Here is a 115,104-nt window from a genome sequence, read left to right on the forward strand (position 1 = left end):
GTCCGAAGGTTCATGAGGTTGCCGGCCAGCGGCCGGCACTACCTGCTTTGGTGCGGCCCCTGAATGGATCGCCGCCCACGCGACACTGCGTCGCATCTACCCCCTGCCACGCGGCGCGAAAACAGGGTAAAATGTCGCGCTTCCCCACATCTCGGGTATGCCGATGCTGCGCATCCAGGCTGAAGCACTCACTTACGACGACGTCTCGCTCGTCCCCGCCCATTCGACCATCCTGCCCAAGGACGTCAACCTCGAAACGCGGTTGACTCGCGACCTGAAGCTGAAGCTTCCGATCCTGTCTGCAGCCATGGATACCGTCACCGAAGCCCGCCTGGCCATCGCCATGGCCCAGCTCGGCGGCATGGGCATCATCCACAAGAATCTCAGCCTGGAACAGCAGGCCGCGGAAGTGGCCAAGGTCAAGAAGTTCGAGGCCGGCGTCATCCGCGACCCGATCACCGTCGGCCCGGAAACCACCATCCGCGACGTGCTGGCCCTGACCCAGGCGCACAACATCTCCGGCGTACCGGTGGTGGGCAGCGACGGCCTGCTGGCCGGCATCGTGACCCACCGCGACATGCGCTTCGAGACCGAGCTGGACGATCCGGTCCGCCACATCATGACCAAGAAGGATCGCCTGATCACGGTCAAGGAAGGCGCCGCGTCCGACGAAGTGCTGCAGCTGCTGCACCGCAACCGCATCGAAAAGGTGCTGGTGGTCAATGATTCGTTCGAACTGCGTGGCCTGATCACCGTCAAGGACATCCAGAAGAACACCGACTTCCCGAACGCTGCCAAGGATCTGTCGACCCGCCTGCTGGTCGGCGCTGCCGTCGGCGTGGGTGGCGATACCGATCGCCGCGTGGAAGCGCTGGTCGCCGCCGGCGTGGACGTGATCGTGGTCGATACCGCGCACGGCCACTCGCAGGGCGTGCTGGACCGCGTCAGCTGGGTCAAGAAGAACTTCCCGAACGTGCAGGTCATCGGTGGCAACATCTGCACCGGCGAAGCCGCACTGGCGCTGCTGGACAGTGGCGCGGACGCCGTGAAGGTCGGCATCGGCCCGGGCTCGATCTGCACCACCCGCGTCGTCGCCGGCGTCGGCGTGCCGCAGGTCACCGCGATTGATCTGGTGGCCGAAGCGCTGCAGGACCGCATCCCGCTGATCGCCGACGGTGGCATCCGCTACTCGGGTGACATCGGCAAGGCGCTGGCCGCCGGTGCCTCGACCATCATGGTCGGCGGCCTGCTGGCCGGTACCGAGGAATCGCCGGGCGAGACCGAGCTGTACCAGGGCCGTTCGTACAAGAGCTACCGCGGCATGGGCTCGCTGGCTGCCATGGAGAAGGGGTCGAAGGATCGCTACTTCCAGGACGCCGCCACCGCCGACAAGCTGGTACCGGAAGGCATCGAAGGCCGCGTGCCGTACCGCGGCCCGGTGGGCGGCATCATCCACCAGCTGATGGGCGGCCTGCGCGCCACCATGGGCTACGTGGGTTGCGCCACCATCGAAGACATGCGCAGCAAGCCCAAGTTCGTAAAGATCAGCGGCGCCGGCCAGCGTGAGAGCCACGTCCACGACGTGACGATCACCAAAGAGCCGCCGAACTACCGCGCCTGACGCGGGCCGGATAAAGAGGAACGAGGAAGCTGATTCCCGTTCCTCTTTTTCCATCTGCCGCAGCAAATTATTTGAAGTTTCGTTTTCCCTACTGCATTGCCAGGGCGCCATGACCAATATCCATAACGACAAGATCCTGATCCTCGATTTCGGCGCGCAGTACACGCAGCTGATCGCCCGCCGCATCCGCGAGCTGGGCGTCTACTGCGAAATCTGGGCCTGGGACCACAACCCGGCCGAGATCGCGGCGTTCGGCGCCAAGGGCATCATCCTGTCCGGTGGCCCGGAATCGACCACGCTGCCGGGTGCCCCGGCCGCGCCGCAGGAAGTGTTCGACAGCGGCCTGCCGATCTTCGGCATCTGCTACGGCATGCAGACCCTGGCCGCGCAGCTGGGCGGTGCCACCGAAGCCGCTGACCAGCGCGAATTCGGCCACGCCGAAGTGAACGTGATCAACCCGGATGCACTGTTCAAGGGCCTGAGCGACCACGGCGGCGAGCCGAAGCTGAATGTCTGGATGAGCCACGGCGACCACGTCTCCGTTGCACCGCCGGGCTTCACCATCACCGCCACCACCGACCGCATTCCGGTGGCCGCCATGGCCAACGAGGAAAAGCGCTGGTACGGCGTGCAGTTCCACCCGGAAGTGACCCACACCCTGCAGGGCCAGGCGCTGCTGCGCCGCTTCGTGGTGGATGTGTGCGGCTGCCAGACCCTGTGGACCGCCGCCAACATCATCGATGACCAGATCGCCCGCGTGCGCGAACAGGTGGGCGATGACGAAGTGATCCTGGGCCTGTCCGGCGGCGTTGACTCGTCGGTTGTGGCTGCGCTGCTGCACAAGGCCATCGGCGAGAAGCTGACCTGCGTGTTCGTGGATACCGGCCTGCTGCGCTGGCAGGAAGGCGACCAGGTGATGGCGATGTTCGCCGAGCACATGGGCGTGAAGGTGGTGCGCGTGAATGCCGCCGACCGTTACTTCGCCGCGCTGGAAGGCGTGAGCGACCCGGAAGCCAAGCGCAAGATCATCGGCAACCTGTTCGTTGAGATTTTCGATGAAGAGTCGAACAAGCTGAAGAACGCCAAGTGGCTGGCGCAGGGCACCATCTACCCGGACGTGATCGAGTCGGCGGGCAGCAAGACCGGTAAGGCGCACGTGATCAAGAGCCACCACAACGTGGGCGGCCTGCCGGAGCACATGAAGCTGGGCCTGGTGGAGCCGCTGCGCGAGCTGTTCAAGGATGAAGTGCGCCGCCTGGGCGTCGAACTCGGCCTGCCGCGCACCATGGTCTACCGCCATCCGTTCCCGGGCCCGGGCCTGGGCGTGCGTATCCTGGGCGAAGTGAAGCGCGAGTACGCCGAACTGCTGGCCAAGGCTGATGCCATCTTCATTGATGAGCTGCGCAAGGCCGACCTGTACGACAAGACCAGCCAGGCGTTTGCCGTGTTCCTGCCGGTGAAGTCGGTGGGCGTGGTGGGTGATGCGCGCGCTTACGAGTGGGTGATTGCGCTAAGGGCCGTGGAGACGATTGACTTCATGACCGCCCATTGGGCGCATCTGCCGTATGAGTTCCTGGGCACGGTGAGCAACCGGATCATCAATGAGTTGCGGGGGGTGTCGCGGGTGGTCTACGACATCTCGGGGAAGCCGCCGGCTACTATTGAGTGGGAGTGAAATCAGGTCCTTCGGGGACTATCGCAGGCTATCGAAAAACTGCCGTAACGTGTTGATTTAAAAAAATATACGTCACGGCAGCTATCGGTGGCTATCGCCGGCCAACAGAACAGGTTGACGGTGGAACTGGCGGTAAGAACTGAGGGCCGAATTAAGACCGTCCCGTTCACTATCCAGACCAAAACCGTCTTTGACGGTAAAGGTCTCCTCGGGAAAGCTTGTTTTATGCGGCTTTCCCGGCATCAGCAGGTCTCCTGGCCCCTGACGGTAAAAGCCGTCATGAAACAGGAGAAAAACCTCGATGCTTACCGACACAGCACTGCGCAATCTCAAGCCTAAGTCCAAGATTTATAAGGCTTCAGACCGCGATGGGATGTACGTAACGGTATCGCCTACCGGTACCGTCACCTTCCGCTACGACTACCGTCTCAACGGACGCCGCGAAACCCTCACCATCGGCCGCTATGGGCCTGCCGGTATTTCGCTGGCTCTTGCTCGTGAAAAGCTGATCGACGCCAAAAAGGCCGTCACTCAGGGTAGGTCCCCTGCGCTGGAGAAGCAGCGCGATAAGCGTCGCCTGACCGCCGCCAAGACTTTCGGCGAGATGACCGCGAAGTGGTTGGTGGGCGCCCGGATGGCCGACAGCACCAAGGCGATGCGCAAGAGCATCGTCGATCGGGACGTCTTGCCGGCCTTTGAGAACCGCCAGCTCAACGAAATTACCTCCGACGACCTGCGAGCGTTGTGCAACAAGGTGAAGGAGCGCGGGGCGCCTGCTACCGCGGTGCACGTCCGCGACATCGTGAAGCAAGTCTATGCCTTCGCCATCCTGCACGGCGAGAAAGTGGAGAACCCCGCCGCCGATGTCGGTGCCGTGTCGATCGCAACCTTCGTGCCAAAGGATCGCGCCTTGTCGCCGCTTGAGATCCGTCTGATGGCGCGACAAATGGAATCGGTGGCGACCTAGCCGCTGGCGCTGCCGGCACAGTTGAAGCCGCTGCCCGAACCGGACACGGCCCCGGCTACGCCGGAGCCTGCCGACGAGAAGGTGCGTGTCTCGCGCGCCAACGCCGAGGCGCGCATCGCGCCGACCCGCGAGGGCTACGTCAATGCGATTCAGGTGTGGCCTTTCACGGACGGCGCGCTTTATCAGGTCTATGCCGCGCCGGGACGCGTGACCGTGGTTTCCTTGCAGCCGAGCGAGGAACTGGTGACTGTTGCCGCCGGCGATACCGTGCGCTGGATCGTCGGCGACACGTCCAGCGGCAGCGGCGACGCGCTGCGCGTCAATGTGCTTGTGAAGCCCATCCGTTCGGGCCTCAAGACCAATTTGGTCATCACGACCAGCCGCAGGACGTACCTGCTGGAGCTGACCTCGACAGAAAAGGCATGGATGGCGTCGGTGTCCTGGGACTACCCGAAAGACCGGATGCTGGCCTTGCAACGCCAGGCGAAAGCGGCCAGCGCCGCCGCGCCGGTCGATACTGGCCTGTCGCTGGAGAAGATCCGCTTCCGCTATGTGGTGTCAGGCAGCAATCCGCCGTGGAAGCCGCTGCGCGCCTTCGATGACGGCGAGAAGGTCTATATCCAGTTCCCGCCGGGCATTGCGCAAGGTGAGCTGCCGCCGCTGTTCGTGATCGGCGCGCAGGGTGACGGGCAATTGGTGAACTACCGTTTCCGTCCGCCGTACTACATCGTGGATCGGCTGTTCGGCGCTGCCGAACTGCGCCTGGGCGGTGATGGCGGCGACGTGGTGCGTATCGAACGCACGGATGGCGTGGCACGGAGGAACTGACCATGAGCCAGGACGACATTCCCGACCTCACTACGCCCCAGGCGGGCAAGGTGGCACCTGAGGCGGTGGCGCTGCGTGCGCAACCGCGTCCGGTCACACGTCTGAACCGGCGCACGCTGGCCATCCTCGCCGGCGGCCTGTCGGTCGTCGTGCTTGGCGCGCTGATGTGGTCGCTGCAACCGCAGCGGCGCGGCACTGGCGAGCAGACCGAGCTTTACAACGTCGATCGCGTCTCCAAGTCGGAAGGGCTGGACGCGCTGCCGGCAGACTACTCGAAGATGCCGAACAAACCGACAACCCAAGTGCCGGAGTTGGGGCCGCCGTTGCCGGGCGATCTTGGCCCGGCCATCGTGAAGTCGCAGCAGCCCGTGACGGCCGCCTACGCAGCTCCCGGCCACGACCCAAACGACGCGCTGCGAAAGGAAGCCGAATCGGCGGCGGCATCGTCGGTGTTCTTCCGCTCGGGTTCGCAGAAGGCCGCGCCGGTGGCGCAGACGCAAGCGGCCGCTGCGCCAGGCTTCGCCGCCAATGCGGCGTTCGACCCGCAGGCGGCCGGGCCTGCCTCGACGGCGGCCCAGCCTGCCGACCCGACCGCTGTGCAGAACCGACAAGATCAGAAAGAGGTTTTCCAGAAAACCGGAACCACGGAAACCCGTAATTCTGGCAATCTGACCCTGCCGGCTTCGCCGTATCAGGTCATGGCCGGAACGGTGGTGGCCGGGGCACTGGTGACGGGTATCAAGTCGGACTTGCCGGGCGACGTGATCGCCACGGTGACGGAGCCGGTCTATGACACCGCCACCGGCAAGTTCCTGCTGATCCCGCAGGGTTCCCGCATCCTGGGCAAATACAACAGCCAGGTCAGCTACGGGCAGAGCCGCGTGCAGGTAGTGTGGAACCGGATCATCCTGCCCGACACGTCTTCGCTCACGCTCGACAACCTGGAGGGCACCGACCCGGCCGGTTATGCCGGGCTGGAAGATGATGTGGATTGGCATTGGGCCCGCATCTTCGCCGGCGCGGCGCTGACCACGCTGCTGGGTGTCGGTGCCGAACTGGCCGCGCCGGAGAACCGGCAGGACGGTGATCGCATCATCATCGCCGGTCGCGACAGCGCCCAGGACAGCATCAATCAGGTCGGCCAAGAGATGACCCGGCGCAACCTCAACATCCAGCCCACCTTGACGGAGCGCCCCGGCTTGCCGGTACGCATCATCGTCAACCGCGATCTGGTGTTGCGGCCGTACCAGCCGCTTTTCTTCAACAGGGGGACTTCACGATGACGACGCGCAAGCTGCGGCTCGGGCCGTTGCCGAAAACGGAATCCACGAAGCTGACCTTTGCCTGCCCGGCCAGCCTGAAGCCGACCTCGACCGCTACGCGGCGCTGCACGCGCAAACCTACGGCGAGGCGGTCGATGCTGAAAAACTGATCCCTTACATGCTGGACGCCTTTATGGCAGGGGATCGAGGATTTAGGCGCACGGCTATTGCTGGTAAGGAGCCATAGCAAAGTCACACAGGAAGGGGGGGCGTGTCGGTGCTCTGCTGTGCTCGTTGGTCTTTGATCAGCGCACGAGTCTGCGCCGCAGTCAACGGCGCCTTGGTTTTTGAGTCTTCGTAGAGTTCGCCAAAGGCTAAGACTTTGGCCTCGGTGTAGCGCGTGCCATTAGGGCTATTCTTAGTCATTTGCAACGCGATGACTTCGGCATCGACACCTTCTTCCAGAAGTCGGCCAGCACGTTCAACTGTGGAACCTGCGCGAGACGCAGGCGAGGCGACTTTTTCGATGAGGTCGGCGCCGCTATCAACAAGGGCGCCTGCTGCTTCAATAATTTTTGACATTTCAGTTTCCTAAGTAAGCCCGGTCAGCGGGCTCTGTGTTTTTACGAGTCAATCAACGACTTCTTGATCTGCGCAACGCGGGACTGAGAGATTCCAACGCGTTTTGCGACTTCTACCTGAGTGACCCCTTGACCCAGCAGAGACAGAACAGAACTGTTCCGCTCTTCGATCGAAAGTGAAGTGGGGTCCCACTGATGCCGCTGGCGCATATCCCTCGTGATCCATTCGTCGTGCTGAGTCCTTCCGCTCCAGTGCTGCACATTTGCTGAAACCATTCCAGTGCGGTTGTCGACCTCCAGAGAGAACCGAGCTACCTCGGGGTCTGAGGTTAGTCGTCGCGTGAGCTCCGTAAGCTGCTGACGTACCTCGTCGGCTTGCAACACTGGTTGCGGTACAGGCTTCATCGGTCGTGCCATGCTCGCTTCCAGTTTATGTTGTTTCTAATATAAACTATATTACATACGTCAGGGGACGTCAATGATCCCTTCACCTGACCACGTACCTGGCACAGACTTGGAGTGAGGAAAATTCATGGCGCTGGAAGATGTTGAGGGTGGTGCCAACCCATCGTATCAAGGCTACGACTATCAAAAGTTGGTAACTATTTGGGTGGCGTTGCGCCTCATGTTCTCGCAGCATGCCGAGGCGGATCAGATCATCGTTGAGCCAGCTTCGCACGATGACGTCAAGGCCCAACTGAAGGTGTCACCGGAGGATGCCGACGCTAGCCTTCAAGTGATGGCTGGTGGTGAACTGCATGTCCAGATCAAGTTCAAGGGGGCTGGTGCTTGGAGTAGCAAGGATTTTGCTGGCGTTGTGAATGACAGAAAGGCCAGGGGGGGTAAAGGCCCAGCGCCCAGGCCTCGCGCCAAGGCGATGCTACTGGCCGACGATAGGCGGAGGTACGTCTTCATCACCAACTCCAGTGTCGATGGTGCGCTAGCCAAAGGCCGCGTTAGGTATCCAGGTCAATTTTCAGATAGCAGCTTCACGCCGACCAACCTCAACCTGAAAACGCCAGAGAAGCAAAAGCTCGCTGGTCGTTTCGCTCTGATTGAGGGTATGACGCACCAGGAGACGCGCAGGCAGATCGATGAAGTTCTCACCGAAAGTTTGCACGTTCCTGCTCAGGCACTGGACGCTTGTGTCGAACGACTTCAACGTGCTGTCGAAGATCGATTTCTCGAAGTCCCTGACCCGCTACGCAAAGAAGACGTTGAGAAGATTGCCGAGCTTTTCGGTGGCATGCCTCATGCCAATCCGCAACTGGCCCGGTACGTCGCGCCAGCTAATTTGCTTGCCGCAGAGGAGCGTCTTGCTCAATTGGGTGCAGTGCTATTAGTTGGTCCGTCGGGCTATGGCAAGAGCTTGACGGCTGACAAATTGGCCTTTGATAGACGTTGTGCCGATCGACCCTACAAGGTAGTACGAGAGAGCGCAGGCCTGGCGGAGATTGAGGATGCATTCGCTGCTCCCGGCCGAGTGCTTTTCCATCTTGAAGATCCTTGGGGACAGTCTGCTCTGAAGAAGGGGGAAGCAGAGGCGTGGGTCACGCGAATCAGTGCTCTTATGCACCAGCAGGTCTCCGACAAGCAGTTTGTCATCACATCTCGAAGCGAGATCTATCGCGAAGCCCTCAGCGCTTCGCCGTCCCCGGTGTGGGCCGACCGCGCTGTCGTTATCGACGATGACGCCTACGATGATGACGCGCGCAGGACGATATTGCACAGTTCACTGACTACAGCTGGTGCTTGGCGCCAGGATCTCGCGCGCCAACACGAAGTGCGCCTGCTTCGCAGGTTGAAGTCCCCCTTCGAGCTCAATGCGTTTGCGCGTGAGCTGAATGCGGTCTCGAAGCCAGCCGACGTTGACATCGACAGTCTGGTGAATCGAGCACTTAGTGATAGCCGTCTGCAGGTGGTTCGCGACCAGATACGTGGCTTTGGCGACCAAGGTACACGCGGCGCTGCCGTACTTTGGTCCTTGCTGCGCAATTCTCGCGCGTTGCCTCCTAGCCGGCTCACTAGCCTTCGGCGAGAAGTGGAGAGCGAAAACAAGGTCGAAATTGGACTCGACGACTTGGCCCGGCAACTGGCTCAAACCCAGCTGACCAAAGACGGTGACGGGGCTTATGTCGCTCATGCCAAGGTCGTGGAAGCTATGGAGAAATTGGCCCGTGAGCAACCTCGGGCGGCCGAGGTTGCGCTGAACGCTGTCGCGCGAGCGGCCCTTATTTTGGCCAAGAAGGATTCAGATTGGCTGAATCTGGTCGATCGCATCGTGACTGGGGCGAAGGCTTTGGAAAACGATGGCGTCGAACTCGATGAAGCTGTTGAGATTGCGTTCGATGACTTTCTTGTAGATGGCTTAGTGATGGCTGTTGGCGGTGCCTCGGAGTTTCATAGAGCCTGGGTAGCGGCAGATCGCGGGCTCAGTTCAAATTCGCCGATCAGATTGCTCGTCGACTGGCTTGAGCGTGGGGGGGCAAAGGATAAAGACGTTTTCGCCAACATCGGCTGGCGTCCACCAAAGGTCTCTAAGGCCAACCGCGACGCCGTCATCGCTTCTGACCGTGATTTGCTCATCCTCAAGGGATTCATCGCTCACCAGTTGCCGTGGACACACACTGACTATGGCGCTAATGATTTAATCTCATGGCTGAAGCCGTTCGGTGTAGATTTCACTCAAGCCTTCGTAGCTGCCGGCAGGGTGGTATCCCAAGCTGCCAACTTTGTCATGAGCGCCGATGCGATCTCAGAATGCGCGCTAATGGGTCCTGAGCCACCTTATGCGACGGTGTGGGACCAGATCATAGAGATGCAGGCGAGTGTCGACGCCGCCCTTGCCAAGTCAAGAACAGCGCGCTTTCAGGCATGGCAGGGCGAGCTTGATTTTGCCGAGAGCCTTCATATCGAAGAACGTGCGCAGGATGAGGGACCTTCGGCTGAACACTTCGCCAAGGGCTATGTGATCGCGCGACGTCGCCGGGAGGGATACGCCTGGATCTCGGTGCATCCGAGGCTGGATGTCGTACTGCCACTCTGGCCCGATGTAATGCGCTTCAACTTGCCCAAAGTCACTGCAGATGAACTCGACGCTTTTTTTGAAGCTGCGGGGCAGGACGACAGTCTTCAAGCTGCAGGTTTGGGTGTCATTGCCGACAGACGTCTGGAGTTTGGGCGAGATCGCGTTATGAACGCACTGGTCAGTGGGGGACCTAACGCGGTTGATGCGGCTGTCCGTGCCTTGTCATTCCTTGAGGGGGATGATGAGGATGGGGCGAGGGGGCTCTCGGCCCAGACTATTTTGCTTGGTCTTTTACCGAGTCTGTCGCCTGTTCGGGCTGCCTTGCTCGTGCCAGCGATTGTAGATCTCGTACACGGTAAGGAAAAAGCTGCACTGGCTAAGCGAATTTTGGCCGCGAGTCCACTTGATGTAAGGGCCGCCGTGCACTTAGCGCTTGCACGACCCCTTGGGGCTGACAATTCTACTCTTCTGAAATGCTTCCGAGATCTCCCGCCAGGACAAGCGCTAACCCTGCTAGCAGAGGGCCCGCGCGGGCTTGCGCGTCTTCTGCTTTTGATCTCAGCAGCGGAAGGTCAAGATGTCTTGGTTCTTGCTAAACAGTGGGCTGCTTCTGAAGATGAAGGCGATGCCCAGGCCGGTATTTCGGCCTTATCCAATCTTGGCACTGCTGGGGCTCGTAGCGCGATCATCACCTCGCTTGGCCATAAGCACTACAAAGTTCGCCGCGCAGCTTTGAAAGCCTTGGCTCCGGCGGCTGACGATGTTGAAAGGACAGCGATGCTACGCCTTGCTGCGGACAAAAGTGCACCTGTCCGAGCAGAGTTGGCAGTCGTCATTGGAGAGAATGCTTGGATTGATGGCCATCACACACTGATAACTCTTCTCGGTGATCAGCGAAACTATGCTCGGCATCCCGAGCATCAGAGGCGAGAAGAGCCCGAGTATCACGTAGCTCGTGCTGCTGCTGAGGCTCTTGCAAAATTCGACACACTGCCGACAGCAGTCCTAGATCAAATCGTCGCCTTTCTTGCTGCAGAGGGCGACGCGCCGATCGATGTTGCGCTGCACGCATCTCTACTGGATCTCCTAACCCGTCCAAACTATCCGGCTGCCTGGACTGCAGTCGAACGAAGCCTTCGCAACGATTACGTCGTCGGTGATGTTCAAGAGAATCTCTATCCTGTCCGCTACGCTGCGGCATGGGCCGTAGTGTTTCGAGTTACTGGACACCCTGGGGAGCACGGTCTTGTACCTTGGGAACCCATCAAATCTTTGGCGGACCACATCGACCCACAGTTCGCAGCACCGCTTCTTCTTGCGCTAGGCGTGCAGTTGGCTGCCGAGTTCGATGCAGGAACCTTGGAGGCACTCCGGGGAAGCAATGCCTCTGACGCACGTGTCATGCTAGCTCTATCTATGATCGACGACTGTGGGATTGCACGGAAGCTAGCGATGAAGCACGGCCTCCTCTCCGCAGGGCACGCTTTCTTTGACGAAAGCGACGACGTATCAAAGGGTGACACTCAGTTTTCCCGATGGCCGCTATCTTCAGGTGCTCGCGCGTGGCTCCTGTCTTTGCGAGGTGGTGCCGACGTAGAGCCGACTTTGCTGTGGGTAATGGCCAAGCGGACGGGCCTGCCCCTAATCGACGACGAATTTGTCCCATGGAAGCTTCGGCGAAGAGATCGTATGCCGATCATGGCCATCGCTGAGATGTTCGGGCTGGAGTGACTACCCGATGAGTTTGAGGGGACAGGGCAAGCTGTCTGCTGTATCCTGATGACGTGATCGATGATGTGATCTGTAGTGCCGTCGCCCCTCGGGCCGCACGACTTTCGGCGCATGCGTAAGCACTTGGCGTATGACGGTAAGAGTGACGGTACAGGCCCATGTCGAACACTGCCAATCCCTTTAACTATGCGGGTTTAGGCGATCTGTTGATGATGGAGTGGGAATGAGTTGAAAGAACGAGGGCGCCGAGAGGCGCCCTTGTTCAACTCCCCAGTTTCTGCAGGTTGAGTAGTCCTAAATCAGCATATTTCAGCTTCCGCTAGCTTAGGGATTAGATACGCCAAGCAAGCGGCACTGGTGTATGCAGCGTACTGCTGCCAGCCGTCAGATTTTTCAGCGTCTGCAAAATCACAGACCGATTTGATCACCAGTGGGCTTGTGCCGCATAGCTCAGCTGCAGCCATCACCGCATAAGCCTCCATTTCGACGCCAATCACCTCCCGATGCTCCTCGATTATGGGGCCAATTGCGCCATCATGAGCCAGTACAGAGGCACCGGAGGCCATTGGGCCGAGATGCATGGACAAGCGTCCGCCAGGTACTTTGTCTTTCCAGCCCGCACTGACCGCAGAGCAAAGGGTTGAATCTCTGCACTCGGCTTGTATCAGCGAGGCAATGTCACTGCGCAGAGCGCTTTGATAAGGCGCGGCACGGAAAACTGGTGTGGAATCTAGATTTTGAGCATGCTTCCCGCTGCCCCAATCCCAAGTCGGATCCGCAACTACGATATCGCCAAGGGCAACCTTGCCTCTGACCCCCGCGCAGATGCCAACCATTGCCAGTACTTTTGGCTTAAATATATGTGCCATCTTTGCAGCGAGTGCGGCCGACATGGGCATGCCTTTTCTAGGTGCGCAGGCGGCGACAACTTCGATCGTTCTTGAGCCCGCCTGCATATTGCCAAGGTAATATCGCGTGGGATCACCCGGAACTATATATGGGCGCCAACTCAAGTCTAAGTTTAATACCGCGTCAAGCTCAGGTGAACTCAGTGCGGTCACAATCGCGACGGCAACAGTTGGTGATTTATGGCGCTTCTTTCTCTCTAGAATATATCCAACTCTGCCAACGAGTACCTCCGCCCAAACGTTGTCGCCATCCCTAAAGAAGTGCAGTGCAGCCCCGCGAGCCGCAGCTTTTGCTGTGGCCTCCTGCTTCAACTCCTCGCGAGCGGTAATAAAAATTAACTCGTCAGGAAGGTTCGCTTTTCCGTCAACCTTCAGCATGTCCAACATGGCGAAGCCAGACTCTGCCGTGGGTGAAGAGTCAATGCTCTCGGGAAGATTTACATCAATGAGTGCAATGTCAAAGCGACATTCACGCATTCTTCGCCTTGCGTCGATGGCGTTGCTTACATGCACTACTTCCACGGCATCTCCAAAGTGCTCTTTCAGTGGCGATACTATAGAAGATGCCTTATCGATCTGATCATCGATGAGTATAATCTTAACGTCGATCAATCTAAAATCCCCCTGAGAAGATTGCCAAGTTTCGCCTTCCAAGTATCTTCTGTTTGGCTGTAATAGACATGGCCTACATAGAATTCGGGGAAATTCTTAGACATTTGTTCCGCCAAATTCTCAATTGATACTCGGCTATTGCCTTCCCCGAAGCCGTCAAACATCGTCACCACTATCGTGGGGGCAGTCCTACGGCGCATCTTCATTTGCATCAAGAGATCTCGTCCTGCGAAACTCTCCTGCGCGCCGCCTGATGGCTCGTTTGCGCCGACATCAAAGTTGGGCATGCTCATATCTAGAAGTACAGCGTCATATGTGCGGTTTCGATCGCAGATTGCCTTCAGTGCGGAGTTGAACGATCTTGCCTCATCGACCTCTAGCGAGCCTCGGAACTCCTTTACAAAATCCACGATCTCTCGGGCCTTGTCTGCATCATCCTCGATGAGGAGAATTTTCATCTACAATCTCCACGTTATAAGAAATTTCAACATAGAAATTTCCAGACGGCGAGAAGCCGAAATCTAGACTTGGTGCGTCATAGAACGGTGAGTTGATCGATCTCCAGAGCTTTCGCAGTCCGCTCCCTCCTTCGACCTGGGCGAGCTTAAGTGAATCGCTCTTATTGAGGCTGCTCCGAATGCTTTCGACACTGCTTCGTTGTTCGATGGACGGAATGCTTGGAGCTAAAGAGCTATCAATTCTCGCGGCATAGCGCGTGGGGGTTAGGTCAAATGAAACCGAAATTTTTAGGGATTCGCCTTCCAGGCCCGAATGCTCAATTGCGTTGGATATTAGTACGTAGAATGCATCAACCATTCCGTCTAGGGTTCGCCCAGGAAGACGGGCGCTCCGGTCGTACGGGGAAATGTCGATGCGTGGGACGGTCGAGTTTTCGGGGGCCGTCTTTCTGATCATGTTTAGTGCAATGTCGACTGGCAATCCGGCTTGATAGTCTTGGCGGTCATAAACCTGACTTCTCTTGAACCAAGAGAATATCTCATCCAGTCGAAGCCGCAGTTGCGTCTTGGCGCGTACAATAGCATTGCGAAGGTCCGCCACAGGCGTGCTGTAGGGTAGTGTGGAAATTGCATCGGACAACTGTTCTACAGTGGACATTAGTGCGGGTTTAGTCTGTTTTTCGAGGAGATCTCTCACGGCCAAGAGATTCTCGTCAGTTTTTCCCCATAAGTTATCTATACATACATCGATAAATTCATCCATTGTTCTAGAGCGAACCGCATATCGCTGCATGAAGCGCCGTTCCAAGTTGGAGGATCTGTAGACGAATGCCGCTTTTGTATCCTGCTTCATATCCTTGACGCCATGCGACATCGTAATCTGGAGGCGTTCGTCGCGTAACTCATGGACTATTCGATCAAATTCAGAGGAGAATTTCTCCAGTGCCGCAGCAACTGCGTCTCTTGAGGTGGATTCATTTCCTTCGAGTCGCTCGTCCCAATGTAGATTGCGCCGGTATCCTTGACCGTTTGAATTTTTTATATTTATTAGCCTTTCATCGGCAAGTGGCTTTCTCAGTGTGTTCGCTAGTACGCCGTGTCTGACTCGAGTGCTTAGATATGCGTTAAGTCCATGGTCGCCGCGAAGGAATTCATGCGTTACTTCGGTGAAGATTGAGTCGAACTGACTGTCTGTTTCACTCTCGATCTCGTCCACCAAATGAACGTTGGATAGTGCAACTCCAAGAGAAATGTTCTCGGTTGAAGTTCTATCAAGTAATGCATCGGCAATGTGCTCGACAATTTCCTGGGAGGTGTCGTTTGAAGCAATTGTGTTGGCTCGATATCGTGAGTACTGGCCGCCAATTTTTGCTTTGAGACTTCGCTTAATCGCTGCAATGTCGACGTAGACCTTGCTTTGCTCGAGTAATGAGGTTCCTTTGGCGATCTCCTGCTGCTTAACGCGCTCTCGAATCTCGTCTAAGTATCGCGTGGAGTTCTCAGGATCCAGTGCTGCCAACTGCCTACATACTGCTACACGCGCTTCGCCTATTTCATTGGTTCCGTTGTAAAGCAACGTATGCCGCATTACCTCGGGAGTCCATACGCGATCCAGATAAAGTATCGACCGCTCCTTGTTCTTTGATCCGAGGTGCTCAACTAGCGTCGCTGGACTGTCGATGGATTTCGTTTCTTGGAATCTTTCAAATGCAAATCTAAGCTCGGCGAGTCTGCTATCTGAAGAGAATGCGTTATACAGCTCGAACGCGAGTGGAACATCGATGGTCTCGGGCCAGTCGTTAGAGTCTTCCAGGCTCTTGATCACCACATCGAGCGGAAGCGCTGTCGGGACCTCTGGGTTATGAATATGCGCGTCAATCAGAAGCGCTAGTGCTTCGCTTCTCCGGCCTGCTTTCGTCATGGCCATGGATAAAGCCGTTAGTGCGCGAAACTTCGCGCCGTCGGGGGCATCACGAAGCAGAGGCTCCAGCTGGAGCAGGGCCGCGCTAACGTTACTCGAGGTGACGGCGCTACGGCCCAAATATGCGCGGTAGCGGTTCTTGGAAATGCATGCGTCATCTGGACCGGGCTCTATTCCGTAATAGAGTAGGTTGATTGCGGTAAGCGTATTTGGATATAGCCCGCAGGCTGAGAGCATTTTGCGATACGTCTTCGCGTGTGGTTGACGGGCACAAGCGAGCGTTATGGGGGAAATGTATGGATCTAAGACAACTATGTTTCGCAACTGATCTATCTGGGAGGCATCAGATTCTTGATGTAAGCAGGAAAGGACGATGGAGCGCAGATAGCGGGCCCAGGTTTGTCCGTAGTGAGTATCGGCATTTGAAAAAATTGACGTAGCTTCGCCATACGCCGCATCAGTCAATCCGAGCGCATTTAAAAGACTAGAACACAATCCTGCATGTGTTGGAGAAAGCGGCGGTGGGTTGCTGCCTGATCTGATTAATGCTCTGGCCAGAAGCGTAAGCATGGCAGCATCGGTCGGGTCTGTCTCGCTGAGGAATTCGGCAGCTGCTTCCGCCGCCTCGCGGTACTCGCTTTGGTAATAAAGCTCGAATGGGCGTGATCTCCTCGCTACTAGGTCTGTACGATCTGGGTCCACAACGCACCCAAACGACATTGCAAGCGGCGCTAGTCGCCTGTCGTTCAATCTTCGCCGCAGTATCGATACTGGTCTCTCCAGTGTTTCAATCACTGTGCGGGGCAATGCCTTCGCGGTAGCCATGTCTTGAAGCGTGGCGATCAGTGCTTCATAGTGATCTATGATGCTGGCCTGAGCCTCGAAGAACATATTTGCGGAAAGTTCTTTTGGGCTTGCGACAAATACGTCGCTTACCCGGCTCGCTGCGTAAGTTCTGAAGGAATCATCAACACCCGCGAGCTTTGCCGAGATTTCATCCTTTAGAAATCTCTTGGCCCCTCTGCTTTCCGATCTTCGCGTTAGATAGTGAAGCATGAATGCCGCGACAGATTGAGGTGCGGCATTTTCAAATTCTCGACGCACGCGAGATCTCGCCCCGCTTGGTGCATTTTCACCAAGAGTCAGCCATGCCTGGGCTAGCCAGAGGGATACGCCACATCTATCCTGAAAATCGGTCAGTATCTTCGCGGCCGAATCATATTTGGATAAGAGTAGGTCCGACTCAAATTGGTGGCGTGTGTCAATGTATTCTGAAAGCGTATCTACGTGCAGGAGAGATCTGCAAATTGCCCATACTGCCTCGTTCACCGGTCCGGCAGGTGATCCTGCTGGTTGAATGCTGAACAGTTCGCTGTATTTTTGGGGGAACGGGTTTCCATGTATTGGCAGTAATCGTTCCGGTGTTTTTATTATTCTTGGAAATAGTTGGAAGAGCTCGCTTGGAGGGGTATTTGCTTTTGCTAAAAATAATGATTCTCGGGCGAAGTTCCCGCCCAAATATACTGAGCCAATCGTTCTATGCAGTGAGTGCCTTCTCTTCCCAGTGCGTCCCATGTCCGTCCTTGCCTTCCCAATGCCGATCGGCAGATAGTAGCGCACCGAAATGGGAGTGCGCTCTGCAGTCCGCGCATATTTTTGTGAACATTGGCGCGGAGGACATTCATTTGCACTGCGCGAAGTTTGTCCGCACGGCCTATGGCCTTACCTCCTGACAAGCCCACTCAACCAGCCCCCGGCAAGCCAGGAATAACCCATCCACAACCCCCTCATCCAAATGCCGCTCCGGCTCCGCTGCCACCCGGCAGCGGTCCGCCGAATGCAGCACCTCCAACACCGTCAGCAGTCCCACCAACGCGCGCTCGGTCCTCGCCAGGCTTACGCGGCGGCCGGGTGACACGTCGTTCTCCGGCCAAGGGTGCCCATCAGCCCCTTCGCAGCCGCGCATGCGCTTGAGAATGCCGAGCAGGGAGTTCAGGTCGGGCAGGGGAGTGTCGTCGTTGATGGGTTCAACAACGGTGTACGAGGAGAAGGTGTCGGATTCGTTCATGGCGTCGGCTTCCGTGGCTGTGCTTAACAGCGCCACCGTGAAGAGGTGGCGGACGATGCATGGCTGCAAACCGGGATGAAGTAGCGTCATAGAACCGGTGGATCCGAAGATCCCCACGCACCGCCCGCCAGAAAGGCCGACGGATTGCCCGCCGGCACCGGTTAAGGACGGTGCCGACGGGCAAGCGCAAACTACAGACGCGTACATCAATGCGGGTTTGCAGACCCGGCCACCCCTTGTCGGTGGCGCGCCATGGTGTTTACGCCGCCGCTTCGAATGCCAATAGAAATTCGCGAAGGAATCGCGGAATCCGAGAGCGAAGAACTATTGTTGCACGCACCATTCGTGCAGTACGCGACGCCAGCAGACGCATTCGCGCAGCTACTCTGCTGATGGCGAATCAAAGTGGCGCAATCGCCCACGCAACAAGCGAATAGCGCGACGGCTTCCTTTGCAACAGTTCTTAGTCCGTCTCGCTAGATGACGGTTCCAGATCAGCTGGACACCCCAAAAACCGGTTCAAAGCCGACATCGCCAGCGAACCTCGCAGCCTCAACCAACACCATCCTCAACACGCCCCGCATTCCCCACCAGCAACTCAATCATTGCCCGCGCCGCCGCTGACTGCCGCCGATGCGGCGCATAGATCACCGAGAACGGTCGCGATCTCCCCCGCAGCTGCGGCAGCACCTCGACCAGCTCCCCGCGCTGCAACCGCTCGCGCACGATGAACGCATAGCTCTGGCAGATGCCGATGCCCTGTTCGGCCAGCGACACCACGCCCAGCACATCGTCGGAAGTCTCGATGGACGAACGCGGCAGCCAGTCCACGTCGCGCCCGCCGTCGCGGAAGATCCACGGCGCAAGCCGCCCGGTGCGCGGCATCACGAACGGCAGGCACAGGTGCTGCTGCAGGTCGTCCAGCGTCTGCGGCGTTCCGCGGCGCTGCAGGTAGTCCGGCGCGGCCACCAGCACCAAAGGCGCATCCTCCAGCTTCCGCCCCACCAGCCCGCTGTCCGGCAGCTGGCCCAAGCGGATGGCCAGGTCGAAGCCTTCGGCCACCAGGTCCACGTTGCGGTTGGTGATGTTCAGTTCCACCTGCACCTGCGGGTACTGCTGCGCAAAGCGCGCCAGCACGGGTGGCAGCCGGTAGTGGCCATAGGTGGTGGGTACGCTCAGGCGCACGCGGCCGGCCAGCGCACCGTCCTGGGCCAGTACGTCGCGCTCGGCGTCGTCCAGCAGGCCGAAGGCGGTGCGCACCTGTTCCAGATAGAGCCGACCGGCGTCGGTCAGGCCCACGCGGCGGGTGGTCCGCTGCAGCAGCTGCCGGCCCAGCCGCGCTTCCAGCCGGGTAACCGCGCGGCTCAGCACCGAGGGCGTGGTGGACAGCGCCACCGCGCCGGCAGTGAACGAGCCGTGCTCCACCACCGCCAGGAACACCTCCACATCGCCCAGGTAGTCGAACTTGCGGCTCATTTGGCTCTCCGGGGAACAGATGTTTTGCGATGGGGCCAATTTATCGCCGCTTTGGCGATGAATAAAGTGGCGGCCATTCCCCGATAGGAGCTCCCCATGAACCTGATGACCCGGCTGGCCGCAGCGCTGGCCCTGACCCTGGCCGCCAGCGGCGCGCATGCCGCCAACGTGCTGGTGGTGCTGTCCGACGAAAACCACCTGGACCTGAAGGACGGCAAGGTGCTGTCCACCGGCTTCTATCTCAATGAGCTGATGCAGCCGGTCAAGCTGCTGCTGGACGCGGGCCACGAAGTGACCTTCGCCACGCCGCAGGGAAGGGCGCCGACGGTGGATGCGTCCTCGGTGACGCCGGCGTACTTCGGCAACGATGCGGCGCAGCTGACGCTGCACAAGGAACTGCTGGAGAAGCTGGCTCTGACCTCGCCGACGGCCTCGCCAGTGGTCAGCCTGGCGCGCATCGAGCAGCAGGGCTACGCGCGTTTCGATGCGGTCTACATTCCCGGTGGTCACGCGCCGATGCAGGACCTGCTGAAGAGCCCGGCGCTGGGCCGGTTGCTGGCCGACTTCCACCAGCGCAACAAGACCACCGCGCTGGTCTGCCACGGGCCGATCGCGCTGCTGTCCACGCTGCCGGATGCGGCGGGTTTCGTGGCGAAGCTGGACGCGGGTGCGATGCCGGCCACGCCGAAGTGGATCTACAGCGGCTACCAGATGACGGTGATCAGCAACCAGGAAGAAGAGCAGGCCAAGCCGCTGCTGGGTGGCGGTGAGATGAAGTTCTACCCGCAGACCGCGTTGCAGCGGGCGGGCGCGAAGTTCAGCAGCAACGCCACGCCGTGGACGGGGCATGTGGTGGTGGACCGCGAGCTGATTACCGGGCAGAACCCGGCTTCGGCGCTGGAGGTGGGGCAGCAGTTGGTGGAGCGGTTGAGGTAGGGCGGGTTCTGCATCGCATGCGGTGCCGTGGCACCATGGCGGGCTGGCCTCGTCCTTCCGGGCGGGGCCGTTTTCCCAGGGAAGCCCTCGAACACGACATGCGAACGTCTTTTTTCATTCTCTCCGCCCTGTGCCTTGGCTTGCTGTCCGGCTGTGCCAGTGGCCCGGAGGAGCACGCCTCAAGCCGCGAGATCACGGGTGCGTTCGTGGCCGATGACGGCCAACTGTATCTACTACCGCGCTTTGAAGAACCGATGCGTTTCAATGCCGCGTCGTTCCGCGAGTACCGCGCGCTGATGAACAGCCCGCTGCGCGAGGCGGTGGCCTGCGCGCAGATGTACTTCCATGAGGATTGGCGCGACCCGGCCAACAAGGCCAAGGTGCACGGCAGCTATGCGCTGCTGCTGCGGCCGGAGCAGGTGACGCCGGAACAGGCCGCGCAGTTCAAGCTGGAGCGGATTGAGGTGCTTCCGCGCGAGGCGAAGTATGTGGATGAGCGTGCGCGCTACTACCTGCCGCAGGATCGGAGCCGTTATGCGCTGGCGTTTGATCGGGCCTGCAATCTTTCAAAGAAGGGCGGCAGCTACTACAGCGCGCTGTTCGAGGGCGACGGCGAGCGGGTGAAGTTGCCGGACGCTGCTGCGCTGGCGGAGAAGGGCAAACTGGCGCAACCGATCAATGCGCGGGCGCAGCGGATCCTGCCGGAGAGGGAGGACAAGCCGGGTGTGGGGACGGCGGCCGGCAAGGTGCTGGGCGCGGCGTTGATTCCTGTGGCGGTTCCGGTGTTTGTGTTGAGCTTGCCGTTCCTGGGGCCGGATCATTGGAAGTGATGGGTTGAGGGGAAGCATCCACGCGTGGCGTGGATCTACCGGCACCTCGGTTTGCCATCTGCCACACAGCTTGCCCGCCAATGCTCCCAGGCTCTGGCATCGATGCCGGCCTTCATCGCGATGCCCTGCAACTCCGCCCAGTTCCTCGGCGAAGGCGCGGCCAGCAGCCCGCGCATGAAGGCCTGCATCTTCGCTTCGCCCACTTGCTTCTCCAGCGAGAGCAGCAGCAAGGGGGCATAGACGTAGCGATACATCTCGCCCAGATCCGAGCTGCCATCGATGGCATCGAATGCGGGCAGCGGCTTGTCCAGCGTTTCGATGGCCGACTGCAGGCGCGCGATGTAGCGATCAGCCGCAGCATCGCCACTGATCTCACGCAGCGCCTTGATCGACAGGAATTCGGCGCTGGATTCCAGCAGTACCCAGAAGTAGGGACCCTGCGGACGGTTCAGCGTGCCGAAGTAGTAGTGGCCCATTTCGTGCGCGATGTACTGCACGCGTCGCTCGGCGTTCTCGCCACCGGCCAGCAGTGAATCGGCCACGTTGCCGATGCTGCCACTCATGGCGATGGTCGGCCAGGTGGCAAAGCCCCACTCGCTGCCCTCGCGGTCGCGCTCGATCTGGTTGAGCGTGACCATGCGCAGGAAAGTGGGGCGGTCGGCCAGTGGCACGCCCATGTAGCGGCTGTGCACGTCGGCTACTTTCTGCACCGTGCTGGACAGCGCATCGACCTTGGTTGTGGGCAGGGTCTCATTGAGGATCGTGACCTGCGCGGTGCGGGTGACCGGGCCGCTGCCGCCGAACAGCAGGATCGGCCGCGCGTTGTCGCCGCGGAATCGCCCCTGCGCGCCTTCGATGGCCGGGCTGCCGTTGAGATACAGGAAGCGGCAGCCGGCGCAGTTCACCTGCAGGTCGTAGCGGCTTTCGCTGCTGCGCACGCGGGCCTTGGGGTCGAACGCCTGTGGCAGCCATGCGGACTGCTCGGTGAAGCGGGCGCTGTCGCCGTTGAAGGCCATCATGCCTTTGAAGTCGCCCAGGGCGTCGTGCTTCGGGTACAGCGGAAACGCGCCGACGTACTGAACGCAGAGCTTGGTGCTGGGTTCGGCCAGGGTGTAGACGCGCGCTTCGCCATCCACGCCGGGGTCGTACCAGCCGTCGAACCCGAGGGGCTTGCCCTCGCCATCGGTGACCCGTGCGACGTTCAGGCCGGCGTTGAGCACGAAGTGGCCCTGTGCGGTGGCGGGCGGATTGGACAGGCACACATCGCCATCTACGCGGCCGGTCGCGATATCCAGACGCACGCTGCCAGTGGTGAGCGGCGTGGCTGGCTGCGCGGGCAAGGCGGCCTGGCCGATGGCAGGGGCGAGCAGTGCGGCAACAACGGCGGGCAGCAGGGCGTTGCAGGGGTTCATCGGGCCATCCTTGGGTGGATTGGGGTGAATATAGGGGGAATGTGGATTTTTGCCGAGGGCAAGCATCCACGCGTGGCGCGGATCCACAGGGCTACACTGGTGGCCTACCCCCGATGGATGCTCGCCCATGTTCTCTGGAAAGGTTGCGGTGGTTACCGGCTCCACCAGCGGTATCGGTCTTGGCGTTGCCACGGCGCTGGCGCGGCAGGGGGCCGACATCGTGCTGAATGGCTTCGGCGATGCGGCGGAAATCGAGCGCATTCGTTCCCGTTTGGAAGCCGAGTTCGGCGTGCGGGTGGCGCATGACGGCGCCGACCTGTCCAAGGGCGAGGCGGTGCGCGAAATGATCGACCGCGCAGTCGCAACGATGGGCCGCATCGACATTCTGGTGAACAACGCAGGCATACAGCACACCGCGTCGATCGAGGAATTCCCCACAGAGAAATGGGATGCGACCATCGCGCTGAATCTCTCGGCGGTGTTCCATGCAACGGCGGCCGCCTTGCCCCACATGAAGCAGCAGGGCGCCGGTCGCATCATCAACATCGCATCCGTGCACGGGCTGGTGGGCTCGGTGAACAAGTCGGCCTATGTGGCGGCCAAGCATGGCGTGGTGGGGTTCACCAAGGTGACCGCGCTGGAGAACGCGGGCACCGGCATCACCGCCAATGCGGTCTGCCCGGGTTGGGTGCGGACCGCGCTGGTAGAGCAGCAGATTTCTGCGTTGGCGCAGAAGGAGGGCACGGATCAGGAGTCCGCCGCCCGCGCGCTGCTGGCCGAGAAACAGCCTTCGTTGCAGTTCGTGACGCCCGAGCAGTTGGGGGAAATGGTGGTGTTCCTGGCCTCGGACGCGGCGGCGCAGATCACCGGCACGGCGTTGCCGGTGGATGGGGGCTGGACGGCGCGCTAGTTGGCGGGCTGCGCGCGCCGCTGCAGCATCGGCAGCGCCACCAGGGTCGCGAGAATGGTGAACAGCACCAGCGACGACCCCACCGTGCCGAAGCCCAGGCCGCCCTTTTCCAGCGGCTTGGTGAGCAGGTCGCCGAAGGTGGCGCCGAACGGGCGGGTGAGCACGAAGGCGATCCAGAACAGGATGACCCGGTTGATGCCCTTGATGCGGCTGGCCAGCGCGGTGAGCGCGATGAGGCTGCCGATCAGCAGTGCGCCGCCGGTGAAGCCCAGCCCGGAATCGTCGGCGAGGAAGTCGCCCAGTGCAGTGCCCAGCGTGTTGGAGAACAACACGGCGGTCCAGTAGAAGCCTTCGGCGCGACGCGATGCGATGTTGCTGACCGAGATCGACTTTTCAGACAGGCGCCAGGCCAACAGCACCAGCGCCAGGCAACCGGCGAGCAGGCTGGCGCCGGTGGCGTACCCCAGCCCCAGCGTGCGGTCGAGCAGGTCCGACATGGTGGTGCCGGCGGTGCTGGTCGCCAGCACTACCGACCAGAACAGCACCGGATGGAAGCGCCGTGCCGACAGCTGCACGCCCAGCAGGCCAGCGAAGATCGCCAGCAGGATGGCCGAGCTGGCCACGTAGCCCAGGTTGAGCGTCATCGACAGCAGGTCGCCGGCGGTCTCGCCGAGGGTGGTGGCGGCGATCTTCATCACCCAGAAACCGAGGGTGACCGCCGCCACTTTGCTATGCAGGGAATCTGCGTCTGAAGCACGCATCGAACGTCGCCCGGGAAGCCTGCCGGTGATGCTGTGGCAGGCGGTGTCGGAGTGCAGTCGGAACCGGATTTGGCGAGGGTGAGCGTGGGGGCGGCGTTCAGCCGGCGCTGGTACATCGGCCAAGTCATGGTTGTTCGCCGCGGGAAGCGACAAGCCTCAGGATCGCAAGCGATCCTGAGGCCCGCTCTTAGTCCACGTTGAGTCGTGACAATGTGGTAGCAGCAGGGGTGATTTCAACTCTGCGCATGCAGCCAAACTTCGTGCCCTTGAACCAGAAAGCAATAACTGAATCTCCAACTTGGGTTCCGAGCGTATTCCATTCGAGATCACTCGCAGCGTGATTTATCACCAGAATACTGGGGTACCGCTTGCGGACCGAGGAGAAGGGTATGCAGCTGCCTGAGAGATCGAATGAAACAGAATCGGCACGATTGTCCTTGCCCATCACAACTGCGAGGTCATCGGCAAACAGTGACGGGCCAATTACGGCGCGCTGTTCTTGTCTGGTCTTTGATCCGGAGACATCCATGCGTGCAACGGAAGGGGGAATAAGCTTCTGCAGATCTCGTCCATCACCCGGAAGTGCAACGGCAATTCTTTCTGTTAATGCCCAGAACTTCTGCTGCGCGTCTGGGCTTGCCTTGGGTTCGGAGGCCGAGACGCCGGAGGAGAGCGTTACGAATGAAAGTACTAGAGCACTCGTGAGAAATTTCATCGATTACTGCTCCTCTTCATCTTCGGGTCCGTACAGCTCATCATACACATTTCCCCAGTGGACTTTGTAATTGACACCGGTTGTAGAGGTGACATTTGTGTCGCAAAACAAATCACCAACGCGCTTGTCTAGGTTCTGTCCGCCTGCGTTGATAAGTGTAAGTAGTGCGCCTGAATTCGCTGCTGCCAAGCCGATGTCTGAATATCCTTCGCTTGTGTTTAGTATCTCGCTTCGTGCGGTGGCGTTATTGAGGACGGCTCGGCCTTCGTTGGTGCATGCCTTTTCAATATAGTCTTCTCGCGTTCCTAGGGGGAAGCTGGCGTCGAAGTTTACATGCCCCATCTCATGGCTAACTTGAGAAACGCGCGAATAGATACCAGGGAGGTCCGGGCTTTGCGGGTTGCAGGTGAAGTTCTGTACGTACACCACTCCGTTTTCCTTGTCGAGGTAGGAGCTCGAGGAATATGCAAACGAATAGGTTGTTGAGTTGACCTGTCCCGTCAATGTGGGAGATGCGTAGATGATGAAATCTATGCAGTCGCCTAGGCCCGTATTGACTGGTGGCACCTGGGATCTAGCTTCTTGGGAACACATTCCTAGAATGACAACTACAAGAAAAGCTGCCGACTTCATGTCGCCTCCGCGCTCGATAATTGATTCGGATGTGCACTGCATGTGCGCAATCAGTATCGATAATTCGAGGGTGAGCGGCTGCGCATTGGTTCTCACTTACGCGTAGGGGTTTTCCTATGTGGCTGCAGCATGCGTCGAAGCGGTGGGTGATCGCAAAGGTCAATCTGATTGCTTGGCATACTGGCTCGTCTGCAGCATGCCACTTTGTATCGAGCTTTCCCAAGGTGGTGCTAGTGCACAGCTGGCACCACCACTACCCTTGCGGCTTCGCAAACACATCCAATCCCTTGCCGGTTTCCAGCAGCGACTTCAGGCTGGACAGCACGATAGGCCAGCCCTGGCGGATGCCGGTATCCATCCCGCTGCCCGGTTCCAGTTCGTCGTGGGTGACGGTCAGACGCACCATGTCCTCGTAGGGCACGATATCGAAGGTGACCCGGCTGTAGGCGTCCGGGTTGTCGGCCTGCGAAGCGGCGGCCCAGGTGATGACCAGGCGCGAGGGCGGGGTGCTTTCCACCACTTCGCCCACCAGTTCGACCGAGCGCGTTTCGTTGGCGCGCACATGCTGCCAGCGCGATCCGGGTTTCCAGTCCGAGACGTTCTCGTGGCCCCAGTAGCGGCTGGCGATCTCGGGGCGGGTGATGGCCTCGAACACCTTCTGCGGCGTGGAGGCGATGTAGATCACGTGGATGAAGCGGGTGGACGCTGCGGACATCGTCATTCTCCTTCCAGTTCTCGTTTCAGGTCATGCAGCAGGCTCAGGCGCTGCTGCTCGAACTTGCGTACCCAGCGCTCGTAGACTTCATGCAGTGGCACCGGGTTGATGAAGTGCAGCTTCTCGCGGCCGCGGCGCACGGTACTGATCAGGTTGGCGTCTTCCAGCAGGCCCAGGTGCTGGGTGACCGATTGCCGGGCCATGTCCAGGTGTTCGCAGAGCTGGCCCAGCGTTTGGCCGTTGTCCGCGCAGAGCAGATCCAGCAGCGTCCGGCGCGTGGGGTCGGCCAGAGCCTTGAACACCTTGTCTGCATTCATGCGGGGCGTCTTCAGTTCCAGTTGTCGATCCTGACGTCGTGCGGGTTGGGCTGGCCTTTGCCGGTTTCCAGCAGGGCCTTCAGGCTCATCAGGAACACCGCCCACTTTGTGCTGCAGTGGGAGGTGAACTCGACGCGTTCCTTCCAGCCTTCGTGGGTGAACAGCACGATGCAGTAGTCGCCTTCCTGTTTCAGTGCGAAACGTGCATGTGTGCCGATCCATTCGGCAGGGCCGGCGAGGAACTGCCAGAGCACGAGCTCGCCTGGAATGAGCTGTTCCAGCTTCATTTCCATCTCGCCGATTTCCTGGCCGTTGTTCGTGAAGCGCACCTTGACCGAGCCACCGGCTTCGCGGTCGCCCTGGGTGTCTTCGGCCCACCAGGCGGCCACGCCTTCGGGCGTGGCCAGGGCCTGGTACACCTGGTCTACGGGGGCCTTGATGCCGACCCGATGTGCGATATCCACCATGGCAGGTTCCTCGCGATGGGCGGGCAGGTGCCGTCCTTGGGAAGACTATATGCAGGCAAATGCCTGCATGGCAAATGCCGCCGGACGAGGGGCTTGCCAGGCATGGCCTGGACCACCGCGTCACTGGGTCGCAGGTGGGCTGAAGCCTGTACGACATCGGTTCGGCGCTAGAGTGGAGTCGACCCCCTCCAGGAAGGAGCAGTGCATGTACTACAGCAGTGGCAACTACGAAGCTTTCGCGCGCCCACGCAAGCCGGCCGGTGTGGATGGCAAGACCGCCTGGTTCGTAGGCTCGGGGCTGGCGTCGCTGGCGGGTGCCGCGTTCCTGGTGCGCGACGGGCGCATGGCCGGTGAGCGCATCACCATCCTGGAACAGCAGCAGATTGCCGGTGGCGCGCTGGATGGCCTGAAGGTGCCGGAAAAGGGTTTCGTGATCCGTGGTGGTCGCGAGATGGAGAACCATTTCGAGTGCCTGTGGGATCTGTTCCGCTCGATCCCGTCGCTGGAGATCGACGACGCCAGCGTGCTGGACGAGTTCTACTGGTTGAACAAGGACGACCCGAACTATTCGTTGCAGCGCGCCACCATCAATCGTGGCGAGGATGCACACACCGATGGCCTGTTCACGCTGACCGAGCAGGCGCAGAAGGACATCATCGCGCTGTTCCTGGCCACCCGGCAGGAAATGGAGAACAAGCGCATCAACGAAGTGCTGGGCCGCGACTTCCTGGACAGCAACTTCTGGCTGTACTGGCGCACCATGTTCGCGTTCGAGGAATGGCATTCGGCGCTGGAGATGAAGCTGTACCTGCATCGCTTCATCCACCACATCGGCGGGCTGCCGGACTTCTCGGCGCTGAAGTTCACCAAGTACAACCAGTACGAATCGCTGGTGCTGCCGCTGGTGAAGTGGCTGCAGGACCATGGCGTGGTGTTCCAGTACGGCACCGAGGTGACCGACGTTGATTTCGATCTGCAGCCGGGCCGCAAGCAGGCCACGCGTATCCACTGGACGCGTGACGGTGTAGCCGGTGGCGTGGATCTGGGCGCAGATGATCTTCTGTTCATGACGATCGGTTCGCTGACCGAGAATTCAGACAACGGCGATCACCACACTGCGGCACGCTTGAACGAAGGCCCGGCACCTGCCTGGGACCTGTGGCGCCGCATTGCCGCGAAGGACGGGGCGTTCGGGCGCCCGGACGTGTTCGGCGCACACATTCCGGAAACCAAGTGGGAGTCGGCGACGGTGACCACGCTGGATGCGCGCATTCCGGCCTATATCCAGAAGATCGCCAAGCGCGACCCCTTCAGCGGCAAGGTGGTGACCGGCGGCATCGTCAGCGTGCGCGACTCGCGCTGGCTGATGAGCTGGACGGTGAACCGCCAGCCACATTTCAAGAACCAGCCCAAGGACCAGATCGTGGTCTGGGTCTATTCACTGTTCGTCGATACGCCCGGCGACTACGTGAAGAAGCCGATGCAGGAGTGCACCGGCGAGGAGATCACCCGCGAGTGGCTGTACCACCTGGGCGTGCCGCTGGAGGAGATCGATGAACTGGCCGCGACCGGTGCGAAGACGGTGCCGGTGATGATGCCCTACATCACCGCGTTCTTCATGCCGCGCCAGGGCGGTGATCGTCCGGACGTGGTGCCGGAGGGGGCGGTGAACTTCGCCTTCATCGGCCAGTTCGCCGAATCGAAGCAGCGCGACTGCATCTTCACCACGGAGTACTCGGTGCGCACGCCGATGGAGGCGGTGTACACGCTGCTGGATATCGAACGCGGCGTGCCGGAGGTGTTCAATTCCACCTACGACGTGCGCTCGCTGCTGGCTGCGACCGGGCGACTGCGTGATGGCAAGGAACTGGATGTTCCCGGGCCTGCGTTCCTGCGCAACCTGCTGATGAGCAAGCTGGACAAGACCCAGATCGGTGGCCTGCTGCGCGAATTCAAGCTGGTGCAGGAAGACTGAGCGGGGCGTGGGTAGCGCCGGGCCATGCCCGGCGTCTTGCGCCGCATTGACCGCTTCGCYCGCCGGGCWTGGCCCGGCGCTACCACAATGTTGCGCTGTCGGTCGAACGGCTCAGCTGTTCCCAGGCGTCGATGCTGTCGCCCATCGACGCCAGCTTCGCCCGCACCAGCTGCAGTGCGTCGCTGCCCAGCAGCAGGTGGCTGGGTGGTGCGTCGCTGTCGATGATCTGCAGCATGGCCTGCGCGGCCTTCACCGGGTCGCCCAGCTGGTGGCCACTCTTCGCCTCGCGCGCGCTGCGGATGGGATCGAACAAGGCGTCGTAGTCTTCAATGCTGCGCGGTGCCCGCGCCATCGAGCGCCCGGCCCAGTCGGTGCGGAAGGAGCCCGGTGCAACGGCGGTGACGTGGATACCGAACGGCGCAACCTCCTTGCCAAGCACTTCGCTGATGCCTTCCAGTGCGAACTTGCTGCCGCAGTACCAGGCGATGCCGGGCATCGTGATGAATCCGCCCATGGAGGTGATGTTGAGGATGTGGCCGCGGCGGCGCGCGCGCATGTGCGGCAGCACGGCCTTGATCAGCGCGGCCGGGCCGAACACGTTCACGTCGAACTGATGCCGCAGCTCGGCCAGCGTGGATTCCTCGAGGATGCCTTCGTGGCCGTAGCCGGCGTTGTTGACCAGCACGTCGATGGCGCCGATGTTGGTTTCGATATCGGCGACCAGCGCATTGATGGCATCGGCATCGGTCACGTCCAGCAGGCAGCCGAAGGCGCGGCCGGGAGCCAGCGCCTCAAACGCCACGCGCGCTTCGTCGCTGCGCACGGTACCGACCACGCGGTGGCCGGCCTGGAGGGCCTGCTGGGCCAGGGCGCGGCCGAAACCACTGCTGACGCCGGTGATGAGGATGAGGTGGGAGGAGCTCATGGTGATCAGGCTCGTTGGGGGAGGGCTTGCACGTTAGTGCTTGAGCAATCCGCGCCACAGGCCTAGGATTCGCCCATTCTTGCCTATTCCTCTGGAGCTTCCGTGCCGGTGGTCGATTCCCCGCAAGAGCAGGTGCAGGCACGCATGGTCGGCCTGCTGCAGACCCTGGCGGTGGAGGAGGGCTATACGCTTACACCGATGCCGGGGGTGCGCCTGCTGCGATCCAACCGGCCACTGGCACGCACGCCGGTGCTGTATGACCCCGGCGTCGTGATCGTCTGCCAGGGCGTGAAGCGGGGCTACCTGGGCGGTCAGGTCTACCAGTACGACGCGCAGCACTACCTGGCAGTGTCGGTGCCCGTGCCGTTCACGATGGAAACCGAAGCCTCGGCAGAGGCACCGCTGCTGGCGATCTACCTGCATCTGGATCTGCAGTTGGCCGCGGATCTGCTTATCGAACTGGGCGAACATGTGGGCACATCGGAGGCCCCGGCACAGAGCATGATGTCCAGCCCGATGCAGGCCCCGATGCAGGCCACGGTGCTGCGCCTGCTGGAGGCGTTGGCCGACCCGCTCGAAGCGGCGGTGCTCGGCCCGGCGCTGGTACGCGAACTGTACTTCCGCGTGCTGACCGGGGCACAGGGCGGCGCAATGCGCGAGGCGCTGGCCATGCGGGGGCGCTTCGGCAGCATCGGCCGGGTGCTGCGCACGATCCATGCGTTGTATGCCACGGCGCTGGACGTGGGGCAGCTGGCCGCCGAGGCGGGCATGGGCGTGGCGACCTTCCATGACCACTTCCGCGCGATTACCGGCACGTCGCCGATGCAGTACGTGAAATCGACCCGGTTGCACCAGGCGCGGCTGCTGATGCTGCGGGAGGCAATGACCGCCGAGGCTGCATCGCTGGCGGTGGGGTATGCCAGCCCGTCCCAGTTCAACCGCGAGTTCAAGCGCCTGTTCGCGTTGCCGCCGGCGGCCGAGGTGGCGCGGATGCGGCGCAGCTTCGCGCTGCCACCGCCGCCAGCGGATGCGCTGTACGTGTCTTCGCATTGAGCGGCGGCCGGGGATTCACCGGCTTTCTCGACAAGCCGGCCAGCGGCCGGCACTACCCGGGAACGTAGTACCTGAAATGGGCCCGGTAGCGCCGGGCCATGCCCGGTGGGCCCAGCGGAGGGGATTGACAGGAAATCTACCTACTAGTAGGTTAAATCTCATGAAAGAGTCACTCTCGCCCAAAGCCCAGGAGATCCTGGCCCACGCCCGTTCGCTGCTGGAGGCCGGTGGCTACAACGGCTTCAGCTATGCCGACGTGTCAGCGCGGGTGAACATCAGCAAGGCCAGCATCCACCATCATTTCCCCAGCAAAGCCGACCTGGTGCGCACGGTGGTCGAACTGTATCGGGCCGAAGCGCGCGAGGGCCTGGCGTTGCTGGACCGGCAGCTGGACGACCCGTTGCAGGAACTCAATGCCTATGTGGATTACTGGTCCAGCTGCATTGCGGGTGGCACGTCGTCGTTCTGCATCTGCGCGATGCTGGCCGCCGAAGCGCCGATGATTCCGGCGGAGATCGCCGAGGAAGTGCGCGGCCATTTCGAGGACCTGAGCGGTTGGCTGGCCGTGACCCTGGAGAAGGGCGTCGCGCAGGGCCAGTTGCAGCTGCAGGGTTCGGCTGCGCACGAGGCCAAGGCGTTCATGTCATCGGTGCACGGCGCCATGCTGGCTGCGCGCGGCTTCGGTGATGCGGCCACGTTCGCGACGCTGGCCCGGCTGGCCATCGCGCGGGTGAGCGCGGCCGCCTGACGTTCGTGCGGTGGGCCTGCGGTTACGCGGGCCTTCTTTTTGTTTTGCATGCCTACCTACTAGTAGGTTTATTTCACTGACGGAGATTCCCATGGCACATCCCCTTTCCCTGCTCGGAGCGATCCATACCACTATCAGTCTGGTGCCGATCGTGGCCGGCCTGTACGGCTTCATCCGCCACCGGGTGATCGATCCCGCCACGCGCTCGGGCAGGATCTATCTGATGGGCCTGGTGCTGTCGGTGGCGACCTCGTTTACCGTGTCCAGCACGGGCGGGCTCAATCCAGGCCACGCCTTCGGCGTGATCGTGCTGCTGGTGGCGTTCGGCGGTGTTCTGGCGGCACGCCTGCGCTGGCTGGGACGCTCGGCGCGCTATCTGTCGACGTTCGCGCTGTCTTTCAGTTTCCTGCTGTCGCTGGTGCCGGGTGTGAATGAAACGCTGACCCGGCTGCCGGTGGGCCACCCTGTGGCCGCCGCACCGCTGGCGCCGGTGATCCAGCAGACGCTGCTCGGGTGTGCGGTGGTGTTCGCGATCGGCTTTCTGGCGCAGTGCTGGATGATTCATGAGCGCAGCGTACGTGCGCGTGGTTGACAGCGCCGCCGCGGCGGATCAGTCAGCCAGTACGGTGTCGGCACCTTCGCGGTAGCTTGCCCGGGCGCTGCCACACACAGCATGGGCGGCTGCGCTGGCCGGCAGGCCGGTGGCCTTGATGCCGCGCAATGTATCGCCTTCGACTACCTCGGCGTAGCGTTCGGCGGCCAGTGCGTCATCGGGCAGCACGTACAGCAGCACGCGCTGCAGGGTGGATTGACCCTGCAGCGGCTGCGGTTGCCGGAATGCGGGCACCTGCACGCGCGCGCTGTGCCATTGCGTGGGCGCAGCGAGGGTCTGCCAGCGCACCTGCAGCGGCAGGTCGAGCGACATCAGCGCGGGGCTGACCGGGTAGCCGTAGGCCGTGCAATCCTGCGGCGCTTCCGGGATGTTGGCGATGGCCCTGTCGCCGATATCCAGTGCGATGCCATTGACCTCCATCCGCACGATCGGCGCGCTGCCGTAGTTGTGGATCTTGAACAGCACCAGGCCTTCGAAGCGGCTGCGCTCCAGCTCGTCGGCGGTGAGACCGCTGAGACGCGCGAGCGTGGGCGCGACCTCCACGTGATCGCTGTAGTGGTAATAGAGGTGCACGAGCTCTGGCATGCCCGCGCGGCGCCATCCGGCCTTGAATGGCGAGGTGTCCGGATACGCCTGGCGGACCAGCGGCACATCGGTGACGGCGCGGTCTCCCGACGGCGTGCCGTAGCGGTAGTGGTCAACGGAGCGCTTGAGGCGCGCGTCTTCGTAGGGGAACGCGTGGTCTGCGTCTGACTGCGCGTTGGGGTAGCGGTGGAAGGCCATGAAGCGTTCCGGCGCGTCGCCCTGCATGGGCAGGTCCGGGCCAGCGCCGGAGCCATTGGATGCATACGGCGTGGTGTCCAGCCACAGAGGCTGCCCGCTGAGGTTGATATGCGTCTCCGCGATGGGCGCACGCGAGCCACCGGCAACGCTGTCCCAACTGCGTTGCAGGGAGAGCCACACGGGGACGATGAGCAGGGCCGCGGCGGTCGGCGCGAACATCAGCGCGTGTACACGGCCGGGCACGCGCCCGCGCTGCCGCACCATGTAGCGCAGCCAGGCCAGCAGGAGCACCAGCAGCAGCGGCAGGCCGACCCAGATCGCGACGGTGGCCAGTGCCACGATGCCCCAGCCCAGGTTGGGCGTCGCCACCGCGATGAGTGAGAGCGCGGCGATGAGCGCGGCCAGCAGCAGCGACACGCCGATGCCAACGCGGTAGTTCCGGTAGGGGCTGTTGGTCATCACCGTTCCATCGGCAGTGTGGGGCATGCCCCTATAGTGCAGCGGTGGTGATGGCGTGGAAAGCCGGGAACGAGGGCGCTCAGCAGCCAACCAGGCGATCGGCACCGATGCCATTGCGATGCTGGCTGCGGTATTCGGTCGGGCTGGCGTCGGCCTGGCTGCGGAAATGGCGACGGAATGATTCCTGCGAACCAAAACCGGCCTGCTCGGCAATCCACTGCAAGGGCCGATCGGTGGTCTCCAGCAGCTCGCGGGCGTAGGCCACGCGCTCGCGGATCAGCCAGTCGATGGGCGACAGTCCGGTGGCTTCCAGGAACTGCCGCTGCAGGGTGCGTTGGCTGAGCGCGGCCTGCTCGGCAAGGCTGCCAAGCGAATGTGGCTCGCGCAGGTTGCGGCGCATCCATTCCATCAGTTTCGCGAGGCGCGTGGGCTCGCCGTTGGGAATGGCCCGGCTGACGCGCTGGCTGCGTCCGGCGTCGCGCCACGGCGCCAGCACCAGCCGTTCGGCTACAAGGTTGGCCACGCGTGCACCGTAATCCTTGCGCACCATGTGCAGCATCATGTCCATGCCGGTGGCCGAGCCGGCCGAGGTGATGATGCTGCCGGTATCTACGTAGAGCACATCCTCGCGCACATCGATGCGCGGGAAGTCGCGCGCGAGCGCTTCGGTGAGGCGCCAGTGGGTGGTGGCCTGGCGGCCATCGAGCAGCCCGGCCCACGCCAGCACGAAGGCGCCGGAGCAGATCGAGGCGATGCGCGCGCCGCGTGCGTGGGCACGGATGAGTGCATCAAGCAGTGCCTGTGGCGGACGCTCGCTGGGCTCTCGCCAGCCGGGAATGACGATGATGTCGGCGTCGTCGACGGCATCGAGCGCGTAGGGCAGCTGCACCTGGGTGCTGCCGAGCATGCGCAGCGCACCCGGTTCACCTGCACACAGCTGCGTGCGGTACCAGGCCACACCCAGTTCCGGCCGCACGGGTGCGAACAGGCCGACCGCACAGCCGAACTCGAACAGCCCCTGGCCGTGGCAGGCAACGATGGCGACGAGCGGCGCGGTGGGATCGGCAGGTGGGCTGGTCATGGCCTGATGCTACGGGCGGTGGTGCGCGCCGCAGAGTGGTGTGCGGGCATGTGGTGATGCCTGCGGGGTATGTGCATGGGGGGCATTCATCTGGCTTGGGGCGCCCGACGGGTTTGGGGCGCCCGACGGGTAGAGTCGACTGTTAGTCGACTGTTGTTGGCCATACCGCCTGGAAGCCCGCGCTGCGCGCGATAGTCGACTAACAGTCGACTCTACCCCGTCGGTTCTCGCCGGCCGCCCATCACCCACCACCCGCCACATCATCCAACGTCGATTGTTCATCGCCGTCCCATCGGCGTGGTGCGCAGGCCGCCTAACGTCATTACCAGCGGTCATGTGGGTGGCCGGATGTTACGGCTGGGTGACGCGATCCCGCCTGTCGCGGTGGGTGAACAGGCCCTTGAATGGAAGCGTGTTTCCGGCCCACCCCCACGAGCCCCCATGCCTGCCGCCCACACTCCTGTCCTGAGCTCTCTTGCCGTCCTGATCGCGGCAACCCTCGCTGCGTCGCCCAGCCATGCCGCTGGAGCCGATGCAGACCCCACCACTACGGCGGCAACAGCGAATGTGGCTGCGTCCACGCTGGATGCCGTGGTGGTGACCGGCTCGCGCACCAGCACGCGCACGGTGAAGAACAGCTCCACGCCGATCGATGTGATCTCCGCTGAAGACCTCACCGCCACCGGCCAGGCCAACCTGCTGGAAGCACTGCAACGCGCGCTGCCGTCACTCAGCCAGATCGGTGGCTACCAGAGCGACCAGGAGAGCCTGATCCGCGGCTACCAGCTGCGCAACCTGTCTCCGGGCTACACGCTGGTGCTGGTGAACGGCAAGCGTCGCAATGCCAGCGCTTACGTCAGTGGCGCAAACGGGGGTGGCTTTCCGGGCCATGCCTGGGCCGACCTGGCGCTGATTCCGGTCTCGGCCATCGACCACGTGGAAGTGCTGCGCGATGGTGCATCGGCCATCTATGGCTCGGACGCGATCACCGGCGTGGTCAACGTGATCCTCAAGTCACAGGCACACGGCGGCGAGTTCGCCGTGGAAAGCGGGCAGAGCATCGACGGCGATGGTTCGCGTACCAGCGTACGTGCCAACGTGGGCCTGCCGTGGGGCGCCGATGGCTTCGTCAACCTGTCCGGCGAGAGCACGCGCCAGCATCATGCGATCCGTACCCGCCGCTACATCGACGGCTACCTGAGCTATCCAGCGGTGGATGCGACCGGCAACCGGGTGGCGCTGCGGCCAAACAACCGGCTACCGGCAGGTGCATCGCCGAACCCGGCCGAGGCCAACCGCAATGCCGAGGCCAACACCATCCTCAGTTCCCCGTCGTATGCGCTGAAGGCGTTTGCGGTGAACGTGGGCCATGGCCTGGGCGAGAGCGCGCAGTTCTACGCCAATGCCACGGCCAGCGACCGCACCGCGCAGGCGATCCAGAACTTCCGCCTGCCGGCGACGATCTTCACCACCTACAAGGCACCCGGCGTGCTGAGTGTGTTTCCCGATGGCTTCCTGCCTGTGCTGGAAACCAAGGAGAAGCAGTACACCGGTACCGCGGGCGTGAAAGGCCAGGTTGCGGGATGGGACTACGACGCCAGCCTGACCGGCAACCGCAGCACGGTGCGCACCTATACCCGTAATTCGGTGAACTACTCGCTGCCGTACCCCGGCTCGCCCACCGACTTCTACGACGGCAAGCTGGACTACCAGCAGGGAATCGCCAACCTGGACCTGCGGCGTGGCTTCGAGGTGGCGGCGTTCGCCTCGCCGCTGGAAGTGAGCGCGGGCGCCGAGTACCAGCACGAGAAGTACGAACGCGGGGCAGGGCAGTGGGAGTCGTACACCGGCTTCGGTGCTGCTGCATTCGTGGGCTATTCCACCGCCGATGCGGTGAAAGCTACCCGAAACAGCAAGGCGGTCTATGTGGGCGCGGCCACCAACATCACCTCGCGCTGGTACCTGGATGCGGCCGCGCGCTGGGAAGACCATTCCGACTTCGGCAGCGTGTCCACCGGGCGCCTGACCACGCGTTTCGACTTCACCGATGCGCTGGGTGTTCGGGCCACGGTCAGCAATGGCTTCCATGCGCCCAGCCTGGGCGCGCAGTTCTACCAGGCCACCGGCAGCTGCCCCTGCGGCACCACGCTGGTGGCGCAGGTGTCTTCGCCGGCAGCGATCGCACTGGGTGCCACGCCGCTGAAGCCGGAGAAAGCCACCAACTACAGCCTGGGCGTGACCTGGGACCCGAGCCCGGCCTTCCACCTGGCAGTGGATGCGTACCAGATCGATATCCGTGGCCAGCTCGGGCAGTCCAGCCAGATCGGCTACAACGCGCAGGATCCGGCGCGCATCACCGACAACAGCGGCACGGTGCTGAGCGCGGCGCAGAAGAACACCATCGATGCACTGCTGGGGTCGGCGGGCATCAGCATCCTGCCGGGTGACGCGTTCTACGCAAGCTACTTCACCAACGTGGGCAATACCCGGACACGGGGTGTTGAGCTGACTCTGGAAGCGAACCAGGAAACGTCGTGGGGCAAGCTGCGCTGGAGCTACGCGGCCAACGTGGGGCGCACCACCATCCAGAAGGTCAGCGATGTTCCGGCGGCGCTGCAGGGGCTGCCGAACATCAATCTGCTGACCAGGAGCAGCGAGTACGCGTTGCGCTTCCGCACGCCCAGCTACACGCAGGTGGCCGGGCTGGGCTGGCAGAACGGGCGTTGGCGATCGAATGTCGATTTCACCTACTACGGCCCGATCAAGCGCCTGAACAACGGCGTGGAGTACAAGCAGCCGCCGGTGCTGGTGACCAATCTCTCCGGTGCCGTGGAACTGGGCGCGGGCTGGAGTGCAGCGCTGGGCATCAACAACGTGTTCGACAAGCGCACGCGCAAGGTGCCGGAGTACGCGCGCAGTGCCACCGACGTGGCCAGCATCGAGACGACCTGGGACAACGGCGATGTGCTGGGCAACATCGGTGCGTTCTGGTACGGGCGGGTCAGTTACCGGTTCTGAGGTTCGGGCCAAAGGCAGCCGAGCATGGCTCGGCTCTACAAAGGCGAAAGCAGCCGAGCATGGCTCGGCTCTACATGGGAGCAGTTCATGTCTTCTGCATTGAAGGTGGTTGCAGTGGTGGGGTCGCCGACCAGTTCGGCGACGTCGCGCACGTTGCTGCTGGTGCGGCATCTGCTGGAGTCGTTGCAGCAGCGGGTGCATGCCAGCGTGGATCTGGTGGAGCTTGCGCCGATTGCGCGCTCGCTGGGGCAGTCGTTGTCGCGCGACGAAGTGGAGCCCGCCGTGGAGCAGGCGCTGCAGACGATCGAGTCCGCCGAGCTGCTGGTAGTGGCTGCACCGGTCTATCGAGGATCGTATCCAGGACTGTTCAAGCACCTGGTCGACTTCATCGGGCTGGAAGCGCTGGTGGATACGCCGGTACTGCTGGCGGCGACTGGTGGCAGCGAGCGCCATGCGCTGGTGATCGACCACCAGCTGCGGCCGTTGTTCAGTTTCCTGCAGGCGCACACGCTGCCGATCGGGGTGTATGCCACGCCGGCTGATTTCGATGGCGACCGTATCAACAGTGCGGCCTTGCAGGCGCGCATCACGCTGGCGACCGAGCGCGCGGCCGGGCATCTGGCCACGCAGGCGTTGGCGGCACCCGCGCCGCTGCGACGCATCGCCTGACGGCATAACCGGCGGCGCTTTGCTTATGGCCAAGGCGCATCTGCATGGCCGGATCTGACCGCCGATTGTCGCCTGGCATCGCTGCTGCGGCAGCTGGCATCTCTAGCATCGATACCGAAGCGGCATCGCATTGCCGCCCCCGATGAGGACGCCCCCGTGAGTCTGGACGCAACCGATAAGCCCATCCTGTTCCTGCTCGACCGTGAGTTCGAGGACGGCCAGATCCCCGGCCAGCGCTTCTTCTGCCGGCACAGCCTGTTGCTGGAGGGCGCGCTGTCGAGCATCGACGGCCTGGACGCGCAGTTGGACGTGCGCCGCATCGGCTTCGCGCGGCCGCGCCGCGAGGTGATCGCCGAGATCGGTGAGCAGGACCAGTCGCTGCCGAAGCTGGTGCTGCCGCAGGGCGTGCGCAGCGAACTGGCCAGTGGCGCGCACCAGGATCGCCAGTACATCTCTGGTGCCGAACCGATCCTGGCTGCGCTGAACGGGTTGCTCGGCATCCCCGTAGCCCATCCCTGAGCGAGGACGCGACGATGAGCTATCAGATCAGCGTATTGGACAAGAGCCCGGTGGCCGAGGGCGCCTCGCCGGAGCAGGCGCTGCGCAACAGCCTGCAGCTGGCGCAGCGCGCCGAGCAGCTGGGCTACCACCGGTACTGGTTCGCCGAACACCACGCAGCCCCAACGCTGGCCAGCCCGGCGCCGGAAGTGCTGGCGGCCTGGGTACTGGCACAGACCCGGCGCATCCGCATCGGCAGTGGCGGGGTGATGCTGCGCCACTATGCGCCGTACAAGGTGGCGGAGAATTTCAACCTGCTGGCGGCGCTGGCGCCAGGTCGCGTGGATCTTGGCGTGGGCAAGGCCCCTGGTGGCCTGCCGGCGTCGACCGCTGCACTGGCGGCGGGGCGGCCGGCGTTTGCCGATTTCGATCAGCAACTGCGCGACCTGGAGGGCTATCTGTCCGGCGCCGGAACCGAGGCGTTGGCACGCCCGGTTCCGCAGCAGGCACCAGAGCGCTTCCTGCTCGGCGCCAGTCCGCAGAGCGCGCAGCAGGCGGCCGACCTGGGCTGGCGCTTCGTCTACGCCGCGCACTTCGATGGCGACCCGAAGCACATCGAGGCGGCGTTCGACGCCTACCGCAGTGTCTCCACCCAGCCACCGTTGCTGGCGACGGTGGCCTTCGCCGCACCTACGGCCGAAGCGGCTTCGCGGCACATTGGAGCACTCCGGGTCTACAAGCTGCACCTCGGCCCCGGCCAAACGGTGAATCTGCCCAGTCCAGAGGCGGCTGCCGAGTACGCACGCCAGGTGGGCGTGGCCGACTTCCGCATCGAGGAGACACGCCCCAGCGTGCTGTCCGGTGATGCGCAGCACGTGCGTGACGAACTGGACGCACTGCACCGGCGTTTCGGCGTGGGCGAATTCATCCTCGACGCGCCGGTGGCCGACCTCGAGGCACGTCTGACTTCCCTTGAGCTGCTGTCGCCCGCGCCACGCGCGGCGGTGGCCTGACCTGCAGGAGCGATTCCCATGAGCACGACCCCGCGCCATATTCCGTTCGGCATCATGCTGCAGGGCCCCGGCAGCCACATGCACGCCTGGAAGCATCCCTCCAATCCGGCCGATGCCAGCGTCAATCTGCAGTTCTACATCGACATTGCGCGCACCGCCGAGGACAACGGCATCGCCTTTGGCTTCGTGGCCGATGGCCTGTACATCAACGAGAAGTCGATCCCGCATTTCCTCAACCGCTTCGAGCCGATCTCGCTGCTGTCGGCGCTGGCCACGGCAACGAAGAAGATCGGCCTGGCGGGCACGCTGTCGACGTCCTACAGCGACCCGTTCACCGTGGCCCGCCAGTTCGCTTCGCTGGACCTGCTCAGCGGCGGCCGTGCGGGTTGGAACGTGGTGACCTCACCGCTGGAAGGTTCGGGCCGCAACTACGGCCGGCCACACCCGGAGCACGCGCTGCGCTACCAGATCGCCGATGAGTACCTGGACGTGGTGCAGGGGCTGTGGGATTCATGGGACGACGATGCCTTCGTGCGCGAGCGCGACAGCGGCACCTTCTTCGCACCGGAGAAGTTCCGTCGCCTCGATCACAAGGGACGCTTCTTCCAGGTGGAGGGGCCGCTCAACATCCAGCGCTCGCCGCAGGGACAGCCGGTGATCTTCCAGGCCGGTTCGTCTGATGATGGCATTGCGTTGGCCGGCAAGTACGCCGACGCGGTGTTCACCCATTCGCCATCGCTGGAGGAGACCCGCGCGTTCACCCAGAAGGTGAAGAACTCTGCGATCGCCCACGGCCGCAGCGGCAATGAGGTGAAGATCTTCCCGGGCATCGGCCCCATCGTCGGCCGCACTGCCGAGGAGGCTGAAGCCAAATACCAGGCAATCGCCGCGCTGGCCACCTTGGAGGATGCGCTGGCCTATCTCGGCCGCTTCTTCGATCACCATGATTTCAGCCAGTACGATCCGGACGCACCCTTCCCGGAGCTGGGCGACATCGGCAGCAATTCGTTCCGTTCCACCACCGACCGCATCAAGCAGGATGCGCGCGAGAAGGGGCTGAGCCTGAGGCAGGTGGCGCTGGAAGCAGTGAGCCCGCGGCCGAACTTCATCGGCACGCCGGAGCATGTGGCCGATGAGCTGATCCGCTGGTTCGATGCCGGTGCCAGCGATGGCTTCATCCTTGGTTTCGCGGCACAGCGCGAAGGGCTGGACGATTTCGTGACCCAAGTGCTGCCGATCCTGCAGGCGCGTGGTTACCACCAGCGTGAACTGGAGGGGCAGACCCTGCGCGAGCATCTGGGCCTGCCATACAAGGCCAGCCGCCATGCGACCGATGCCGAACCGGCGCGGAAGGCAGGGTAAGGCGATGAGCGGAGATAGTTCGGCAGCGCCGGGCCATGCCCGGCGGAATCCCGCGTCCATCGGCGTACTGCCCGAAATCGCGGCACGCGCCGAGGCGGCCATCGCGATCCGCCATGACCTGCACCGGCACCCGGAGCTCGCCTTCGAGGAGCATCGCACCAGTGCCCGGGTGGCCGAGCTGCTGCAGCAGTGGGGCTATGAGGTGACCACCGGCCTCGGCGGCACCGGCGTGGTCGGCACGCTGCAGCGTGGACAGGGCAACCGTCGCCTCGGCCTGCGCGCCGACATCGACGCACTGCCGATACACGAGGACTCCGGCCTGGCCTACGCCAGCCAGACCGATGGATTGATGCATGCCTGCGGCCACGATGGGCATACCGCCATACTGCTGTCCGCCGCGCATTACCTGGCCCACCACGGCGATATCGACGGCACCCTGCAACTGGTGTTCCAGCCGGCCGAGGAAACCGGTTCGGGGGCCTCGAAGATGATTGCCGACGGCCTGTTCGAACGCTTCCCGGTGGATGCGATCTATGGCCTGCACAACTGGCCGGGCGTGCCGGTGGGGCACTTCGGCTTCGTCGATGGCCCGGCGATGGCGTCGGTGGACTGGGCGCGGCTGAAGGTGATCGGCAAGGGCGGCCACGGTGCCGAGCCGCAGGGCAGTGTCGATCCGATCCTGGTGGCGGCGCACATCATCACCGCCCTGCAGAGCGTGGTCTCGCGCAATGTCGATCCACGGCAGATGGGCGTGGTCACCGTGGGCTCGATCCACGGCGGGCAGGCAGCCAATGTGATTCCGGACGTGGTGGAGATGAAACTGACCGTGCGCGCCTATCTGCCGGAGGTGCGTGACACCCTGCGGCGGCGGGTCACCGAGCTTGCCGAGCAGACCGCTGCCGCGTTCGGTGCGCGTGCCGAGATCGAATTCCCGCGCGGCTTCCCCAGCGTGATCAACCACCCGCAGCAGACCGCCTACATCCGCGAGGTGGCCGTGCAGGGCTTCGGCGTCGAACAGGTGGTTCCCGAATTTGCGCCGCGCACGGCCAGCGAGGATTTCGCCTTCCTGCTGCAGGCGCGCCCCGGCAGCTTCGTGTTCGTCGGCAACGGCGACAGCGCACCGCTGCACAGCCCGCGCTATGTGTTCAACGATGCGGCAATCGCACCCGCCGCCAGCCTGTGGGCGCGGCTGGCCGAAGACTATCTGGTGAAGGACGCGACATGAGCAGCAACGAACGCTTCCTCTATACCGCGGTGGATGATCCGCTGGCACGGCCTCTTTTCGATGGCCTGGAGCAGGAGTACGACAGCCGCTACGCCGACGTGCGCCGACGCATCGGTTGCAGCGCCCGCGAGGAGCTGCAGCGCTACCCGGCGCAGGCCTTTGCTGCCCCGGTCGGTGCCTTCGTGCTGCTGCTGCGCGACGATGTGGCGATTTCCGGCGGTGCCTTCATGCCACACCGCGATCCGGATACCGCCGAGTTCAAGCGCATCTGGACGCTGCCGGGACTGCGCCGGCAGGGCATCGCGCGGCGCGTGCTGCAGGAGCTGGAGAACCAGGCGGCACGGCAGGGCTACCGGCGGGTGTTCCTGACCACCGGCTTCCGCCAGCCCGAGGCGGTCGGCCTGTACCTCAGCCATGGCTACACCGCGCTGTTCGATCTTGACGCGGATCCGGAAACCATCGCGCACCTGCCGTTCGAGAAGCTTCTTGGGCAACCGGCGGCAGTGCTTTCGCCATCGCAGGCCGTGCTGCACGGAGCCCACGCATGAGTACGCCTTCGTCTGCGCTTGAGGGAATCACTGCGCGTCCTTCACCACCGCCGGCGTTGAAGATCGTGCCGGCCCGGCACCCGCTGCAGGTGGTTGGCACGGTGCTGGCGCTTGCGCTGATCCTGATCGGCCTTCAATCAGTACTTGGCAATCCACGTTGGGGCTGGGGCACCTTTGCCGAATGGTTCTTCGCACGCCCAGTGCTCGAGGGGCTGGGCCGCACGCTGCTGCTGACCGCCCTCGGTACAGGCCTTGGCTTCGCGTTGGGCACGCTGCTTGCGCTGGCCCGCGTCTCTGGTTCGCCGCTGCTGTCGGCGGTGTCGTGGGGCTACGTGTGGCTGTTCCGTTCGATCCCGCTGCTGGTGCTGTTGCTGCTGCTGAACAACCTGGGCTACCTGTACAGCACCATCGAGCTGGGCGTGCCGTTCACCGGCATCAGCCTGTTCTCGTACCCGACCACGCAGCTGATCGGCGTGTTCACCGCAGCAGTACTGGGCCTGACCCTGAACCAGGCGGCGTTCTCGGCCGAGGTGATCCGTGGTGGCATCCTCTCGGTCGACCATGGGCAGTACGAGGCGTCTGCCGCGCTTGGCCTGCCGCGTGGCCGCCAGGTGCGCCGCATCATCCTGCCGCAGGCGATGCGCTCGATCCTGCCGGCCGCGTTCAACGATGTGATCGGCCTGGCCAAGAGCACCTCGGTGGTCTATGTGCTGGCACTGCCGGAACTGTTCTACACCGTGCAGGTGATCTATCGCCGCAACCTGGAGGTGGTGCCGCTGCTGATGGTGGCGACGGTCTGGTACCTGGTGATCCTGACCGTGCTGTCGCTGCTGCAGCGACGGGTGGAGCAGCGCTTCGCGCGCGGCCAGCTGCAGCGCGAGCGCTCGGTATCGCGTGTCTCGTCACCGACGCGCGCCACAGGTGATTCCGCACCGCGCGTGGTCAATCGCCCGCGCATTGCCGCGCAGGTTGAAGCGGGCGAGGGGGCATCGGTGACGCTGCATGGCGTGGGCAAGGCATTCGGCGACCAGCCAGTACTGGAAGACGTGAACCTGGACCTGCGCGCCGGCAGCGTGACCGTGCTGATCGGCCCGTCCGGCGCCGGGAAATCCACGCTGCTGCGGCTGATCAACCACCTGGAACGTGCCGACAGTGGCTACGTGACCGTCGGTGGCCAGCTGATCGGTTACCGCCGCGACGGTGACACCCTGTACGAACTGCCGGAGCGCGAAATCCGCCGCCGTCGTGCCGAGGTTGGCATGGTGTTCCAGGGCTTCAACCTGTTCCCGCACTTGACCGCGCTGGAGAACATCATCGAGGCACCGATCGCCGTGCGTGGTGTGCCACGCGCGCAGGCCGAGCAGCAGGCACGCACGCTGCTGGAGCGGGTCGGCCTGGCCGACAAGGCCGATGCCTTCCCACGCCAGTTGTCAGGCGGCCAGCAGCAGCGCATCGCGATCGCCCGTGCGCTGGCACTGCAGCCGAAGGTGCTGCTGTTCGACGAACCCACCTCGGCGCTGGACCCGGAGCTGGTGGCGGAAGTGCTCAGTGTGATCGAAGAGCTGGCCAGCTCCGGCACCACGCTGGTGATCGTTACCCATGAGCTGAGCTTCGCACGCCGCGTGGCCGACCACGTGGTGATGATGGACCAGGGCCGGGTGATCGAGCAGGGCACGCCCGAGGCGTTGTTCGAGCGCCCGCGCCAGCAACGCACGGCCGACTTCCTGGCCAAGACCCTGTAACCCTCAAGGAATGCCATGAGCCCTGCAGCACCTCGTCGTCCCTCACGCAGCACCTTGTTGATCGCAGGCGTGCTGGTCATCGGCATCGCCGGCATCGTCTACTCGCGCGTGCGCCAGGCCCCCGAGGCTGCGGCTGTGGCCGCGACCAGCCTTGCCGGAGCGAACATCTCTGTGCTGAAGGGCACGCTCGATCCCAAGGCGCAGGCCTTGATTCCCGCCGGCTACCGTTTCGTTACGCCGGGAGCGTTCACTGTGGCGACCCACCCGGGGCAGTTGCCACTGGCCGACTACGGCGCCGACAGCAAGGACGTGGTCGGCATCGAGCCCGACATCGCGCGCCTGATCGCCGATGCGCTGGGCCTGAAGCTGGTGATCGTGCCGGTGGCCTGGGCTGATTGGCCGCTGGGGCTGGAATCGGGCAAGTACGATGCGGTGTTGTCGAACGTGACGGTTACTGAAGAACGCAAGAAGAAGTTCGATTTCTCCAGCTATCGCTATGACCTGCTGGGCATCTACACGCGCACTGATGGGCCGATCCAGAAGATCGAAAAGCCGGCGGATGTGGCGGGGCTGAGGGTGGTGGTGGGCGCCAGCACCAACCAGGACCAGATCCTGCGGCAGTGGGACCAGCAGAACATCGCCGCGGGCCTGAAGCCGGTGGAGTATCAGTATTTCGATGATGCCGTGGTCGGCCGGCTGGCGGTGATCACCGGCCGCGCGGATGTGTCGTTCGAACCGAATGCCACCGGCGCCTATTCGGCGCGCGACGGCAAGGTGCGGCGCGTTGGCCTGTTCCCCGGTGGCTGGCCGAACGCCGCAGCGATCTCGGTGACCACGCGCAAGGGTAGTGGCCTGGCCGATGCGGTGACGCAGGCGCTGAACACCCAGATCGGCAGCGGCACCTATGCGCAGGCGCTGAAGCGCTGGAACGTGGCCGAGGAAGCGGTGCCGCAGTCGCAGACCAACCCGCCGGGGTTGCCGACGCTCTGACGCCACGGGAGCATCCACGCAGGGCGTGGATCTACGCGCAGAGTCTGCTTCCTGTAGAGCCGAGCCATGCTCGGCTGCTCTACCAACGCGCCTCCAGCGTTTTGAACGGCTTTGCCAAGCGCACGCCCTCGGCATCGAAGCTGGAAACGATACGTCCATCCACACGCACCGTCTTCGGCATCGTCCGCGCCGGCCACCAGACCTTCACCGCTGCCCCGTTGCGCAGTCCCTCGCCAAGCGCCACCGTCAGCACTCCGTCGCGTTGCCGCGCCTGCATCTGCAACGTGCCATACGCGGTCGGCAGGCGCTCCACCGCCAACCCATCCCCGGCCACCCACGATGGAGGCGTGCCCGGAAGCAGCGACAGCGCATCATCGTCTTCGCGCATCAGCATGCCGAACAGCGTGCGGCCGTATTCGGCGCCGATCCAGGTGTGCGGCATGTCGCCGAGGTAGCGCGGGAAGCGCAGCCGCGAATGCACCACTTCGGCCAGCACCTGCCACTCAAGCGGGCGCCGATCGTGCAGCAGCCCCTGCAGCAGCTCGTCGGCCACCTGTGGCTGGCCCAGATGCACGTAGCTCAGCACGTTGCGGATCTCGTAGGGCGTGTAGGCGTACAGTGCACCGGGCTGGCTGCGCTTGCGCACATCGTCCAGGTAGCGGTCGAAGGTGGTCCGCAGTGCCTCGGCGGGCAGTACGCTCTGCGCGCCGGTGGGGTCCAGCGCGATCGATACCCCGGTGGGATCGCCATCGCCCAGATCGGCCGAGGAGGGTATGAAGTCGATGCCCTTCCACGCCATCGTCGCCCGGATCGAGGCGTGCAGTGCGTCGTAGAGCAGCGTGTACTGTTGGCGTGCCCACTCTGCGGTCTCGTGGTCGCCCAGCGATTCAGCCAGCCACGCGCCATCGTGCCAGCCCTTCAATCCCCAGTAGTCATCCCAGTAGCTGTGGGTGGGCGAGGGGTAGCCCTCGTGGCTGATCGACGGCGCAAGAATGCCGGCGAATCGCTCCGGCGCCGGCTGGTCGGCCTTGTAGCCGGGCACCAGCGTGCGCTCGCGCAGTTCCTGCAGGAAACGCAGCGCCGCTTTCACTTTCGGCAGGTAGTCACGCACCGACGCGGGCCCGCCATCGAGGCGCGCGACATCGGCCACCAGCGTCACATACTGGCCCTGGCTGTCGTACTCGATGTCCGAACCGAAACCGGTGTTCACACTGCCATCGTCGTTGAGGATCGGCGAGACCAGGCCGTTGGCATGCACCCCGTGTTCGCTGTACCAGGCCAGGTAGTCGCGCGCGACGCGGGCTTCACCCATGCGCAGCAGCACCGCCGAGGTGGCCATGCCGTCGCGGATGAAGGAACGGTTGTAGTTGCGCGGGCCGGGCTGCATGGCTGGACCGGTCTGGTTGATCAGCATGTAGGCGGCCTGCGCGCGCAGCATGTCCACCAGCGAGGGATCGGGCAGGCGCAGGCCGACCTGGCCCAGCCGTGCCTGCCAATCGGCCGAGGCCTGGTTGGCCAGGGTGTCGAAGGCATCGTTGCCGTCGCGCGGCAGCGAGGAAAGGTCGAGCGCGGGGGCCTCCGGCAGCACGCCCTTGGCATCGGCAGCGGCGGTGCCGAGCGGGAACGCCACCACCACCGCATCGCTGGCACCGGGGGCGAGGCGGATCCGGTAGCTCAACGCGGCCGCGGCCAGTCCTTGCTCATCGCGTGCCTGCTGGGCGGCAGGCAGACGCCCGGCGGCGATGCCGGCGGTGATTTCCGTTGCACCCTCGTTGCCGAACGGCGCGGCGCCGGCGGCATCCACCGGCGTGAGCGAGCGCAGCAGCGTGCGGCCGTTGACGCGCACCGTGTTGGCTTCGACGGCGACGTCGCGGATCGGCGACAGCCCACCGTTCTGCCACGGCGGGTTCATCTGCATCGGTCTTACCGCAAGGGTCAGCGTGCCGTCGATCGTGGTGGTGCCGGTGTTGTGCAGGCGGTGGCGGACCAGGGTGACCGGCTGCCCGTCGCGTTCGATGGCGAAGGCCTCGCTGCGCAGTTCGAGTCCCGGCTGCGGTGCCCAGGTAGCCGACGGCATCGGTTTCCAGCCGTCGCGCAGCGCGTGCTGCACCTTCTGCCCGGCGGCACCTGCCGTGCTGCCGTCGGCATTGCGCCAGATCGGCTGCACCAGCGGTGCGCCCTTGAAGGCCTCGATATTGCCGTACTCGTCGAAGATCGACTTCTGCCGGCCCGCGTGCACGCCGACCGCAGTCCAGTAGGTCTGCTGCATCTGCAGCGAGGCGGGGAACAACGCGCGCTGTGCACCGCTGGCGGCGATCTGGTAACGCTTCATCGGCGTCATCACCGCCTTCGGGCCGAGCAGGCGGATGCGTGCCACCTGGGGGGCATCGCCATCGGCCATCAGCCGCAGCGCCTGCAGGTCCAGCGGCGCGCTGGCCGCGAGCCAGCTCTGCTGCCGGGTTGCTGCCTGCGCATCCGCGGCCAGTTCGTGCCAGCGGCCCTGGGCATCGCGTGCCTGCAGGCGCGCAGCGCCGTGCACATTGGTCCAGTCCACCGCCAGCCCGGTGCTGGACTGCGCGCGCGGCAGAACGATGTCGAGCGTGTGGGTGCCGCCCTTGCCGGCGGGGATCGCCACCGCGCTGCCGCCCTGCCAGAGCGCGGCGGACTGCGTGGCATCGAGTCCGGGCGTGCGCGCACTGAGCGTGGTGTCCAGCGGCTCCATTTCGAAGATGGACACGCCCCAGTCGGAGGTGCGCTGCGGGCTGGCCAGGCGCAGGTAGCGTGCCTGGCGCGGTGCGAAGTACAGGGTTTCCACGTCGCCCAGCGAATCGGCCATGGTGTACGCGGCCTGCCACTGCTGGCCGTCCAGCGAGGTCTGCAGCGAATAGCCTTCCGGGTTGGAGACGTCCCAGGTGAGGCGTGCGCCGGCCAGCATTGCTGGCGCGCCGAGGTCGATCTGGAACCAGTGGCCGGGACTGAAGGCACCGCCGGTGACGGTCTTGGGGTCGCCGTCGATCAGGTGGCTGATGGCCATTGCCGGCACCTGTTGCGAGGAACTGCTGGCCTGCCATTGACTGCGCGGCGGAAGGGTCTGTGCCTGTGCGAAGGACGCCAGGGTGGCGAGCAGCAGGGGGGCGGCAGATTGCCATGGGAGAGCTGAGCGGGAGACCTTGGAGCGTTTGGCGCGCAACGTCATTACGGACAGCCTCGCAGGTTCGACCGGATTCGGGCGAGCGCTAGGCTAGCAAGGTATGTAATCGGTTACATGACGCGCTGCAATAGCCCTTTGACGAGCGAGGAGATGGAAGGGACCAGCGCGGTGACGGAAGCGGCTCTGGACGCGCCCTCTGGATGGGCTACGTTCGGTGAAGGTCCGCCAGTAGAGCGGGTTGTCATTTGACAACCTTCTTCTGGCGGGTGCAGACTTCGGAGAAGGCGGATGTCTCGTGTGCGTCACCCCGACAAGGACGTTGAAGCCGCATTGCGATTCGCGGAAGCGAGGGGTTGGAGATTGCGCGTAGGCGGCAGCCATGCGTGGGGGCGGATGTACTGCCCCTACAACGACAGCGAATGCCGGTGCGGAGAATTCTGCGTCGTGAACATCTGAAGCACTCCGCGGAGCGGCTGCAACCACGCCAGAGCGCTGCGCCGCGTTGTGGAGAACTGCAGCCGCGAGCAATGAACAGTGGCCCAAGCAGAGACGAGGCGGGTAAATGCTGGAATTCAATTTCACCTTGAAGTACCGCGTGCCAGGCGCATACGACGATGGTGACATTCTGGAGCGGCGCCTGGCGGAGTCCGGCTGCGATGATGCGCTGTTGGGCATCGGACGGCAGGGCCGGATGGCGTTGGCCTTCTGCCGCGAGGCGGACAACGCCGGTGCTGCACTGGCGTCGGCGCTGGATGACGTGCATCGCGCCGTACCGGGGGCCGAGCTGGTCGAGGTGAGCCCCGATCTGGTGGGACTGACCGATGTCGCCGACCTGCTGGGGGTGTCACGGCAGAACATGCGCAAGCTGATGCTCGCCAATCCACAGTCGTTTCCATCTCCGGTTCACGAGGGAACCACTTCGATCTGGCATCTGGCCGACATACTCGGTTGGCTGCAGGCGCGCGGCAGCGGGAAAGTCACCTCGGAACTGATGGAACTTGCCGCAGCCGCGTTGCAGCTCAACCTGGCCCGGGAAGCACAGAGGTTGGGGCCAAAGGCGTAGCGCCGGACCAGACCGGCGCACACGGGAGATGCAGGTTACAACTCCACCGTCTCCCACCAGCGCGTGCCCGCTTCTGGCACCTGCATGTCCAGCGCTTCGCCCATCATCGGCGTGGCCACCGGCACGCTCTTCGCTGCGGCCAATGCGGTGATCCGTTCGAACGGCTGCTGCCACGCGTGCAGGGCCAGGTCGAAGGTGCCGTTGTGGATCGGCAGCAGCCACTTGCCGCGCAGGTCCAGGTGCGCCTGCAGGGTTTGTTCCGGCTGCATGTGCACGAACGCCCAGCGCGGGTCGTAGGCACCGGTTTCGATCATGGTCAGGTCGAACGGGCCGTACTTTTCGCCGATGGCCTTGAAGCCGTCGAAGTAGCCGGTGTCGCCGCTGAAGAAGATGCGGAAGTCGCCATCCTGGATCACCCATGACGCCCACAGGCTGCGGTCGCTGTCACCCAGCCCGCGGCCGGAGAAGTGCTGGCCCGGGGTGGCGGTCAGGCGCAGGCCACTGGCGTCGGTCGACTGCCACCAGTCCAGCTGTTCAACCTTGCTGGCATCCACGCCCCAGGCGATCAGCTGGTCACCCACGCCGAGCGGGGCAATGAAGCGCGCGGTCTTGCCGGCCAACTGCATCACGGCGGCGTGGTCGAGGTGGTCGTAGTGGTTGTGCGAGAGGATCACGCCGGCAATCGGCGGCAGCTCGTCGATGCTGATCGGTGGCGCATGGAAGCGGGCCGGGCCCATCCACTGCACCGGCGAGGCGCGCTCGGAGAACACCGGATCGGTCAGCCAGTATTGGCCCCGCAGCTTCAGCAGGATCGTGGAATGCCCGAGCCGGAACAGGCTGCGATCCGGTGCGGCGTCCAAGGTAGCGCGGTCCAGCGGCAGCACCGGAATCGGGTGGTTGGGCACGGTGCCCTTGGGCTTGTTGAACAGGAAGGTCCACCAGATCTCCAGGCCGTCGCGCAGGCCCATTGCCGGACGGGGCAGGGCATTACGGAACTTGCCGTCGCGGTACTGCGGCGAATCGGGGAAGTCGGGGAGGGACCAGGACTTGCAGAAGGTGTAGGCGGTCACGGCGAGGATTCCAAGCAGGAGGACAAGGAGCAGGCGCTTCATGGGTGACGTCCGCTGGGTACACTGCACAGTGTAGTTTCGTGTTTTTCAAAAGTACACTGCCGGGTGTAAAATGAGGGCGTCCGTTCAGCTATCCGGTTTCCGCCATGTCCCGTGCCCCGCAACGCCTGACCGACCGCAAACGCGAAGCCATCGTGCGCGCGGCGGTGGAGGAGTTCCGTGCCTCGGGCTACGAGGCGACCAGCATGGACCGCATTGCCGAGGTGGCCGGGGTCTCCAAGCGCACCGTCTACAACCACTTCCCGAGCAAGGAAGCGTTGTTCTCGATGATCCTGGAGGAGCTGTGGGAGCGCAGCGTAGCCAGTGATGCGTTGCCGTACCGCGCCGACCAGCCGCTGCAGGCGCAGCTGCTGCAGCTGCTGGGGCAGAAGCTGGAGCTGCTCAGTGATGCCAACTTCATCGACCTGGCGCGGGTGGCGATGGCCGAGATCATCCATTCGCCGGAACGTGCGCAGGCCATCGTCTGCCGCATGGGCGAGAAGGAAAGCGGCGAGAGTGCCTGGATCCGCGCGGCCATCGCCGATGGCCGGTTGCGCGAGGTCGACCCGGAATTTGCTGGCCACCAGCTGCACGGGCTGGTGAAGAGCTTTGCATTCTGGCCGCAGGTGACGATGGGGCAGGCGCCGTTGAACGAACAGGAGCGCGCACGCGTGGCCGAATCGGCGGTGGCGATGTTCCTGGGTTACTACGCGGTCTAGCTGGCGGCGAAGCGGCGGAACTCGTCGGCCGGTAGCGCTGCCGAGTACAGATAGCCCTGGCCGACATCCACGCCCAGTGCGCGCAGTTGCTGCTCCTGCGCCAGCGTCTCGGTGCCCTCGGCCACGACAACCGCACCGCAGCGATGTGCGACTTCGACGATGAAGCGCACGATCGACTGCGACTTGGCGTCGGACAGCGTGGCGATCAGCGCCTGTTCGATCTTGACCTCGGCGATGGCCAGCTGCGAAAGCAGGATCAGGGTTGAATAGCCGGCGCCGAAATCATCCAGCGACAGGGTGACCTCGGCCGCCAGCAACTGCGCGATGTTGGCATCGACCACGTCGCGCTCGACGATCTCGGTCCATTCGACAATCTCCAGGCGCAGCATCGCACCAGGCACATCGTGCAGCTGCAGCAGTTCCTGCAGGCGCTGGCCGAAACCGGGCTGGCGCAGGGACTCGGCGGAAACATTGACGGCAACGGTCAACGCTGCGGCATCACGCCGGCACTGCTGCAGGAAATGGATGGCCGACTGCAGCGTGGCCCATTCCAGCTCGGCCAGCCGCCCATGGCGGCGCAGCAGGGAGATCACCCGCATCGGCGCGATCATCCTGCCCTCGGTATCGCGCATGCGCAGCAGTGCTTCGGCGCCGACCAGCCGGCGATCCTGCAGGCGATGCTTGGGCTGGTAGCACAACGGCGCGTTGCCGTGCTGCAGCCAGTGTTCGAGTGAGCTTTCGATCAGGGCGTCGATCTCGCTGTCGCGCTGGATCGGATCATCGAAGAACACCACGCCCGATTCGATCGCACTCAGCGCCAGGGTGATCGCGCGGAACGGCAGGTGGCCGTCGTCTGGATCGGTGGGTGGCTTGAGTTCGACCACCGCACAACGGAACAACGGGCGGAAGCCCGGCCAATCGCGGCCGACACGATCGGCCAGGTTGCTGGCCAGCTCGGTGATCTGCGGTTGCGTGCGCAGTTCGGACAGGGTCAGGTCGCGCACCAGGATCGCCAGCGCGGCATCGCCGAACTGGTAGATCTCCAGCTGCCCGGGTGGCAGCGAGGGCAGCAGCCGATGCACCTCGTCGGTGCTGTCGCGCTGCCACAGGCCGTTGTCCTGCAGCGGACCATAGCGCAGGCGTAGATCGCGCAGGTTGCCCATTTCGGCCACGATCAGGCAGGCCTTGCCGATGTCGTCGTTGTCGCGCCAGAAGTGCTGCAGGCGTTCACCGAGCGCGCGCATGTTGGGCAGGCCACTGATCGGGTCGATACGCAGCCAGGCCTGTTCGCGTTGGCGCTGTACGTCGATCTGCGCATCGTTGTAGACCAGAGCGAACACCGCGCCCAGCATCAGCAGCGATAGTGGCAGTGCCAGCAGGCGCTGGATTGCCAACTCTTCCACCGGCAGCTGATTGGCGCCGATGATTGCTACGCCCAGTGCCAGGCCCAACGCAGTGACGACAATACGCACGCCCCAAGCCTGCAGGATCATGCGCAGCGAGAGTTCGTTGAGCATGCGCGGGTGCAGGCGCCTGCGCAGCCAGACGCCTGCCAGCATCTGCAACATGGCCTCGAGGCCGGCCGGCAGGAAGTACTGGGTGCCGACGAACTGGTAGCGTGCCAGCAGGCTTGCGCCCAGGCAGGCCAGGCCACCGCGCCAGCCGCCGAGCAGGCCGCTGACCAGCAGGATGTCGAAACCCAGGTGGAGCTTGACCACGCCCTGGGTGTAGCGGGCCACGAACCAGGCGTTGAACAGGTAGATCAGGCCCAGCGCCACGCCCACGTACAGGCGGCGGCCTTCAATGGCATGGCCGGCGCGACGGGTGGCGATCAGCAGCACGCCGATCATGCCGATCACCGCCGTGGCCTGCAGCAGGTACAGCGGCAGGCTGGGCAGGGCGCTGTCCAGGACCTGGGCCGCAACCCGTGAAAGCGCATCCATAGCAGGTTCCCGCCTGTGACCGACGGCCAGTGACGAGCAGGGTAAACCACGGCCACGTGTGCGGCCACCGGTTCGTGCCAGGGAGGGCGGGCGTACTAGTAGCGCGGGTCAGCGATGGCGGGCAGTACCAGTTCGCGCACGAAGCCGGACGGTGAGAGTTGCAGGAGCGCGCGCACCATCGCCACCACGTCGTGCACCGGCACCAGTTCGCCATCGCCGCGCGCTGCCGCCACTGCCACGGGAACCGACAGCGCATCGTCGGTGTTGAGGTAACCCAGCTGCAGGCTGGTCACGGCCAGGCGGCGGTCACGGAAGCCTTCGCGCAGGGCATCGGCGATGCCGTTGAGTGCGAACTTCGAGGCACCGAAGGCGACTTCCGGGCGACCGCTGCGTGGCAGGGCCGAGGTCGAGCCGGTCAGCACCAGCTGTGGGCGCGGTGCGCCCAGAACGCGCGGCAGCAGGCGCTGAAGCAACACGAGCGTGGCGGTGATGTTGACGTCAACCAGCTGGGTGAGCGCGGCATCGCTTTCGTCGAGGAAGGCGTACTCGTCGCTGAAGGCGGTCTCTTCCCAGATGCCCAGGTTGTGGATCAGCACATCCAGATCGGCCGGTGCCTGCGCCGCGATGTGATTGGCAGCAAGGGTGGGCTGGGACAGGTCGGCCTCGATCCACTGCAGGGTGACGCCTTCGGGGCAAGCGATGTCGCGCGGGCGAGTGCGCGAGACGCCAACGATGGTGTCGCCGGGCTGGCACAGACCTTCAACGAACGCCCGACCCAGGCCCCTGCTGGCGCCGATGACCATCAATTTCATGTTGCTTCCTTGTTGTGCATTGGCGGCCTTGACCGGCCGCGAGGATGATGTCCCGGTCACCAAACGCGTGCAGGCCGCTGCGTTCGGCGGTGATGATCGAGCCCGTGTTGTCGAGCTGGCAGCGGTACTGCGGCTGCAACCCGGCGGCCAGTGCGGACACCGCCATTGCCTGCACCAGCTGGTGGGCGTGTCCGCGGCCACGGGCGCCGGGCAGGGTCAGCACGCCCATGTCGGCCAGCGCCGCATAGCCAGGCCCGAGGACAGGAACACCACGGCCAACAACAGGCGGGCGGCGCATTACAGCACGCGGCTGTCGAGCAGGATGGCGATCATCCGTGGCATGCAGGAACTCCGGGAGGGGGTGGGACAGGCCGCGCAGCATCGGGCCTCAACAGCGGTTGAGGTCAAGGCTGGCTGAACGAAGCCCGATGGTGGTCGGGTTGCCGTCTTCTAATTGGACGAACGTTCGTTCACTATTTGCGCCATGAACCGAGCCGGCCGCAACGAGCAACGCATCGCGCAGATCCTGCAGGCCGCCCTGCAGTGCTTCCTCGTGAAGGGATTCCACCAGACCAGCATGCGTGACATCGCGCAGGCGGCCGGCGTCAGCCTGGGCAATCTCTACAACCACTTCCCAGGCAAGGAAGCGATCATCCTTGCGGTGGCGGTGGCCGAGAGCGAAGAACTGGCGCCGTTGCTGCAGCGCCTGGCAGTGTCCGACGGCGACCGCGCACAGGTGCTGGCTTTCCTGCGGGATTTCCACGCACTGTGCCGGCAGCCGGAATGGGCGACGCTCGCCGTCGAAGTGCTGGCCGAGAGTGCACGCAATCCTGCCGTGGCCGAGGCGTTCGCGGCCAATCGCAGGCAAATGCAGGCAACGCTGGCCGAAGCCCTGCAGCACGTTGCGCAGCGCGAACGTCGGCGTCCCGTGCTGGCCCCGGCACTGCAGGCGCAGGTGCTGCTTGATGCCATCGAAAGCGATGCGCTGCGTCGGGGGCTGGGCGAAGCCGATGGCACCGATGAGGCTTCGCTGGATCTGGGTCTGCTCGCGCTGCTGCTTGGGGCACGCGCTTGAGCGCTGTCGACCGGCGATTGCACGGCCTTGATCTTGCGCGCTACCTGGCGCTGGCCGGCATGGTGCTGGTCAACTTCCGCCTGGCGATGGCCGTACCGGCAGAGGGTGAGGGTTGGCTGGCAGGGTTCTTCCATCTGCTGGAGGGCAAGGCGTCGGCGACCTTCGTCACCCTGGCCGGTCTTGGCCTGGTGCTGGCCACGCAGCGGCAGGGTTGGTGGTCGGCCGGCGTGCAGACCTGGCGGCGTGCACTGTTCCTGCTGGTGCTGGGCCTGCTCAACCTCACCCTGTTCCCGGCCGATATCCTGCATTACTACGCGGTGTACTTCGCATTGGCCGTGGTGTGGCTGCGTGCCTCGCCGCGGGTGTTGCTGGCCAGCATCGTGGGCCTGGCGGCCTGTTCGTTCTGGGCGTTGCTGCACTGGGACTACAGCCAGGGATGGAATTGGCAGACGCTGGAATATGCCGGTCTGTGGCAATGGCCGGGCGCGGCCCGCAACCTGCTGTTCAATGGCTTCCATCCGCTGCTGCCGTGGCTGTGCTTCTTCCTGCTGGGGATGTTGCTGGCACGGTTGCAGCTGTCGCAACCGCGGGTGCAGCGTGCACTGCTGGTGCTGGGCGTGCTGCTGATCGCGGCTGGACATGGCGTGCAGCAGCTTGCGCAGGGAACGCCCTGGCAGACATGGCTGGGAACGCAGCCGATGCCGCCGGGACCGGCCTACGTACTCACCGGTGCGGGCGCGGCGTGCAGTGTCATTGCCGCCTGCCTGTGGCTGGCGCGTGTGCGACCGGGTGACTGGCTGGCGCCGTTCACGGCGGCAGGGCGCATGACCCTCACGCTCTATGTCGGCCACATCCTGCTGGGCATGGGAACACTGGAAGGCCTCGGCCTGCTTGACGGACGTGCGTCGCTTGCCTCGGTGCTGTTGTGGGCGCTGTTGTTCCTGATGCTGGCGACAGGCGCGGCGTGGCTGTGGTCGTGGCAGTTCGCACGCGGTCCACTGGAAGCGGTGATGCGGCGCATCGCGGGCTAGTCCTTTGGTTGCGCCGAGGTGATGTTGTGACGGACATGTCTGTGTCGCGGCGAACGCATCTGCGATAGTGGCGGCAGGTATTACTTTCCGCTTGCATCCATGTCATTCGCTTCGGCGCAGCATCTCGGCGAAGTCCTGCAACAATCCTATGGCATCACTCCCACCGCCGTGGTGCCACGCCCGGTGGGTGCCGACGCCAATGCCAGCGTGTATCGCGTCGACGCGCGCCACGGTCAATGGTGGCTGAAATGCCGCACCTACCAGGTTGATCCGGCGGTATGGGACAGCCTGCACTGGCTGCGCGGTACGCTGGGCATCGATGAAATCGTGGCACCATGGCCGGCGTTGACCGGTGGTGCGTCGGTGCAGCGTTGGGGGCTGCAGTTCACCCTGTTCCCTTACATAGAAGGCCAGTCCGGGTTCGAGGCTGCGTTGAGCCATAGGCAGTGGCGACGCCTGGGCGAGGTGCTGCGGCGCCTGCACGCGTCGCCGCTGCCGACCGAACTGCAGCGTGGGCTACCGACTGTGCGGCTGGAAACTGCGGCACTTGAGACCGTTGGGCAGTGGCTGGCGGGCGAGGGCCTTGCCGCCGCAAAGGATGGGCTGGGCCGTGCATTCGTTTCCGTATGGGACCGGCAGCATGCGCGTATCACCGCGCTGCACGCGCACGCACTGCAGCTGTACGCGGCATTGCAGGAGGTTCCGGCTGACCTGCACCTGTGCCATACCGACCTGCATGCCGGCAACCTGCTGATGGGCAATGACGGTGGCCTGCACCTGATCGACTGGGATGGCCTGTCGCTGGCACCGCGCGAGCGTGACCTGATGTTCATTGGGGCCGCGGTTGGCGGGCGCTGGGGCCGCGAGAATCCACTGGGGTTCGAGGACGGCTACGGCAATGACCGCGGCGACCCGCGCTGGATCGCCTGGTACCGGCACTGGCGCATCCTGCAGGACCTGATCGAGTTCCAGCAGGTGTTGCTGGGGAGCGATGGAGAGGAGCGTTCGCCTCCATTGCGGCGGCAGTCGCTGCACTATCTGGGCGAACAGTTCGCGCCGGGCAATGTGTTCGATGCGGCCGAGCGGGCGTATCGCGCGCTGGGTTAGTTCCCGGGCCGCTGCCAGGATCGCCCCGGGTTGCCAGGAGCGCCCCGGGTTGCCAGGAGCGCCCCGGGTTGCCAGGAGCGCCCCGGGTTGCCAGGAGCGCCTCGGGTTGCCAGGAGCGCCCGGGTAGAGTCGACTGTTAGTCGACTATCGCGCGCAGCGCGGGCTTTGCCTGTTCCAATCGAAGAGCAGTCGACTAACAGTCGACTCTACCCATGGCCGACCCATGGCCTCTCCATGCACGGCGCAGGGCTTGTCCATGCAGGAGGTTTTTATTCTGCGGGCTTGGCTGCTGCAGAGGCCGCAGCGCTCGCGGCGCGGCGCGACAACACGGCCTCGCGATGGGCAATGTAGGCGTTGGCGGCCAGGATGATGCCGGCGCCGACAAGCGTCCAGCGATCCACGCTTTCGTTGAACAGCAGCCAGCCGAGCAGCGTTACCAGCGGCAGCTGCAGGAAGCTGATCGGGGTCAGCGCCGAGACTTCACCGAGGCGCAGTGCGCGTGTCCACAGCAGCTGGCCGATGGTGCCGAGTACGCCGGTGGCCAGCAGCCACAGCCAGGCGATGCCGGTCGGCCAGACCCAGACGAACAGGGCCGGCACCAGCGACAGCGGCACCCAGAACACGTAGGTGTAGAGCACCACGGTGTCGGCACTGTCGACGCGGGTCAGCTGCTTGATCTGGATCGCCACCAATGAGCTGAGCACGGCGGCAGCCACCGCCACCAGGCTTCCCGCGGTGAAGCCGGCGGTACCGGGGCGCACGATCACCAGCACGCCGATGAAGCCGACCACCACCGCCGCCCAGCGCCGCACGCGCACGGTCTCGCCCAGCCACAGCACGGCAGCGATGGTGACGAACAGCGGCGTGGAGTACGAGAGTGACACCGCCTGCGCCAAGGGCAGGTGGCCCAGCGCCCAGAACGCGCACAGCATCGAGCCCAGGCCGATCGCACTGCGCACGAAATAGCGTGGCAGCTGCTGGGTCTTCAGTGGTGCGTGGCCCGGACGCAGCAACATCGGCAACAGCGCGAGCAGGCCGAAGGCGTTGCGGAAGAACGCCACTTCCTGGGTCGGCACGTAGCGCGTGGCGTAGCGGATCGCCACGGCCATCAGGCCGAATGCCATCGTGCTGCCGAGCATCAGCAGCGCCGCCCGCATCGGGGTGGCGCCTGGGGAAAGGGCGGGGCTGTTCACCACTGGGCGCCGAGCAGGCGGGGCTCCGGTTCGATCGGCACGCCGAATTTCTCCAGCACCGAGGCCGAGATGCGGCGTGCCAGTGCCAACAACTCTGCACCGCTGGCGTTGCCATGGTTCACCAGCACCAGTGCGTGGCTCGGGGCCACGCCGGCATCGCCTTCGCGGAAGCCCTTCCAGCCGCAGGACTCGATCATCCAGGCCGCCGAAACCTTGCGCTTGCCTTCCTGGTCGGACGGGAACACCGGCAGGTCGGGGAAGTGCTGCAGCAGCACGTCAACCTGTTCCAGCGGCAGCACCGGGTTCTTGAAGAAGCTGCCGGCATTGCCCAGCACGTCCGGGTCGGGCAGCTTGCGGCGGCGGATCGCGATCACCGCATTGGCCACGTCCACCGCACCCGGCAGTTCCACGCCCTGTGCCTGCAGTTCCTCGCGGATGCCGGCATAGTCCATGCGCAGGTCGTGCAGCAGCGGCAGCTTCAGTTCGATGGCGGTGATCAGGTAGCGGTCCATCTGTTGCTTGAAGACGCTGTCGCGGTAGGCGAAGCCACACTGTTCGTTGTCCAGCCGTACCCAGGCCTGTTCCTGGCAGTCCCAGGCTTCGACGGCCTGGATGAACTCGCCAACCTGCGCGCCATAGGCACCGATGTTCTGGATCGGCGCAGCACCGGCCGTACCGGGAATCAACGCCAGGTTCTCCAGGCCGGACAGGCCCTCCTGCAGCGACCACATCACCAGCCCGTGCCAGGGCACGCCGGCGCCGGCGCGGATCACCGCATGGTCGGCGCGGTGTTCAAGGAAACTGATGTCACGGTTGCCGAACACCAGTACCGTGCCAGGCAGGTCTTCGGCGATCAGCACGTTGCTGCCGCTGCCCAGTACCAGCAGCGGGCCGCTGGCCACTTCGGGCAGCGCCAGCACTTCCGGTAGCAGCGTGGGGTCGTGCAGTTCCAGCAGCTGCGCTGCGCTGGCCTGCACATGGAAGGTGTTCAGCGCCTGCAGCGGCGCATTGCGGGTGAGCGTCCAGCGCAGCGGTGCGGCGTTGTCGGCGGTATCGATGGGCGTGCTCACAGCGGCGCCACCGCGCCGCGGCTCGGCGCCTCGCGGCGGCGACGGATCGCCTCCACGCATTCGGAGACCAGGGCCGGGCCACGGAAGATCAGGCCGCTGTAGCACTGCACCAGCGCGGCGCCGGCGGCCATCTTGGCCACCGCGTCGGCACCGGACAGGATGCCGCCGACCCCCACCAGTGGCACGGATTCGGGCAGGCGCGAGCGCAGGCGGCGCAGCACCAGGGTGGACTGCTCCAGCACCGGCGCACCGGACAGGCCGCCGGCCTCGTTGGCCAGCGGATCGCCGGCCACCTTGCTGTGGTCGATGGTGGTGTTGGTGGCGATCACGCCGTCCACCTGCAGTTCGCCCAGCACGCGCGCGGCGGCATCGATGTCGCGTTCACTCAGGTCCGGCGCCACCTTCACCAGCATCGGCACGCGGCGACCGTGCTGCGCGGCCAGGGCTTCCTGACGGTCGCGCAGCTGGCTGACCAGCTGGCGCAGTGCGGTCTCTTCCTGCAGCTCACGCAGGCCGGCGGTGTTGGGCGAGGAGATGTTGACCGTGATGTAGTCGGCCAGCGGATACACCTTGTCCAGGCAGGCGATGTAATCGTCCACGGCCTGTTCGTTGGGGGTGTCCTTGTTCTTGCCGATGTTGATGCCGAGCAGGCCGCGACGGTTGCGCGCGCGCTCCACGTTGCGCACCAGCGCATCCACGCCCGCGTTGTTGAAGCCCATGCGGTTGATGATCGCGTTGTGTTCCGGCAGGCGGAACAGGCGCGGCTGCGGATTGCCGGCCTGCGGGCGCGGGGTGATGGTGCCGATCTCGACGAAGCCGAAACCCAGCGCGAACAGGGCATCGATGTGCTCGCCGTTCTTGTCCAGGCCGGCAGCCAGGCCGACCGGATTGGGGAACGTCAGCCCGAACACGGTGCTCGGCATCGGCGCGATGCGGGCGGCCAGCAGCGGCGTGGTGCCGGTGCGGTAGGCCAGGTCCAGTGCGGACAGGCCGAGGCCGTGGGCGCGCTCGGCGTCGAGCGAGAACAGGAAGGGGCGGGCAAGCGAATACATGCGTCGGTTCAGTCCAGCGTGCCGAGGAAGGCTCGGGTTCGATATTCAAAAGCAACCTGGCCGTCGACCGCGTGGGCGGCGAACAGGTCCTGCAGGGCGGCGATCATCGGCGCATGGCGCGGGTGACCGGGTTGGGGGGCATAGGAGGAGGACAGCAGGCGCCCCTGCAGCGCATCCAGATCCAGGTACTGCACATTCGGCAGCTGCACCATGCCGCGCAGGCCGGTGCCGAACCAGGTCTGCATGGTGGCGTCGTCCTGGTAGCGCTCGGCCACGGCGGTGTAGTCGGTGCCGTAGTCCAGCAGCAGTTGTTCGTAGCCGACCAGGAACGGACTGGCATCGAGCAGGCGCGAATTCCAGTAGATCAGTGCCTGGCCACCCGGGCGCAGGATGCGCTGCCATTCGGCGCGCACCGCTACGGTGTCGAACCAGTGGAAGGCCTGCGCGACGCTGACCAGGTCAACGCTGGCGTCGTCCAGCCCGGTAGCCTCGGCGCGGCCGTCGATGGCGCTGAACTGCGGGTACTGCGGCGCCAGCCACTGCTCGGACGCAGCGCGCATGGCGGCGTTCGGTTCCACCGCAATGACCGGGTGGCCGGTGGCCAGGAACAGGCGGCTGGAAATGCCGGTGCCGGCGCCGATGTCGGCGACCACGGCCTCGTGGCTGACGCCCATGGGGCCATGCAGCCACTCCAGCAGGGCGGGCGGGTAGTCGGGCCGGTAGCGGACGTAATCGGCGACGCGGCTGCTGAAGCGTTCAGTGCTGTCGGAAGTGGTCATGGCGATCAGTTCGACATCGCGGCGAGCCAGGCCAAGCCGCCGAAGAACAGGATGAAGACCAGGATGGCGGCGATCACGGCGCCGACCATCACCCAGCCCAGTACAAGACCGGTGACGGCCAGACCGTCGCCTTCCAGTTCCTGCGGGCGACGGCGGATCTCGGCGCGGGCCATGTGGCCGGTGACGATGGCCACGATACTGGCTACGAAGGGCAGGACGGTCCAGCTGGCGATGCCCATGACCAGGCTGACTACAGCCAGGGCGCTTGTCTGTCGGGGTGCCACGCTCATCGGGGTCCTCCTTGGCAGTGTGCACATGATAGTGCCTCTGCCCGGGCAATCCCATGGGCAGTGCCCTGTAGCGCCGAGCCCATGCTCGGCTGCCCCGTTGGGCTGATGCGGGATCGTCCGCGTCTTGCGCGCAAGCCGAGCATGGGCTCGGCGCTACAGGGTCAGCCCATCAACACCTGGCCACCGTCCACATTGAGCACATGGCCGGTGATCCAACGCGCCAGTGGCGAGCACAGGAACAGGGCCGCGTCGGCAATCTCACGCGGATGGCCGAAGCGGCCGAACGGGATCTTCGCCAGGGTGCCGTGGTACAGCGCCGGATCTTCGGTGCGGCGGCGATCCCACAGGCCATCGTCGAACGCGATCGAACCGGGGGCGATGGCGTTGACCCGGATCCGGTCCCTGGCCAGCGCCAGTGCCTGCGAGGTGGTGTAGTGCGAAAGCGCAGCCTTTGCGGCGGCGTAGGGCGCGCCACCGGGACGCGGCTGCTGTGCGGCGATCGATGACAGGTTGAGGATGCAGGCATCGCTGGATGCGCGCAGCCACGGCAGTGCCAGGCGCGAGGCCCGTACCGCCGCCATCAGGTCGATCTGCAGGCTGGCGGCCCAGCCATCCTCGTCATCGGCCATGCCGTAGCCGGTAGCGTTGTTGACCAGTACATCGATGCCGCCGAGTGCATCGGCAGCAGCCTGCAGCCAAGCCTGGATCTGGCCGGCATCGGCCAGATCGGCGGAAAACGTGTGCAGTTGGAAGACCTGCGCCAGTGCATCGGCACGCAGGGCATCCAGGCCGGCCTGGCCGCGAGCGCAGACCGAGACCTGCGCACCGGCGCCGGCAAATGCCAGCGCCATTTCACGACCGATGCCCTTGCTGCCGCCGGCGATGAGCACGCGGCGGCCGCTGAAATCGMGGGTCGGAGCCCCTGCGGGGATCCGACCCTTCGCTGGGGCCAGATCCCCGGAGGGGCTCTGACCCATGGACGTGGCCGGATCCGTTGCCATCACAGATCGAACTTGATGCCCTGGGCCAGCGGCAGCGAATCCGAATAGTTGATGGTGTTGGTCTGGCGGCGCATGTAGACCTTCCACGCATCCGAACCGGACTCGCGGCCACCGCCGGTGTCCTTCTCGCCACCGAAGGCGCCACCGATCTCCGCACCGGACGTGCCGATGTTGATGTTGGCGATGCCGCAGTCACTGCCGGCGGCCGACAGGAACTTCTCGGCAGTCTTCAGGTTCTGGGTGAAGATCGAGGACGACAGGCCCTGCGGCACGCCGTTCTGCATGTCGATGGCTTCGTCGATGCTGTCGTACGGCATCACGTACAGGATCGGCGCGAAGGTCTCATGCTGGACGACGGCGTCGCTGTTCTTCAGGCCGGAGACGATCGCCGGCAGCACGAAGTTGCCGGCGCGGTCGATGCGGGTGCCGCCGGTTTCGATGGTGCCGCCGGCTGCCTTGGCCTGGGCGATGGCATCGAGGAACTGCTGCACGGCACCGTCGCTGTTCAGCGGGCCCATCAGGTTGGCGGCATCGGTCGGGTCGCCGATCTTGCCTTCCACCTGCTTGTAGGCCTTGACCAGGGTGGCCAGCACGTCGGCGTAGATCGAGCGGTGCACGATCAGGCGGCGGGTGGTGGTGCAGCGCTGGCCCGCAGTGCCGACGGCGCCGAACACGATGCCCGGAACGGCCAGCTTCAGGTCGGCGGTTTCGTCCAGGATGATGGCGTTGTTGCCGCCCAGTTCCAGCAGGCAGCGGCCGAGGCGGCGCGCGACCTTCTCGTTGACGGTGCGGCCGACCTGGGTCGAGCCGGTGAAGCTGATCAGCGGCACGCGACGGTCATCGACCATCTTCTCCGACAGCGCGGTACCAGCGTCGTTGATCAGGAAGAAGATGTCCGGGAAGCCGGCTTCGCGCAGGGCGTCGTTGCAGATCTTCAGCGAGGCGATGGCGGTCAGCGGCGTCTTGTTGGACGGCTTCCAGATGCACACATCGCCACAGATGGCCGCCAGGAACGAATTCCAGCTCCACACCGCAACCGGGAAGTTGAAGGCCGAGATGATGCCGACCAGGCCCAGCGGGTGGTACTGCTCGTACATGCGGTGGCCGGGACGTTCGGAATGCATGGTGTAGCCATACAGCATGCGGCTCTGGCCCACGGCGAAATCGGCGATGTCGATCATCTCCTGCACTTCGCCATCGCCCTCCGGCTTGCTCTTGCCCATTTCCAGGGCGACCAGCGAGCCCAGCGCATCCTTGTGCTTGCGCAGCGCTTCGCCGCACAGGCGCACGGCTTCGCCGCGGCGCGGTGCCGGCGTGGTGCGCCAGATCCTGAAGGCTTCCTGGGCGCGGGCGACGACGGTCTCGTACTCGGCCTCGGTGGTCGCGCGGACCTGCGCGATCGGCTCGCCGGTGGTCGGGTTGACCGGGGTGATCAGCTCACCGCTGGTCGCGCTCGACCACTCCCCGTTGCCCAGGTACGTGCCAGCGTTGATCGCGTCCAGACCAAGGGACTTGAGCAGCTCGGAAGACATGCAGACTCCTGTGTTTCGTTACGTTGTTTGGCGCCATCGCGGGCAGGTGGGGGACGCGATGAACTGAATCGCCGATGGTAGCAGAGCGGCCTGTCCGGCCATGGTGCAACGCGCCAGCGGAATCGTACGGAGCATGAATGCTTGGAGGGCAGGGTGTGTTGCCTGTAAACTTCACGGCTGCATGGCCCCGTAGCTCAGCTGGATAGAGCGTCCCCCTCCTAAGGGGAAGGTCGCCCGTTCGAATCGGGCCGGGGTCACCAAATTCAACGGCTTACGTTGAGCCAAGTCGTGCCGATTGGACTATTTAGGCCAGTTTCTACCCACAAACCGGCACAGTTGGCACACCTCAGAATCTGAGCTTTCGCACCGCCCTGTCATCGCCCTCTGGGGTCAGGTGGGCGTAGTACTTCTCGGCGGTGTAGGCCGTGTCGACCAGCACCATTGCTGGCGCAGTGCGTCCAGGCACAGTACCTGGCCCAGGTGGAGGCCGGATTCACGCGGGCGCAGGCCATGCAACTGCTGGCGGCCTAGCTGGGCCCCCAGCAAAAGGCAGGCAGCGTCAGATTGTCGGTCCCGTGAAAACCGCAATCCTGTGGTAGTAAAGGCCCCAGCGGTGGCATGACGCCGCCGACAGGGGGCAACATGAAGGCGATGACCGCTGTTCTGGTTGCGGCTGTGCTTTGCGTTGGTTGTTCAACCAAGGGGGGTTCCACTGCACCCTACAACGTCTCTTTCGTTGGCCATCCTTCCCGGGCCGACGTAGCACCACCTCCACCTCCACCTCCGCCGCCCCCCGTTGACGGTCAGGCCCAGGCGCCTGATCCCAACGGAGTCAAGCCTCCGAGGAGGCATCCCCGCGACGGATGGTATGAGCCTGAAGAGGAGGTGGATGACGCCTCGGACGTTGAAGAGGCGTTGCCAGCGGTACTGGCGGAATGCAAGAAGCTCATCCTCGGGATGGAGAATAAATCTGTTGATCAGCGAAAGGCGTCCCTGTGGGTGTACGGGATCGGACTGGTGGCGGGCACGGTCATCGCACCAGCACTCACGGCGGCGAACGCTGCCAAGCACGCCGGTGCGATAGCCGGACTAAGTGCATTGGGGGGCGCCTCTGGGATGGCGGGAAAGGCGCTGGAGGACTCTGGGTTTGGCGGATCCGCAGCAATTGCTGATCGTAGAGCTGTCGCTGACGTGATTCGTCTGAAGCTCCCAGTGATCACGGATCGCAGAGAGACGTCGCATGATCGACGGAAGGCGCTTACGGAGATGCAGGCTGCATGCTTTGCCTACGATCTGACCACTCCGAAGCCCATCCAGTCGTCAACAACTGGCAAATGAATAAAGAAGGGCCCGCTTTCCGACGGGCCTTTCTCTTTGCAGCCCCCGCCAGGTTCGCCGCCGTCACCTTCCTCCGGGTGAAGAAGGTGGGCAGCATCGGCGAACGCGCCATCAGCACTATTGTCGTGCAGTACGACACGCTGGATACCTTGGTGGACCTGAAGATCAAAGCTCTGATCAAAGTGACGCCTGACGGCCACCGCATCCACCGAGTCAGCGAACACACTTGCGGGTTTCGTCAAATCGCCATCCGCAGAAAGAATCGGAAGCTTGTAGCTGTTTCTGTTCTGTTCGACCGCCATGGCGAAATCGGAACATGACTCGAATCGCAGGATGGCCTTGTCGGCCGACGGCTGACTGCGGCGTTGCAGGCCGATCCCCGTGCGGTGTGAGACATGCATAGCGTCTGCAGCGTGTGTTGGCTCGGCTAGCGCAGACCAAGCCGCTCCAGCACCTCGGCTACAAGCGCCTGGTCGTTGCCCTCCAGCTCAAGCAGGGGGCGCGGCAGGCAGTCCTTCGCGCACAGTCCCATCAGTGCTGCAGCGCACGCCATTACGCGTATCCCACCGTACAGGTCATACAGCGCCCACAGCGGCGCCAACCTCGCCGACAGTGCGTGCGCCGTAGCGATCTTGCCGCCGAGGGCCGCGTGCGTGATCCGCAGCGCCACCTCGGGAAACAGCCCGCCGATCACCGAATACCAGCCATCGCAGCCGGCGGCCAACCCATGCACTGCGGCCGCATCGCCGCTGATGCCCAGCGTGACGTGCTTCGGGACGTGGGAACGCAACGTGGAAACCCGAGCTGCCGCTTCTGCAGGGTCATCGGAGAGGCGAGGCATCTTGATCGAGGCGATGTTCGGCAGCGCAGCGATTCGCCCATGCAGTTCATCGCTGAACCGGAAGTGGGTGGCAACGGGATTGTCGTAGACACAGATCGGGGTACGCACTGCGGTGCACACCGATTCGAACAATGCGTAGACCTCGTGCTCCTTCAACGGATGGTAGGACACCGGTGCCAGCAGCAGACCGGCCGCGCCCGCATCCTCGGCATCCTTGGCCAGTTCCACCACGTCGCGGGTGCGCAGTGCGCCAATCCCGGCGATCACTGGAACGCCATCGGCGTGGGCGAGAGCCTGCCGCAGTACCCGCTTGCGTTCGGCCCTTTCCAGGTAGGCATAGCTGCCGGTGGAGCCAAGAATGCCCATCGAGTCCACTCCCGACGCCGCCAGGCGCTCGACCAGACCGGCGAACGCGCGGGTGTCGATGTCTTGGTTGTTGAAGGGCGTGAGCGGGAACGCGCTGAGACCTTTGAACATGAGGGGCCTGGAGAGATGGGAGGAGTGGCGCCTGCTGCAGGCAGGTGTATGGACGCATGGCATTGTTTATTGTCCTAGGACAAAATTCAAGAGATGCCGCGCAGCGTGACGGCGCTGGGCAGGTCGCCCACAATCCGTGCACCAGACCGCACAGGCATCCTCATGCCCGCACAGTTGCAACCGGTTCAACCTCCGCACTACCCGCGCATCGCTGGCTGGCTCGATTCGGTTGCAGCGACGCAACGCTGGGCTGGCCCAGGCGTTGCGTTTCCTCTGCTGCCCGAAGCGTTCGCACAGGCGCTTGAACTGGCCGAGCGCCCGGGTTGGGTGCTGCTGGACGGGGAGGGCGCGTGCATGGGGTTCGGCCAGTACTGGTTGACCGCGCCCGGAACTGCCCACCTGGGCCGCATCATTGTTTCGCCGCAGGCGCGTGGGCGCGGCCTGGGACGGGTGCTGATGCAGTTGTTGGGTGCCGAGGCCCTGCGGTCGCCGGGGGCACAGCGCCTGACCCTGCGTGTCTATCGTGACAACGTCGCGGCGGTGGCCCTCTACCGGGATCTCGGCTTCCAGCCGGTGGAAGACGCTTCGACACCGGAGCTGCTGTTCATGCAGCGCAGCGACGGCTGAGTTGCGACGAGGGGGAACGCCGGACGGTGCCTTGATGGTTTCGGTACTTTTCACAACCTCGTTGCCGGGGCGGATATGCTGGGCCCCGGAATCCAGCCGGATCAGCCCGTGGACCGCATCCCCCAGCTTCTGGAACAGGACGAATCCATGCGCCTGGAGGTCAGTACGCTGGCTGAAGGCTTGGGCGTTCCACTGTCGTTCGGGCACGCGTATCTGGCGGTTCTGGTGTGCGTGTCCGGGCGTGCGCGTTTCGCACTGAACTTCCGCGAGGTGGCGGTGCAGCGGCACGACGTACTGGTTCTGGCAGAGGGTACGCTGGCGCTGCTGCGGCAGCGTTCGCGCGGTTTCCTGGCGGTGGTCTGCCTGATGCCGAAAGCGCTGGCATCGGAGGTGGCCTATGTGCTGCCCAATGCATTGTTCAAGTTCCTGCACGAGCACCCCCATTGTGTGCCGTCACCGCTGGAGGTGCCGCTGCTGCAGGGCTGGCTGCAGCAGTTGATGGACGCGCAGCACAACGGCGGCCGCCATCGGCACGTGATGCTGCGCAACCTGCTGCAGACCTTGTTCCTGAAGTTCGCCACGCTGCTCCCGGTACATTCCGAGGCCGCGCCGCAGGTCGGCCGGCGCGAGCGCCTGGCCTGGAACTTCTGGGAGCTGGTCGGACAACGCAGCACGCGCCAGCGCGACGTGCAGTCCTACGCCGAGGCGCTGTGCATTACCCCGTTCTATCTCTCGCAGTTGACCCGGGAATGCTTCGATGAAACGCCGAAGGCGCTGATCGACCGCCAGGTGGTGCTGGAGATCAAGGCCCTGCTGAGCTACAGCGAACTGCCGATCGGACGCATCGCCGAACGCCTGTGCTTCGAGGATGCGTCCTACCTGTGTCGCTACTTCCGGCGGCATACCGGCCAGTCGCTGACCGGCTACCGTCGCGCCGGGCAGGGTGACGTTAGTGCGATACGAACAGCGGCGCCGGAACTTCGGCCAGCAGATCCTCGGTGACGCCGCCGAGCACGCGTTCGACCACGCGGCTGCGGCTGTAGGGCCCCAGCACCAGCAGATCGGCTTCGGCATCGAGTACATGCTGGCGAATGGTGGCGGCAACGCCGCCCTGGCTGGAGCTGATCGCCTGGATTTCGACCTCGACGCCATGCCGCGCCAGATGCTGGGCCATTTCGGCGCCCGGCGCGGCTTCAGCCTTGGGCGTGTCGACCATCAGCAGGTGCACGGCCTGCGCCCGGGCCAGCAGAGGCAGGGCATCCGCCACGGCACGACGGGCCTGTTTGTTGGCATTCCAGGCCACCACGATACGCCGGCCGACCTGCTCGCCCTTCCAGTGCGGCGGCACCAGCAGCATCGGCACGCCGGTCTGGCGCAGTGTGCCCAGTGGGTGCCAGCCGGAAGGAGCGCCGGGCGTACGCGGATAGCCGGCGACGATCAGATCGCAGTAGAGCGACTGCAGGGCCAGATCGGCGCCGCCCAGATAATCCGAGACGATGCGCAGTTCGGTGCTGATCTGCAGCGGTTCGGCGGCGTCGCGCAGGTTCTGCATCAACTGCGCGGTGCAGGCGGCGTCAGCGCGGGCTTCATGGTCGAGCGCGGCGGCGATGCCTGCGCCACGCGCGAAACCGTTGGCGATGTCGGTGGGATGCTGGGCGGTCGATACCGCGACCAGATGCGCCTGCTGCGCCTGCGCCAGATGCGCGGCAATGTTCAGTACGCGGTCCCCGGTATCGCTGGCATCGAACAGCACGGCGATGTCGCGTAGCGGATGCAGCATGGCGTTGTCTCCTTCGATGCCTGTGACGCGTTCCCTGCCGTGCACCGACCCGGGTGCACCGGACGCAGGTCTGTTGTAGCGCATTCGTGATTCGGGTGAATCAAATATGATTCAGTTTATTAATTGATGATTCATGCTAGCGTGACCGGACCCCGCATCCAGGCCTTTTCATGCGACCTGCCGCTGCCCGTACACGCCGCGACCTGCATCACGCCCTTGCTGCCACTCTGGTCAGCCATCCTCGCTGCACGCTCAGCGAACTGGCGCGCGGGGCAGGCATCAGTCGCGCGACCCTGTACCGGTTCGCGCCAACGCGGGAAGCGATTGACGAGGCCTTGTTCGCAGCGGGATTCGAACGCCTGGAAGCAGCGGCGAGCTCGTTCGATGGCAACGAGGATGCGCAGCAGGTGCTCGAGCATGTCACGGCGGCGCTGCTGGCCGACTGGGAGCTGGTGACGCTGGTGTTCGCGCGGATGATGGAAGAGCAGCAGCGCCAGGGCGACCTGCATCTGCTGCCGGAGCGCTGGGCCCCGATCGGTGAACGTTTCGAGGCGTTTTTCCTGCGCGGCCAGCGAGCGGGTGAGTTCAACGTCGAGTTCACCGCGGTGTGGTTGGCCGACTTCTACTGGACCTGCTTCTACGGCATCACCTGGTCGCTTGCGCGCGGCCGCCTGGCCCCGGCAATGGCCGCATCCACGCTGTTGGCCTCGTTCCGGCATGGGGCGATGAAGGGCTGATTTCCGGAGACGCGCATCGCGCGCGACCTCGTCAATGAGTGCACTGCACGCCGAATTCGCGTGGCGACTTGCCGGAAAGGGCGTTGTGGCTGCCGGAATCGTGCACGGGCCACCCATGCCGCGTTGCTACAACTGTAGCCAGGCGATTGGCGCCATAGTTGGCAAACATTAATGTGATCACCGTCACACATTTGTTGTAAATGTGTTAACTTGGTCACAGATGTATGTACCCAACCATCCGGGTGCAGGGACGAAGGCAGGTGCCACGGAGCCGGCAGAACACGTAGTTGCGTGCGTCGCCGGTGCCGGGATTTCGTCCCAGGTCACCCATTGAACTTCGGCCCGTCTGCGGGCTGAGCGGGGAAATCAACATGTGGCAGTCGACGACGTCGCGCATTCGCGCGGGCGGTGGATGCGTTCATCCCGGAAAAAACCTGCAGTACCTGCACCCCGGTCGCTGGATGGCGGCTGGCCTGTTGCTGCTGCTGGCGATGCTGGCGCCTTCGATGGCGTGGGCTGCAGCCTATGCCACCGGCGGCAGCAGCCCGTATCGCAACACCGTGCTGTGGTTGACCTGGGGCGGCGGCGCCAATGGCGTGAACAACGTCGTGCTGAACGACGGCGCGACGTCGTCCATCGACATGCCCGTGGCAGCGGGGGTGAACCTGCGCGTGGACTGCCGGTTGAACACCGCCGAAACCAACGTGCTGCGCAGCTATCGTCCCGGCAACTTCGGCGGGGACAGCCTTGACGATCTGTACAACATCGGGGGCACCGGCACCAGCAACCAGTTGATTGCCGGCATCGCGCGCGCCAGCGGCACCTCCAACTTCAGCATCACCTGCACCTCGACCCTGGGCGGGGCGCCCTACCGCCTGCGCGGCGTGGTGATGGCCGACGCCGAATCGATCAACAACAGTGGTGAGTTCGTCGAAGCCAGTGCCCAGGGCACCTGGAACGTGGTGGAGGTTCGCAAGAACCTGGCCAATGCCACCCCCTATCTGGTGAACAAGTCGACCAGCGGTGGCAACCAGGTGATCCGCTTCGGTCCCGGCAACGACGACAACACGGCGGCCGTTACCTTCCTCAGTTTCGACAATGCCGCACACGCGCCGGGCAACCTGGCGGTGAACATGGGCTTCTCGATGCGCGGCGGCGGTACCACTGCCATCGCCATCGGCCTGCTGGTGCCGTATGCCGACTTCGGTGACGCCCCGCAGAGCTACGGCGATGCGATGCACGTGGTGGACGATCTGCAGTTCCGTTCCGATGGCATTCCGCAGGGCGCCAGCAACTTCAACATCAACACCGCCGGTTACACGCCGGGTGGGCTGGCACCACCGCTGACCGATTTCCTCGGCAGCCTGGGCCCGGATACCGAACAGAGGAGCAGCTACAGCGCCGACGCACTGGGTGATGACAACTTCCCGCAGGCGGGTAGCCGTGAGGAAGACGCGTGGCCGACCAGCTACCGGTTGACGGTGATGCAGGCCGGCACGCTGATCACCCAGGCAGTGGCCTGCGTGGGCAATGGCAGCGTCGCCGGCTGGATCGACTTCAACCGCAATGGCCAGTTCGATGCGAACGAACGCAGTACAACCGCGGCCTGCAGTGGCGGACAGGCCAACCTGGGCTGGACCGTGCCCAGCGCGGTCAGCGCAGGTACGAGCTATGTACGGCTGCGCTACTCCACCGTTGTGGCGCAGATCCAGGACCCGACCGGCGTGGCCGATGACGGCGAAGTGGAAGACCACCGCATCACCATCACCGCGCCGTCGCTGAAGGTGGTCAAGGGCAACAACGCCACCGGTGGCATCTGGAACTACGGCCAGGCCGGTACCCAGTACACGCTGACGGTGAGCAACACCAGTGATGTGCCCACCGGCAATCCGCCGAATGTCCCGGCCGGTGCCATCGTGGTGCGCGACCAGCTGCCGGCCGGCATCGTGCCCAACTGGACAGGCACACATGCAAGCGGCAGCTGGAGTTGCACGGCCAGCGGCCAGGATGTCACCTGTACCAGCAGCCAGGTGTTGGCCGCAGCCGGCAGCCCCGGCTCCAGCTCGGCGTTCACGCTGCCGGTGACGGTCACCGCGGCTGCGACCGGCGTGCTGACCAACCATGCCAGCGTCGGCGGCGGCTACGATCCCTTCAACAATGGCACTCCGCCGGCACCGGGCAGCAGCTGCACCGACGCCGACCATTGCACGCGCAGCGACGTGACCGTGCCGGTGACGCGGGTGGGCTACGCCAAGCGTTCGAACACCACCGGCCCGGTCGCGGTAGGCGCGACCGTGAGCTACACGGTGGATGTCACCGTGGCCGACGGCAACACCCGCGATGTGCTGACCTTCACCGACACCCTGGGCACCGGCCTGGATTTCGCCAGCGTCAGCAGCCCCGGTGCATTTACCTGCAACGCGGCCAACCCGCTGGTGTGCACGCTGCCGGCAGGCACGGTGCCGGGCACCTACAGCCTGAGCTACACGGCCACGGTGAATGCGCAGGCCAGTGGCCAGGTGATCAATACCGTGGTCGGCACGGGTACTGACACCCCTACCTGCAGCAGCAACTGCACCACCACCACGCCCGTGGCGGCACCGCGCATCTCGGTCTCCAAGGCCAGCGGCACCGCCGGTCCGGTCGCCATCGGCGACAGTGTTGCCTACACCGTGACGGTGCTGGTGGCAGACGCGCGCACCACGGCGGTGACCACGCTGACCGACACGCTCGGCACCGGCCTGGACTTCGGCAGCGTCACCAGCGCGGGGAGCTTCAGTTGCACGCCAGGCAATCCGCTGGTCTGCACGCTGCCGGCCGGCACCGTGCCGGGCAGCTATGCGTTCTCGTACACCGGCGTGGTCAACGCGCAGGCCAGCGGCCAGGTGCGCAATGCGGTGGTGCCCAGCGGCACTGACAACCCCTCCTGCGCAGGCAGCTGCGATACCACCACGCCGATGGCCGCCGCGCAGGTGGTCTACGCCAAGCAGGCCTCCACCGGCGGCCCGGTACGGGTCGGTGACCGCATCGACTACACCCTGACGGCGACGGTGACGCGTGCGCGCACCAGCGCCGTGGTCACCTTGACCGACACGCTGGGCAACGGCCTCGATTTTGCTGGTGTCAGCAGCGCAGGCATCTTCACCTGCAACGCCGCCAATCCGCTGGTGTGCACGCTGCCGGCCGGCACCGTGCCTGGCACCTACAGCCTCACCTACGGCGCCACCGTCAACGCGCAGGCCAGCGGCAGTGTGCGCAATGCCGTGCTCGGCAGCGGCACCGACAATCCGTCGTGCAGCGTGAACTGTGACACCACCACCCCGGTGGCGACGCCGGGCGTGAGCTATGCCAAGTCGGTGAACAGCACCGGTCCGGTCGCGGTGGGCGATCGCCTGACCTACACCCTGACCACGGTGGTGACCAATTCGCGCACCACCGATGTGGTGACCCTGACCGATACGCTGGGCACCGGCCTGGACTTCGGTGCGGTGACCAGCGCGGGTGCCTACACCTGCAATGCCGCCAATCCGCTGGTCTGCACCCTGCCGGCTGGTACCGTGCCGGGCAGTTACAGCCTGACCTACACCGCGGTGGTGAACGCACAGGCTACCGGCCAGGTCACCAACGCCGTGCTCGGCAGCGGTGGCGACAACCCATCGTGTACCGCCAACTGCGGCACCAGCACGCCGGTGACCGGCAGTGCGATCGACTATCGCAAGACCTCGGCCGCGGCCGGTTCGGTGAAGGTGGGTGACAGCATCGCCTACACACTGACTGCAGTGGTCAGCAACTCGCGCACCACGGCGGTGTTCACCCTGACCGACACGATGGGACCCGGCCTGGACTTCGGTGCGGTGACCGCCAGCCAGGGCTTCAGCTGCAATGCCGCCAATCCGTTGGTGTGCACGCTGCCGGCCGGTACGGTGCCGGGCACCTACACGGTGGACTACACCGCGCGGGTGAACGCGCAGGCCAAGGGCAGCGTCAGCAACGCGGTGCTCGGCAGTGGCACCGGCATCAACACATGCACCAGCAACTGTGGCACCACCACGCCGGTGCTGTCGGCGGTGGTGACCTACCGCAAGCAGTCGAGCACCGTTGCCCCGGTTGTCGTGGGCAATGCGGTGGACTACAGCGTGGAAGTGACGGTCGCCAACTCGCAGACCCTCGATACGCTGACCCTGACCGATACCCTGGGCACCGGTCTGGACCTGCAGTCGGTTACCCAGCCGGGACCGTTCACCTGCAATGCCAGCAATCCGCTGGTCTGCACGCTGCCGGCCGGCACTGCGCCGGGCACCTATACGCTGGGCTACCGCGCGCTGGTCAATGCCCAGGCCAGCGGCAGCGTACGCAATGCCGTACTCGGCACCGGCGGTGACACGCCCACCTGCAGCGGCGACTGCAGCACCGAGCACGCGCTGGCCGAACCGCGCGTGGTTCTGGAGAAGCAGTCCGGACCTGCCAGCGGCACCGAAGTGCGACCGGGCGACCGCCTGCGCTACACGCTGGTGGCCACGGTCGAGCGCGCTGCGCTGCGGCGTCCGCTGCAGCTGGTGGATACGCCCGATGCGGGCTTGAGCATTGAGAGCCTGCCGGCCGGCTGCGTCCAGCAGGGACCGGAAATCGTCTGCACGGTGCCGGCAGGTAGCGCCATCGGTCGCCACGAGTTCGCCTACCAGGCCGTGGTCAACCAGGAGGCCCGCACCGAGGTGCTGAACCGGCTGCGGGGTCAGTATCCGGACGGCTCGCCGCCGCCGGACTGCACAACCTGCGAGACGCGCCACAAGGTGGTGTCCGATTTCGCCCTGCGCATCACCAAGACCGCCAGCCCGCGACGGGTGAAGGTGGGCGACCTGGTGCGCTACCAGCTGGTGGTCGAGAACGTGGGCGGCAGCCATTGGCGTGACGGCATGGTGGTCGACACACCGCCGCCGGGCTTCAGCTATGTCGATGGTTCGATGCGCGTGGCTGACGATGACGGCGCGTTCGCGCTGGCCAGCAGCCAGTCGCCGTTGCGCATCGGTGCCGTGGACATCGCGGTGGGGCGCAGTGCCACCATCACCTACCTGTTGCGGGTGGGTGCCGGTGTGCGCGCGGGCAACCACGTGAACCAGGCCGTGGCCACGGCTGACGATGGCAGTCCGCTGTCGAACATCGCCACCGCCGAGGTGGCGATGGATGCCGATCCGCTGCTGGAAGACAGCCTGGTGTTCGGCACTGTGTTTGATGATCGTGACGGTGACGGCTGGCAGGACAGTGCCGAGCTGAGCGGCGTGCGTGTGCAGGGTGGCTTCGCCGCTTCGGCCTACGTACCGGGCTCGACCACGCTGGATCGCGGCGACGGCCCGCAGCCGTTGGCCGATGCCAGCGCGCCGCTGCTGCATGGTGTGCAGATTGGCGTGGTGCACGGCCGCGCGTCCACGTCCGACTCCGCTGAGTCGCATCAGGTGGTGCTGCGTCAGCGCCTGCGCGAACTGTCCTTCAGTGATGACTTCATGCTGGAAAGCGCGCAGGGCCATCGCCTGCGGATGGACGCGCAGGGCGCCACGCGGGTGGAGCGCAGCGGTGAGGCCGGCAAGGGCCTGACCGCCGCCGAGCCGAGCGTGCGACGCGAGATCGCCCGTGTTGCCGAGGGCTACGAAGTGGCCTACGTGATCGGCAACGAAGGCATCCAGGAGCAGGGCATCCCCGGTGTGCGCCTGGCCACGGTGGAAGGCCTGCTGGTCGAGACCGATCCGTTCGGGCGCTACCACCTGGCGGACGTGCACGGTGGTGACGCGCGCCTGGGCCGCAACTTCATCATCAAGCTGGACCCGGCCACGCTGCCGGCCGGTGCCGAACTGAGCACCGAGAATCCGTTGCTGCGTCGTGTCACCCAGGGCGTACCGACCCGCTTCAGCTTTGGCGTGCGCCTGCCGCCGTCGCCGCAGGCGGGCGCCGAGCGCATGGAGATCGCGCTGGGCGAGGTGCTGTTCGCGCCTGGCAGCAGCGAGCTGCAGGCCAGCTATCGGCCGGTGCTGAAGAAGATGGCCGAGGTGGTGGATCGCTACCAGGGCGGCGACGTGGTGATTGCCGCCAACGGCGAAAGCCAGGCACTGGCCTTCGCCCGCGCTGCGGTGGTGCGCGATGCGCTGCAGGCCGAGGTTGCGGAAAGTGCCCGTGCGGGCCTGACCGTGCAGCTGCGCACCGACGTGCGCGATCCGCACTCGCTGCTGGCCGGTGTGGATGCCGGTGGCGCACTGCTGGGCAACGTGCTGTTCGACACCGACAAGGCCACCGTACGCGATGAGTTCAAGCCGTTGCTGGCCGCCATCGCCGCGCGCCTGGAAACGCTGGGCGGTGGCCAGGTCAGCCTGGTTGGTCACACCGATGTGCGCGGCAGCCATGCCTACAACCAGGCGCTGGGCCTGCGTCGTGCAGACGCCGTGTTCGAGGCGCTGCGCAGCCAGCTCAGCCCCGCCGTGCAGCAGCGCCTGCGCGTTCGCAACGAGGAGAGCGCCGCCACCCGTGCGGCCGCCCGCCAACAGGAGGCCCGCCGATGAGCGCGCATCACTCTGCCGCCCGCCGTGCGGCCCGCCTGCCGCGCGCCGCGCTGTATCAGGCCCTGCTGCTCGGCCTGGCCGGTGCCACCCAGGCCGCGCCGCCCGCCGCCGAGCCGGCGCCGATCCGTTGTGACGGCACCCAATGCAACGCCGAGGGCGAACTGTTGTTCAGCCTGCGCTCGCGCAGCTACGACGAACCTGTTACCGAGGGCACCTCGACGCGTTCCAGCTCGCAGGCCCTGCAACCGGACCGCCGGGTCAGCGTGGCGATCGATGAGCCGGGCAAGGCCACGGTGCGCGGTGAGTTCATGATCCGCCTGCCGGAAGGCGGCGCGATCTGGGCCACCGAAGATCCGGCGATGGGCCAGCCGGAACTGTCGGTCTCCGCACCGGGCATGGTTGCCTTCGACGAAGGCCGCATCGTGCGGCCGGTCGAGTTCTACGTGCGCGGCAACTACACCGCTTTCATCCAGCGCCTGGAAGTCAGCGTCTACCGTGGCAGCGACACGGATCGCGTGGCAGCACTGGCGACGTTCGAACTGCCGGTGGCCGCCGTTGCCCAGGGCGTGTGGGATGGCACGTTGCCGGCCTCGACGCCGCTGCGTCGCGGCGACCGCCTGGTCTATGTGCTGCGCGCCTTCGATGCCGAGGGCAATGTTGATGAAACCACCGCGCAGTCGATGCAGCTGGTGACGCCGGCGGAATTCGAGCGCGGCAACCAGCAGTTGCGTGACGCGCTGGAAGACCGCCGCGGTACTTCGGTGGATGCCAACCAGGCAGCGTCGTTGTCACTGTTGCAGCAGGTGTTCGATGGCAATGGCCTGCGCCAGCAGAACATCCCGGTATATGGCTCGCGGGTGCGCCTGCGTGGCCGCGACCTGCCGCTGGGGGCGTCGCTGAAGATCAACGGCGACAGCTACCCGCTGGACCAGGACCGCAAGTTCGCCGCCGAGTACCTGATGCCGATCGGCCATCATGCGTTCGACGTACGCGTGGAGCGGCCGGATGCACCGGCGATCGCGCGCACGCTGGAGGTCGATGTCAGCGGCCAGTACCTGTTCGGTGTCGGCCTGGCCGATATCACCGTGTACCAGAACAAGGCCAGTGGGGCAGGGCAGGACCTGGCCCGCGGCGAGCGCAACGATGATGTGCTCAGCGATGGCCGCCTGGCGTTCTACCTGAAGGCCAAGACCCGCGGCCGTTACCTGCTGACCGCGCAGGCCGATACCCAGAACCGTCCGCTGGATGAGTTGTTCACCGGTTTCACCACGGCCGATCCGCGCGACCTGTTCCGCAGCCTGGACCCGGACCTGTACTACCCGACCTACGGTGACGACTCGTTGACCCAGCGCGATGTCGACAGCATGGGCCGCTTCTACCTGCGCATGGACTGGGACAAGAACCAGGCGTTGTGGGGCAACTACAACACCGGCCTGACCGGCACCGAATACGCGCAGTACGTGCGTTCGCTGTACGGTGCGGCACTGTCGTGGCGCTCGCGCGGTGCCAACGCCTGGGGTGATGCGCGCAGCGAGCTGCGCCTGTTCGGCTCACAGGCCGAGACCGCGCCGGGCCACAGCGAGTTCATCGGTACCGGCGGCAGCCTGTACTACCTGCGCCATGCCAGCATCCTCAGTGGTTCGGACCAGGTGGTGCTGGAAATCCGTGACCGCACCACCGGCCGCGTCGAGCAGCGCGTGCCGATGGTGCGTGGTGCCGATTACGAGATCGACGCCCTGCAGGGTCGCATCCTGTTGACCCGGCCGCTGGCCCAGGTCAGCCGCGAGAACCTGCGCCGGATCAGCCGCGACGTGCCGCTGGACGGCTATGAGCAGCGACTGATCGTGGACTACGAGTGGGTGCCGACAGGCTTCGACAGCGACGACATCACCGCCGGGGTGCGCGGCAAGCACTGGTTCGGCGATCACGTGGCCGTGGGCGCCACCTACGTGGACGAGCAGCGCTCCGGCCAGGACTATTCGCTGAAAGGCGCGGACCTGACCCTGCAGGCCGGGCGTGGCACCTATCTGAAGGTGGAACACAGCCGCAGCGAAGCCACCAGTGCGCCGGTGTTCTTCTCCGACAACGGTGGCCTCAGCTTCAGCCGCCTCAATCCGGAAGGGCCGCGTGAAGGCGAGGCGACTGCAGTGGAAGCGCGCATCAACCTGCGTGAACTGGGGTGGACCCAGCGCGACTGGAGTGCCGGTGCCTGGTGGCGCCAGGTGGATGGCGGCTACTCGGTGGGCCGCTTCGACACCGGTCAGCGCGTGCGCGAGCAGGGCGCCGAGCTGCTCGGCTACGTGACCGACGACTTCAGCCTGTACGCGCGCTACAGCGAGGCCCGCCGTGGCAATGCGTCGTTGATCCAGGCGCAGGCCACCGCCGAGTGGCGGATCGGCGAGAACGACCGCCTGTCGGCTGAGCTGCGTCGCGTGCAGGAAGACCGCGGTGCGGGCGGCAACGTGGCCGGCGTGCTGGCTGCGGCGCGCTACACGCACCGCATCGGTACTTCGCTGGATGTGTACGGCGGTGGCCAGCTGACCGTCGACGACGACCATGGCCGTTACGCCGACAACGATGCGGTGGTGGCCGGTGGCACCTGGACCTTCGCCAACCTCTCCACCGTCGGTGCTGAAGTCTCTGATGGCGACCGTGGCACCGCCGCGCAGGTCAATGCCGAGTACCGGCTGACCCCGCAGCACAGCTTCTATGGTGCCTTCACCCAGTCCACCGACCGCAGCGAGTACGACCCGTTGTTCAGCCCGAACGCCCAGGATGGCTGGACCCTGGGCCAGCGCTGGCGGTTGTCCGACCAGGTCAATGTGTTCAACGAGAGCCAGTTCCTGAAGTCCGGGCAGGAGTCCGGACTGGCACACACCTTCGGCATGGACTTCTATCCGGCAGTGGGGTGGAACGCGGGCTTCACGCTGAGCAACGGCAAGCTTGATGCCAGCAGTGGCCAGGTGGATCGCAAGGCGGTCAGCCTGTCCGGCGGCCGCACCGCGCCGGGCACCGAGTGGCAGAGCAAGCTGGAATGGCGTCGCGATACCGGTGCCGAGCGGCGCACGCAGTGGGTCAGCACCAATCGCCTCAGCCACCGCCTCAACGACAGCTGGCGCATCGCGGCGCGCTTCAACTATGCCGACACCGACGATGCGATCAATCCGGTGGCGGGCGCGCGCTTCATCGAAGGCAACCTGGGCTTTGCCTACCGGCCGTGGGACAACGACCGCTGGGCCTTGTTCGGCCGCTACAGTTACCTGTACGACCTGTCGACGATGGGGCAGGTGAACGGCGTGGACTACGATCAGCGCACGCAGATCCTGTCGCTGGAAGGCGTGTACCGCATCGACCAGCGCTGGGAGGTGGCGGCCAAGGCGGCGCGGCGCGAAGGCGAGGTGCGTTATGGGCGTGGCACCGGCCCCTGGTTCGACTCGGCCACCAACTTCGCTGCGGGACAGCTGCGCTATGACCTGTACTACCAGTGGCACGGCCTGCTGGAGTACCGCGTGCTGGACGTGCGCGACGGCGGCAACAGGCAGGGTTGGCTGGCCGGTGTCGACCGCGATATCGGCCGCAACTTCCGCGTGGGTGTGGGCTACAACTTCACCGACTTCAGCGATGACCTGACCAGGTTCGACTACACCCATCGCGGGTGGTACCTGAACCTGGTGGGGCGCTATTGAGGAGTGCAGCCGGGCATGGGCCCGGCGCTACAGGAGCCGGATGCCGGGCCATGCCCGGCGACGGGTCATTCCTGCCTGAGCAGCTGCACCAGCTGGCGCAGGCGATAGGGCTTGGGCAGGAACTCCACCTGCTCGGGCAGCGGCGGCAGCTGCGAACGGGCATAGCCGGACGACAGGATCATCCGTGCCTGCGGCTGTTCGCGTGCCACATGCTCGCTCAGCTCGATGCCGGACATGCCGTTGGGCATGCTGACGTCGCTGAACACCACGTCGAAACGTGCCTCCCCCTTCAGCAGGGCGGCGGCCTCATGCGCGTCGGCGGTCGTGGCCACGTCGATGCCAAGGTCGCGCAGGGCGAGGCCGATCATTTCACGCAGATCGGTCTGGTCTTCCACCATCAGTACGCGGATCGGGTCATCGGTCATGGGCAGGGTCCTCCATTGCGGGTAGCAGCAGGCTGACCGTGGTGCCGACACCGGGCGTGGTGGACACGTCGACGAAGCCGCCGCTCTGGGTAGTGAATCCGAACACCTGGCTCAGGCCCAGGCCGCTGCCTTTGCCGATGTCCTTGGTGGTGAAGAAGGGCTCGGTGGCCCGCTCGGCGATGTCGGCCGCCATTCCGTGGCCCTCATCGCAGACGCTGAGCGTGACATAGCCACGTTGCAGGGTGGAGTCCGCATCCGGGTCGAGGCGGTACTCCACTGCGGTGCCGATCAGGATGCGCCCACCTTCGAGCGTGGCGTCGGCGGCATTGGCCACCAGGTTGGCCAGCGCGGTCTGCAACTGCATCGCATCGGTGTTCACCCGTGGCAGGCCGGGTGCGAGCCGCACCTCCAGCAGCACCGCAGGCGGGCAGGCACGCTGCAGGTCCGGCAGCCCTTGCCGTACCAGCGCATTGATGTCCAGCGGCTCGCGGATCAGGGTCTGGCCGGTGCTGAAGGCCAGCAGCTGGCGGGTCAGCAGCGCGCCGCGGTCGGTGGCCGCCTGCGCAGCGTCCAGCAGCTCGGCGGCGCGCGCATCGTCACCGTTCACGCGCAGCGAAAGCAGGTCCAGGGCATTGCCGATGGTGGTCAGCAGGTTGTTGAATTCGTGGGAAAGGCCGCGGCTGAGCCGGCCGACGGTCTCGAACTGCTGGGTGTTGCGCAGTGCACGCTGGGCATCGCGCAGCAGGCGCTGTGCCTGCCACTGCTCGGTGATGTCGCGGGTGATCTTGACGAAGCCGAGCAGCTCGCCCGCCTCGACGACCGGCTCGATGACCACGCTGGCGCGGAACGAGGAGCCATCGCGGCGTACCCGCCAGCCTTCGCTGGCAACGTGGCCATGCTGCGCCGCCAGGCGGAGCAGGCGCTGTGGTTCACCGGCATCGCGGTCGTTGGCCAGGTAGAAGCGGCTGAAGTGCGTTCCTACCACTTCATCGGCTGAATAGCCCTTGATGCGTTCGGCGCCCGGGTTCCAGCTGCAGACCACGCCTTCGGGATCAAGCAGGTACAGCGCATGGTCGCGCACGCTGTCGATCAGCAGTCGCAGTTGTCGGGAAGGGTCCGTCAGCACGGACGTCGTAGAAGCGGCTGCGTCCACGTGGAAATGAGCATTACCCCTGGGAGGGACGTGAAGCTAGGCAGTGCAGTGTGAAGAGTGTGTGGAGGCGTGGCACGTGCCATTTGTCCTGTGCGGCTGAATACGACACGGAGTACCATCACCGGCCCTTTGTCTTCTGGAACCGACCTGCATGCGTCCTGGTGCGACCACGCGTGACCGCTGGATCTGGATGACCTCCGCCGTGCTGCTGGCGGCGACCATCGCCCTGGAACTGGTGATTCCATTGGGCTATGCCGTGTGGCTGGCCTATTTCCTGGCCGTGGGCGTCACCGTGTTCCAGCGCAGTGCACGCGCCCCCTTCATCGTGGCCGTGATCGCCTGCGTCCTGCTGGTCATCGGATTCAACATCGCCCCGGCCAGCTCGAATTCGGCGTTCTCGGTCGTCAACCGCAGCATCGGCGGTTGTGCGTTCCTGATGATCGCGCTGATCGTTTCCCGCGCGATCCAGGCACGCCGGGATGCAATGCGGGCGCTGTGGCTGCAGGAGGCTGAAAACGCGGTGGCGATGAGCCTGCGCGGGGACCTGGGTCCGGAGCAGATTGCCGAGGCGGCAGCCACCAGCCTGGGCGCGCAACTGGAGGCCGACGTCGGCGCCGTATACCGGCTGGACGGAGGGCGGTTGCAGCTGACCGGTGGCCTGGCGTTACCGTCCGGCATGCCGCCGTCGCTGGCACTGCAGGAGGGCGTGGCCGGGCAGGTGGCGCGGGACGAGCGCATCCGTCACCTGCAGGGCGGCGACGATGCTGCACTTGAACTGCAGACCAGCCTGGGGCGGCTGCCCGTGCGCGAGCGCATCCTGGCGCCGATCAGCAGTGACGGCACCGTGGTCGGCATCATCGAGCTGGGACGCGCCCGGACGGGTGGGCAGCGCGATCTGGATCGCGAGCTGCTGGAGCGCTGCGCCGAGACGATCGGCATGGCGCTGCGGGCCTCGCTGCTGCGCGCGCAGCTGGTTGTGCTGCTGGAAGAGTCGCAGCGCCAGGGCGAGGAACTGCAGGCGCAGCAGGAAGAGCTGCGCGTGGCCAACGAGGAGCTGGAAGAGCAGAGCCGAAGCCTGCTGCAGTCGCAGAGCCATCTGGAAGAACAGCAGGCCGAGCTGGAACAGAGCAACGTCCAGCTGGAAGAGCGCACCCATGAGCTGGAGGCGCAGAAGCAGGCGCTGCTGGTCGCGCAGTCGCAGCTGGTGCGCAACAGCAACGAGCTGGCGGCTACGTCGCGCTACAAGTCCGAATTCCTGGCCAACATGTCGCACGAGCTGCGCACGCCGCTGAACAGCTCGCTGATCCTGGCCAAGCTGCTGGCCGACAACAAGGACGGCACGCTCACCGAAGAGCAGGTGAAGTACGCCCGCGCGATCCTGTCGTCCAACAACGACCTGCTGGCGCTGATCAACGACATCCTCGACCTGTCCCGCATCGAGGCCGGCCACGTCGAGCTGGCCGACGAAGTGGTGGTGGTGGACAGCGTGCTGCAGCGCCTGCGCGAGACCTTCGAGCCGATGGCGCGGCAGAAGGGCCTGCCCCTGCAGATCGAGGCTGACGCATTGGCGCCAAGCCAGCTGATGGCCGACAGCCAGCGCCTGCAGCAGATCCTGAAGAATCTGCTGGCCAACGCCCTGAAGTTCACCGAGCACGGCAGGGTCGGCCTGCAGGTGCGCGCGGGTGGCAACGGCCGCGTCCGGTTCGAGGTCAGCGACAGTGGCATCGGCATCGCGCGGGAGCAGCTGCAGGTCATCTTCGAGGCGTTCCGCCAGGCCGATGGCAGTACCCGCCGCCGCTACGGTGGCACCGGCCTGGGCCTGTCGATCTCGCGGGACCTGGCCGAGCGCATGGGTGGCAGCATCCAGGTCGACAGTGAACCGGGTCGCGGCAGCTGCTTCATCCTGGAACTGCCGTTGCAGGGCGCGCCGGTTTCGGAACCGGGCGAAGTGCCTGCCGCCGCCTCAATAGCGCCTGCGCCGCCGATCGCTGCGCGCACCGCTGTCGCACCGACCGTTGCATCCGTGGCGCCCGTCACCGCCAGCGTGGCCGATGACCGTGGCCGTCGCCAACGCGCCGGCCGCTTGATCCTGGCCGTCGAGGACGACGCCACCTTCGCCGAAGCGCTGGTGGCCCTGGCCCATGAACTGGACTTCGACTGTGTGGTGGCCGGGACCGCCGAAGAGGCGCTGACCCTGGCCAGCGAACTGCGTCCGAACGGCATCCTGCTCGATATCGGCCTGCCGGACGTGTCCGGCCTGAGCGTGCTGGAGCGCCTGAAGCGCAATCCCGATACCCGGCATATCCCGGTGCACGTGGTTTCGGCGATGGACCGCAGCCAGGTGGCGCGCGAGCTGGGTGCGATTGGTTTCGCGATCAAGCCGACCACGCGCGAACGGCTGGTGACGGCCATCGAACAGCTGGAACAGACCAGCCAGCGCGACGTGCGGCGCCTGCTGATCGTCGAGGACGACAGCGAGCTGCGCCACAACCTGGAACTGCTGCTGGGCCGTGATCAGCTGCAGATCGTTGCAGTGGGAACGCTGGCCGGCGCGCTGGAGCAGCTCAGCACGGTCACCTTCGACTGCATGGTGATGGACCTGTCGCTGCCCGACGGCAGCGGCTACGACCTGCTCGAGCACATGGCCGGCAACGATGATGTCGGCTTCCCGCCGGTGATCGTCTATACCGGTCGCGCGCTCGGCCGCGAGGAAGAGCAGCGCCTGCGCCGCTACTCGAAGAGCATCATCATCAAGGGCGCGCGTTCGCCCGAACGCCTGCTGGATGAGGTCACGCTGTTCCTGCACAGCGTGGAAGCCAGCCTGCCCACCGACCAGCAGCGCCTGCTGCGCGAGGCGCGCCGTCGCGACACCGTGCTCGATGGCCGTACTGTTTTGCTGGCCGAGGATGACGTGCGCAACATCTTCGCGCTGTCCAGCGTGCTTGAGCCGCTGGGCGTGACGCTGGAGATCGCGCGCAACGGCCAGGAAGCGGTGGATCGCCTGGCCGAGCGCGAGGTCGACCTGGTGCTGATGGACATCATGATGCCGGAGAAGGACGGCCTGGCCGCGATGCGCGAGATCCGCGCGCAGCGCCACCTGCAGGACCTGCCGATCATCGCGCTGACCGCCAAGGCGATGCCCGATGACCGTGAGCGCTGCCTGCAGGCCGGCGCCAACGACTACATCGCCAAGCCCATCGACGTCGACAAGCTGGTCTCGCTGTGCCGGGTCTGGTGCTCGCGGCAATGAACGAACAGGCGTTGTTCGACCTGGAACTGAAGGTTCTGCTGGAAGCGCTGTACCAGCGCTACCACTACGATTTCCGCAGTTATGCGGTGTCGTCGCTGCGCCGCCGCATGCGCCAGGCGATGCAGCGCTATGAGTGCGAACGGCTGGTCGACCTGCAGTACCGGCTGCTGCACGAGCCGGACCTGTTCGCCCAGGCCATGCAGTTCTTCACCGTGCAGGTCTCGGAGATGTTCCGTGACCCCGCGTACTTCCGTGAGCTGCGCGAGCAGGTGGTACCGGTACTGCGCACCTATCCGTCGGTGAAGCTGTGGGTGGCCGGTTGCAGCACCGGTGAGGAAGTGTGGTCTCTGGCGATCCTGCTGCACGAGGAAGGCCTGCTTGATCGCAGCATCGTCTATGCCACCGACATCAATCCGGCCGCGTTGGCCACGGCCGAGGCGGGCGCCTATGGCATCGACCGGATGGCCCAGTTCAGCCGCAACTATCTGGCGGCCGGTGGCACGGCGTCACTGTCCGACTATTACGCCACGGCGTACGACGGCGCGGTGTTCGACCGCCAGCTGCGCCGCAACGTGGTGTTCGCCGACCACAGCCTGGCCACCGATACCGTGTTCTCCGAAGTGCACCTGGTGTCGTGCCGCAACGTGCTGATCTATTTCAACCGTGATCTGCAGGACCGCGCGGTAGGCCTGTTCCGTGAGGCGCTGGTGCATCGAGGCTTCCTTGGCCTGGGCAGCAAGGAGTCGCTGCAGTTCGGGTGCCACCATGACGCCTTCGAGGTCTGTTCGCGCGAGCACCGCCTGTACCGGAAGGTGGCCTGATGGCGCTGCCGGCGCGCCCTGCCGTGCTGGTGGTCGGCGCGTCCGCCGGTGGCGTGGCGGCCCTGCAGGCGGTGCTCGGTGCACTGCCGGGCAAGCTGCCGGTACCGGTACTGGCCGTGCTGCACCTGCCGCGTGACCGTACCAGCCGCATCGCCGAGGTGCTGGCGCCGTACTGCGCGCTGCCGGTGCGCGAGGCGGAGGACAAGCAACCGCTGCAGCCGGGTACGGTCACGTTCGCGCCTCCGGACTACCACCTGCTGGTGGAGGATGCCGGCACGGTGGCGCTGTCGGTGGATGCACCTGTGCTGTTCTCGCGCCCGGCCATCGACCCGCTGTTCGACTCCGCCGCCGCGGTGTTCGGTGCGCAGGTACTGGCGCTGCTGCTGACCGGTGCCAGCAGCGATGGCAGTGAAGGCGTGGCTGCGGTGCGTGCCGCCGGTGGCCGTGCCTGGCTTCAATGTCCCGAGGAGGCCGAGGCATCGATGATGCCGGCCTCCGCCCTGCAGTACGCCGGTGCCGATGCCGTGCTGCCCCTTGAACTGATGTGTCGTCGCCTGAAGGAGTTGTTTGCATGAACCTGCTGCCACCGGACCCTGCGCACTCGCAGACCCGGGTCAACCTGCTGATCGTCGATGACGTGCCGCAGAACCTGGTAGCCATGCAGGCGCTGCTGCAGCGTGAGGGCGTGAATCTGTTGCTGGCCGGTTCTGGCGCGCAGGCGCTTGAGCTGCTGCTCGAGCACGAGGTCGCGTTGGCCCTGCTGGACGTGCACATGCCGGAGATCGATGGCTTCACCCTGGCCGAGTTGATGCGCGGTTCGCATCGCAGCCGCACGGTGCCGATCATTTTCCTGACCGCCTCGCCGGACGATCCGCTGCGTGCGTTCAAGGGTTATGAAACCGGCGCGGTCGATTTCCTGCACAAGCCGGTGGCGCCGCAGGTGATCCTGAGCAAGGTCAACGTCTTCATCGAGCTGTACCAGCAGCGGCAACTGCTGAAGGCGCGCAACGAGGCGCTGGAGCGCGCGCTGAAGCTCAACGAGACGATGGCCGCGGTGCTGACCCACGATCTGCGCACGCCGCTGTCGGCGATCCTGCTGTGCACCGACAAGCTGGCGCTGGAGCTTCCGGAAGACAACGCAGGCGCGCAGCAGACGTTGCAGTACCTGGAAGCCAGCACCCTGCGCATGGCGCGGATGGTCGAGCAACTGCTGGATTTCTCGCGGATCCGCAGCGGTGGCCTGCGGCTGGAGGCCAGTGCCTGCGATCTGGCCGACGTAACGCGCGCGGTAGTGGCCGAAGCGGGCAGCGCGCATGGGATGGACCGGATCCGCCTGGACATGCAGGGAGACACGCGGCTGCAGGGTGATCTGGATCGCCTTGGCCAGGTCGCCGCCAACCTGGTCGGCAACGCGCTGACCCATGGCAGCGAGGCGACGGTGGAGGTGGATGGGCGCGACCCGCGCAGCGTGCTGCTGCGGGTCAGCAACGCCGGCAGGATCGATGACGCGCTGCTGCCGCGGCTGTTCGAACCATTCAAGGCCAGCTTCCACCAGAGCAAGGGCCTGGGCCTTGGCCTGTACATCGTCGATCAGTTCGTGCGCGCGCACGGCGGGCGCATCGCGGCGCGCAATGAGGCCGGGCAGGTGGTGTTCGAAGCCCTGCTGCCGAGACGCGCAGAAGGGCTGCCTGCAGCGGCAAACTGAATTCTTCAGGAAACATCCACGGGCACTGAGACGGACTCGTCCGCAACTGCTACCGTGGGTGTACATCTTGTCAAGGAAGCACCATGCCACTGCGCGCCATCGCCTACGTCAGCCAGGCGTTGCCGGATCTTTCCGCTGAACGGTTGCAGGCGTTGGTCGACGATGCGGCCCGCTTCAACAAGATGGCGGGCGTGACCGGTGTGCTGCTGCATGACGGCGGGCGATTCCTGCAGTACATCGAGGGGCCGCCGGACGGTATCGATTCGGTGTACGAGCGCATCCTGCAGGCCGGCAGCCATGTCGACATCATCGAGCTGGCGCGCGGCCGCCTGGGTCAGCGTCAGTTTCCGTACTGGTCGATGCGCGCGTTGCCGGTGGATGCGGCGCTTCTGCGCCAGCTGTCGGCCAGCGACTGGTCGGGTTTCAGCCGGGCGCTGGAAGGTGATCGCTCGGCGCCGACCCCGGTGGATCTGCTCGACAACGTCGTACAGCCCGCCCTGCACGCCGGCTGAGCGTCAACGCGAAGTGCTGCCGCAGTAGGCGGCATGCAGCGCCTGCAGCACGCCCAGCGCCGGCCCTTCAACGACCCGGTAGTGGATCGCCTGTGCTTCGCGCCGGGTCGCCACGATATCGAGTCCGCGCAGTACCGCCAGATGTTGTGACAACGCCGATGCGCTCAGGCCGGTCAGTGCCTGCAGCTCCGGTACCGGTGCCTCACCTTCGACCAGGCGGCACAGCACCCGCAGCCGGGCCGGGTGGGCCAGGCTTTTGAGCAGCGTGGCGGCCTGCGAAGCGTGTTCGGCCATCGCGGCGCTGTCGAGCTGGGTCCGGGCCATGGTTGACCATTTTGTTTAGGATGATCTAATTTAGAATAATCTAAATAAACGGGCAATCCCATGTGCGGCAGCGAAGAGGGCGGGGCATGAACCTGCCATGGAGTGCGGTGGCCGGTGGTGCGTTGATCGGCGCTGCTGCGGTGCTGTTGCTCGCCACCCTCGGGCGCGTGGCTGGCATCAGCGGCATCGCCGCGGGCAGCCTGCACGCAGCCAAGGGCGAGCGTGGCTGGCGCTGGGCCTTCCTGGTCGGCCTGCTCGCATCGGCGGGGCTGGTGTTGTGGTGGCAATCGGTGCCCGGGGCAACGCCACGCGCGCTGCTGCGTGATGCGCTGCCGGCCTGGCAGTTGATGGGAGCCGGCCTGCTGGTCGGCTTCGGCACGCGCCTGGGCAATGGCTGTACCAGCGGTCACGGCGTCTGCGGCATGGCCCGCGGTTCGAAGCGATCGCTGGCGGCCGTGCTGGTGTTCATCGCCTGCGCGATGCTGACCACCTTCCTGGTCGGTCTTGGCGGAGGCCTGGCATGAGCCGCGGAGTCTGGGCCGCCGGCGCGGCGGGCGCATTGTCTGGCATGGGGTTGGCACTTTCGGGAATGACCGACGCGCGTCGCGTCCTCGGCTTCCTCGACATCACCGGCGACTTCGATCCCACGCTGGTGTGGGTGCTGGGCTCGGCGCTGCTGGTCAGTGCGGTCGGGCAGCGCTGGGTGTTGCGACGACAACATCCGCTGTACGCAGACCGCTTCCAGCTGCCTGCTACCCGGGGTGTCGATGCGCGTCTGCTGCTGGGTGCTGCGCTGTTCGGCATCGGCTGGGGCTGGGCGGGCTATTGCCCGGGCCCGGCCATCGCCGGGCTGGCGGTAGGATCGCGCGAAGCCCTGTGGTTCGTGCCGGCGATGCTTGCAGGATTCTGGCTGCACGACCGCCTCGTCCGTTGAGGCTTCACCCCTGTGTCACCCCGCTTGGGGTCCTATCCATGGACCACGGGGAAAGGAGTGTACTGATATGGCACGGATGAAGTGGATGGGAAGGGGAATGCTGGCGGTCGCGCTGGCCACGGCCGTGGCACCGGCGCTGGCCTGCACGCGCGCGGTGTACCTGGGCGACAACGGTGATGTGATCACCGCGCGTTCGATGGACTGGAAGGTCGATGTGGCGACCAACCTCTACGTGCTGCCGCGCGGCATCGCGCGCACCGGCCAGGCCGGGCCGAAGTCGCTGGCCTGGACGGCACGCTACGGTTCGGTGGTGGCCACCGGCTACGACGTATCGACCACCGATGGCATGAACGAAAAGGGCCTGGTGGCCAATCTGCTGTGGCTGGTCGAATCGGAGTATCCACAGCAGCGTGGCAACAAGCCAGGCCTGGCGATTTCGCTGTGGGCACAGTACGTGCTGGACAACTTCGCCACCGTGGAGGAGGCGGTCACCGCGTTGAAGCGCGAGCCGTTCTCGATCGTCACCGACAAGGTGCCCGGCGAGGATCGGCAGGCAACACTGCACCTGTCGCTGTCCGATGCGAGCGGTGACAGCGCCATCGTCGAGTACATCGGCGGTCGCCAGGTGATCCACCATGACCGGCGCTACCAGGTGATGACCAACTCGCCGATCTTCGAGCAGCAGCTGGCGCTCAACAGCTACTGGCAGCAGATCGGCGGCACGGTGATGCTGCCGGGCACCAACCGCTCCGCCGATCGTTTCGCGCGCGCCTCGTTCTACATCAACGCCATTCCCAAGGCCGAAGACCCGGTGGAGGCCCTGGCCAGTGTGTTCAGCGTGATCCGCAACACCTCGGTACCGTATGGCATCACCACGCCGGGCGAGCCGAACATTTCATCCACGCGCTGGCGCACCGTGGCTGACCACAAGCGGCGCCTGTACTTCTTCGAATCGGCGCTGACCCCGAACACCTTCTGGGTCGATCTGAACAAGGTCGATTTCGCCGGCAAGGTGCTCAAGCTCGACCTCGGCAAGGACCAGCGCAATACCTTCGCCGGTGATGCGCTGAGCCAGTTCGTGCCCAGCGCACCGTTCACCTTCCTCGGCGTCGACGGTTAGTTCGACGCCTGGCTGGAGGCCGGGTAGACCGCCTGGATCGTGCAGCTGCCGCGGGTGTACTGCGGCAGCGGCGCGATCCCGTCATGGCGCAGGTCGCCTGCTTCGAACCCGGCGGTCGTGATGCGGTCGCCGGGGTTGCCGCAGATCAGGCCATTCTGCAGGCCGGAGTGGAAGCTGAGCTGTGGTGCACGATCGAGCTGGCGACAATGGCTGCCGAGTTCCACGCGGTAGTAGCGATGCCCGCCATTGCGGCGAGGATTGGTCTCCACCAGCATGCCCTGCGGGTCGGACGACCAGGCGCGCACGTTGCGGGTCGCGAAGCAGTACGAGGGCGAGCCACCGAAGCTGCGGCGAACCTCCTTGCGTTCACGGATGGTCATGGCGGGCAGGGTAGCGGTGCGCAGGCGGTCGCTGTCGCGGGCCACGCTGGCATAGTCGCGGTTCTGTACCGGCGTGACCGCGCTGACGGCGCAGCTGCGGCCGTCAACCACGACGCGCTCGCTGGGTCGGCCGCAGGCCCAACCGGCGGGCGCTTCCAGCTTCAAGGTGGTGGCCGCGCGGACGCCGGGGCAATCCTCGCTGAAATCGATGCGATAAGCCTGGCCGGACGCAGCGCGCAGGGCGATCGAGCGCGGCGAGGCCTGCTCCACTTCCTGCACTCCGACAGCGTCCATGCAATGCGGTGCCGGTGGCGCACGTTCCTGTGCGGAGGCCGTCGCGGCGAAGGCCAGGCCGAGGCTGGCGGCGAGCACCAGGCGCACGTACTGATCGGTCATGACCTGCACTCCCTGCGTTGGATGACGGATCGACTATAGCAGCGGTTTGCATGGCACTTGTTACACGCGCACACTGCGCCGATGGGCGCCATCTTCCACCTGCGGCACTACGGCCAGGCCACCGGCCTGGACCGCCATGACTACGCGCAGTGGGTGCTGCCACTGCAGGGTGAACTGCAGTTCGAAATGGAAGGCCGCGGTGGTCGCCTGGACGTGCTGCAGGGGGCATTCGTTGCCGCCGGTGAGGCGCATGACCAGATGGCTGACGGTCCCAATGGTTTCGTGATCGTTGATTGTCCTCCGGGCGTGCTCGATGACGGCACGCAGGAGCATCTGTGCCGCCAACGCTGGCTTTACCTGCCATTGGCGCTGCGCCAGCGTCTTGCAGGCGTGCAGGCAGGACAACCGATGCCGGCGCTGTTGCCGCAATTGCTGCAGGTGTTTGCCCCCGCCGGCAGTGGCGCACGCATGCAGGGGCTGTGCGCCGCAGTGCAGGCGGATCCCGGCCAGGCGTGGCCGGTGGCACGCATGGCTGCGTTCGTGGGTGTCGGTGAGAGCCGCTTGCATGCGCTGTTCCAGCGTGAGTTCGGGCTCAGCCCGCAGGCATGGCTCAGTGCATGCCGGTTGCGCTGGGCCAAGCACCAGCTGCGCACAGGCGTTGCGCCGATCAGTGACATCGCGCTTGCGGCAGGCTATTCCGAGCAGAGCGCACTGACCCGCGCGCTGCGCCGCGAGTGTGGCCAGACCCCCGCAGCGTGGCGCCGGGGCGCAATCTGATCTGTAGAGCCGAGCCCGCGCTCGGCTTCCCGCACGCGCGGCCGGTCAGGGCAGTAGCCTGGGTCAAGAGCGCGCACCGGCCAGCGCTTACACTGCGCGGCCTGTTCTCTCTCCCCCCCGAAGAACCCGAATGCGCAACAACCCGATGGCACTGGGCATCGCCAATGGCGTTGCCGCCGGTGCGCTGTGGGGCGTGGTTTTCCTCGCGCCCGCTGTGCTGCAGTCGTTCAACGCCCTGCAACTGTCCGCCGGTCGCTACCTGGTCTATGGCCTGATTGCCGTAGCCCTGCTGCTGCCGCGCTGGAAGCGGCTGGCACCGCGGCTGGGCCGCGCCGAATGGATCGGCCTGCTGTGGCTGAGTCTGGCCGGCAACCTGGTGTATTTCCTGTTGCTGGCTACGGCGGTGCAGTGGGCAGGCGGCGCGGCGGCATCCCTGATTGTCGGCCTGATTCCGGTGGTGGTCACCCTGGTCGGCGTGCGCGAACAGGGCGCAGTGCCTTTGAGGCAGCTGCTGCCGGCACTGGGCCTGTGCGTGCTCGGCGTGGCCCTGGTTGGCTGGGAAGCACTGATGTCCGAGCACCTCGCAACGCCGTGGAGGCAGCGCCTGATCGGCCTGTTGTGCGCGTTTGGCGCACTGTTCTCGTGGGCGCTGTACTCGATCGGCAACAGCCGCTGGCTGGCGCGCCGGCCGGACCTGTCCAGCCACGACTGGTCACTGCTGACCGGCGTCACCACGGGCGGCCTGGCCCTGCTGCTGGTGCCGATGGCCTTCATTGGCCACACCGGCAGCCATACAGCGGCGCAGTGGAGCGGATTCTGGGCGATCAGTGCCGGCGTGGCGGTGGTTGCCTCGATTCTCGGCAACGCGTTCTGGAACCGGGCCAGCCGACTGCTGCCACTGACCCTGACCGGCCAGATGATCGTGTTCGAGACGCTGTTTGCGTTGCTGTATGCCTTCGCCTGGCAGCAGCGTTGGCCGACGCTGCTGGAGGCGCTGGCAATCGTGTTCCTGGTGGCGGGCGTGATGCTGTGCGCGCATGCACATCGCACGCCACGGGCAATCGCCGAACATGCCGGCTGAATGCGGTCCGCAAGCGTGCTGATGTCGACTTTGTCTCAGTTGCAACCAAATACCGGCACGTTGACCGATGATCGCTGCAGCGGGTTTTTGCATCGCAGCACTTGACAGCCGCCCGGCGCGCAGTGTTTTCTGTACGCCATGGTTCTTGATGCCGCCCACGCCAGCCTGATCGCCCCCGCCACCGCGGGCCGTTCGACTGCGCCGGTCGCCACCACCACCATTACCACCACCACCGTCACCACTCGCCTGGTGCGGCCCGTCGTCTTCGTGTAACTCCCGAAAACCACGGCCCCGCACCATCCAGGTGGCGGGGAGACTCGACACCTGCATGCGACGGGGCCTCCTGCCGAGGTCTGCATGTCTTCCCACGCCCCCGCCCAACCCGTTGCCCCGGCCGATCTGGCCGCGCCGTCCATCGTCGTGCACAAGTTCGGCGGCACGTCGGTGGCCGACGCCGAACGCTACCGTCATGTCGCCGGCCTGCTGCTGGCCCGCCCGGAATCGCTGCAGGTCACCGTCGTCTCTGCGATGAAGGGCGTCACCGACGCACTGATCGAGCTGGCACAGCTGGCGGCCAGGGGGGATGAGGGCTGGCGCGAGGCGTGGCACGCGTTGCGCGCCCGTCATCGCGGCGCCGCCGTGGCGCTGCTGGGCGAGCAGGTGGGCGAGACCGTGGACTGGATCGATGCCCGCTTCGATCAGCTCGCCGAAGTGCTGGCGGCGCTGGCGGTGATCGGCGAGTTGCCGCGCGAAGTACTCGACCGCGTGCAGGGCCTGGGCGAAGTATTCTCCGCGCAGCTGCTCGGCACGCACCTGCAGGCGCTGGGCGAAGACTGCGCGGTGCTCGATGCGCGCGATGTGCTGGTGGTCGGGCATGGCGAACTGGGTGTGGATGTCGACTGGGAGGCCAGCGCTGACCGCCTGGCCAAGTGGCGCCTGCGGCATCCGCAGATGCGCCTGGTCGCCACCGGTTTCGTTGCCCGTGACCGCCATGACCGCATCACCACCCTCGGCCGCAACGGCAGCGATTACTCCGGCGCAATCTTCGCCGCGCTGTTCAATGCCGATGAGCTGCACATCTGGACCGATGTCGACGGCGTGCTGTCGGCCGACCCGCGGCTGGTGCCCGAGGCGGTGCAGCTGGAATCGCTCAGTTATGACGAGGCCTGCGAACTGGCCTACTTCGGCGCCAAGGTGGTGCACCCGCAGACGATGTCGCCAGCGATCCGCCTGGGCCTGCCGATCTTCATCCGCAACACGTTCCAACCGGCGCATCCGGGTACGCGCATCAGTGCCGAGCGCTCGCCGCGTGGGCCGGTGAAGGGACTGACCCTGAGCCCCGGGCTGGCCCTGCTGAACCTGGAAGGCACCGGTCTGATCGGTGTGCCCGGTACGGCCGAGCGCGTATTCGCAGCGCTGCGCCAGGCGCAGGTGTCGGTGGTGATGATCTCGCAGGGGTCGTCGGAGCATTCGATCTGCTGCGTGGTGCGGGTCGCCGAGGCCGCGCGCGGTCGCGAGGCGCTGCTGCACGCGTTCGCGCATGAACTGTCGGTCGGGCAGGTGCAGAGCGTACAGGTCAGTGAGGGCGTCAGCGTCCTGGCGGCAGTCGGTGACGGCATGGCCGGGCAGCCGGGTGTGGCCGCACGCCTGTTCGAGGCACTGGGGCGTGCGCAGGTGAACATCCTGGCGATCGCGCAGGGCTCGTCGGAGCGCAATATTTCGGTGGCGGTGGACAGTGCCGATGCCACCCGCGCATTGCGTGCCGCACATGCCGGCTTCTGGCTGTCGCCGCAGACGTTTGCGGTGGGCGTGATCGGGCCGGGCAATGTCGGCGCGGCGCTGCTGGACCAGCTGCTGGCGGCGCGCCCGCAGCTGCTGGCCAAGGCCAATGTCGACCTGCGCCTGCGCGCGCTGGCCTCGCGCTCGCGCATGCGGCTGGAAGTGGACGGCCTGCATGCCGATTGGCGGGAGGCATTGCAGGAAGCGGGCGAGTCCAGCGACCTGGATCGCTTCACCGAACACCTGCTGGCCGCGCACCTTCCGCATGCGGTGGTGATCGACTGCAGTGGCAGCGCCGAGGTAGCCGAGCGCTATGAGCGCTGGCTGGCGGCCGGCATCCACGTGGTCACCCCGAACAAACAGGCCGGTGCCGGGCCGCTGCCGCGTTACCAGCGCATCCGTGCTGCCGCGGCCGCCAGTGGTGCGCGCTTTCGCTACGAGGCCACGGTGGGCGCGGGCCTGCCGGTGATCACCACGCTGCGCGATCTGGTGGATACGGGCGACGCGGTGCTGGCGATCGAAGGTATTTTCTCCGGCACGCTGGCCTGGCTGTTCAACCGCTTCGATGGCAGCCAGCCGTTTTCGCAGCTGGTCGCGCAGGCGCGGTCGATGGGCTACACCGAGCCGGACCCGCGCGATGACCTGTCCGGCGTGGACGTGGCACGCAAGCTGGTGATCCTGGCGCGCGAGGCCGGCCATGCCCTCAGTCTGGAGCAGGTGCAGGTGGAAAGCCTGGTGCCGGCACTGCTGCGTGAGGGCAGCGTGGATGACTTCATGGCGCGTCTGGGCGAGTCCGACGCCAGCCTGCTGCAGCGCCTGCACGATGCGCGGGCGCGGGGCGCGGTGCTGCGCTATGTGGCACAGCTGGGTGCCGACGGCGCCTCGGTCGGCCTGCAGGAACTGCCGGCCGATCACGCGTTCGCCAACCTGCGGTTGACCGACAACGTGGTGCAGTTCCGCACCCGTCGCTACTGCGACAACCCGCTGGTGGTGCAGGGGCCCGGTGCCGGCCCCGAAGTCACCGCCGCCGGTGTGTTCGCCGACCTGCTGCGGGTGGCTGCCGGTGAAGGAGCGCGCCTGTGATCGCACGTGCGTTTGCGCCTGCGTCGGTGGCCAACGTGGCGGTGGGCTTCGACATCCTCGGCCATGCCATTGCCGGTGTTGGCGATAGCGTGAGCGTGCGCCGCATCGAGGAACCGGTGGTGCGCATCGAGGCGATCCGTGGCAGTGCGGTCGAGCTGCCGCTGGATGCAGCCGGGAACACGGCGGGCGCTGCGCTGATGTCACTGCGCGAAGGCCTGGGCCTGGACTTCGGCTTTGCGGTCGAGATCGACAAAGGCATTCCATTCGGCTCCGGCATGGGGGGCTCTGCAGCGTCGTGCGTCGCGGCGCTGGTTGCTGCCAACGCGCTGCTGGATGCGCCACTGTCGCGCGAGGCGCTTTACCCGTTTGCGCTGGATGGCGAGGCGGTGGCCAGCGGTGGCCGCCACGGTGACAACGTGGGTCCGTTGCTGCTGGGCGGTCTCGCACTGTGCACGGCCGATCGCCTGCTGCCGATCCCGGTGCCGGCCAACTGGCACAGCCTGCTGGTGCATCCGCACGCGGTGCTGGAAACACGTCGCGCCCGCCAGGCACTGCAGGGCAGCTATGCACTGGGTGAATTCGTGGCGCAGAGCGCGAACCTGGCGCTGGTACTCAGTGGTTGCCATCGCAGCGATGCGGCGCTGGTTCGGGCCGGACTGCGCGATGTGCTGGTGGAACCACGACGGGCCGGCCTGATCGCGGGTTTCGTGGCAGCCCGCGATGCGGCGCTGTCGGCGAACGCGATGGGCGCAGGCATTTCCGGTGCCGGTCCCAGCGTGTTCGCTTGGTTTGAAGATGCCGACCAGGCCCACGCCGCCGTGGCGCCGGTGCGGGCGGCCTTTGCGGGTGCCGGCTTTGACAGCGATGCCTGGGTGTCGCCGCTGGACGCGCCGGGAGCCCGGCTGTGCTGAATCCTTCCCGTTTACTGGATACCCAACCCATGCAATTTGTTTCGACCCGCGACCAGTCGCCTGCCGTTGGCCTCAGTGCGGCCATCGCCGCAGGATTGGCTCCCGATGGCGGGCTGTATGTGCCCCAGCTGCTGCCGGCGCCGCGTGAGCTGCAGGCCGGTGCGACGCTGGCCGATACCGCCGCCGACCTGCTGGCGCCGTTCTTTGCCGGCGACGCGCTGGAAGGCGCGTTGCCGGCGATCTGCCGGGAGGCGTTCGATTTCCCCGTGCCGCTGCGCCCGCTCGGCGATGGCGACCATGTGTTGGAGCTGTTCCATGGGCCGACGGCTGCATTCAAGGATATCGGCGCGCGCTTCCTGGCCGGCACGCTGTCCCGGCTGCAGGCTGGCCTGGACCGCGATCTGACGATCGTCGTCGCCACCTCCGGTGATACCGGCGCAGCGGTGGCGGCGGCGTTCCATCGCCAGCCCGGCGTGCGGGTGGTGGTGCTGTATCCGGATGGCCGCGTGTCACCGCGCCAGGCGCACCAGCTCGGCTGCTTCGGCGACAACATCCAGGCGCTGCGCGTGGCCGGTGCATTCGACGACTGCCAGGCCATGGTCAAGCAGGCGCTGGCCGACCGCGAACTGCAGGCGCAGGTGCCGCTGAGCTCGGCCAACAGCATCAGCTTGGGCCGCCTGCTGCCGCAGATGAGCTACTACGCGCATGCGGCACTGACCCATCATGCTGAAACCCGTCGCCGGCTCAACCTGGTGGTGCCGACCGGCAACCTTGGCAACGCAATGGCTGCGGTGCTGGCACGTGCGCTGGGTGTGCCGATCGGGCAGATTGTGCTGGCGACCAATGCCAACGCCGTGTTGCCAGCCTACTTCAATGGCGGTGATTACCATCCGCAGGGCAGCGTGGCCACCGTGGCCAATGCGATGGACGTGGGCGCGCCGAGCAACTTCGAGCGTCTGCGCTGGCTCTACCACGGCGACGACGCGGAACTGCGTGCTGCGTTCCGTGCGTTCGCGGTGGATGACGTGACCATCCGCGCGACGATCGCGGCAGCGCATGCCAGCCGCGGCGAGCTGTTCTGCCCGCACACGGCGACGGCGGTTAAGGTGCTGCAGGACCTGCGTGCGCGCGGCGCCAAGGGTGACTGGGCGGTGGTGGCCACCGCACATCCGGCCAAGTTCGAGGCTGTGGTCGAGCCGTTGATTGGCGAAGCGGTGGCGGTGCCGCCGGCGCTGGATGCGCTGTTGCAGCGGCCTGCGCATGCCGAGCCATTGGCGGCCGACTACGCGGCGTTGCGCGACGTGCTGCAGCGCTGACCGGCGATGGGCGCGGTTGCCGGCCAGCGGCCGGCACTAYCAGGGAAATGCATTCGGGTAGTGCCGGCCGCTGGCCGGYAMCCCCATGAACCGCGATGCGGTCAGATCAACCCTTCACCGGCCAGCGTRCGCARCCCATCCTCGTCGAGGATCTCCACCACGTTCAGGTGGGGCAGGGCGATCAGCCCCTGCTGGCGCAGTTTGGTGAAGGTGCGGCTGACCGTTTCCATGGTCAGCCCCAGGTGATCGGCGATATCGCCTCGGCCCATCGGCAGCGAGACACGCAGGCCGTCGCCGCCCAGCTTGGCTTCGCGCGCGGCCAGGCGCAGCAGGAAATCGGCCAGCTTCTCGGCCGGCTGCAGGCGCGCCAGTGCCAGCGCGGCATCCTGTGCGGCATCCAGTTCCTGGCAGGCGCGCTGCAGCAGCTTGCGCTCCAGATGCGGGAACCGGCTGCGAAGCGCCTTCATCTGCGGTAGCGCGACGCGGCACACGCGGCTGTCGGCGATGGCCTCGATGTCGTAGCGGTGATGGTCGCTGCCGCTCAGGCCCAGATAGTCGCCGGGCAGTACGAAGCCATTGATCTGGCGGCGACCGTCGGCCAGGGTGCGCACCAGACGCAGGGCGCCGCCGGTCAATGTATAGACATGGTCGCGCTCTTCGCCGGTGCGGGCCAGGGTACTGCCCATGCTGACCTGCTGGGAAACGGTGACCTGTTCCAGTGCCTGCACTTCATCGGGCGACAGCGCCGAGCACACCGCAAGGTGGCGAACCGAGCAGTGCAGGCAGTCCAGCGTGGTGCAGGACGGCGAGGCGGGGTCGTTGGTGGCGGGCGGAGCGCCGGAAGGCCGTGACATGTTGCGGGGGCGTATCGCGGGCGGGGAGGGCCTTATGATACTTCAAGCGGCCGTTCGACCCTGCCCGAGGCGGGGGCGCTAGAATGTCGCCCCCTCCCACGTCCCGTTCCAGCAGGAGTTCCGCCCGTGATCAAGCCCCGTACCCCGCCCGGCACCCTTGAACTGCTGCCGCGCGAGCAGATTGCGTTCCAGCGCATGCTGGACGTGATCCGCCGCAACTACGAGCGCTTCGGGTTCCTGCCGGTGGAGACGCCGGTGTTCGAGCTGTCCGACGTGCTGCTGACCAAGTCCGGCGGCGAGACCGAGCGCCAGGTGTATTTCGTGCAGTCCACCGGTGCGCTGGCCAACGCCGCCGAATCGGGTGACCGTTCGCTGCCGGAGATGGCGCTGCGTTTCGACCTGACCGTGCCGCTGGCGCGCTACGTGGCCGAGCACGAACACGAACTGACCTTCCCGTTCCGTCGCTACCAGATGCAGCGCGTGTACCGCGGCGAGCGCGCCCAGCGCGGTCGTTTCCGCGAGTTCTACCAGTGCGACATCGACGTGATCGGCAAGGACAGCCTGAGCGTTCGCTATGACGCCGAAGTGCTGGCGGTCATCCACGCGGTGTTCTCGGAACTGCGCATCGGCGACTTCAGCATCCAGTTGAACAACCGCAAGCTGATGCGCGGCTTCTTCGAAAGCCTGGGCGTGGCCGAGGGCGAGCGCCAGCTGGCGGTGCTGCGCGAAGTGGACAAGCTGGACAAGCGTGGCGCCGATTACGTGCGCGAGACGCTGGTCGGCGAAGGTTTCAACATTCCGGCCGAACAGGTCGAGAAGATCCTGGCGTTCGTGGCCGTGCGTTCGCAGGGCCATGCCGATGCGCTGGCCCAGCTGGCCGCGCTGGAAACCGGCGCGGCTTCGTCGGAAACGCTGCGTACCGGCGTTGCCGAACTGCGCGAAGTGCTGCAGCTGGTGCAGGCGCTGGGCGTGCCGGAAAGCGCCTATTGCCTGAATTTCTCGATTGCGCGTGGCCTGGATTACTACACCGGTACCGTGTACGAGACCACGCTGACCGACCACCCGCAGATCGGTTCGATCTGCTCGGGTGGCCGTTACGAAGACCTGGCCAGCCACTACAGCAAGTCGAAGCTGCCGGGCGTGGGTATCTCCATCGGCCTGTCGCGCCTGTTCTGGCAGCTGCGCGAGGCAGGCCTGATCGACGGCATCGAAGCCAGCAGCGTGCAGGCGCTGGTGGCGCTGATGGACGAGCAGGGCATGCCGCAGTCGCTGGACATCGCGCGCCGCCTGCGCGCCGGTGGCATCAACACCGAAGTGCAGATGGAGCCGAAGAAGATCGGCAAGCAGTTCCAGTATGCCGCCAAGGCGGGTATCCGTTTCGTGGTGCTGGCCGGTGAGGATGAGCTGGTGCGCGGCGTGGTGGCGGTGAAGGACCTGCTGCGCGAACAGCAGTTCGAAGTCTCCCGCGACGAACTGGCCAGTACCCTGCTGGTGGAGCTGGAGCAGTCCAAGGCGATGGTGTGATGCGGGCCGCGGCAGGAGGGCTGATCGTCCTCCTGCTGGCAGGCTGCCAGAGCGACCCGGCGCTGCACAGCACGCGGATCGGTCTGGACCAGTACCGGCTGCAGGTTGATCGTTGCCATGTGATCGACAGAGCGCAGCTGGAGAGTGACCTGCAGGCTCTGGCTTCGCGGAAGTGCCGGGCAGGTGCGGGGGTGTTGGAAAACGTTCAGTCGCGGCCGAGCCGGCAGGGCAGCCTGTTTGGCGAATGCCTGCGGCGCGGCGCGCTGCAGGCCGAGGTGCGCTGTCTGCCCTGAGTCGGGCCAGGTTGTTGAGTTGAAAGCAGAACGCCCGCCCTTTGGTGGGCGTTTTGCGTTTGTGGACAACAGCAGTCGAGCATGGCTCGACTCTACAAAAGCCGTTCTCGATCACTTTCCCGGCGAGATCCAGCAGATCGCGGCCAACTGTCGAAGGCGGGGTGGGTCCGGTTGAGGGGGCGTGAGCGCCATGGATGGCGCGACCGAGCTTACATGGACGTACTTGCAGCGTCCCCCTCAACCGGACCCGCCCCGCCAACGCTCAGGAAACCAGCTTTTGCTCTGGGTGCWGGGCAGCAGCCCTGCCGCCCCCCTCAACCTTCGATTTGACGCACTGCGCAAGAATGCGCTAATGTACTAACGCGCTATTACATTGATGCATGGAAACGACGCCGTGAAAGCCCGCCCCGAGATTGCCGCCAAAGACCCGAAGGCCGACCTGGAAGCCCTGGCCCGCGCCTTTGCCGCCCTGCGCGAGCCGGACCAGGTGGAAGCGTTCCTGCGTGACCTGTGCACCCCGGCCGAGCTGGAAGCCATGGCCGACCGCTGGAAGGTGGTGCCGCTGCTGCAGCAGGGCGTGCCGTACCGCGAGATCCACGAGCGCACCGGGGTCAGCGTGACCACCACCGGACGGGTGGCGCGAACGCTCGAGCATGGCCATCAAGGCTATGCCGCCGCCATCGACCGCCTTGCTTCGCGCTGATCCACGCCCCGTTCCGAACTTCGAGACCTCCCCCATGAGTGCATCCCAGGCAGCGCCGGCACGCGACCGGTTGCGTATCGCCATCCAGAAGAGTGGCCGGCTGGCCGAGCCCGCCCGCAACCTGCTCAGCGCCTGTGGCCTGAGCTGGCGCGAAAGTCGTGACAAGCTGTTCTGCTACGGCGAATCGCTGCCGGTGGACCTGTTGCTGGTGCGCGACGACGACATTCCCGGCCTGATCGCCGACGGCGTCTGCGACCTGGGCATCGTCGGCCGCAACGAGTTGGATGAGCAGGCCGCGGCCCGCCGTCAGGTCGGCCTGCCCGATGCCTACCAGGCGCTGCGCGGGCTGGGCTTCGGCCAGTGCCGGCTGATGCTGGCGGTGCCCGAGGAATGGCAGTGGCAGGGCCCGGCGCAGCTGGCCGGCACCCGCATCGCCACCAGCTACCCGGCCATCCTCAAGCAGTGGTTGGCCGGGCAGGGCGTGGACGCACAGGTGGTCGAGCTGTCCGGTTCGGTGGAAATCGCCCCGCGCCTGGGCACCGCCGACCTGATCTGCGATCTGGTGTCCAGCGGCGCCACCCTGCGCGCCAATCAGCTGACCCCGGTGCACAACCTGCTCGACAGCGAGGCGGTGCTGGCTGGCGCGGTGCGGGTGCCGGATGACGCACGCGCGTCGCTGCGCGCGATGCTGCTGCGCCGCCTCGACGGCGTGGTGCAGCGCCAGGACCGCAAGCTGCTGATGTTCCGTGCCAGCGAAGATCGCGTCGACGCGCTGGCGCAGCTGCTGGCCGATGCCGAGCCGCTGGTGCGCTTGCCGGCCGATGGCGGCGCGCTGCGCCTGCAGACCATGTGTCCCGGCCCGCTGAGCTGGCAGCGCATGGAGGAGCTCGAGCGCGCGGGTGCGCAGGGCCTGATGGTGTTGAGCGTGGAGCGGTCGCTGGCATGAACCGTCTGATCTGGTCCCGACTTGATGAGGCTGCACGCAGCGCGGCATTGACCCGCCCGGTGCAGACCGTGGCGCAGCAGACCCGCGACGCGGTAGCGGCGCTGATCGCGCAGGTGCGCGCACAGGGCGACGATGCGCTGCGTGCGATTACCGCGCGCTTCGATGGTGTCGAGCTGGCCTCTTTTGAAGTTTCCGAAGCCGAATTCGCCGCTGCCGAAGCCGCTGTGCCCGCCGAACTGCGACAGGCGATGGTGGACGCCGCCGAACGCATCGCGCGCTTCCACGCCGCTGGCATGGGCAAAGGCTATGCAGTTGAAACCGCGCCGGGCGTGGTCTGCGAACGCATGCTGCGCCCGATCGGCCGCGTCGGCCTGTACGTGCCGGCAGGCAGTGCGCCGCTGCCGTCCACCGCGTTGATGCTGGGCGTGCCGGCACGGCTGGCCGGTTGCCCGCAGGTGGTGCTGTGCACGCCGCCGCGCGCCGACGGCACGGCCGATCCAGCGGTGCTGGTGGCCGCACGCCTGACCGACGTGCAGCGCGTGTTCAAGCTGGGCGGCGCGCAGGCCATCGCGGCCATGGCTTACGGCACGGCCAGCATTCCGGCATGCGACAAGCTGTTCGGGCCGGGCAACAGTTTCGTCACCGAAGCCAAGCAGCAGGTCGCACAGGATGGCGCCGCCGCCATCGATATGCCGGCCGGTCCCTCCGAAGTGCTGGTGATTGCCGATGCCGGCGCCAATCCGGCGTTCGTTGCCGCCGACCTGCTGTCGCAGGCCGAGCATGGTCCCGATTCGCAGGTACTGCTGCTGACCGACGACGCCGCGATGCTGGCGGCGGTCGAGGCAGAGGTGGAGCGCCAGGTGGCCCTGCTGCCGCGCCAGCAGATCGCACGCCAGGCACTGTCGGCGTCGCGCCTGATCGAGGTCGATTCGCTGGCTGAGGCCTTCGCGATCAGCAACCGCTATGCGCCCGAGCACCTGATCCTGGCACTGCGCCAGCCGCGCGACTGGCTGGACCAGGTGCAGGCGGCCGGCTCGGTATTCCTCGGCGACTACACCCCCGAGGCATTGGGGGATTATTGCAGCGGCACCAACCACGTACTGCCGACCGCAGGCGCTGCACGTGCCTACAGCGGCGTCAGCGTCGCCAGCTTCCAGAACCTGATCAGCGTGCAGAGTGCCAGCGCTGCAGGACTGGCGGCGATCGGTGGCTGCGCGCGCACCATTGCCAGCGCCGAAGGCCTGGACGCGCACGAACGCGCGGTGGCCCTGCGCATGGAGGCCGCCGCATGAGCGCCCCCATTGATGATGTGCTGGCACTGGTACGCCCGGATCTGCAGGCCTTCGCCGGCTACAGCTCGGCGCGCAGTGCGGCCGTGCAGGGTGAGGTCTGGTTGAACGCCAACGAGTCGGCCTGGGCCAATCCGGCCGATGCCGACGGCAGCAGCCGGCGCTATCCCGAACCGCAGCCGCTGGCGCTGCGCGAAGGCCTGGCCGCACTGTATGGCGTGCAGCCGCAGCAGCTGCTGGTCGGACGCGGCAGTGACGAGGCCATCGACCTGCTGGTGCGCACACTGTGCGTACCCGGTCGTGATGGCGTGCTGGTCACGCCGCCGGTGTTCGGCATGTACGCGGTCTGTGCCCGCCTGCAGGGTGCCGCAATGATTGAGGTGCCGCTGGTGGACAGCGAGGATGGCCTGCGCGCCGATCTGGATGCGGTCATCGAGGCCGCCATCGTGCGCAATGCCAAGCTGGTGTTCCTGTGTGCACCGTCGAACCCGGCCGGTAGTGATATCCGCCTGGACGAGGTCGAGCGCGTGGCCACGGCGTTGCGCGGGAAGGCGCTGGTGGTGGTGGACGAGGCCTATGTCGAGTACGCGCAGCGCCCGTCGGCGACCACGCTGCTGGCCGCGCACGCCAACCTCGCGGTACTGCGCACGCTGTCGAAGGCGCACGCTCTTGCCGCCGCGCGCATCGGCACCTTGGTCGCTGCACCGGAACTGATTGCCGTACTTCGCCGCTGCCAGGCGCCGTACCCGGTGCCGACGCCGTGCGCCGAGCTGGCCGTACAGGCGCTGCAACCGGCCGCACTGGGGCGCACCGCCGAACGCGTGGCCACGGTCATCGCCGAGCGCGAACGCCTGTTCGCGGCGCTGCGCGGCGTGCCCGGCGTGCGCCGCGTGTATGCCTCGTCCGGCAACTACCTGCTGGTACGTTTCGTCGATGCACAGGCCGCGTTCGATGCGCTGCTGGATGCCGGCGTGGTGGTGCGCGACCAGCGCGCTGCGCCGCAGCTGGGTGACGCCCTGCGCATCAGCATCGGCAGCCCCGAGGAGAACGACCGCGTGCTTGCGGCCCTGTCGGCGCGGAGGGCCGCAGCATGACCCCGATCCTGTTCATCGACCGCGACGGCACCCTCATCGAGGAGCCGTCCGATTTCCAGATCGATGCCTACGAGAAGCTGCGCTTCGTGCCGCAGGTGATCCCGGCGCTGCTGAAGCTGCGTGATGCCGGCTACCAGTTCGTGATCGTCACCAACCAGGATGGCCTCGGCAGCGACAGCTACCCGCGCGCCAGCTTCGATGGCCCGAACGACCTGATGCTGCAGATCTTCGAAAGCCAGGGCATCCGCTTCCGTGACGTCCTCATCGACTGCAGTTGGCCGCAGGACAATGCATCCACGCGCAAGCCGGGCATCGGGCTGATGACGGCCTACCTGCAGGACCGCAGCATCGACTGGGCGCGCTCCGGCATGGTCGGTGACCGCATCACCGACCTGCAGTTCGCCGACAACCTCAACATCCGTGGTTTCCAGCTGCATACAGAGCAGTTCGGCGGCGAGTGGGACTGGCCGGGCATCGCCCACGCGTTGGCCGACGCGCCGCGTACTGCGGTGGTCCAGCGCAATACCAGGGAAACGAAGATCCGCGTCGAACTGGACCTGGACCGGGCCGGTGATGCACGCATCGACACCGGGCTGCCGTTCTTCGACCACATGCTGGAACAGATCGGCAAGCATGGCGGTTTCGCGCTGGACATCCGGGCCGAGGGCGACCTGCACATCGACGAGCACCACACCATCGAAGACACCGGCCTCGCACTGGGCCAGGCGCTGCGCGAAGCGCTGGGCGACAAGCGCGGCATCGGCCGCTACGGCTTCACGCTGCCGATGGACGAGACCCTGGCCAGCGCTGCGCTGGATTTCAGCGGCCGCCCCTACTTCGTGTTCGACGGCCAGTTCAAGCGCGAACGGGTGGGCGACATGCCAACCGAACTGGTGCCGCACTTCTTCCGTTCGCTGTGCGATGCCAGCGGGTTGAACCTCAACCTGCAGGTACGCGGTGACAACGACCACCACAAGGTGGAGGCCTGTTTCAAGGCGCTGGCGCGGGCGTTGCGGCCGGCGCTGGCCCGGCAGGGCACCGCGTTGCCCAGTACCAAGGGGGCGCTGTGAGTGACGTTGCGCTGATCGACGCGGGCGGCGCCAATCTTGGTTCGGTGCGCTATGCGCTCGAACGCCTCGGCGCCAGCGTTCGGCTGGTGCGCGATGCCGATGGGCTGGTCGGCGCGCAGCGGGTGATCCTGCCCGGCGTCGGTGCGGCGGGTCCCGGCATGCAGCGCCTGCATGCGCAGGGCCTGGTCGAGCCGTTGCAGCGGCTGGAGGTGCCATTGATGGGCATCTGCCTGGGCATGCAGCTGTTGTTCGAGCGCTCCGAGGAGGCCGGCGTCGAGACACTGGGACTGATTCCGGGCGTGGTGCGCAAGCTGGTGCCGGCCTGTGGCATCCGGGTGCCGCACATGGGTTGGAACCGCCTGCTGCCGCTACGGGAGTCGCTGCTGTTGCAGGGTGTACCGGAGCGCGCCAGCGCCTATTTCGTGCACAGCTATGCGGCGCCGCTCAACACCCACACCGTTGCTGCCTGCGATCACGGCGGCCTGTTCACGGCCGTGGTGGAGCAGGGCCGCTACTACGGCGCGCAGTTCCATCCCGAGCGTTCCGGCGAAACCGGTTCGCTGATGCTGCGCAATTTCCTCGAGGGCACTGCTGCATGAGTTTCATCGTTTACCCCGCGCTGGATATCCGTGATGGCCGCGTGGTGCGGCTGCGCCAGGGCGACTACGCGCAGGAAACCTCGTATGGCGACGATCCGCTGCCGCGCGCACAGGCCTTCGCCATGCAGGGTGCGCAGTGGATGCACCTGGTCGACCTGGATGCGGCGCGTGCCGGCGGCTATACGCTGGCGCCGCTGCTGGCCGGGATCCGCGCGCGGACGCCATTGCGGGTGCAGACCGGCGGTGGCGTGCGCGGTCGCGATGACGTGGCGCGCATCCTGGATGCCGGCGCCCACCGCGTGGTGGTCGGTTCACTGGCCGTGCGCCGCCCTGATGAGGTAGTGGGCTGGCTGGAGGAGTTCGGTGCCGAGCGCATCACCATTGCGCTTGATGCCCGCCAGGATGCGCAGGGCCAGTGGCAGCTGCCGGTGCACGGCTGGACCGAGAATGCCGGCGTGACCCTGGATGACCTGGCCCAGCGCTATGCGCGTGCCGGCATGCGCCACCTGCTGTGCACCGACATCGCCCGCGACGGCATGCTGGCCGGGCCCAACATCGGCCTCTACCAGCACCTGTCGGCGCTGCTGCCGGGCGTGGCGGTGCAGGCCTCCGGCGGCATCCGTGACGTGGCCGACGTTGCCGAAGCGCGAGGTGCAGGCTGCGGCGGCGCGATCCTCGGCAAGGCGCTGCTGGAGCAGCGCATGGACCTGGCGGAGGCACTGGCATGTTGAGCCGGCGCATCATTCCCTGCCTGGACGTGCGCGATGGCCGCGTGGTCAAGGGCGTGCGCTTCCGCGACCACGTCGACATGGGCGACATTGCCGAGCTGGCGCAGCGCTACCGGGACCAGGGCGCTGACGAGCTGGTGTTCTATGACATCGGCGCCAGCCCCGAGGCGCGTTCAGTGGACGTGGCCTGGATCGAGCGCATCGCACGGCTGATCGACATCCCGTTCTGCGTGGCCGGTGGCATCGACAGCGTGGAAACCGCGCGTCGCGTGCTGTTCGCCGGTGCCGACAAGGTGTCGATCAACTCGCCGGCGCTGGGCCGCCCGGAACTGATCACCGAGCTGGCCGACGAGTTCGGCGTGCAGTGCGTGGTGGTCGGCGTCGATTCGGTGCGCGAGGCCGATGGACAATGGCGGGTCCGCCGTTTCAGCGGCGATCCGGACAAGACCCAGGCGGTCCCCTTGCGCACCCTGGACTGGATCGTCGAAGCGCAGCGCCGTGGCGCCGGTGAGATCGTGCTGAACTGCATGGACAGCGACGGTGTGCGCCGTGGCTACGATGTCGTGCAGCTGCAGCAGGCGCGGGCACTCTGCCAGGTGCCGCTGATCGCCTCCGGTGGCGCCGGTGCGATGGAACACTTCGCCGAGGCCTTCGACCAGGCCGATGTGGATGGCGCGCTGGCCGCCAGCGTGTTCCACAGCGGCGCCATCGCCATTCCGGAATTGAAGCGCTACCTGCGCGAGCAGCAGATCGAGGTGCGGGATGTCTATTGAAGTGAGGCCGTCACTGGACGCGCTGCAGGCGCTGGACTGGGGCAAGGGCGACGGCCTGCTGCCGGCCGTGGTGCAGGATGCCGATACCCTGCAGGTGCTGATGCTGGGCTATGTCAGCGCTGAATCGCTGGCGGCCACCCTGGCGATCGGCCACATGACCTTCTTCAGCCGCAGCAAGCAGCGGTTGTGGACCAAGGGCGAGCAGTCCGGCAACGTGCTGGTGGTGCAGTCGATCAGCGTGGACTGCGATGCCGATACGCTGCTGGTGATGGCGCGCCCGGCCGGGCCGACCTGTCACACCGGTGCGGAGAGCTGCTTCGATGGTGCGCCGAAGGACTTCCTGGGCGGGCTGGGCCAGCTGGTGGCGATGCGCGAGGTGCAGCGGCCGCCGGGCAGCTACACCACCAGCCTGTTCGAGGGCGGCATCCGCCGCATCGCGCAGAAGGTGGGCGAGGAGGGCGTGGAGACCGCGCTGGCAGCGGTGGCGCAGGACGACGACGCGCTGCTGGGCGAGGCCTCGGACCTGCTGTACCACCTGCTGGTGCTGCTGCGCGCGCGTGGTTTGTCGCTGGAAGATGCGCGGGCGGTGCTGGAAAAACGCCATCGTTGAGGAACGGTAGTGCCGGCCGCTGGCCGGCAACCTCATGATCGTCGGGCATCGGCTGGTTGCCGGCCAGCGGCCGGCACTACCGGCAATGCGCCACCGCGTGCGCGATGTCATCAACGGAATCTACAATAGGCGGTCTTTCTTTCCCGGACCGCCCATGAAACTGCCTGCCGCCTGGCTGTGCTGCCTGTTGCTGACCTCGCCGGCCTGGGCCGCGGACACCGTGGCCACCGGCAAGGTCTATCTGGAGCGCGACGGCAGGCCGGGCCGCGGTGCCACCGATCCGGGCCTGGCCGGGGTGCAGGTCTCCAACGGCGAGACCATCGTCAAGACCGCCGCCGACGGCAGCTACACCCTGCCGGTGCGTGACGGCCAGACCGTGTTCGTGATCAAGCCCGATGCGTATTCGTTCCCGAAAGCGGCCGATGGCCTGCCCTCGTTCTGGCGCCACTACCGCCCGAACGGCTCGCCGGCGCTGAAGTACGGCGGCATCGCCGCCACCAGCGATGTCACCCGCAACTGGGATTTCGCGCTGCAGCCGGACCGCCATGACAGTCGCCGTGGATTCCAGATGCTGGTGTTCACCGATTCGCAGACTGCCAGCCTGAAGGACATCAGCTACTACCAGCAGTCGATCGTGGCGCCCCTGGTTGGCCAGACCAAGGCGCGCCTGGGTACCACCCTGGGTGACATCGTCAACGACGACCTGACCCTGTACCCGGCGATCAACAAGGTCACCACGTCGCTGGGCGTGCCGTGGTTCCATGTGCCAGGCAACCACGACCTCGACTTCGATGCAGCCGGCGACGACCATTCGCTGGACAGCTGGCGCAACATCTATGGCCCGGACACCTACGCGGTGGAAGAGGGCGGCGCCAGTTTCGTGTTCCTGGACGACGTGGTGTACGACCCCAAGGCCAGGCCGAAGTATGTCGGTGGCCTGCGCGAAGATCAGTTCGCCTTCCTCGCCAGCTATTTGAAGGGCCTGCACAAGGACCGCCTGCTGGTGCTGGGCATGCACATCCCGCTGTTCGATGCCGCGCCGGGGCGCGAGACCTTCCGCCACGCCGATCGCCAGCGCCTGTTCGACCTGCTGAAGGACTTCCGCAACGTGCTGGTGCTCAGTGGCCACAGCCACACCCAGCAGCACGTCTACCACGGCAAGGCCGAGGGATGGAACGGCGAAAAGCCGCTGCACGAGTACAACGTGGGCGCCAACTGCGGTGCGTTCTGGTCGGGAGTGAAGAATGCCGCTGGCGTGCCGGACAGCACCATGAGCGACGGCACGCCGAAGGGCTATGCATTGCTCGACGTGGCCGGCAACGGCAGCTATCGCCTGCAGTACCGCGTGGCCGGCAAGCCGGCCAGCGAGCAGATCGGCCTGCATGCGCCGAAGGTGCTGCGCCAGGGCGCCTACCCGGCGTGGGGCATCTATGCCAACGTCTACATGGGTGAGGACGCCAGCGTGGTCGAGTACCGCGTCGACGGCGGCGCCTGGCAGCCGATGAAGCAGGTCAGCCAGCCCGATCCGCGCCTGATGGTGGAGAACGCGGCCGACGATATGGCAGACAGCCTGCGTGGCTACGATCGTTCGCCGGAGGCCACTGCATCGCCGCACCTGTGGCGTGGCGCGCTGCCGACCGATCTGGCGGTGGGCAGCCACAAGGTCGAGGTACGCTCCACCCAACCCGATGGCGCGGTGTTCACCGCCAGCACCAGCTACAGCCTGCAGACTGCCCAGCCCTGATCCAGGGCGCCGCTGCCCAACGCGAAAGGACCCCGCATGGATATCCGCTTCATGGCCGGCACCACGCCGGTGACCCTCAGCCGCCACTGGTTCACCGGTGCGATGCTGCTGCAGAGCGCCACCGAGAAGGTCTGGGTGCAGCACCCGCTGCATCCGGGCACCCACTTCTCGTTCTCGCTGGTACAGTCGTGGCTGCGCCACATTGCTGGCCATGAAGTGCTGGTCGAGCGCACCCGGCCACTGCTGTTTGCCGGCTTCCGCCCGCAGCGGCTGCGCGTGCTGGTGGATGGTGTGCAGGTGGCCGAACAGGAAGGCATGTAGGCCAACCTGAACCACCGGCGTGCTAGGCAAAGCCGCCCCGATGCCTGAGAATCGGGGCGATTCAATCGATCCAAGCAGGCCAGCGTGACCATCGCAGCAGCGTCCCCGGTTTCCTCCGACTCCGCCCGCGGCGGTCTTCCGCGCCATCTGGTCGTTGCCGATGTCGGCGGCACCTTTGCCCGCCTCGCGCTGGCAGAAACCCAACCCGGCCAGGCGCCGCTGCTGGGCAGCCATCGCACCTACGCCTGTGCCGAGCATCCCAGCCTCGCGGCGATCCTGGCCGATTTCACCGCAGGCCTTGGCCAGCCGGTGCAGACCGCGGTGGTCGCCATCGCCGGCCTGCTTGATGGCGATGTGCTGATCAACTCGAACCTGCCGTGGACGGTTTCGCTGTCGGCCACCCGCGCGCAGTCCGGGCTGCATGAGCTGCAGCTGATCAATGATTTCGAAGCCGTGGCGCTGGCCATCCCGTACCTGCAGCCCGAGACGCTGGTGCCGCTGAACGGCGACGCCGATCCGGCCCAGGCCTTCCCGGCGCTGGTGCTGGGCGCGGGTACCGGCCTGGGCGCCGCACTGCGCTTTGCCGATGGCGAGCGCCCGGTGCTGGCCAGCGAGATCGGCCATGCCGCGCTCGGCGCCGGCAACACGCTGGAACTGCAGGTGCTGGGCAAGCTGCTGCAGCGCTGGCCGCACGTGGACAACGAGCGCGTGCTGTCCGGCAGTGGCCTGATGAACCTGTATCCATGCCTCTGCGAACTGCGCGGCGTCACCCCGGCGTGGACCAGCACCGAGGCACTGATCGGCGCCGCGCGCAGCGGCGAGGATGCACTGGCGGTGGAGACGCTGCAGGTGTTCTGCGCCTGGCTGGGCAGCCTGGCCGGTGACGCGGCGATCGCCGTCGGCGCACGCTCGGTGTACCTGGCCGGCGGCATCTCCGCGCATGTGCAGGATTTCCTGGCCGATGGGCGCTTCCGAGATCGCTTCCTCAACAAGGGCGTGTTGACCGAGGTGCTGCGCCAGGTGCCGGTATGGCGCGTGGAGCATGGCCAGCTGGGGGTGCTGGGCGCTGCGGTCTGGCACGCCGCACGGCAGCCCATGCACGACTGATCGGCAGGGCCGGCATCGGGCCGGCCATGCATTGCAGACTGGGAGGGGAAGATGGTGGATCGCAGGCAGTTCCTGCAGGCCGGAGCACTGGCTGCAGGCATGGCAGCATTGCCGGGCGTGCATGCTCGCACGCAGGGGGGAGCCAAGGTGGTTTCCACCTGGGACTTCGGCGTACCGGCCAACCAGGCTGCATGGAAGGTGCTGGCGCAGGGCGGCAGCGCGCTGGATGCGGTTGAAGCGGGTGCACGCTGGGCCGAGAGCGAGCTGTGCAACCCCACTGTCGGCCATTGCGGCAACCCGGATCGCGACGGCGTGCTGAGCCTGGACGCGAGCATCATGGACGGCGATGGCCGCTGTGGTGCAGTGGCCGCGCTGGTCGACATCCTGCATCCGGTGTCGGTGGCCCGCAAAGTGATGGAGAACAGCCCGCACGTGCTGCTGGTGGGCGAGGGTGCACAGCAGTTCGCGGTGCAGCAGGGTTTCGAGCGCAAGCACCTGCTCACGCCGCAGGCCGAAGCGGCATGGCGCGAGTGGCTGAAGACCGAGAAGTACCAGCCGCAGATCAACGCCGAGCGCCGCGGTATTCCCGGCAACAGCGACAACCACGACACCATCGGCATGCTGGCGCTGGATGCCAAGGGCCATCTGGCCGGTGCCTGCACCACCAGCGGCATGGCCTGGAAACTGCACGGTCGCGTCGGCGACAGCCCGATCATCGGTGCCGGCCTGTACGTCGACAACGAAGTGGGCGCGGCCACTGCTTCGGGCGTGGGTGAGGAGATGATCCGCAACGCCGCCTCGTTCCTGGTAGTCGAGCTGATGCGCCAGGGCCGCTCGCCGGCGCAGGCCTGCCGCGAAGCGATCGATCGCGTGGTGCGCAAGCGCCCCGAAGCGAGCAGGACGCTGCAGGTGTGCTTCCTGGCCATGAACAAGCAGGGCGAGGTGGGTGCCTACGCGTTGCATCGCGGCTTCGTCTACGCCGTGTGCGATGCGCAGCGCCAGGATGACCTGCGTGATTCGCCATCGATCTACACGAGCACCCAGGCGTGAGCACGCGGCGGACCCTGGAGATCGCCAGCAACTCGCTGGCGTCGGCGCTGGCCGCGCAGGCCGGCGGCGCCGACCGCATAGAGTTGTTCGACAACCTGGCCGAGGGCGGCACCACACCGTCATTCGCCAGCATCGCGATTGCCCGCGAACGCCTGTCGATTCCGTTGTTTGTTCTGATACGGCCACGCCCGGGTGATTTCCACTACGACGGGCTGGAAACCGAACTGATGCTGCGTGACATCGCGCAGTGCCGCGCGCTGGGCTGCGATGGCGTGGTAATCGGTGCGCTGGATGTGCAGGGCAACATCGACGTGCCGCTGTGCCGCGAGCTGGTGCAGGCTGCCGGGCCGTTGCAGGTGACCTTCCACCGTGCCTTCGATGCCGCCCGCGATCTGCCGGCCGCGCTGGAGCAGGTGATCGGGCTGGGTTGCCAGCGCGTGCTGACCTCGGGCGGCCAGGTCAGCGCCGAGGCCGGTGCCGATGTGCTGGCGGGTCTGGTCACACAAGCGGCGGGCCGCATCAGTGTGATGGCGGGCGCCGGGTTGGCCCCGGGCAACATCGCAACCGTTGCACGGCAGACCGGCTGTACCGAATTGCACGCCTCGGCCAAGGGCCTGCGGCGCTCGGCCATGCAGTTCCAGAACCCGGCTTTGCGAGGGTTGGACCCGGACTGGAGCCAGACCGCCACTGCCACCGTAGCCGCGCTGCGGCAGGCGCTGGAGGGCGCAAGGTAAAACCCGCTTCTGCTGTAGAGCCGAGCCCACGCTCGGCTGCTCTTCGCGGCKAACAACAGCAGCCGAGCCCGGGCTCGGCTCTACAACGACCCGCTTTCGGCCGTACGCGGCATCACGGACAAAACCGTTCCGCGCGCGTTTGTCGCAATCGTGTCACCACTTCGTGCGCTGTTCTCTCAGCGATATCACGCAACTCTTTGATTGTCATGGCTGGCGAAGGCCGTTAGCGGCATTCCGCCGGGTGTTGCTGCGCCGCCGCATGCCGCGCGTAGTTCAGCTGTGCTTTAGTTTGGATCGATCCACAGGGGAGGGCGCTGCGACGGTCTTGAACCGATCCAGGCGCCCGGATCAGCCGTAGTGCCGCGCCACCACCCGTCCGTGCGTCCACACTTTCGAAGAGCAACCACCCATGGCTCAGATCGTCCGCAAGCGTCGTCACCTGCTGTCCCAGGCCTTGGTCCTGGCCCTGTTGCCCCTGGCGGCCAGCGCGCAGGAAACCGCCAGTTCGTCCACCAAGGATCTCGACGCGGTCACCGTCACCGGTTCGCGCATCAAGCGCGCCAGCGTCGAGGGCCCGGCCCCGGTCAACGTGATCACCGCCGCGCAGATCCAGAAGGAAGGCTTTGTCAGCGTGTACGACGCGCTGAAGACGCTCACCGAGGCCACCGGCACCGTTGAAGCCGCCTCGCAGTGGGGCTCGCACACGCCCAGTGCCAGCGGCCTGAACCTGCGCGGCATGGGGCCGAACCGCTCGCTGCTGCTGGTCAATGGTCGTCGTGTGGCCGACTACCCGCTGCCGTACGGCGGCGAGACCAACTTCTCCAACTACGGCAACATTCCTGCCGCGGCGGTGGAACGCATCGAAGTGCTGACCGGTGGCGCCTCGGCCATCTATGGCTCGGATGCGATCGCCGGCGTGGTCAACGTCATCCTGAAAACCAACTACGACGGTGATGAAGTGCGCGTACGCGGTGGCACCTCCACCGAAGGCGGTCGCGATACCTGGGATCTGTCCTGGGCCGGCGGCAAGACCGGCGACAACTGGAGCGTGACCTACGCGCTGCAGTACACCAAGCGTGACCCGCTGTTCGGCCGTGACCGCCCGCAGATGGACGATGCCGATGATGCGCCGTACCCGTCCTGGAACATGGAACAACGCAGGGTCGGCTTCCGTCCCACTGCCGGCCTGGCGCTGATCGATCCGAG

99 protein-coding genes, 1 tRNA gene and 3 pseudogenes (1 of these 103 only partly in view) are annotated in these 115,104 nt (G+C 65.5%); 68 read left to right on the top strand and 35 right to left on the bottom strand.

From position 1 onward, the window contains the following. The first annotated feature begins 163 nt into the window (after positions 1–163). From guaB to D7T59_RS05425, 6 genes and pseudogenes are all read left to right on the top strand, one after another. Positions 164–1,621, top strand: coding sequence for an IMP dehydrogenase (gene guaB, locus D7T59_RS05400; RefSeq protein WP_005409308.1), 1,458 nt, complete (start codon positions 164–166; stop codon positions 1,619–1,621). 109 nt (positions 1,622–1,730) lie between these two features. Then, entirely contained in the window at positions 1,731–3,296 is a 1,566-nt protein-coding gene (gene guaA / locus D7T59_RS05405) for a glutamine-hydrolyzing GMP synthase (RefSeq protein ID WP_005413109.1), read from the top strand. Between the two features lie 301 nt (positions 3,297–3,597). Beyond that, a pseudogene (locus D7T59_RS05410) lies at positions 3,598–4,260 on the top strand (tyrosine-type recombinase/integrase); the annotation flags it as partial. A 3-nt stretch (positions 4,261–4,263) separates the two neighbouring features. Beyond that, positions 4,264–5,091, top strand: a pseudogene (gene trbG, locus D7T59_RS05415) (P-type conjugative transfer protein TrbG); the annotation flags it as partial. Between the two features lie 2 nt (positions 5,092–5,093). Continuing rightward, positions 5,094–6,374: a TraB/TrbI/VirB10 family type IV secretion system protein gene (locus tag D7T59_RS05420; RefSeq protein ID WP_180851534.1), complete on the top strand. Its 1,281-nt coding sequence runs from the start codon at positions 5,094–5,096 to the stop codon at positions 6,372–6,374. Further along, positions 6,371–6,600: pseudogene (locus tag D7T59_RS05425) on the top strand (DUF2274 domain-containing protein). The gene D7T59_RS05420 and the pseudogene D7T59_RS05425 overlap by 4 nt, the downstream one beginning before the upstream one ends. A gap of 5 nt (positions 6,601–6,605) precedes the next feature. On the opposite strand, the gene D7T59_RS05430 reads toward D7T59_RS05425, so the two are convergent. Both D7T59_RS05430 and D7T59_RS21470 read right to left on the bottom strand, forming a co-directional pair. Continuing rightward, positions 6,606–6,935 (bottom strand): hypothetical protein, encoded by a 330-nt coding sequence (locus D7T59_RS05430; RefSeq protein ID WP_180851533.1) that lies wholly within the window; start codon positions 6,933–6,935, stop codon positions 6,606–6,608. A 41-nt stretch (positions 6,936–6,976) separates the two neighbouring features. Next, complete coding sequence (locus D7T59_RS21470; protein ID WP_180851532.1) at positions 6,977–7,351, bottom strand: sigma factor-like helix-turn-helix DNA-binding protein; 375 nt, start codon at positions 7,349–7,351, stop codon at positions 6,977–6,979. A gap of 115 nt (positions 7,352–7,466) precedes the next feature. Between D7T59_RS21470 and D7T59_RS05440 the strand changes: the two genes are divergently transcribed. Beyond that, entirely contained in the window at positions 7,467–11,693 is a 4,227-nt protein-coding gene (locus D7T59_RS05440) for an nSTAND3 domain-containing NTPase (RefSeq protein ID WP_180851531.1), read from the top strand. A gap of 299 nt (positions 11,694–11,992) precedes the next feature. Here D7T59_RS05440 and D7T59_RS05445 read toward each other — a convergent pair whose 3' ends face one another. The 5 genes from D7T59_RS05445 to D7T59_RS05465 form a co-directional block, all read right to left on the bottom strand. Then, complete coding sequence (locus tag D7T59_RS05445; RefSeq protein ID WP_180851530.1) at positions 11,993–13,255, bottom strand: phosphorylase family protein; 1,263 nt, start codon at positions 13,253–13,255, stop codon at positions 11,993–11,995. Beyond that, the gene (locus tag D7T59_RS05450; protein WP_180851529.1) at positions 13,210–13,671 is read right to left on the bottom strand and encodes a response regulator; all 462 of its coding nucleotides are present in this window, start codon (positions 13,669–13,671) and stop codon (positions 13,210–13,212) included. The genes D7T59_RS05445 and D7T59_RS05450 overlap by 46 nt, the downstream gene beginning before the upstream one ends. Continuing rightward, a complete protein-coding gene (locus D7T59_RS05455) occupies positions 13,646–17,212 on the bottom strand; it encodes a hypothetical protein (RefSeq protein ID WP_180863242.1) in 3,567 nt (1,188 codons plus the stop codon). Before D7T59_RS05455 ends, D7T59_RS05450 begins: the two co-directional genes overlap by 26 nt. A 94-nt stretch (positions 17,213–17,306) precedes the next feature. Next, a complete protein-coding gene (locus tag D7T59_RS05460) occupies positions 17,307–17,660 on the bottom strand; it encodes a hypothetical protein (protein WP_180851527.1) in 354 nt (117 codons plus the stop codon). A gap of 552 nt (positions 17,661–18,212) precedes the next feature. Continuing rightward, positions 18,213–19,136: a LysR family transcriptional regulator gene (locus D7T59_RS05465; RefSeq protein ID WP_180851526.1), complete on the bottom strand. Its 924-nt coding sequence runs from the start codon at positions 19,134–19,136 to the stop codon at positions 18,213–18,215. A gap of 96 nt (positions 19,137–19,232) precedes the next feature. On the opposite strand from D7T59_RS05465, the gene D7T59_RS05470 reads away from it, so the two are divergent. Further along, complete coding sequence (locus tag D7T59_RS05470) at positions 19,233–20,072, top strand: type 1 glutamine amidotransferase domain-containing protein (protein ID WP_180851525.1); 840 nt, start codon at positions 19,233–19,235, stop codon at positions 20,070–20,072. Positions 20,073–20,170: 98 nt separating this feature from the next. After that, positions 20,171–20,902, top strand: a complete 732-nt coding sequence (locus D7T59_RS05475; protein ID WP_180851538.1) for a hypothetical protein — start codon at positions 20,171–20,173, stop codon at positions 20,900–20,902. Between the two features lie 35 nt (positions 20,903–20,937). Here D7T59_RS05475 and D7T59_RS05480 read toward each other — a convergent pair whose 3' ends face one another. Next, positions 20,938–22,314 (bottom strand): M1 aminopeptidase family protein, encoded by a 1,377-nt coding sequence (locus tag D7T59_RS05480; protein ID WP_180851524.1) that lies wholly within the window; start codon positions 22,312–22,314, stop codon positions 20,938–20,940. Positions 22,315–22,441: 127 nt separating this feature from the next. Here D7T59_RS05480 and D7T59_RS05485 point away from each other — a divergent pair, with 127 nt between their 5' ends. Further along, positions 22,442–23,224, top strand: coding sequence for a 3-hydroxybutyrate dehydrogenase (locus D7T59_RS05485; protein ID WP_180851523.1), 783 nt, complete (start codon positions 22,442–22,444; stop codon positions 23,222–23,224). Here D7T59_RS05485 and D7T59_RS05490 read toward each other — a convergent pair. From D7T59_RS05490 to D7T59_RS05515, 6 genes are all read right to left on the bottom strand, one after another. After that, positions 23,221–23,985, bottom strand: a complete 765-nt coding sequence (locus D7T59_RS05490; protein ID WP_180851522.1) for a COG4705 family protein — start codon at positions 23,983–23,985, stop codon at positions 23,221–23,223. The genes D7T59_RS05485 and D7T59_RS05490 overlap by 4 nt on opposite strands. Before the next feature lie 187 nt (positions 23,986–24,172). Further along, entirely contained in the window at positions 24,173–24,700 is a 528-nt protein-coding gene (locus tag D7T59_RS05495; protein ID WP_180851521.1) for a hypothetical protein, read from the bottom strand. A gap of 3 nt (positions 24,701–24,703) precedes the next feature. Continuing rightward, positions 24,704–25,333 carry a hypothetical protein gene (locus D7T59_RS05500; protein WP_180851520.1) on the bottom strand — a complete coding sequence of 210 codons (630 nt, stop codon included), beginning with the start codon at positions 25,331–25,333 and terminating at the stop codon, positions 24,704–24,706. Positions 25,334–25,586: 253 nt separating this feature from the next. Continuing rightward, positions 25,587–26,048 carry an SRPBCC family protein gene (locus D7T59_RS05505; protein ID WP_180851519.1) on the bottom strand — a complete coding sequence of 154 codons (462 nt, stop codon included), beginning with the start codon at positions 26,046–26,048 and terminating at the stop codon, positions 25,587–25,589. Positions 26,049–26,050: 2 nt separating this feature from the next. Then, complete coding sequence (locus D7T59_RS05510) at positions 26,051–26,365, bottom strand: ArsR/SmtB family transcription factor (protein WP_010484635.1); 315 nt, start codon at positions 26,363–26,365, stop codon at positions 26,051–26,053. 11 nt (positions 26,366–26,376) lie between these two features. Next, on the bottom strand, positions 26,377–26,832 hold the full coding sequence (locus D7T59_RS05515) for an SRPBCC family protein (RefSeq protein WP_180851518.1): 456 nt from the start codon (positions 26,830–26,832) through the stop codon (positions 26,377–26,379). 205 nt (positions 26,833–27,037) lie between these two features. On the opposite strand from D7T59_RS05515, the gene D7T59_RS05520 reads away from it, so the two are divergent. Further along, a complete protein-coding gene (locus D7T59_RS05520; protein ID WP_180851517.1) occupies positions 27,038–28,807 on the top strand; it encodes an oleate hydratase in 1,770 nt (589 codons plus the stop codon). Positions 28,808–28,886: 79 nt separating this feature from the next. On the opposite strand, the gene D7T59_RS05525 is transcribed toward D7T59_RS05520, so the two are convergent. After that, the gene (locus tag D7T59_RS05525; RefSeq protein WP_180851516.1) at positions 28,887–29,732 is read right to left on the bottom strand and encodes an oxidoreductase; all 846 of its coding nucleotides are present in this window, start codon (positions 29,730–29,732) and stop codon (positions 28,887–28,889) included. A gap of 108 nt (positions 29,733–29,840) precedes the next feature. Between D7T59_RS05525 and D7T59_RS05530 the strand changes: the two genes are divergently transcribed. The 3 genes from D7T59_RS05530 to D7T59_RS05540 all read left to right on the top strand — a co-directional run bounded on the left by D7T59_RS05530 (position 29,841) and on the right by D7T59_RS05540 (position 32,125). Further along, positions 29,841–30,785, top strand: coding sequence for an AraC family transcriptional regulator (locus tag D7T59_RS05530; protein ID WP_343203076.1), 945 nt, complete (start codon positions 29,841–29,843; stop codon positions 30,783–30,785). A gap of 160 nt (positions 30,786–30,945) precedes the next feature. Beyond that, positions 30,946–31,533, top strand: coding sequence for a TetR/AcrR family transcriptional regulator (locus tag D7T59_RS05535; RefSeq protein ID WP_180851515.1), 588 nt, complete (start codon positions 30,946–30,948; stop codon positions 31,531–31,533). Positions 31,534–31,624: 91 nt separating this feature from the next. Continuing rightward, positions 31,625–32,125 carry a hypothetical protein gene (locus D7T59_RS05540; RefSeq protein WP_180851514.1) on the top strand — a complete coding sequence of 167 codons (501 nt, stop codon included), beginning with the start codon at positions 31,625–31,627 and terminating at the stop codon, positions 32,123–32,125. 18 nt (positions 32,126–32,143) lie between these two features. Here the strand turns inward: D7T59_RS05540 and D7T59_RS05545 are convergent, their stop codons facing one another. Both D7T59_RS05545 and ftrA read right to left on the bottom strand, forming a co-directional pair. Continuing rightward, positions 32,144–33,388 carry a hypothetical protein gene (locus D7T59_RS05545; RefSeq protein ID WP_180851513.1) on the bottom strand — a complete coding sequence of 415 codons (1,245 nt, stop codon included), beginning with the start codon at positions 33,386–33,388 and terminating at the stop codon, positions 32,144–32,146. Positions 33,389–33,467: 79 nt separating this feature from the next. Further along, positions 33,468–34,469 carry a transcriptional regulator FtrA gene (ftrA, locus tag D7T59_RS05550; RefSeq protein ID WP_164136679.1) on the bottom strand — a complete coding sequence of 334 codons (1,002 nt, stop codon included), beginning with the start codon at positions 34,467–34,469 and terminating at the stop codon, positions 33,468–33,470. 441 nt (positions 34,470–34,910) lie between these two features. On the opposite strand from ftrA, the gene D7T59_RS05555 reads away from it, so the two are divergent. The 9 genes from D7T59_RS05555 (at position 34,911) to D7T59_RS05595 (ending at position 45,534) form a co-directional block, all read left to right on the top strand. Next, positions 34,911–37,487 (top strand): TonB-dependent receptor plug domain-containing protein, encoded by a 2,577-nt coding sequence (locus D7T59_RS05555; RefSeq protein ID WP_180851512.1) that lies wholly within the window; start codon positions 34,911–34,913, stop codon positions 37,485–37,487. 87 nt (positions 37,488–37,574) lie between these two features. Further along, on the top strand, positions 37,575–38,156 hold the full coding sequence (msuE, locus tag D7T59_RS05560; protein ID WP_164136681.1) for an FMN reductase: 582 nt from the start codon (positions 37,575–37,577) through the stop codon (positions 38,154–38,156). A 156-nt stretch (positions 38,157–38,312) separates the two neighbouring features. After that, on the top strand, positions 38,313–38,675 hold the full coding sequence (locus D7T59_RS05565; RefSeq protein WP_005416277.1) for a DUF3088 family protein: 363 nt from the start codon (positions 38,313–38,315) through the stop codon (positions 38,673–38,675). 14 nt (positions 38,676–38,689) lie between these two features. Next, positions 38,690–39,667: an MsnO8 family LLM class oxidoreductase gene (locus D7T59_RS05570; RefSeq protein ID WP_180851511.1), complete on the top strand. Its 978-nt coding sequence runs from the start codon at positions 38,690–38,692 to the stop codon at positions 39,665–39,667. An 18-nt stretch (positions 39,668–39,685) separates the two neighbouring features. Further along, complete coding sequence (locus D7T59_RS05575) at positions 39,686–41,029, top strand: LLM class flavin-dependent oxidoreductase (protein ID WP_180851510.1); 1,344 nt, start codon at positions 39,686–39,688, stop codon at positions 41,027–41,029. A 4-nt stretch (positions 41,030–41,033) separates the two neighbouring features. Then, positions 41,034–42,254, top strand: coding sequence for a M20 aminoacylase family protein (locus D7T59_RS05580; protein ID WP_180851509.1), 1,221 nt, complete (start codon positions 41,034–41,036; stop codon positions 42,252–42,254). Further along, on the top strand, positions 42,251–42,802 hold the full coding sequence (locus D7T59_RS05585) for a GNAT family N-acetyltransferase (protein WP_180851508.1): 552 nt from the start codon (positions 42,251–42,253) through the stop codon (positions 42,800–42,802). The genes D7T59_RS05580 and D7T59_RS05585 overlap by 4 nt, the downstream gene beginning before the upstream one ends. Continuing rightward, on the top strand, positions 42,799–44,544 hold the full coding sequence (locus D7T59_RS21385) for an amino acid ABC transporter permease/ATP-binding protein (protein ID WP_180851507.1): 1,746 nt from the start codon (positions 42,799–42,801) through the stop codon (positions 44,542–44,544). Before D7T59_RS05585 ends, D7T59_RS21385 begins: the two co-directional genes overlap by 4 nt. A 15-nt stretch (positions 44,545–44,559) precedes the next feature. Then, positions 44,560–45,534, top strand: a complete 975-nt coding sequence (locus D7T59_RS05595) for an ABC transporter substrate-binding protein (RefSeq protein ID WP_180851506.1) — start codon at positions 44,560–44,562, stop codon at positions 45,532–45,534. A gap of 79 nt (positions 45,535–45,613) precedes the next feature. Here the strand turns inward: D7T59_RS05595 and D7T59_RS05600 are convergent, their stop codons facing one another. Next, positions 45,614–48,730 carry a discoidin domain-containing protein gene (locus D7T59_RS05600; protein WP_180851505.1) on the bottom strand — a complete coding sequence of 1,039 codons (3,117 nt, stop codon included), beginning with the start codon at positions 48,728–48,730 and terminating at the stop codon, positions 45,614–45,616. Positions 48,731–49,250: 520 nt separating this feature from the next. On the opposite strand from D7T59_RS05600, the gene D7T59_RS05605 reads away from it, so the two are divergent. Further along, positions 49,251–49,748: a helix-turn-helix transcriptional regulator gene (locus tag D7T59_RS05605; protein WP_164136731.1), complete on the top strand. Its 498-nt coding sequence runs from the start codon at positions 49,251–49,253 to the stop codon at positions 49,746–49,748. 35 nt (positions 49,749–49,783) lie between these two features. Here the strand turns inward: D7T59_RS05605 and D7T59_RS05610 are convergent, their stop codons facing one another. Further along, the gene (locus D7T59_RS05610; RefSeq protein WP_180851504.1) at positions 49,784–50,860 is read right to left on the bottom strand and encodes an MBL fold metallo-hydrolase; all 1,077 of its coding nucleotides are present in this window, start codon (positions 50,858–50,860) and stop codon (positions 49,784–49,786) included. A 104-nt stretch (positions 50,861–50,964) separates the two neighbouring features. Here D7T59_RS05610 and D7T59_RS05615 point away from each other — a divergent pair, with 104 nt between their 5' ends. Further along, complete coding sequence (locus tag D7T59_RS05615) at positions 50,965–51,576, top strand: TetR/AcrR family transcriptional regulator (RefSeq protein ID WP_164136691.1); 612 nt, start codon at positions 50,965–50,967, stop codon at positions 51,574–51,576. Here D7T59_RS05615 and D7T59_RS05620 read toward each other — a convergent pair. Both D7T59_RS05620 and D7T59_RS05625 read right to left on the bottom strand, forming a co-directional pair. Then, the gene (locus tag D7T59_RS05620; RefSeq protein ID WP_180851503.1) at positions 51,573–53,519 is read right to left on the bottom strand and encodes an EAL domain-containing protein; all 1,947 of its coding nucleotides are present in this window, start codon (positions 53,517–53,519) and stop codon (positions 51,573–51,575) included. The genes D7T59_RS05615 and D7T59_RS05620 overlap by 4 nt on opposite strands. A gap of 95 nt (positions 53,520–53,614) precedes the next feature. Beyond that, entirely contained in the window at positions 53,615–54,331 is a 717-nt protein-coding gene (locus D7T59_RS05625; RefSeq protein ID WP_164136693.1) for an SDR family NAD(P)-dependent oxidoreductase, read from the bottom strand. Between D7T59_RS05625 and D7T59_RS05630 the strand changes: the two genes are divergently transcribed. The 4 genes from D7T59_RS05630 (at position 54,315) to D7T59_RS05645 (ending at position 57,544) form a co-directional block, all read left to right on the top strand. After that, positions 54,315–54,749, top strand: a complete 435-nt coding sequence (locus D7T59_RS05630; RefSeq protein WP_180851502.1) for a hypothetical protein — start codon at positions 54,315–54,317, stop codon at positions 54,747–54,749. The genes D7T59_RS05625 and D7T59_RS05630 overlap by 17 nt on opposite strands. Positions 54,750–54,815: 66 nt before the next feature. Further along, on the top strand, positions 54,816–55,406 hold the full coding sequence (locus tag D7T59_RS05635; RefSeq protein WP_180851501.1) for a TetR/AcrR family transcriptional regulator: 591 nt from the start codon (positions 54,816–54,818) through the stop codon (positions 55,404–55,406). Next, the gene (locus D7T59_RS05640; RefSeq protein WP_180851500.1) at positions 55,403–56,437 is read left to right on the top strand and encodes a DUF418 domain-containing protein; all 1,035 of its coding nucleotides are present in this window, start codon (positions 55,403–55,405) and stop codon (positions 56,435–56,437) included. Before D7T59_RS05635 ends, D7T59_RS05640 begins: the two co-directional genes overlap by 4 nt. A gap of 99 nt (positions 56,438–56,536) precedes the next feature. Next, complete coding sequence (locus tag D7T59_RS05645) at positions 56,537–57,544, top strand: aminoglycoside phosphotransferase family protein (RefSeq protein WP_180851499.1); 1,008 nt, start codon at positions 56,537–56,539, stop codon at positions 57,542–57,544. A gap of 269 nt (positions 57,545–57,813) precedes the next feature. Here D7T59_RS05645 and D7T59_RS05650 read toward each other — a convergent pair whose 3' ends face one another. From D7T59_RS05650 to amaB, 7 genes are all read right to left on the bottom strand, one after another. Beyond that, on the bottom strand, positions 57,814–58,701 hold the full coding sequence (locus tag D7T59_RS05650; RefSeq protein WP_164136733.1) for a DMT family transporter: 888 nt from the start codon (positions 58,699–58,701) through the stop codon (positions 57,814–57,816). 32 nt (positions 58,702–58,733) lie between these two features. Beyond that, complete coding sequence (murB, locus tag D7T59_RS05655) at positions 58,734–59,795, bottom strand: UDP-N-acetylmuramate dehydrogenase (protein WP_180851536.1); 1,062 nt, start codon at positions 59,793–59,795, stop codon at positions 58,734–58,736. An 8-nt stretch (positions 59,796–59,803) separates the two neighbouring features. Further along, complete coding sequence (locus D7T59_RS05660) at positions 59,804–60,859, bottom strand: quinone-dependent dihydroorotate dehydrogenase (protein ID WP_021202868.1); 1,056 nt, start codon at positions 60,857–60,859, stop codon at positions 59,804–59,806. Positions 60,860–60,867: 8 nt separating this feature from the next. Then, a complete protein-coding gene (locus D7T59_RS05665) occupies positions 60,868–61,638 on the bottom strand; it encodes a class I SAM-dependent methyltransferase (protein ID WP_180851498.1) in 771 nt (256 codons plus the stop codon). 5 nt (positions 61,639–61,643) lie between these two features. Further along, a complete protein-coding gene (locus D7T59_RS05670) occupies positions 61,644–61,928 on the bottom strand; it encodes a DUF4190 domain-containing protein (RefSeq protein WP_164136699.1) in 285 nt (94 codons plus the stop codon). Positions 61,929–62,089: 161 nt separating this feature from the next. Further along, on the bottom strand, positions 62,090–62,905 hold the full coding sequence (locus D7T59_RS05675) for an SDR family NAD(P)-dependent oxidoreductase (protein WP_407073422.1): 816 nt from the start codon (positions 62,903–62,905) through the stop codon (positions 62,090–62,092). Positions 62,906–62,928: 23 nt separating this feature from the next. Next, positions 62,929–64,461 carry an L-piperidine-6-carboxylate dehydrogenase gene (amaB, locus tag D7T59_RS05680; RefSeq protein WP_164136701.1) on the bottom strand — a complete coding sequence of 511 codons (1,533 nt, stop codon included), beginning with the start codon at positions 64,459–64,461 and terminating at the stop codon, positions 62,929–62,931. Positions 64,462–64,644: 183 nt separating this feature from the next. Between amaB and D7T59_RS05685 the strand changes: the two genes are divergently transcribed. From D7T59_RS05685 to D7T59_RS05695, 3 genes are all read left to right on the top strand, one after another. Further along, positions 64,645–64,721: transfer RNA gene (locus D7T59_RS05685), tRNA-Arg, on the top strand. Positions 64,722–65,346: 625 nt separating this feature from the next. Further along, positions 65,347–65,799: a hypothetical protein gene (locus tag D7T59_RS05690; protein ID WP_180851496.1), complete on the top strand. Its 453-nt coding sequence runs from the start codon at positions 65,347–65,349 to the stop codon at positions 65,797–65,799. Further along, the gene (locus D7T59_RS05695; protein ID WP_180851495.1) at positions 65,796–66,119 is read left to right on the top strand and encodes a hypothetical protein; all 324 of its coding nucleotides are present in this window, start codon (positions 65,796–65,798) and stop codon (positions 66,117–66,119) included. Before D7T59_RS05690 ends, D7T59_RS05695 begins: the two co-directional genes overlap by 4 nt. Positions 66,120–66,226: 107 nt before the next feature. Here D7T59_RS05695 and D7T59_RS05700 read toward each other — a convergent pair whose 3' ends face one another. Next, positions 66,227–67,117 (bottom strand): dihydrodipicolinate synthase family protein, encoded by an 891-nt coding sequence (locus tag D7T59_RS05700; protein WP_180851494.1) that lies wholly within the window; start codon positions 67,115–67,117, stop codon positions 66,227–66,229. A 162-nt stretch (positions 67,118–67,279) separates the two neighbouring features. On the opposite strand from D7T59_RS05700, the gene D7T59_RS05705 reads away from it, so the two are divergent. Both D7T59_RS05705 and D7T59_RS05710 read left to right on the top strand, forming a co-directional pair. Next, positions 67,280–67,744, top strand: coding sequence for a GNAT family N-acetyltransferase (locus D7T59_RS05705; RefSeq protein ID WP_180851493.1), 465 nt, complete (start codon positions 67,280–67,282; stop codon positions 67,742–67,744). Between the two features lie 108 nt (positions 67,745–67,852). Further along, a complete protein-coding gene (locus tag D7T59_RS05710) occupies positions 67,853–68,746 on the top strand; it encodes a helix-turn-helix domain-containing protein (RefSeq protein ID WP_180851492.1) in 894 nt (297 codons plus the stop codon). On the opposite strand, the gene D7T59_RS05715 is transcribed toward D7T59_RS05710, so the two are convergent. Then, positions 68,694–69,524 (bottom strand): universal stress protein, encoded by an 831-nt coding sequence (locus tag D7T59_RS05715; RefSeq protein ID WP_180851491.1) that lies wholly within the window; start codon positions 69,522–69,524, stop codon positions 68,694–68,696. The genes D7T59_RS05710 and D7T59_RS05715 overlap by 53 nt on opposite strands. Before the next feature lie 170 nt (positions 69,525–69,694). On the opposite strand from D7T59_RS05715, the gene D7T59_RS05720 reads away from it, so the two are divergent. The 3 genes from D7T59_RS05720 to D7T59_RS05730 all read left to right on the top strand — a co-directional run bounded on the left by D7T59_RS05720 (position 69,695) and on the right by D7T59_RS05730 (position 80,492). Further along, entirely contained in the window at positions 69,695–70,261 is a 567-nt protein-coding gene (locus tag D7T59_RS05720) for a TetR/AcrR family transcriptional regulator (RefSeq protein WP_164136715.1), read from the top strand. A gap of 461 nt (positions 70,262–70,722) precedes the next feature. Continuing rightward, positions 70,723–76,806, top strand: a complete 6,084-nt coding sequence (locus D7T59_RS05725) for a CshA/CshB family fibrillar adhesin-related protein (protein ID WP_180851490.1) — start codon at positions 70,723–70,725, stop codon at positions 76,804–76,806. Then, a complete protein-coding gene (locus D7T59_RS05730; protein WP_180851489.1) occupies positions 76,803–80,492 on the top strand; it encodes a TonB-dependent receptor in 3,690 nt (1,229 codons plus the stop codon). Before D7T59_RS05725 ends, D7T59_RS05730 begins: the two co-directional genes overlap by 4 nt. Positions 80,493–80,557: 65 nt before the next feature. Here the strand turns inward: D7T59_RS05730 and D7T59_RS05735 are convergent, their stop codons facing one another. Together D7T59_RS05735 and D7T59_RS05740 are read right to left on the bottom strand one after the other, a co-directional pair. After that, the gene (locus D7T59_RS05735; protein ID WP_106549663.1) at positions 80,558–80,917 is read right to left on the bottom strand and encodes a response regulator; all 360 of its coding nucleotides are present in this window, start codon (positions 80,915–80,917) and stop codon (positions 80,558–80,560) included. After that, positions 80,907–82,070, bottom strand: coding sequence for a two-component system sensor histidine kinase NtrB (locus tag D7T59_RS05740; protein ID WP_407070864.1), 1,164 nt, complete (start codon positions 82,068–82,070; stop codon positions 80,907–80,909). The genes D7T59_RS05735 and D7T59_RS05740 overlap by 11 nt, the downstream gene beginning before the upstream one ends. Positions 82,071–82,221: 151 nt before the next feature. On the opposite strand from D7T59_RS05740, the gene D7T59_RS05745 reads away from it, so the two are divergent. The 5 genes from D7T59_RS05745 (at position 82,222) to D7T59_RS05765 (ending at position 88,358) form a co-directional block, all read left to right on the top strand. Further along, positions 82,222–85,320 (top strand): response regulator, encoded by a 3,099-nt coding sequence (locus D7T59_RS05745; protein ID WP_180851488.1) that lies wholly within the window; start codon positions 82,222–82,224, stop codon positions 85,318–85,320. Further along, on the top strand, positions 85,317–86,141 hold the full coding sequence (locus D7T59_RS05750) for a CheR family methyltransferase (protein ID WP_126928054.1): 825 nt from the start codon (positions 85,317–85,319) through the stop codon (positions 86,139–86,141). The genes D7T59_RS05745 and D7T59_RS05750 overlap by 4 nt, the downstream gene beginning before the upstream one ends. Then, positions 86,141–86,716 (top strand): chemotaxis protein CheB, encoded by a 576-nt coding sequence (locus D7T59_RS05755; RefSeq protein WP_164136720.1) that lies wholly within the window; start codon positions 86,141–86,143, stop codon positions 86,714–86,716. The genes D7T59_RS05750 and D7T59_RS05755 overlap by 1 nt, the downstream gene beginning before the upstream one ends. Further along, a complete protein-coding gene (locus tag D7T59_RS05760; protein WP_180851487.1) occupies positions 86,713–87,846 on the top strand; it encodes a hybrid sensor histidine kinase/response regulator in 1,134 nt (377 codons plus the stop codon). Before D7T59_RS05755 ends, D7T59_RS05760 begins: the two co-directional genes overlap by 4 nt. A gap of 83 nt (positions 87,847–87,929) precedes the next feature. After that, entirely contained in the window at positions 87,930–88,358 is a 429-nt protein-coding gene (locus D7T59_RS05765; protein WP_032127425.1) for a BLUF domain-containing protein, read from the top strand. 3 nt (positions 88,359–88,361) lie between these two features. Here the strand turns inward: D7T59_RS05765 and D7T59_RS05770 are convergent, their stop codons facing one another. Continuing rightward, positions 88,362–88,682, bottom strand: coding sequence for an ArsR/SmtB family transcription factor (locus D7T59_RS05770; protein ID WP_180851486.1), 321 nt, complete (start codon positions 88,680–88,682; stop codon positions 88,362–88,364). 86 nt (positions 88,683–88,768) lie between these two features. Here D7T59_RS05770 and D7T59_RS05775 point away from each other — a divergent pair, with 86 nt between their 5' ends. From D7T59_RS05775 to D7T59_RS05785, 3 genes are all read left to right on the top strand, one after another. Beyond that, complete coding sequence (locus D7T59_RS05775; protein WP_180851485.1) at positions 88,769–89,206, top strand: YeeE/YedE family protein; 438 nt, start codon at positions 88,769–88,771, stop codon at positions 89,204–89,206. Continuing rightward, a complete protein-coding gene (locus tag D7T59_RS05780; protein ID WP_180851484.1) occupies positions 89,203–89,616 on the top strand; it encodes a DUF6691 family protein in 414 nt (137 codons plus the stop codon). The genes D7T59_RS05775 and D7T59_RS05780 overlap by 4 nt, the downstream gene beginning before the upstream one ends. A 67-nt stretch (positions 89,617–89,683) precedes the next feature. Continuing rightward, positions 89,684–90,736: a linear amide C-N hydrolase gene (locus D7T59_RS05785; RefSeq protein ID WP_164136724.1), complete on the top strand. Its 1,053-nt coding sequence runs from the start codon at positions 89,684–89,686 to the stop codon at positions 90,734–90,736. Here the strand turns inward: D7T59_RS05785 and D7T59_RS05790 are convergent. Continuing rightward, positions 90,733–91,512, bottom strand: a complete 780-nt coding sequence (locus D7T59_RS05790; protein WP_180851483.1) for a DUF6491 family protein — start codon at positions 91,510–91,512, stop codon at positions 90,733–90,735. The genes D7T59_RS05785 and D7T59_RS05790 overlap by 4 nt on opposite strands. 81 nt (positions 91,513–91,593) lie before the next feature. Between D7T59_RS05790 and D7T59_RS05795 the strand changes: the two genes are divergently transcribed. From D7T59_RS05795 to thrC, 6 genes are all read left to right on the top strand, one after another. Further along, the gene (locus D7T59_RS05795; RefSeq protein ID WP_180851535.1) at positions 91,594–92,289 is read left to right on the top strand and encodes a helix-turn-helix domain-containing protein; all 696 of its coding nucleotides are present in this window, start codon (positions 91,594–91,596) and stop codon (positions 92,287–92,289) included. Positions 92,290–92,419: 130 nt separating this feature from the next. After that, on the top strand, positions 92,420–93,370 hold the full coding sequence (locus D7T59_RS05800) for a DMT family transporter (protein ID WP_164136727.1): 951 nt from the start codon (positions 92,420–92,422) through the stop codon (positions 93,368–93,370). A gap of 138 nt (positions 93,371–93,508) precedes the next feature. Next, positions 93,509–93,643: a hypothetical protein gene (locus tag D7T59_RS21265; RefSeq protein WP_258012990.1), complete on the top strand. Its 135-nt coding sequence runs from the start codon at positions 93,509–93,511 to the stop codon at positions 93,641–93,643. Between the two features lie 84 nt (positions 93,644–93,727). Further along, entirely contained in the window at positions 93,728–96,232 is a 2,505-nt protein-coding gene (thrA, locus tag D7T59_RS05805; RefSeq protein WP_180851482.1) for a bifunctional aspartate kinase/homoserine dehydrogenase I, read from the top strand. After that, positions 96,229–97,143: a homoserine kinase gene (locus D7T59_RS05810; RefSeq protein WP_180851481.1), complete on the top strand. Its 915-nt coding sequence runs from the start codon at positions 96,229–96,231 to the stop codon at positions 97,141–97,143. The genes thrA and D7T59_RS05810 overlap by 4 nt, the downstream gene beginning before the upstream one ends. Before the next feature lie 29 nt (positions 97,144–97,172). After that, a complete protein-coding gene (gene thrC / locus D7T59_RS05815; protein WP_180851480.1) occupies positions 97,173–98,459 on the top strand; it encodes a threonine synthase in 1,287 nt (428 codons plus the stop codon). A gap of 101 nt (positions 98,460–98,560) precedes the next feature. Here thrC and D7T59_RS05820 read toward each other — a convergent pair whose 3' ends face one another. Continuing rightward, positions 98,561–99,313, bottom strand: a complete 753-nt coding sequence (locus D7T59_RS05820; RefSeq protein ID WP_032127414.1) for a Crp/Fnr family transcriptional regulator — start codon at positions 99,311–99,313, stop codon at positions 98,561–98,563. A 126-nt stretch (positions 99,314–99,439) separates the two neighbouring features. Here D7T59_RS05820 and hisS point away from each other — a divergent pair, with 126 nt between their 5' ends. From hisS to D7T59_RS05905, 17 genes are all read left to right on the top strand, one after another. Next, complete coding sequence (hisS, locus tag D7T59_RS05825; RefSeq protein ID WP_180851479.1) at positions 99,440–100,837, top strand: histidine--tRNA ligase; 1,398 nt, start codon at positions 99,440–99,442, stop codon at positions 100,835–100,837. Beyond that, positions 100,837–101,130, top strand: a complete 294-nt coding sequence (locus D7T59_RS05830; RefSeq protein WP_219629907.1) for a hypothetical protein — start codon at positions 100,837–100,839, stop codon at positions 101,128–101,130. The genes hisS and D7T59_RS05830 overlap by 1 nt, the downstream gene beginning before the upstream one ends. Before the next feature lie 394 nt (positions 101,131–101,524). Next, on the top strand, positions 101,525–101,833 hold the full coding sequence (locus D7T59_RS05835; RefSeq protein WP_180851477.1) for a YerC/YecD family TrpR-related protein: 309 nt from the start codon (positions 101,525–101,527) through the stop codon (positions 101,831–101,833). 34 nt (positions 101,834–101,867) lie between these two features. Next, positions 101,868–102,779: an ATP phosphoribosyltransferase gene (hisG, locus tag D7T59_RS05840; protein ID WP_164138555.1), complete on the top strand. Its 912-nt coding sequence runs from the start codon at positions 101,868–101,870 to the stop codon at positions 102,777–102,779. Further along, positions 102,776–104,071 (top strand): histidinol dehydrogenase, encoded by a 1,296-nt coding sequence (hisD, locus tag D7T59_RS05845; protein WP_180851476.1) that lies wholly within the window; start codon positions 102,776–102,778, stop codon positions 104,069–104,071. Before hisG ends, hisD begins: the two co-directional genes overlap by 4 nt. Next, positions 104,068–105,162: a histidinol-phosphate transaminase gene (gene hisC / locus D7T59_RS05850; RefSeq protein WP_180851475.1), complete on the top strand. Its 1,095-nt coding sequence runs from the start codon at positions 104,068–104,070 to the stop codon at positions 105,160–105,162. The genes hisD and hisC overlap by 4 nt, the downstream gene beginning before the upstream one ends. Further along, a complete protein-coding gene (hisB, locus tag D7T59_RS05855) occupies positions 105,159–106,232 on the top strand; it encodes a bifunctional histidinol-phosphatase/imidazoleglycerol-phosphate dehydratase HisB (RefSeq protein WP_180851474.1) in 1,074 nt (357 codons plus the stop codon). Before hisC ends, hisB begins: the two co-directional genes overlap by 4 nt. Further along, on the top strand, positions 106,229–106,831 hold the full coding sequence (gene hisH, locus D7T59_RS05860) for an imidazole glycerol phosphate synthase subunit HisH (RefSeq protein WP_006436751.1): 603 nt from the start codon (positions 106,229–106,231) through the stop codon (positions 106,829–106,831). The genes hisB and hisH overlap by 4 nt, the downstream gene beginning before the upstream one ends. Next, entirely contained in the window at positions 106,828–107,562 is a 735-nt protein-coding gene (hisA, locus tag D7T59_RS05865; protein WP_180851473.1) for a 1-(5-phosphoribosyl)-5-[(5-phosphoribosylamino)methylideneamino]imidazole-4-carboxamide isomerase, read from the top strand. The genes hisH and hisA overlap by 4 nt, the downstream gene beginning before the upstream one ends. Beyond that, positions 107,556–108,332: an imidazole glycerol phosphate synthase subunit HisF gene (gene hisF, locus D7T59_RS05870; RefSeq protein ID WP_106549688.1), complete on the top strand. Its 777-nt coding sequence runs from the start codon at positions 107,556–107,558 to the stop codon at positions 108,330–108,332. The genes hisA and hisF overlap by 7 nt, the downstream gene beginning before the upstream one ends. Continuing rightward, positions 108,322–108,942, top strand: coding sequence for a bifunctional phosphoribosyl-AMP cyclohydrolase/phosphoribosyl-ATP diphosphatase HisIE (gene hisIE / locus D7T59_RS05875; protein ID WP_180851472.1), 621 nt, complete (start codon positions 108,322–108,324; stop codon positions 108,940–108,942). The genes hisF and hisIE overlap by 11 nt, the downstream gene beginning before the upstream one ends. Positions 108,943–109,096: 154 nt before the next feature. Beyond that, on the top strand, positions 109,097–110,686 hold the full coding sequence (locus tag D7T59_RS05880; protein WP_180851471.1) for a calcineurin-like phosphoesterase C-terminal domain-containing protein: 1,590 nt from the start codon (positions 109,097–109,099) through the stop codon (positions 110,684–110,686). Between the two features lie 36 nt (positions 110,687–110,722). Continuing rightward, complete coding sequence (locus D7T59_RS05885) at positions 110,723–111,007, top strand: hypothetical protein (protein WP_005409434.1); 285 nt, start codon at positions 110,723–110,725, stop codon at positions 111,005–111,007. Positions 111,008–111,091: 84 nt separating this feature from the next. After that, complete coding sequence (locus D7T59_RS05890) at positions 111,092–112,114, top strand: glucokinase (RefSeq protein WP_180851470.1); 1,023 nt, start codon at positions 111,092–111,094, stop codon at positions 112,112–112,114. Between the two features lie 51 nt (positions 112,115–112,165). Next, a complete protein-coding gene (locus tag D7T59_RS05895) occupies positions 112,166–113,164 on the top strand; it encodes a glycosylasparaginase (protein ID WP_180851469.1) in 999 nt (332 codons plus the stop codon). Further along, positions 113,161–113,898, top strand: coding sequence for a copper homeostasis protein CutC (locus D7T59_RS05900; protein ID WP_180851468.1), 738 nt, complete (start codon positions 113,161–113,163; stop codon positions 113,896–113,898). The genes D7T59_RS05895 and D7T59_RS05900 overlap by 4 nt, the downstream gene beginning before the upstream one ends. A gap of 409 nt (positions 113,899–114,307) precedes the next feature. Further along, a protein-coding gene (locus tag D7T59_RS05905; RefSeq protein WP_180851467.1) for a TonB-dependent receptor plug domain-containing protein crosses the window boundary here: on the top strand, positions 114,308–115,104 show its start. The gene runs 2,161 nt beyond the window's last position; only the first 797 of its 2,958 coding nucleotides appear in the window; its start codon is at positions 114,308–114,310; its stop codon lies beyond the right edge, outside the window.

Origin of the sequence: Stenotrophomonas maltophilia, assembly GCF_013464915.1 — a bacterium.
In the GTDB taxonomy this organism is placed as follows: Bacteria; Pseudomonadota; Gammaproteobacteria; order Xanthomonadales; family Xanthomonadaceae; genus Stenotrophomonas; species Stenotrophomonas maltophilia_AT.

Bases quoted from the DNA above. Each gene is read 5' to 3' on its own strand.
- D7T59_RS21265 (WP_258012990.1), top strand. From the start codon at position 93,509: ATGGTTCTTGATGCCGCCCACGCCAGCCTGATCGCCCCCGCCACCGCG.
- D7T59_RS05720 (WP_164136715.1), top strand. From the start codon at position 69,695: ATGCGACCTGCCGCTGCCCGTACACGCCGCGACCTGCATCACGCCCTT.
- hisC (WP_180851475.1), top strand. From the start codon at position 104,068: ATGAGCGCCCCCATTGATGATGTGCTGGCACTGGTACGCCCGGATCTG.
- D7T59_RS05770 (WP_180851486.1), bottom strand. From the start codon at position 88,682: ATGGCCCGGACCCAGCTCGACAGCGCCGCGATGGCCGAACACGCTTCG.
- D7T59_RS05775 (WP_180851485.1), top strand. From the start codon at position 88,769: ATGAACCTGCCATGGAGTGCGGTGGCCGGTGGTGCGTTGATCGGCGCT.
- D7T59_RS05665 (WP_180851498.1), bottom strand. From the start codon at position 61,638: ATGACCACTTCCGACAGCACTGAACGCTTCAGCAGCCGCGTCGCCGAT.
- D7T59_RS05525 (WP_180851516.1), bottom strand. From the start codon at position 29,732: ATGAGCTCCTCCCACCTCATCCTCATCACCGGCGTCAGCAGTGGTTTC.
- D7T59_RS05745 (WP_180851488.1), top strand. From the start codon at position 82,222: ATGCGTCCTGGTGCGACCACGCGTGACCGCTGGATCTGGATGACCTCC.
- D7T59_RS05515 (WP_180851518.1), bottom strand. From the start codon at position 26,832: ATGGTGGATATCGCACATCGGGTCGGCATCAAGGCCCCCGTAGACCAG.
- D7T59_RS05570 (WP_180851511.1), top strand. From the start codon at position 38,690: ATGAGCTATCAGATCAGCGTATTGGACAAGAGCCCGGTGGCCGAGGGC.
- D7T59_RS05880 (WP_180851471.1), top strand. From the start codon at position 109,097: ATGAAACTGCCTGCCGCCTGGCTGTGCTGCCTGTTGCTGACCTCGCCG.
- D7T59_RS05780 (WP_180851484.1), top strand. From the start codon at position 89,203: ATGAGCCGCGGAGTCTGGGCCGCCGGCGCGGCGGGCGCATTGTCTGGC.
- D7T59_RS05500 (WP_180851520.1), bottom strand. From the start codon at position 25,333: ATGAAGTCGGCAGCTTTTCTTGTAGTTGTCATTCTAGGAATGTGTTCC.
- D7T59_RS05450 (WP_180851529.1), bottom strand. From the start codon at position 13,671: ATGAAAATTCTCCTCATCGAGGATGATGCAGACAAGGCCCGAGAGATC.
- D7T59_RS05670 (WP_164136699.1), bottom strand. From the start codon at position 61,928: ATGAGCGTGGCACCCCGACAGACAAGCGCCCTGGCTGTAGTCAGCCTG.
- thrC (WP_180851480.1), top strand. From the start codon at position 97,173: ATGCAATTTGTTTCGACCCGCGACCAGTCGCCTGCCGTTGGCCTCAGT.
- D7T59_RS05830 (WP_219629907.1), top strand. From the start codon at position 100,837: ATGCGGGCCGCGGCAGGAGGGCTGATCGTCCTCCTGCTGGCAGGCTGC.
- D7T59_RS05460 (WP_180851527.1), bottom strand. From the start codon at position 17,660: ATGAACGAATCCGACACCTTCTCCTCGTACACCGTTGTTGAACCCATC.
- hisF (WP_106549688.1), top strand. From the start codon at position 107,556: ATGTTGAGCCGGCGCATCATTCCCTGCCTGGACGTGCGCGATGGCCGC.
- amaB (WP_164136701.1), bottom strand. From the start codon at position 64,461: ATGTCTTCCGAGCTGCTCAAGTCCCTTGGTCTGGACGCGATCAACGCT.
- D7T59_RS05600 (WP_180851505.1), bottom strand. From the start codon at position 48,730: ATGACGTTGCGCGCCAAACGCTCCAAGGTCTCCCGCTCAGCTCTCCCA.
- D7T59_RS05575 (WP_180851510.1), top strand. From the start codon at position 39,686: ATGAGCACGACCCCGCGCCATATTCCGTTCGGCATCATGCTGCAGGGC.
- D7T59_RS05735 (WP_106549663.1), bottom strand. From the start codon at position 80,917: ATGACCGATGACCCGATCCGCGTACTGATGGTGGAAGACCAGACCGAT.
- D7T59_RS05635 (WP_180851501.1), top strand. From the start codon at position 54,816: ATGAACCGAGCCGGCCGCAACGAGCAACGCATCGCGCAGATCCTGCAG.
- D7T59_RS05585 (WP_180851508.1), top strand. From the start codon at position 42,251: ATGAGCAGCAACGAACGCTTCCTCTATACCGCGGTGGATGATCCGCTG.
- D7T59_RS05795 (WP_180851535.1), top strand. From the start codon at position 91,594: ATGGGCGCCATCTTCCACCTGCGGCACTACGGCCAGGCCACCGGCCTG.
- D7T59_RS05535 (WP_180851515.1), top strand. From the start codon at position 30,946: ATGAAAGAGTCACTCTCGCCCAAAGCCCAGGAGATCCTGGCCCACGCC.
- D7T59_RS05555 (WP_180851512.1), top strand. From the start codon at position 34,911: ATGCCTGCCGCCCACACTCCTGTCCTGAGCTCTCTTGCCGTCCTGATC.
- D7T59_RS05700 (WP_180851494.1), bottom strand. From the start codon at position 67,117: ATGTTCAAAGGTCTCAGCGCGTTCCCGCTCACGCCCTTCAACAACCAA.
- D7T59_RS05420 (WP_180851534.1), top strand. From the start codon at position 5,094: ATGAGCCAGGACGACATTCCCGACCTCACTACGCCCCAGGCGGGCAAG.
- D7T59_RS05480 (WP_180851524.1), bottom strand. From the start codon at position 22,314: ATGAACCCCTGCAACGCCCTGCTGCCCGCCGTTGTTGCCGCACTGCTC.
- D7T59_RS21470 (WP_180851532.1), bottom strand. From the start codon at position 7,351: ATGGCACGACCGATGAAGCCTGTACCGCAACCAGTGTTGCAAGCCGAC.
- D7T59_RS05470 (WP_180851525.1), top strand. From the start codon at position 19,233: ATGAACCTGATGACCCGGCTGGCCGCAGCGCTGGCCCTGACCCTGGCC.
- D7T59_RS05705 (WP_180851493.1), top strand. From the start codon at position 67,280: ATGCCCGCACAGTTGCAACCGGTTCAACCTCCGCACTACCCGCGCATC.
- D7T59_RS05475 (WP_180851538.1), top strand. From the start codon at position 20,171: ATGCGAACGTCTTTTTTCATTCTCTCCGCCCTGTGCCTTGGCTTGCTG.
- D7T59_RS21385 (WP_180851507.1), top strand. From the start codon at position 42,799: ATGAGTACGCCTTCGTCTGCGCTTGAGGGAATCACTGCGCGTCCTTCA.
- D7T59_RS05495 (WP_180851521.1), bottom strand. From the start codon at position 24,700: ATGAAATTTCTCACGAGTGCTCTAGTACTTTCATTCGTAACGCTCTCC.
- hisB (WP_180851474.1), top strand. From the start codon at position 105,159: ATGACCCCGATCCTGTTCATCGACCGCGACGGCACCCTCATCGAGGAG.
- msuE (WP_164136681.1), top strand. From the start codon at position 37,575: ATGTCTTCTGCATTGAAGGTGGTTGCAGTGGTGGGGTCGCCGACCAGT.
- D7T59_RS05510 (WP_010484635.1), bottom strand. From the start codon at position 26,365: ATGAATGCAGACAAGGTGTTCAAGGCTCTGGCCGACCCCACGCGCCGG.
- D7T59_RS05695 (WP_180851495.1), top strand. From the start codon at position 65,796: ATGAATAAAGAAGGGCCCGCTTTCCGACGGGCCTTTCTCTTTGCAGCC.
- D7T59_RS05580 (WP_180851509.1), top strand. From the start codon at position 41,034: ATGAGCGGAGATAGTTCGGCAGCGCCGGGCCATGCCCGGCGGAATCCC.
- D7T59_RS05645 (WP_180851499.1), top strand. From the start codon at position 56,537: ATGTCATTCGCTTCGGCGCAGCATCTCGGCGAAGTCCTGCAACAATCC.
- D7T59_RS05630 (WP_180851502.1), top strand. From the start codon at position 54,315: ATGACCATCAATTTCATGTTGCTTCCTTGTTGTGCATTGGCGGCCTTG.
- D7T59_RS05595 (WP_180851506.1), top strand. From the start codon at position 44,560: ATGAGCCCTGCAGCACCTCGTCGTCCCTCACGCAGCACCTTGTTGATC.
- D7T59_RS05760 (WP_180851487.1), top strand. From the start codon at position 86,713: ATGAACCTGCTGCCACCGGACCCTGCGCACTCGCAGACCCGGGTCAAC.
- D7T59_RS05750 (WP_126928054.1), top strand. From the start codon at position 85,317: ATGAACGAACAGGCGTTGTTCGACCTGGAACTGAAGGTTCTGCTGGAA.
- D7T59_RS05785 (WP_164136724.1), top strand. From the start codon at position 89,684: ATGGCACGGATGAAGTGGATGGGAAGGGGAATGCTGGCGGTCGCGCTG.
- D7T59_RS05650 (WP_164136733.1), bottom strand. From the start codon at position 58,701: ATGCGGGCGGCGCTGCTGATGCTCGGCAGCACGATGGCATTCGGCCTG.
- D7T59_RS05505 (WP_180851519.1), bottom strand. From the start codon at position 26,048: ATGTCCGCAGCGTCCACCCGCTTCATCCACGTGATCTACATCGCCTCC.
- D7T59_RS05765 (WP_032127425.1), top strand. From the start codon at position 87,930: ATGCCACTGCGCGCCATCGCCTACGTCAGCCAGGCGTTGCCGGATCTT.
- D7T59_RS05725 (WP_180851490.1), top strand. From the start codon at position 70,723: ATGGCGGCTGGCCTGTTGCTGCTGCTGGCGATGCTGGCGCCTTCGATG.
- D7T59_RS05520 (WP_180851517.1), top strand. From the start codon at position 27,038: ATGTACTACAGCAGTGGCAACTACGAAGCTTTCGCGCGCCCACGCAAG.
- D7T59_RS05430 (WP_180851533.1), bottom strand. From the start codon at position 6,935: ATGTCAAAAATTATTGAAGCAGCAGGCGCCCTTGTTGATAGCGGCGCC.
- D7T59_RS05620 (WP_180851503.1), bottom strand. From the start codon at position 53,519: ATGGATGCGCTTTCACGGGTTGCGGCCCAGGTCCTGGACAGCGCCCTG.
- D7T59_RS05485 (WP_180851523.1), top strand. From the start codon at position 22,442: ATGTTCTCTGGAAAGGTTGCGGTGGTTACCGGCTCCACCAGCGGTATC.
- hisA (WP_180851473.1), top strand. From the start codon at position 106,828: ATGAGTTTCATCGTTTACCCCGCGCTGGATATCCGTGATGGCCGCGTG.
- ftrA (WP_164136679.1), bottom strand. From the start codon at position 34,469: ATGACCAGCCCACCTGCCGATCCCACCGCGCCGCTCGTCGCCATCGTT.
- D7T59_RS05715 (WP_180851491.1), bottom strand. From the start codon at position 69,524: ATGCTGCATCCGCTACGCGACATCGCCGTGCTGTTCGATGCCAGCGAT.
- D7T59_RS05730 (WP_180851489.1), top strand. From the start codon at position 76,803: ATGAGCGCGCATCACTCTGCCGCCCGCCGTGCGGCCCGCCTGCCGCGC.
- D7T59_RS05660 (WP_021202868.1), bottom strand. From the start codon at position 60,859: ATGTATTCGCTTGCCCGCCCCTTCCTGTTCTCGCTCGACGCCGAGCGC.
- guaA (WP_005413109.1), top strand. From the start codon at position 1,731: ATGACCAATATCCATAACGACAAGATCCTGATCCTCGATTTCGGCGCG.
- hisG (WP_164138555.1), top strand. From the start codon at position 101,868: ATGAGTGCATCCCAGGCAGCGCCGGCACGCGACCGGTTGCGTATCGCC.
- D7T59_RS05440 (WP_180851531.1), top strand. From the start codon at position 7,467: ATGGCGCTGGAAGATGTTGAGGGTGGTGCCAACCCATCGTATCAAGGC.
- D7T59_RS05800 (WP_164136727.1), top strand. From the start codon at position 92,420: ATGCGCAACAACCCGATGGCACTGGGCATCGCCAATGGCGTTGCCGCC.
- guaB (WP_005409308.1), top strand. From the start codon at position 164: ATGCTGCGCATCCAGGCTGAAGCACTCACTTACGACGACGTCTCGCTC.
- D7T59_RS05790 (WP_180851483.1), bottom strand. From the start codon at position 91,512: ATGACCGATCAGTACGTGCGCCTGGTGCTCGCCGCCAGCCTCGGCCTG.
- D7T59_RS05755 (WP_164136720.1), top strand. From the start codon at position 86,141: ATGGCGCTGCCGGCGCGCCCTGCCGTGCTGGTGGTCGGCGCGTCCGCC.
- D7T59_RS05615 (WP_164136691.1), top strand. From the start codon at position 50,965: ATGTCCCGTGCCCCGCAACGCCTGACCGACCGCAAACGCGAAGCCATC.
- thrA (WP_180851482.1), top strand. From the start codon at position 93,728: ATGTCTTCCCACGCCCCCGCCCAACCCGTTGCCCCGGCCGATCTGGCC.
- D7T59_RS05610 (WP_180851504.1), bottom strand. From the start codon at position 50,860: ATGAAGCGCCTGCTCCTTGTCCTCCTGCTTGGAATCCTCGCCGTGACC.
- D7T59_RS05540 (WP_180851514.1), top strand. From the start codon at position 31,625: ATGGCACATCCCCTTTCCCTGCTCGGAGCGATCCATACCACTATCAGT.
- D7T59_RS05625 (WP_164136693.1), bottom strand. From the start codon at position 54,331: ATGAAATTGATGGTCATCGGCGCCAGCAGGGGCCTGGGTCGGGCGTTC.
- D7T59_RS05490 (WP_180851522.1), bottom strand. From the start codon at position 23,985: ATGCGTGCTTCAGACGCAGATTCCCTGCATAGCAAAGTGGCGGCGGTC.
- D7T59_RS05465 (WP_180851526.1), bottom strand. From the start codon at position 19,136: ATGAGCCGCAAGTTCGACTACCTGGGCGATGTGGAGGTGTTCCTGGCG.
- D7T59_RS05885 (WP_005409434.1), top strand. From the start codon at position 110,723: ATGGATATCCGCTTCATGGCCGGCACCACGCCGGTGACCCTCAGCCGC.
- hisIE (WP_180851472.1), top strand. From the start codon at position 108,322: ATGTCTATTGAAGTGAGGCCGTCACTGGACGCGCTGCAGGCGCTGGAC.
- D7T59_RS05895 (WP_180851469.1), top strand. From the start codon at position 112,166: ATGGTGGATCGCAGGCAGTTCCTGCAGGCCGGAGCACTGGCTGCAGGC.
- hisD (WP_180851476.1), top strand. From the start codon at position 102,776: ATGAACCGTCTGATCTGGTCCCGACTTGATGAGGCTGCACGCAGCGCG.
- D7T59_RS05545 (WP_180851513.1), bottom strand. From the start codon at position 33,388: ATGACCAACAGCCCCTACCGGAACTACCGCGTTGGCATCGGCGTGTCG.